A 112,950-nucleotide genomic window follows, 5' to 3' on the forward strand; every position below is an offset into this window, starting at 1 on the left:
TGCATCAATCGCCTCAAGCGGTTCCGTCGGTTCGCTACTCGCTACGAAAAGACCGCCCGCAACTACCTCGCCATGGCGCTGATCGCCTGTATCCTCATCTGGATCGGGGTTTGAAAACAGGCCCTAGTGCGGGAGCGGGGAGAGGAAGGGGCCCATGCCGCAGGCATGGGAAGGTGAGGGGTAGGAACATTCAAGCCATGCATCAAAACGGTGAGGCTGACCGATCGTACCCCTCACCCTCCCGCGCTGCGCGCGGGCCCCTCCCTCTCCCCGCTCCCGCGGGGAGAGGGTTTGGGTTTGAAGGGTCAGCGCCCCAGGAACTTCGGCTTGCGCTTCTCCTCGAAGGCGGCCAGGCCTTCCTTCATGTCGTGGCTCTGGGCGTGGACTTCGCTGGCCAGCAGCTCCAGCCGCAGCGCCGTGGCGCTGGGCTGCTGCAGGCCGTCGTCGACCAGCGCCTTCATCCGCCGCAGCACCAGCGGGCTCTTGGGCGCCAGCTTGGCGATCAGCCGCTCGACTGCCGCCGTCAGCTCGGCATCGTCGACCACCTCGTTGACCAGACCGGCGGCCACCAGGTCCGCGGCCGGCACGAACTCGCCGGTGTAGAGCAGGTACTTGGCGCGGGTCGGGCCGATCTTGCGCGGCAGGCGCACCGAGCTGCCGCCGCCCGGCAGCAGGCCGTAGTTGGCGTGCGCATCGCCGATCTTGGCCGACCGCGCCGCGATCACGAGGTCGCAGCACAGGACCAGCTCCAGCCCGCCGGCCAGCGCCATGCCGTTCAGCGCCGCCACCACCGGCCGCGGGCAGGTCTCCAGCCGCTCCATCATCGCCAGCACGCTGTCGAGGAAGCCCGACACCGCCGCCCCGCCACCGACCTGGCTGCGCACGTATTTCAGGTCGGCGCCGGCGCAGAACGCACGGCCCGTGCCGGTCAGCACCACGGCCTTGACGCCGTCATCGGACGCGGCCTGCGCGACGGCGGCGTTGATGCGGCTGACCACGTCGGGCGTGATCGCGTTCAACGCGTCGGGACGGTTGAGCGTGATCCACATCGCCCCACCACGGATCTCGGACAGAACGGCAGCCGCCATCGTGCGCTCCTTCGCTTTGCAGGAATTGACTTTCGGGTAACTAGATTGTTCTATGAGTCATATTCTAGGCGGCCCGTGAGGCCGCGCAAGGAGTATCCGGGATGAGCCTATCCCTCGACGGCATCAGGATCGTCAGCCTGGCCGAGCAGTATCCCGGCCCCTATGCCACGCTGCTGCTCGCCGACATGGGCGCCGACGTCATTCTGGTCGAGCGGCCGGGCGGCGGCGATCCCGCCCGCCAGTTCCCGGCATTCCACGCGGCGCTGAACCGCAACAAGCGCTCGGTGGCGCTGGACCTGAAGACGGAGGCTGGCCGGCAGGCGCTGCGCGACCTCGTCGGCGGCGCCGACGTTCTGATGGAGGGCTTCCGCCCCGGCACCATGGAACGTCTGGGCTTCGGCTATGACGCCATGGCGGCGCTGAACCCGCGGCTGGTCTATGTCTCGATCTCCGGCTTCGGCCAGACCGGTCCGTACCGCGACCGGCCGGCGCACGACATCTCCTACCAGGCGGTGGCCGGCTTCCTGTTCCGCCATGCCGAGACCGGCAGCACCGCGAACCCCGGCGAGGTCGCGGTCGGCGACCTGTCGTCGGGCATGTTCGCGGCGCTGGGGACGCTCGCCGCCCTGTTCGAGCGCACGCGCACCGGCCGCGGCAAGCATGTCGATGTCTCGATGACCGACGGCCTGGTCTCCTGGATGTCGGTGATGATCGGCCCGGCGCTGAACGGCGTGCCGATCGCCGATATCGGCGCCGAGCCCGCCTACGGGTTGTTCCGCTGCGCCGACGGCAAGCTGCTGTCGCTGTCGATCGCGCACGAGGACTGGTTCTGGCGGCCCTTCTGCAGCCTGATCGGCATGGATGACGCCGCGGCGCTGACGCGCGGCGAGCGGGTGGCGCAGACCCAGGCGCTCACCCGGCGCATCGCCGACATCATGGCGACGCGCGACCGTGATGCCTGGGGCGCGGCGCTCGACGCGGCCGGCATCCCCTGGGGACCGGTGAACGGACTGGCCGAGGCCGCCGACGATCCGCACTTCCGCGCCCGCGGCCTGTTCCGCCGCGTTGACGGCAGTGACGGCGGCACGCGCTGGCACGTCGCGCAGCCGCTGGTCTTCTCCGGCGAGCGGCCGGGACCGCAACGCGACGCGCCGCGGCTGGGCGAGCATACCGAGGAGATCCTGGCGCCGCTTGCCGGGACAAGCACGAACGGCTGAACGGAGGACATGATGGAGGACATCTACGTGGTGGGCGTCGGCATGACGCCCTTCGGACGCATGCTCGACACCGACATGAAGACGCTGTCGAAGAACGCGGTCGCGGCGGCGCTGGCAGATGCCGGCGTCGACAAAAGCGAGGTCGAGGCCGCCTACTTCGGCAATGCCTCGCAGGGCCACATGGAGCGCCAGCACATGATCCGCGGCGAGATCGCGCTGCGCTCGATGGGCATCGGCGGCATCCCGGTGGTCAACGTCGAGAACGCCTGCGCCAGCGGCTCCTCGGCCTTCAACCTGGCGGTCACCTTCCTGAAGGCCGGTGAAGGCGATGTCGCGCTGGCGCTGGGCGCGGAGAAGATGTTCTCCACCGACCGCAAGCTGATGTTCGCCTCCTTCGACAGCGCCTGGGACGTCAGCCGCGAGAGCGAGATCCGCGAGCGCCTGCTGAAGCTCGGCGAGGGCGTCGCGGTGCCCGACGGCACCACGTCGGACAAGCCCTACAGCGTCTTCATGGACGTCTATGCCGCGTTCTCGCGCCAGCACATGAAGCGCTTCGGCACCACCCAGCGCCAGCTGGCGGCGGTCGCCGCCAAGAACCACAGGCACTCGGTCGAGAACCCGCTGTCGCAGTTCCGCGACGCCTACAGCGTCGAGGAGGTGCTCAAGGCGCCTCCCATCACCTACCCGCTGACCCTGCCGATGTGCTCGCCGATCTCGGACGGCGCCGCCGCCGCGGTCGTCGCCACCAGGAGCGGGCTGAAGCGGCTGGGCATCGACGAAAGCCGCGCCATCCGGGTGCTGGCCTGCGTCGTGCAGACCGGCAGCGACCGCGATCCGTCGCAGGTCGAGAAGCACTGCACGGCGCTGGCCGCCAAGCGCGCCTACGACAAGGCCGGTGTCGGCCCCGCCGACATCTCGGTCGCCGAGGTGCACGACGCCACGGCCATGGGCGAGGTCATCCAGATCGAGAATCTCGGCTTCTGCGCCTTCGGCGACGGCGGCGCGATCTCCGAGCGCGGCGAGACCACGATCGGCGGCCGCATCCCCGTCAACCCGTCGGGCGGCCTCGAATCGAAGGGCCACCCCGTGGGCGCCACCGGCATCGGCCAGATCCATGAGCTGGTCACGCAATTGCGCGGCGAGGCCGGCGCCCGCCAGGTCGAAGGCGCGCGCCTGGCGCTGGCGGAGAACGGCGGCGGCCTGCACGGCATCGAGGAAGCCGTGGCCTGCGTCACCATCCTGGGCCGGTGAAATACTGTCATCCCGAGCGCAGCGAGGGATCTCCTGCGCATGAGGCACGGTGCGCCATCGCGGGAGATCCCTCGCTGCGCTCGGGATGACTTCTTTTTGATCGAGAGGATTTCAATGCAGCTGCAGGACAAGGTCGCTGTCGTCACCGGCGCGGCATCGGGGTTGGGCTTGGGGTCGTGCCGGGCGCTGGCCGCGGCCGGCGCACGCATCGTGGGCTTCGATCGCGACGCCGACCGGCTGGCGGCACTGCGCGATGCCCTGGGCGAGCAGGCGATGACGGCTGTCGTCGACGTCGCCGACGAGGCCAGCGTCAAGGCCGGCATCGACCAGGCAATGGCGGCGTTCGGCGCCGTGCATGTGGCGGTGAACTGCGCCGGCGTCGCCGATTCGGCGAAGACGGTGTCGAAGGGCGAGCCCTTTCCGCTCACGACCTGGAACAAGGTGATCGCGGTCAACCTGACCGGCACGTTCAACATCATCCGCTTCGCGGCGGTGGCGATGATGCGCAACGCGCCCGACGGCGATACCGGCGAGCGCGGCGTGATCATCAACACCTCGTCGGGCGCCGCCTGGCAGGGCCAGGTCGGCCAGGCCGCCTATGCTGCCAGCAAGGCAGGCGTGATGGGCCTCACCCTGCCGGTGGCGCGCGACCTCGCCGAGCATGGCATCCGCGTGGTGTCGATCGCGCCGGGCCTGTTCGACACGGCGATGGTGGCCGGCCTGCCGCCCAAGGTCTCTCAGTCCATCGTCGACCGCATGATCCTCTACCCCAACCGCATGGGCCGGCCCGACGAGTTCGCCGCCCTGGTGCGCCACATCGCCGAGAACACGTACCTGAACGCCACCACCATCAGCGTCGACGCCGGCGCGCGTATGCAGGCGCGGTAGCTTGTGACTTCCTCCCCAGCGAAGCTGGGGAGGTGCCCCGAAGGGGCGGAGGGGAGACAACGTGGTCCTCGTGACTGAGACCACGTCGGCTCCCCCTCCGGCCTTCGGCCACCTCCCCCAACGCAGTTGGGGGAGGATCAGTTCCCCAGCAGCCGATGCGCCAGGCGCAGGTGCGGCTTGTCGAGCATCTTGCCGTCGAGCTGTGTGACGCCGCCGGTGCCCGCGGCCGCGAACGCCGCCACCACCTTGTGGGCCCATTCCAGCTCGGCATCCGATGGGCTGAAGACGCGGTTGATCACCTCGACCTGGCTGGGGTGGATCGCGGTCTTGGCCAGGAAGCCCATGCGCTTGGCGGTGACGCAGTCGGCCTCGAAGCCGGCCGCGTCGCGGAAGTCGGGATAGACTGTATCCAGCGGCGTGACGCCGGCGGCACTGGCCGCCAGCAGGCAGACGGCGCGGGCGTAGCGGAAGGTGTCGTCCAGCGATCCGTCGGGGCCGTACTTGCCCAGCGCGCCGACATCGGCCGACAGATCCTCGCCGCCCCAGGTCAGGGCCGCCAGGCGCGGATGCGACAGGCGCACCGATGATGCGGTGAGCACCGCCGACGCGGTCTCGGTGACCAGCGCCAGGATCTTCGTGCGCCCGGCGTCTATGCCCTCGCGCGCCTCCGTCACCTCCAGCATGGCCGCCAGCCGGTCGATCTCCGCCTGGCCCTCGCACTTGGGCAGCAGGATCGCGTCGGGTGCCGCCTGCATCACCACCGCCAGGTCGCCGGCCGTGAGCCCGGTCGCGAAGCTGTTCACGCGCACGACCCTGTGGTGGCCGCCGGCGCCGCGCGCCTTGACGTGGTCGCGCACGATGGCGCGCGCCGCTTCCTTCCGGTCCGGCCCGACCGCGTCCTCCAGGTCGTAGATCAGGGCGTCGGCCGGCGACTGCGTCGAGCGGTCGAGCTTGCGGTGGTCGTCGCCGGGCACGAAGAGGTAGGAGCGGATCATCGATGCTTTCCATCAAGGTGAGGTTGGCGCGAGCCGATCATATCGACAGACGCGGCGCAATCCTTCTCCCGCTTGCGGGAGAAGGTGGACGCCGCGCAGCGGCGGCCGGATGAGGGGCTGCACACGCAGCGCCTCGTCCCTGGCCCCTCACCCTCCCATGGCGCTGCGCGCCACGGGCCCCTCCCTCTCCCGCTCGCGGGAGAGGGAAATCAGATGTGCTGGATCCCGCGCTGACGCGATGGATCGCGCGGGCCGTCGACCAGCTTCGACGTGGCCAGCCGCAGCACCTCGATATAGCCGCGCCGCAGCTCCATCTTCGGACCATGGCCTTTGGCCAGCAGCAGCCGGTGCGCGGCCGGCAGGCGCCAGCACGGCACGAACAGGAACAGGTGGTGCTCCAGGTGATAGTTCACCCAGTACGGCGCCACGAACAGCCGCTCCAGCAGGTTGGCATAGGTCGTGCGCGTGTTGCGCAGCGGATCGTCGTTGTCGGGCACGACGGCGTGCTCGGCGATGTTGCGGATGCGGCTCACCAGCTGATACCAGGTCGCCAGCGGCAGCAGCCACAGCAGCGGGTAGAGCCACCAGGAGCCGGCCAGCGCCAGGCCGGCGAGCAGCACCACATTGGTGATGAAGAAGTCGCGCTCGCCGCGCAGCAGGCTGGCGAGCCGCGCCGGCAGCGTCCGGCTGCGCGGCCCCATGGCGCGGCGCACCTGCTCGCCGCGGCGCTGGTAGGCGGTGCTGCCGACCAGGTCGCGCACGATCTTGCGCCGCAGGCTGACGCGCGTGATGGGAAACGGCGCCGACAGGCCGATATCGGGATCGTCCGGCTGCTGCGTGCGGCGGTGGTGGGTGAGATGATAGGGCCGGTACAACGCCATGCTGGCCCCGACCGGCGCGCCGCACAGCCACACGCCCGCCCAGTCGTTGAGGCGGCGGTTGTCGAACAGCAGGCCATGTGCCGCGTCATGCATCAGGATCGCGATGCCGAGCTGGCGCGTGCCGATCACCATCACCGCCAGCACGAAGGTCAGCGGATTGGGCCACCAGGCGAACAGCGCCATGGCGCCGAGGATCAGCCCCCAGGCATGCAGAACCAGCAGCGCGCCGACGATATCGGACTTGCGGCGCAGCGTGCGCATCTCGTCGGCAGTCAAATAGTCGGTCGGCTTGGCCAGCATGCATCCGCTCCACACCCCAGGGTGGTCATGGGTGCGTCGTGCTGTCAACCAAGCCTGCCTGTTTCGCCCCTTGGCATCCGGGCCCGCGCGATTGTATCACCCCCTCGCCTCCCCTGGCGCGGACTGGACCCACGATGAACGCGATCGCCGACCTTTCGACTGCCGACCTCGGCGCCCTGCGCACGCGCGTGAGGAACGCCTATGACGCGTTCCGCGCCCGCGGGCTCAAGCTCGACATGACGCGCGGCAAGCCGTCCGCGGCGCAGCTCGACCTGGCCAACCCGATGTTCTCCCTGCCCGGCAACGGCGACCACTTCACCGAGGCGGGAGACGATGCCCGCAACTATGGCGGCGTCCAGGGCATCGCGGAGGTGCGGGCCCTGTTCGCGCCGATCATGGGCGTGCCGGCCGACCAGGTCGTGGTCGGCGACAATTCGAGCCTGGCGCTGATGCATGACTGCCTGGCCTGGGCGCTGCTGAAGGGCGTGCCCGGCAGCGCCGAGCCGTGGTCGAAGGAAGCGGCGCCGGCCTTCATCTGCCCGGTGCCGGGCTACGACCGGCACTTCGCCTTGTGCGAGGAGTACGGCATCCGCATGCTGCCGGTGCCGATGACCGGACACGGCCCCGATATGGACGCCGTCGAGGCGCTCGCGGCCGATCCGGCCGTAAAGGGCATGTGGTGCGTGCCGAAATATTCCAACCCCTCGGGTGAGGTCTATGACGACGCGACGATCCGCCGCCTGGCGGCGATGCGCGCCGGTGCGCCCGACTTCCGGCTGTTCTGGGACAACGCCTACGCGGTCCATCATCTGACCGCGCGGCGGCACGACATCCTCAACGTGATGGAGGCCTGCGCCGCCGCCGGGCATGCCGACCGGCCGTTCATCTTCGCCTCGACCTCCAAGGTGACGCTGGCCGGCGCCGGTCTGGCGCTGTTCGCCTCCTCGGCCGCCAATGTGCGCTGGTACCTGGCGCGGGCCAGCAAGCGCACGATCGGACCGGACAAGCTGAACCAGCTGCGGCACCTGCGCTTCCTGCGCAACATCGAGGGCGTGCATCGCCACATGGACGGCCATCGCGCCCTGCTGGCGCCGAAGTTCGACGCCGTGGCGGAAGCCCTGGAGCGCCATCTCGCCGGCCTGGGCGCGGCGCGCTGGACCAGGCCCGAGGGCGGCTATTTCATCACCGTCGACGCCGCCGACGGCACCGCAAGGCGCGTCGTAGCGCTGGCAAAGGAGGCTGGCCTTGCGCTCACGCCGGCCGGCGCGACCTGGCCGCTGGGCCAGGACCCGCATGACCGCACGCTGCGCATCGCCCCGACTTTTCCCTCGCTGGAGGAGGTGCGTGCGGCCGCCGAAGGCATCGCGCTCTGCATCGCCCTGGCGGCGGTCGAGAAGGAGGACGCCGGGCGCTCGCGCCCGGCGTGACAGCGGCGATCGGGCGCCGCTATGCTCGCCGGCATGGCCCATCGCACCATCCGCACCGACGTGCTGGACATCGCCTACGAGGAGCACGGCCCGCCTGACGGCGCCACGGTGATCCTGCTGCACGGCTTTCCGTACGACCCGCGCGCCTATGACCACGTGGCGCCGCCGCTGGCTGCCGACGGACGGCGCGTGCTGGTGCCGTATCTGCGCGGCTACGGGCCGACGCGGTTCCTGTCGCCCGACACACCGCGATCGGGGCAACAGGCGGCGCTGGGCCATGACCTGCTGCGCTTCATGGACGCGCTGGGCATCAGGCGCGCGGCGCTGGCGGGCTACGACTGGGGCGGCCGCGCCGCCTGCATCGTGGCCGCCCTGTGGCCCGAGCGCGCCAGCGCCCTGGTCAGCGTCAGCGGCTACAACATCCAGGACATCGCCGCATCGGCGGCGCCGGCCGCGGCCGAGCAGGAGCACCGCTTCTGGTACCAGTACTACTTCCACACCGAACGCGGCCGCGCCGGACTGACCGCCAACCGGCGCGACATCTGCCGGCTGCTGTGGCGCCTGTGGTCGCCCGAATGGCGCTTCGATGACGCGACGTTCGACCGCAGCGCCGCCTCGTTCGACAACCCCGACTTCGTCGACGTGGTGATCCAGTCCTACCGCCACCGCTTCGGCTATGCGCCCGGCGACCTGGCGCTGGAGCCGATCGAAGCAAGACTGGCGGCACGGCCTCTGATCGCCGTGCCCAGCATCGTGCTGCATGGCGGGCATGACGGCGTCGGCCCGGCCGAGCAGTCGCAGCGGCACGACCGCTACTTCACCGGTCCGTACGTGCGCCGCGTCCTGCCGGGCATCGGCCACAACCTGCCGCAGGAAGCGCCGGACGCCGTCGTGGCGGCACTGCGGGCGCTGCCTGTGGCGGGGTGAAATGTCTTCACCTCTCCCGCAAGCGGGAGAGGTCGGCGAGCGAAGCGAGCCGGGTGAGGGCTTCACGCACGGCACCTCGTCCTTGGCCCCTCACCTTCCCATTGCGCGCAGCGCAATGGGCCCCTTCCTCTCCCGCACAACGGGAGAGGAGAGACTACTCCAGGGTCTCCAGCAGGCGGGCGCAGAGATAGGTGCGGGGCATCAGCGACGAGAAGTAGATCTGCTCGTAGGCGGCATGCGCGCCCTTGCCGTCGGCGCCCAGGCCGTCGAGGGTGGGAATGCCCAGCGCGGCGGTGAAGTTGCCGTCGCTGCCGCCGCCGGTGAGCGGCACATCCTTCAGCTCCTTGCCGATCTCACGGTAGATCGCCTGCGCCTTCTCGAACAGCGCGCCGATACCGGCGTCCTTGCGATAGGGCGGCCGGTTCATGCCGCCCTCGACGGCGACCTCGACATCCTCGCCGATCGCCTTGAGCCCCAGCAGGGTGGCGGTCATCTCCTCGGCCAGCGCTGTGTCGGGCACCCGCAGGTCGATCTCCGCCGTGGCCTGCGCCGGCACGACATTGACGCCGGTGCCGCCCTGCACCAGGCCGACATTGACGGTGATGCCGCGGCCGTAGTCGGTCATCGCCTCGATGCGCACGATCTGCCGCGCCATCTCCAGGATGGCGCTGCGGCCGTCCTCGTGCTTGGCGCCGGCATGCGCCGCCTTGCCCGTCACCGTGAGCACGAAGCGGCCGACGCCCTTGCGCGACGTCACCACCTTGTCGCCGTCGCGGCCGGGCTCCATCACCAGGCAGTATTTGTGGCCGCGGGCGACGCGCTCGATGCGCTCGCGCGAGGTCGGGCTGCCGACCTCCTCCTCGGGGATGAACAGGAAGGTCACGGGCAGCCGGCTCTTCCTGCCCTGCCGGATGAGATGGCGCAGCGCATAGTAGGCGATGTAGCCGCCCGCCTTCATGTCGTAGATGCCGGGCCCGAAGACGCTGTCGCCTTCGCGGCGGATCTTCAGCTCCCTGCCGATGGTGCCGATGGGATGCACCGTGTCGAGATGGGCCAGCACCAGGATGCCCGGCCCGTCGCCGCCCCAGGGCGTGCGGCATTCCAGGATGTCGCCGAAGCCGTCACGGCCGGGCGTGCGCTCGACCTGCAGGCCGAGATCGCGGAACTGGCCTTCGACCTTGTCCACGACGACATTGACGGCGGACGCGTCATGCGTCGGGCTCTCGATGCTCACCCATTCGAGGATGCCGTCAAGCACCTCGTCGGGATCAATCCTGGGCTCGTTCTTCAGGGCGGCAGTCGACATGTCCTGATGATCCTCGGCGGTTCCCTGCTGCCGAGCGCAGCATGACTCCTGGACGCGTGCAAGGCTGTTCGGGGATTCTTCCCTTCTCCCCGCGCAGGCCAGGACATTCGCATATGCCCCTACCGTCATCCCGAGCGTAGCGAGGGATCTCCCGCGAATTGCGCACCGTGCGCCCTGCCGCAGGAGATCCCTCGCTGGCGCTCGGGATGACAGCGAGGTCATATGCGAATGCCCTGCCGCGCAGGCGGGGAGAAGGAAATCAGTCCCGGGGCGGCACGAACATGTAGCCGACACCGCGCACCGTGCGGATCGCGTCGGGATGCGCCGGGTCGACCTCGATCTTGCGGCGCAGGCGCGTGATGCGCAGGTCGATGGCGCGGTCGAACACCTCCATCTCGCGATGCGCGGTGACCTCCAGCAGCCAGTCGCGCGCCAGCGGCCGGTTGGGATTCTCCGCGAACACCCTGAGCAGGTCGAACTCGCTGGCCGCCAGGCCCTGCTCGGCACCGTCGGCAGGATCGACCAGAACCCGTTTCTCGAGGTCGAGCACCCAGCGCCCCATGCGCACACGCGGCCCGAGCGTCGGCACGGCCGCGCCGGTGCGGCGCAGCACGCTCTTGACCCGCGCCAGCAGCTCGCGCGGGTCAAACGGCTTGGGGATGTAGTCGTCGGCACCGGTCTCCAGGCCGACGACCCGGTCGATCGTGTCGCCAGCCGCCGTGACCATGATGATGCCGATCCGGCCGTTGCGCTCGCGCAGCCAGCGCGCCAGCGTGAAGCCGTCCTCGCCGGGCAGGCCGACATCGAGCAGGACCAGGTCCGGAGCATCGCGCTCGACCAGCCGGCGCAAGGCTGTACCGCCATCGACACCCGACACACGAAAACCGTTGCGGCCAAGGTGGTCGAGCAGAAGCTGGCGCTGGGCCGGCTCATCCTCGACGACTGCGATATGCGGACGCGTGCTCTTTTCCTGGATCACTACTCGATCTTCCCGGTGCTGGCTGTAGTTGATCCACCAGCCCGGACGAACCTTGCCCAGCAGCGAAACGCAGGTCAATTCACCCTGACCGCTTTCACGCTGCGACATGGACGATACAAAGCCGACGGCTGCACGACACGGGCGCGATACGCACCGCCGCTAAAGTGCCGCGCAACGCAGTCCCAGCGAGGTGCACGCCAATGTCCTACGCCTTCATCAATCAATCGGTCGGCAAGAACGGCAGGAACGTCAGGGAGGACGTGATGTCGATCCAAATCCGGCTCAACCGCTGGATCATGGAGAGCAAGCTGCCCGAGGTGCCGATGCTGGCGGTCGACGGCCATTGCGGCGCCCAGACCCACAAGGCCATCGGCGCCTTCCAGAAGCTCTATATCGGCATGAACAACCCGGACTGCCGCGTGGATCCGGGCGGCAGGACGCTGGACACGCTGTTCCAGTCGCTGATCTCGCCGCAGGCCAGCCGGGCTGCATACGAGGCATGGCTGAGGGCGCAGGCCACGACTCCCTACAAGCCGCCGTTCCCGGGTGTCGATATGCCGGTCGAGGAGGACAAGCCCTACTGGGAAAAGCGCGGGATGCTCTGGTTCGGCGCGGGGGTAAAGGTCGGCGGCATGGTCGGACCGGCCGGCTACGACTGGGTGATCGCCACGATGTACAATCTCAAGGCGCCCTCCAACAAATTCATCCTCAGGGCATACACAAGACGCGTCAACGGCTGGGGCGCCGGCGGCGGCGCCGGCGCCATCGTCGCGTTCGTCACCGGCATCTATTCGCCCAAGGATCTCAACGAGGTCGCGTTCGACGAATGGGACTGGAGCCTCGCCGTCGCCGGCAAGCTGTCGGGCGCGCTGAAATTGGCAGCCAAGGCGCCGGTCCTGAAGGCCCTTGCGACCTCGGCGCGGGCCGAGAAATACGCCGACCTCGAAACCGTCAGCAAGGCGGCAAGCGTCTTCAAGTCGATGGCCGGCGTGAAGGGCATGGGCGACGAGTCGGAGGACTGGAACGGGCCGACAAAGCCCAGCTTCGCCGCGATGGACATCCCCATCGGCGGCGTCGGCATGGAAGCCGCCTACTATCGGGGCATCACCAGCTTCCGGATCTCGAATGTTCATCTGGACTGAGCGGCCCGCCGGCTGTTGGATGTGACGACCATGCTGCGATTCATATGGGCTCTTGCCGCGCTGGCGCTGGGCGGCTGCTGGTATTCGTCACCGATATCGTCGCGCGGCCACGGCTGGACGGCACCGACGGAGCCATTCGTGCCGCCCGACAAGCCGCTGCAGGCGTGGCGCCAGCGCCTGGTGGACCGGACGTGGCTGTACTACAGCAAGTATGTGTTCTACACGCCGGCCGACGGGCGCGCGTTTCTCTGGTACGCGGGCGAGAAGCGTCTGTTCATCGGCGAATGGAAGCTGGAGAAGGCATCGCGATCCACACAGCTATGCTTCCGATACCCCGGCGCCGCCACCCACCCGGGCTCGCCGCGACACGGCGATGAATGGCTGTGCGGAGAGGCTTTCTTTTATCTGGGGGGAGATCCCGTCAACCATCCGCACGAGAGCGTCGCCGGCGACGTCTTCGGCCTCGCCACCCGTAGGGACGCGCCTTTCGTCTTCACCTGGGACCAGAGCGTGACCCTGGCAGGCCTGCAGGCACGCCTGCGGCGCTAGGCAGGCGCGGGGGCTGCCGCGATACAGACGATACAAAATCGCGCTGTGGCGGAACGATCGCGAGGGGAAATCTGCAGAGATGTCAGAAACGAACCCGCAGGCCGACACCCTGGCGCCGACCACAGCCGCTGATCACGAGCTGCTCGCCGCCGTTTCCGAGCTGAAGCACCGCGAGCGCGAGCTGGCGGCCGCCAAGGCCGAGGTCGAGAGCGCGCGCGACCTGATGCGCAAGGTGTTCGCCAGCATGCTCGACGGTGTCGCTCTGTACAGCCCCGAAGGCCGCTTCCTGTTCGCCAACCGTGCGATGGCGGCAGTGCACGACATCCCGCCCGAGGTCGCCGAAGCCAGCCGGACCATCGACGACATCATGCGGTTCCTGATCACGCGCGGCGATCTGGGGCCGGTAACGGATATTGAAGCGGACGTACGGCGCTGGACGACCTGGATGCGGACGTCAGGCGAGCCCCACTATCATCGCACGCCGCATGGCCGCTATCTCGAGATCCGCGGCCTGCGGCTGCGCGACGGCAGGATCCTGTCGCTGCACCGCGACCTGACGGAGCTGAAACAGAGCGAGGAAGCGGCCGAGGCGGCGCGCGCCGAGGCCGAGCGGACGCGCGGCATGCTCGAGACGATCCTCACCAACATGACCGATGGCGTCGCCCTGTTCGACCACGACGGGCGGTGCGTCTATATCAACGACCGCATGGCATCGTTCCATGACTTTCCTCATTCGCTCATGGCAGGCCAGCCGCATCTGCGCGACATCCTGCGGTTCCAGGCCGAGCGCGGTGATTTCGGCGCCACGACGCCACAAGACCTGGATCGCCTCATCGAGGAGAGGGTCGCGAGATCCTTCTCCCCGGCAGGCGCGCAGGACACACGCCGCACGTCCAAAGGCCAGTATATCGAGATCATCTACCGGCCGACGCCCGGAGGCTGGGTGACCATGCACCGCGACATCACCGAGCTGAAGCGGCGCGAGGACGAGCTGGCACGCGAACGCGATGCCGCCGAATCGGCGCGCAGGGAGGCCGAGGCCGCCAACCAGGCGAAGTCGACGTTCCTGGCCACCATGAGTCATGAGATCAGGACGCCGATGAACGGCGTGATGGGCATGATGGAGGTGCTCGAACGGCAGGGCCTGAACGCGGCACAGCGCGCCACCGTCGCCACGATGCGCGATTCGGCGCAGTCGCTGCTGCGCATCATCGACGACGTGCTCGATTTCTCCAAGATCGAAGCCGGCCGACTCGAGCTGGAGGCGACGGCCTTCTCCTTATCGGGCATGATCGAGAGCGTAGGCAGCACGTTCCGGCCGCAGACCGCCGCCAAGAGCCTGTCGCTCGACCTCGACATCGACCCCGGCTCCGCCGATGCGCTGATCGGCGATCCCACACGCGTGCGGCAGATCCTGTTCAACCTGATGGGCAATGCCGTGAAGTTCACCGAGCGCGGCGGGATCAGGGTGCGCGCCGCAACGGTTCCGGCCGGTGGCGGCCGTGCCCGCGTGACGCTGGCGGTCATCGATACCGGCATCGGCCTGGACGACGTCCAGCGCGCCGGCCTGTTCCAGCCCTTCGCCCAGGCGGACAGCTCGACGACCCGGCGCTTCGGCGGCACCGGCCTGGGCCTGTCCATCGTGCGTCGGCTGGCGCAGCTCATGCACGGCGACGTGACCGTCCAGAGCGCGCCGGGCGCCGGCTCGACCTTCGCGGTCAGCCTGAATCTCGGGATCGCGCCGGCGGAATCACCTTTCAGAGCCCTGCGCCAGGCCGATACAGGCCCGGCCGCAGCGCGCCCTGGCGCCGCGGTGCGCCAGCGCTCCAAGGTCCTGGTGGTCGACGACCATCCGATCAACCGCGAGGTGCTGGCGCGGCAGCTCGACCTGCTGGGCATCGATGCCGACAGGGCCGCGGACGGGGCCGAGGCGCTGGCCGCCTGGCAGCCCGGCCGCTACGCTGCGGTGCTGGCCGACATCCACATGCCGCAGATGGACGGCTACGAGCTGGCAGGCCGCATCCGCGCTGCCGAGCGCGACGGCGGGATCGCACGCACGCCGCTGGTGGCGGTCACCGCCAACGCGTTGCGCGGCGAGGAGGAGCGCTGCATGGCGGCGGGCATGGACGCCTACCTGGCCAAGCCCGTGACCATCGACCGGCTGCGGGCGGCGCTGGAACGCTGGCTGCCGATGGATGCCCTCGACACGCAGAGCGATGCCCAAGGGCAGTCTGCGCGCATTGCCACGCCGGCGATCGATCGCGCCGTGCTGGAGGCTTGGCTGGGTGACGACCGCGCCGCCATCGCGGCGCTGCTGTCGAAGTTCCGGGACACCGCTCTCGGGGCCGAACGCGAGATCAGCGCCGCCTTGCGCACAGGCGACTTCGCGACCATGGCATTGGCGGCGCACCGGCTGAAGGGTGCGGCGCTGGCCGTCGGCGCCGGCGGCGTTGGCGAGGCCGCGGCGGGGCTGGAGCGCGCCGGCAAGGCCGGCGACCGCGCGCGCGGCCAGGACGGGCTGGGTCCGCTGGCCGCCGAGCTGCGCCGCGCCCTGTCGGAGATCGGCCGGTAGCAAGCCGATGGCCGGCCTCAGATCGGATCCCAGGTGAAGTATTCAGGCGAACGGTCGAGGCTGATGAAGTGCGGCCGCATCGCCGGGATCGCCGTCTCGGCGATGCTCTGCGGCGTCCAGCCGTCCGACATGTGCACCGAACGCACCGGACGATTGGCGCTGAACAGCAGGATCTCGTTCATGCGCACGCCGAAGATCTGCGACGTCACGCCGTCGGCCGCGTCGGACAGCAGGTACACCGCCATCGGCGCGATCTTGGCCGGTGTCATGCGCTTGGACCGCTCCAGCCGCGCCACCTGCTGCGGCGTGTCGGCCGGGATGGTGCCGATCATGCGCGTCCAGGCGAACGGCGAGACGCAGTTCGAGCGCACGTTGAACGCCTTCATGTCCAGCGCGATCGACCGCGACAGGCCGACGATGCCCATCTTCGCCGCCGCATAGTTCGCCTGCCCGAAATTGCCCACCAGGCCCGACGTCGACGTGAAGTGCACGAAGGCGCCCGACTTCTGCTCCTTGAAGTAGTTCGCCGCCGCCCGCGAGGTGTTGAACGCGCCGTGCAGATGCACGTCGATCACCTGCTTCCAGTCGAGATGGCTCATGCGGTGGAAGATGCGGTCGCGCAGGATGCCGGCGTTGTTGATCACGCCGTCGATGCGGCCGAAATTCTCCACCGCCTGCTTGATCATCGCCTCGGCCGCCGCCGGATCGGCGACGCTGCCGTAGTCGGGGATGGCGATGCCACCCGCGGCCTTGATCTCGTCACAGACCTTCTGCGCCGGCGCCTGGCTGCCGCCGCCCTCGCCGTCGACCGCGCCGCCGAGATCGTTGACCACGACCTTGGCGCCTTCCCGGGCACACAGCAGCGCCATCTCGCGGCCGATGCCACCGCCGGCGCCGGTCACCAGCACCACCTTGTCCTTCAGCATCCCTGCCATCGAACCCTCCCTGCGCTACGACCTCGAGAACTCCCCCACTGCGGTGATTTTCCACCCTTCTCCCCGCAGGCAGCGGGGAGAAGGAAGACACTGCCGTTGCCGTCGATACGCCCGCGATCAGACCGGATCCCAGGAGAAGTACTCGCCCGAGCGGTCGAGGCTGATGAAATGCGGCTTCATCGCCGGGATCGCCGTCTCGGCGATGCTCTGCGGCGTCCAGCCGTCCGACATGTGCACCGAACGCACCGGACGGTTGGCGCTGAACAGCATGATCTCGTTCATGCGCACGCCGAAGATCTGCGACGTCACGCCGTCGGCCGCATCCGACAGCAGATAGGCCGCCAGCGGCGCGATCTTGGCCGGCGTCATGCGCTTGATCTTGTCCAGGCGCGCCTGCTGCTCGGGCGTATCCGAGGGGATGGTGCCGATCATGCGCGTCCAGGCGAACGGCGAGATGCAGTTCGAGCGCACGTTGAACGCCTTCATGTCCAGCGCGATCGACCGCGACAGGCCGATGATGCCCATCTTCGCCGCCGCGTAGTTCGCCTGCCCGAAATTGCCCACCAGGCCCGATGTCGACGTGAAGTGCACGAAGGCGCCCGACTTCTGCTCCTTGAAGTAGTTCGCCGCCGCCCGCGAGGTGTTGAACGCGCCGTGCAGATGCACGTCGATCACCTGCTTCCAGTCGAGGTGGCTCATGCGGTGGAAGATGCGGTCGCGCAGGATGCCGGCGTTGTTGATCACGCCGTCGATGCGGCCGAAATTCTCCACCGCCTGCTTGATCATCGCCTCGGCCGCCGCCGGATCGGCGACGCTGCCGTAGTTGGGGATGGCGATGCCGCCCGCCGCCTTGATCTCGTCGCAGACCTTGGCCGCCGGCGTCTGGCTGCCCGTGCCCTCGCCGTCGACCGCGCCGCCGAGATCGTTGACCACGACCTTGGCGCCCTCCTGGGCGCACAGCAGCGCCATCTCGCGGCCGATGCCGCCGCCGGCGCCGGTCACCAGAACCACCTTGTCCTTCAGCATGTTCGCCATCGCGTCCTCCGTGTCGGGGTCGTGGGTATCCCCTGCGTTCTAGCCCATGGCCGGCCCGGCAGCATTGCCATTTCGGCATACGTTCCTCGAAGCGGGACGGTGGCGCGACGTCACGGCCCCGCGGCTTCGCGGCGCGAAACCCGGCGCAGCATCCAGGCGCTGAGCGCGCCGCTGATCGCGAACGGCGCCAGCCCGATCACCAGCGGCATGGGCACGCCGCAGGCGACGGTGCGGCAGCCGGCCCATTCGCCCACCATCGGGATGCCGGCGCTGTGCCCGGCCCAGCCCGTGAGCACCGCCACCACGACGGTGCCGAAGGCGCCGATGCCCATCTGCGCCAGGCCGAACAGCGACGAGGCCGTGCCCGCCAGCTTGGGATGCAGGCCGATGGCGCCGGCGCTGGCGGTGGGCACCACCATGCCCGAGCCGAACGACAGCAGCGCATGCGGCACGACGATCGACCACCAGGCCAGCGTGCTGAAATAGGCCGGCACCGCCATGACGGTCAGCGCCACGAGATGGCAGGTCGTGGCGCCCTGCAGGATGTGCGGCGGCGCCACGCGGCCGATCAGCATCTGGTTGCAGATGCCGCCGGCCGTGAAGCCACTGACGGATATCAGCACCAGCAGGCCGAACTCGCGCGGCGTGAAGCCCAGGCTGTCCTGCAGGATGAAGGGCGTGCCGGCGATCATCCCGAAATTGATCGCGAACGAGAAACCCATGGTCAGCACGTAGCCCAGGAACAGCCGGTCGCGCAGCATCGCGCCGCTGCCGCGCAGCAGCGACACCAGGTCGATGGCGGCGCTGCGGTGCTTGTTGGTCTCGGGCAGGCCCAGCGTCGTCACCACGAACAGCACCGACGAGAACACGGCCAGCACCCAGAACGTGGCGCTCCAGCCGAAGCGCTCGCCGAGATAGCCGCCGACCGAGGGCGCGATCGCGGGCGCGATATTGAGCGCCAGCGAGATCCAGCCCATGACCCGCGGCATGTCGCGGTACTCGTAGACGTCGCGCGCCAGCGCCCGGCCGATCACCACGCCGGCGCAGGCGCCGACGCCCTGGAAGAAGCGCTGCGCGATCAGGTTCGCGATGCTGTGGGCATAGATGCAGCCGATCGTGGTGGCAACGAAGAACAGCAGCCCGCCCAGCAGCACGGGCCGGCGGCCGAAGCGGTCGCTGAGCGGCCCATAGAACAGCTGGCCGATGGCAAAGCCCAGCATGTAGCTGGTCAGGGTCAGCTTGACAGCATCGGGGCTGGCGCCCAGCGCGCCGCCGATCAGCGGCATCACCGGCGTGTAGATGCTCATGGTGAGCGGGCCGAATGAGCTCAGCGCCACCAGCAGCACGACATAGCCGACCGAACGGGGAGCGATCTGCACGCGATCGCCTCAGGCGGGTTTCCTTCTCCCCGCCGAGGCGGGGAGAAGGTCAGCGGCGTCGCTCGCGCTCACCGGCTGGCAGCCTCGGCGGCACCTTCGGCTGCGAAATCGCCGCCCAGCGCGGCGCCGCCGTCGTGGCGGTACATCTTGGGATAGTATTGCCGGAACGCGGCGTTCAGGGTGTCGAACGGGATGTCGGCATAGACCCCGCGATACGCCAGATACTCCATATGCCGGCGGCCTTCGAGATCGAAGGGATGGTAGATCGAGTCCGCGCTGCCGTCCCAGTCGAGCGGCTTGAGGCGGAACTTGTCGGTGAGCTCCTTGTTGAAGGCCGGGGTCGCCTTCACCCAGCGCCCGTTCAGCCAGACGTCGGTGTAGCCGTGGAAGTAGAAGACGTCCGAGCCCATCCATTCCGACAGCCGCCTGGTCGTCATGTGGTTGCGTACGTCGGCGTAGCCCAGGCGGGCGGGGATGCCGCGGGCGCGGCAGGCGGCCGCCATCAGGCCGGCCTTGTTGACGCAGTAGCCGTGGCGCGCCTGCAGGCAGGTGCTGGCGACATAGGCATCGCGGCGCAGCGGCGTGCCGTACGGGTCGTAGCGCAGGCCGTCGCGCACGGCGAAATAGATCCGCACCGCGACATCGACGGGGTCGGTGGCCGCGCCGGCCGCGTCGCGCGCGAAGGCCACGACCGCGGGGTGGTCGCTGTCGACCAGCGCGCCGGGACGGCGGTAGTCCTCGAACGCGGCGCCGTCCATCACGGTGCCGTCGGTCTCGAAGGTGCGTAGATCGGGAGCAGTCATGGACAGCACATGGCAAGCAGCGGCGCGCCCGTCAAGCAAGCCGCCGCGCGCGGCCGCCTTGCGGTGCGGCGCGTCCCGGCATCACTTCACCGGCGTGACCAGGAAATGGATCTGGGCGGCGCCCACCGGCTTGGAGCGGTCCTCCTGCCAGGCCTCGACCGCGACGCTGGCCACCCGGCGGCCCAGCTTGGTGAAGGCGGCGCGCGCCAGGGTGTCGACGGGGCGGCCCGAGCGCAGGTAGTCGACGGTGATGTTGATGATGCGCGGCAGAGCGGCGTTGTCCATTTCCCACAGCAGGTGGAAGATGGCGGCCGTCTCGAGCAGGGCGCCGATGGTGCCGCCGTGCAGCGCCGGCAGGTGCGTGTTGCCGATCAGCTGCGGGTGATAGCGCATGCGCGTCAGCAGCTCGCCGGTGGTGTTCTCGGGCGCCATGTTCATCCAGCGAGCGTAGGGGATGGCCTCGCCCAGGCGCGACACGTCGCCGGCCTTGCGCGCCGCATGCAGGCGGTCGAGCAGGTTCACGCCCCCCTCCCCTTCTCGGCGGCGACGCGCACGGCATGCGGGCCCACGGCGGCCTTGCCCTTGGTGCCCAGCATGAAGGTGCCGGCCGACGCGGCGATGGGATCCTTGGGATCGCCGTGATGCGCCACGGCCCGGGTGAAGGCGACGTTGCTGGTCAGGCGGTAGCACTCGGCCTCGGCCAGCACCGGCTGGCCCGGCGTGGCGGGATGCACATAGTCGATGCGCAGGTCCAGGGTCGCGAAAGGCTGCGCCTTGGTCAGCACGGTGGCCACCGCCATGCCGCTGCAGGAATCCAGCATTGCCGTGATGGCGCCGCCATGCAGCACGCCGGTCTCGGGATTGCCGACCAGGTGCGGTTGCCAGTCGAGCCGCATGGTGGCGCCGCCCTTGCGGACCGCCGTCACCACCAGCCCCAGCGCCTTGTTGTGCGGAATGGTGTCGGAGAACCACTTCTGGAAGAGCTCGAGCTTGTCGCCCGGCACGACCTCGAAGATGGTCTTGTGTCTGCTTTCATCGCCCATGCGGTGACTGGCCCCACCCTTGCGCCGCAACGGCACTCTACGACAGGACCGGTGCGAAGTCGCGTGGGTCCCGTGGAAAACACAACGGGCCGGCATGGCCGGCCCGTCCGCGAGAGCGGGGCGTTTACAGCCCCGTCCGCCGGGTCGCAAGGTCTTTCACGGTCGGCCGCGCACGGCCGCCGATCGACATCACGCTGGTCTCGCGCTCGCTGCGCCCGACGATCGCGATGACAGTTCAGTCATACGCAGTATTACGTATTGACAGCACACGTGGCTTCTTGGTTTATGAACCCACGTTCATAAGAACGCAGCGGACGCAAGATCCGCAGGACATGGGATGGAAACGGGGGGCGTACGCTGGCTACCTTCCTGCAATTGACGCTGAACGGGCTCGCGGTCGGCTGCATCTACGGCTTGGTCGCGCTCGGGTTCGTGCTGATCTACAAGGCCACCGAGCTGGTCAACTTCGCCCAGGGCGACCTGCTGATGCTGGGCGCCTTCGTCGCCTACATGGCGGTCGTGTGGTGGGGGCTCGACTATTGGGTGGGCTTCGCGATCGCGGTGGTGGTGATCGCGGTCTTCGGCGCCCTGCTCGACGCCACCGTGCTGCGCCGGGTGATCGGCCAGCCGCAATTCGCCGTGGTGATGCTCACGATCGGCCTGGGCGCGATGTTCCGCACCTTCGCCAGCGTCACCTGGGGCTCGGAGATCTACACCCTACCGACGCCGTTCTCCGGCGTGTGGACCGTGGGCGGCGTCACGCTGAGCCACCAGTACCTGTCGATCGTCGCCGGCACACTGGTGCTGTGCGGCGCGCTGTACGGCTTCTTCACCCATACCCGCATCGGCGTCGCCATGCAGGCGACGTCGCAGAACCAGCTGGCTGCCTACTATATGGGCATCCCGGTCAAGCTGATCTTCTCGCTGATCTGGGCGATCTCGGCCGGTGTCGCGACCGTGGCGGGCATCCTGCTGGCGCCGGTGACGCTGATCGACATCAACATGGGGCTCGCGGTCGCGCTCAAGGCCTTCGCCGCGGCGGTGCTGGGCGGCTTCGGCTCGATCCCCGGCGCCCTGGTCGGCGGCATCATCATCGGCCTGATCGAGCTCTACGCCGGCGCCACCCTGCCGGAGGGCTTCAAGGACACGGCTCCCTATATCGTGCTGCTGCTGATGCTGGCGGTGCGGCCGCAGGGCCTGTTCGGCACGCTCGGCCGCAAGAAAGTGTAGGGGCGCCCACGATGCGGTTCGTGTTCAAGACGTCCTACGCGCAGGACATCCAGCTCTTCCGCGACCGCATGGACGCCTTCTGGTACGTCCTGCTGGCGGCCGCGGTGGCGCTGCTGCCGGTGGTGATGTCCGAGTACTATGTCGGCGAGACGACCTGGGTCTTCATCTACGCCATCTGCGGCGTCTCGCTGATGGTGCTGGTGGGCTACACCGGGCTGATCTCGCTGGGACATGCAGCCTTCCTGGGCATCGGCGCCTATGCCCATGCCTTCTTCATCAAGCACGGCGTGCCCTGGGTCGCGGCCGTGGCGCTGGCGGTGGTGATCACCACGGCCTGCGGCATCATCGTCGGCCTGCCGGCGCTGCGCATGTCGGGCATCTACCTCGCCATCGCGACGCTCGCCTTCGCGACCATCATCCAGGAAGTCTTCAGCCGCTGGGAGTCGGTGACGCACGGCTTCGCCGGCATGCCGGTCGAGAAGCCGGTGATCTTCGGCGTCTCGTTCGCCCACGACACCGCGTTCTACTATCTCTGCCTGTTCTTCCTGGTGGTGAGCCTGTGGCTGACGCGCAACCTGCTGCGCGCGCCCACCGGGCGGGCCTGGGTGGCGATCCGCGACAGCGAGATCGCGGCCCAGTCGATGGGCGTCAACATCGCCATCTACAAGTCCATGGCCTTCGCCTACTCGGCGGCGCTGATGGGCCTGGCCGGCGCTCTGTTCGCGCACAAGATCGCCTACCTGGCGCCGGACATCTTCACCATACTGCTGTCGATCCAGCTGCTGCTGCTGGTGATCGTGGGCGGCCTGGGCTCGCTGCATGGCGCCGTCTTCGGCGCCATCTTCGTGGCCCTGCTGCCGCCGGTGATCGCCATCCTGCGCGACTCGATCCCGGCCACCCTGTCGAGCGTCGCCGGCGCCACCGGCCTGTCGCTGTTCGGCGCCATCGGCGAGGGCGTCGGCGCCTTCCTGCGCAAGCCCGGTGTCGAGGCCGGCATCTTCGGGCTGATCCTGGTGCTGGTGATCCTGCTGGAGCCGCTGGGGATGTATGGCCGCTGGATGAAGATCCGGGTCTATTTCTCGACCTTCCCGATGTATAAGCGCGCCACCTTCAAGCGCCAGAAGACCTACATGCGATCGGAGCGGCTGCGGTGAGCTTCTTCAAGGTCGACCAGCTCTCCATCAACTTCGGCGGCATCAAGGCCGTCGACGGGGTCAGCTTCGACGTCGACAAAGGCTCGGTCTTCACCATCATCGGCCCCAACGGCGCCGGCAAGACGACGATCTTCAACCTCGTCAGCCGCATCTACGAGCCCAGCGGCGGCCGCCTCGTGTTCGAGGGCAACGACATCACCCACGTGCCGCCGCACCGCGTCGCCAAGCTCGGCATTGCGCGCACGTTCCAGAACATCGAGCTGTTCGAGCACGCCAGCCTGCTGCAGAACCTGCTGCTGGCACGCCATGCCCACAAGCAGTCGAGCTTCTTCTCCGAGCTCCTCTTCCTGCCCTCGGTGCGGCGCATGGAGGTCGAGCACCGCGAGGCCGTGGAGAAGGTGATCGATTTCCTCGATCTGCAGCAATACCGCGAGAGCCTGATCGTCAACCTGCCGTACGGCGTGCGCAAGGTGACCGAGCTGGCGCGCGCGCTCTGCACCAACCCCAAGCTGCTGCTGCTGGACGAGCCCTCCTCCGGCCTCAACGTCGAGGAGACCGAGGACATGGCGTTCTGGATCCAGGACATCAAGAACCTGCTGGGCATCACGGTGCTCATGGTCGAGCACGACATGAAGCTGGTCTCGGCGGTGTCCGACCGGGTGCTGGCGCTGAACTACGGCCGGCCGCTGGCCCAGGGCTCGCCACAGGAGGTGCAGTCCCACCCCGAGGTGGTGCGCGCCTATCTCGGAGGCTAGGAGCGTCATGGCCGAGCCGATCCTGAAGGTCAGCAACATCGAGACCTACTACGGGCCGATCATGGCCATCCGCGGGGTCTCCTTCGACGTGCCGCAAGGCGGCATCGTCACCATCCTGGGCGCCAACGGCGCCGGCAAGACGACAGTGCTGAAGACCATCTGCGGCGTGATGGACCCGCAGAAGGGCAGCGTCGCCTTCGAAGGCCGCGAGATCCAGCGCACGGACCCCGACAAGGTCATGCGGCTGGGCATCAGCCACGTGCCGGAGGGCCGCGAGGTTTTCCCGTTCCTGACCGTGCGCGAGAACCTGCGCATGGGCGCCTACACGCGCCGGGACCCCGACGGCGTCGCCCAGGACATGAGCACCGTCTTCGGCTACTTCCCGGTGCTGAAGGAGCGCGCCGACCAGCGGGCGGGCTCGCTGTCGGGCGGCGAGCAGCAGATGCTGGCCATCAGCCGGGCGCTGATGGCGCGGCCCAAGGTCATGCTGCTGGACGAGCCGTCGCTGGGCCTGTCGCCCAAGCTGGTGCTGGAGATCTTCGACATCGTCACGCGCATCAACCGCGAGCGCGGCGTGACCATCCTGCTGGTCGAGCAGAACGCCAACATGGCGCTGAAGGTGGCCGACTACGGCTACGTGCTGGAGGTCGGCCGCATCGTGATGGCCGACACCTGTGCCCGGCTGATGGAGAAGGACGACATCAAGGAGTTCTATCTCGGCATCAAGGACCAGGGCGCGCGCGGCCAGCGGCGTTGGAAGAAGCGCAAGACATGGCGCTAGCCGCCCCCAGCGGATCGAACCGCACCTTTCGGGCCCCTCTCCACGCCAAGACGGGAAGAAGGTGGCACGAACACGGTGTCTGCGCTGGCGTCGAAACACCGGCGATGAGGGGCTTCGCGAGGTGAAGGCGCTGCTCCGTGGCGCTCCGGCCACCTGCGGTTTGCGCGTGAGCATGGTCGGCAGGCCAGAAAGCCCCTCATATGGTTTTCGGGAACCTTCCCCCCGCCGTCACGGGAGGAAGGGTGGTATCGGAGCCTGCCCCGGTGTACCTAGGTGCGTCAGGCAAGAGAAGAAGCAACAGATATAGGGAGGCCGCAAGCCATGGATGGCGAAGTCAGTGCGGGTTCGCTCGAGCGCATCGAGGTCGAGGGCTGCGACACCATCCCCAAGCTGTTCTGGCACCAGGTGAAGGCGCGCGACAGCCGGGTCGCCTTCCGCGAGAAGGACCTCGGCATCTGGCGCGCGACGAGCTGGCGCGACTACGGGCAGCGTGCGCGCTGGACCGGCATCGGCCTGGCCAAGCTCGGGCTGGAGCCCGGCGAGGTCGTGTCGATCCTGGCCGAGACGATCCCCGAATGGCTCTATGCCGATATGGGCACCATGGGTGCCGGCGGTGTCGCCAACGGCATCTATCCCACCGATGCCGCCAAGCAGGTCGAGTACATCATCAACGACAGCCGCTCGCGCTTCCTGTTCGTCGAGAACGAGGAGCAGCTCGACAAGTGGCTGGAGGTGCGGGCGCGCTGCCCGCTGGTGCGCAAGGCCTTCATCTTCGACATGGAAGGCCTGTCGACGTTCAGCGATCCGGACGTGATGCCGTTCGACGAGCTGCTGGCGCTGGGCCGCGAGCACGATGCAGCCCGGCCCGGCCTGTGGGAGGAGCGCATCGCCGGCTCCCGGCCCGAGACGCTGGCGCTGCTGGTCTACACGTCCGGCACCACGGGCCCGCCCAAGGGCGCCATGCTGTCTCACCGCAACGTGATCTTCCAGCTGCGCAACGCCGATGCGTTCTTCCCGGTGCGCGACAACGAGGAGCAGCTGGCCTTCCTGCCGCTGTGCCACGTCGCGGAGCGCACCTTCACGGCGTTCCTGCCGCTGCGCACCGGCGCCATCGCGAACTTCGCCGAAAGCCCCGACACGGTGCCGGAGAACCTGCGCGAGGTGTCGCCGACCACGTTCTTCGCCGTGCCGCGCATCTGGGAGCGCTTCTACTCCGGCATCACCATCCGCATGCGGGAAGCGACCTGGATCGGGCGCAAGGCCTATGCCTGGGCTGTCGGCGTCGGCCTGAAGGTGGCGGAAGCGGAGCTCGACGGGCGCCAGCCCTCCTCCGGCCAGAAGCTGATGTTCCGGCTCGCCGACTTCCTGGTGCTGGACAACATCAAGCGCAGCATGGGCATGCACCGCGTGGCCTTCGCCGTCACCGGCGCGGCGCCGATCGCGCCCGACCTCATCAAATGGTACCGGGCGCTGGGCATCGACTTGCGCGAGGGCTACGGTCAGACCGAGAATTGCGGCCTGGCCACCGGCATGCCGGCGCAGATCAAGCCGGGCACGGTGGGCACCACGGCGCCCAACACCGAGGTCAGGATCTCACCCGAAGGCGAGATCCTGCTGCGCGGGCCGCATGTGTTCATGGGCTACCTCAACCAGCCGGAGAAGACGGCCGAGACCCTGCGCGACGGCTGGCTGCATACCGGCGACGTCGGCTTCCTCGACAACGAGGGCTACCTGAAGATCACCGACCGGATGAAGGACATCATCATCACGGCCGGTGGCAAGAACATCACGCCCTCGGAGATCGAGAACCAGCTCAAGTTCTCGCCCTATATCTCCGACGCCGTCGTCGTGGGCGACCGCCGCAAGTTCCTGACCTGCCTGGTCATGATCGACTACGACAACGTGGCCAAGTACGCCCAGGACAACAACGTGCCGTTCACGGATTTCACCTCGCTGTGCCGCACCCGGTCGGTGCAGGACCTGATCTGGGCCGAGATCGAGAGGGTCAACGCCAACTTCGCGCGCGTCGAGACGATCAAGAAGTTCCGCCTGATCGAGCAGCAGCTCACAGCCGAGGACGACGAGGTCACGCCGACCATGAAGCTCAAGCGCAAGTTCGTGAACGAGAAGTACAAGACGATGATCGACGGCATGTACGCCGAGGCGGCGTAGATCGTTCTCGATCCCCCTCCGTCATCCCGAGCGCAGCGAGGGATCTCCCGAAGACGAAGACTGGGCTCGCGGGAGATCCCTCGCTGCGCTCGGGATGACGCAAGGCCCGCGATGACAGCAAGGCTCGGAATTGACGTGAAAGGCCCGCGAGGGGCCGATGGTGGAAGGAAGGAAACGGGTGATGGGTCAGAAGGTAGTATGGGTGGTGGCTGCGGCGCTGGCGGCCGTGGCAACGGGTGCGTCGGCGCAGACGCGTGGCGTGAGCAAGACCGAGATCGTGCTGGGCACGCATAGCGACCTGTCGGGCGTCGCCGCCACGTACGGCGTGTCGTCGTCCAACGCAGCCAAGATGCGTTTCGACGAGATCAACGAGGCGGGCGGCATCAACGGCCGCAAGATCCGCTTCCTCATCGAGGACAACGGCTACCAGGTGCCCAAGGCCGTGCAGGCCTGCAACAAGCTGATCAACCGCGACAAGGTCTTCGCCTTCGTGGCGGCAGTCGGCACTCCGATGAACAACGCCTGCTTCAAGGACCAGTTCGCCGCCGAGGTGCCCAACCTCTTCCCGCTCACCGCGGCGCGCTCGATGTACGAGCCGTTCCATCGCCTGAAGTTCTACGGCGCGGCCTCCTACGTCGACCAGATCCGCTCCGGCATGAACTACTTCGTGAAGGAGAAGGGCAAGAAGGCGGTCTGCGTGATGTACCAGGATACCGACTACGGCAAGGAGATCCTGGAAGGCGCCGAGCTGCAGGCCAAGAAGCTCGGCATCAAGCTGGTCGAGACCACGGCCCACAAGCCCACCGACCAGGACTTCACCGCCCCCATCACCAAGCTGCGCCAGGCCGGCTGCGACCTGGTCCTGATGGGCACCATCGTGCGCGACTCGATCATCCCCTACGTGACGGCGCGCAAGATGGGCTGGACCGACGTCGTGTTCGTGGGCTCGGCGGCGGCCTATGATTCCGTGGTCGGCGCCGCGCAGGGCATGGACGGCTTCTACGCCATGGGCCTGACCGAGATGGCCTACGCCGACAGCGAGGTCCCGGCAGTGCGCGAGTTCGTGGAACGCTACAAGAAGAAGTTCAACATCGATCCCAACATCGGCGCCGTCTACGGCTACGTCGCCGCCGACCTCACCGTCACCGGGCTCAAGAATGCCGGCGCCGACCTGACGCTGGACAGCTTCATCAAGGGCATGGAAGCGATCAAGGGCTACAAGGACATCTTCAACGGCCCCGAGGTCAGCTTCACCCCGCAGAGCCGCCAGGGCGCCAACTCGTCGTTCCTGGCCGAGGTCAAGGGCGGCCGCTGGACTCGCGCCACCCAGCCGCTCGGCTTCTGACCGCCTCACGCACGGCATCCGGCACGGCCCGAGCGGGCAACCGCCCGGGCCGTCGCTTTTGTCCAGCGAGTGCATTATCGTCCCGGGTTCAACGTTGGGGAGGAAAGAGAAACATGCATTGCAGACTGTCCATGATCGCCGCGGCTACCGTGATGGTCGTCGCGACGAGCGCCGCGGCGCAGACGCGTGGCGTGACCAAGACCGAGGTGACGCTCGGCACGCACACCGACCTGTCGGGCGTGGCGGCGACCTACGGCGTGTCGTCGTCCAACGCGGTCAAGATGCGCTTCGACGAGATCAACGAGGCTGGTGGCATCCACGGCCGCAAGCTGCGCTTCCTCATCGAGGACCAGGGCTACCAGGTGCCCAAGGCCGTGCAGGCCTGCAACAAGCTCATCAACCGCGACAAGGTATTCGCCTTCGTGGGTGCCCTGGGCACGCCCATGAACAACGCCTGCTTCAAGGACCAGCTCGCCGCCGAGGTGCCCAACCTCTTCCCGCTCACCGCCGCGCGCTCGATGTTCGAGCCCTTTCATCGCCTGAAGTTCTATAACGCGGCGACCTACGTCGATCAGCTTCGTTCGGCCGTCAACTATTTCGTGAAGGAGAAGGGCAAGAAGGCGGTCTGCGTCATGTACCAGGACACCGACGCCGGCAAGGAGTTCCTGGAGGGCGCCGAGCTGCAAGCCAAGAAGCTGGGCATCAAGCTGGTCGAGACGACGTCCCACAAGCCCACCGACCAGGATTTCACCGCCCCCATCACCAAGCTGCGCCAGGCCGGCTGCGATCTCATCGTCATGGGCACCATCGTGCGCGACTCGATCGTGCCCTACATCACCGCCCGCAAGACGGGCTGGACCGATGTCGATTTCGTCGGCTCGGCGGCGGCCTATGATTCGGTCGTCGGCGCCGCCCAGGGCATGGATGGCTTCCACGCCATGGGCCTGACCGAGATGCCCTATCCCGACAGCACCGTCCCCGCAGTCCGCGACTTCGTCGAGCGCTACAAGAAGAAGTTCAATGTCGATCCCAACATCGGCGCGGTCTACGGCTACGTCGGTGCCGACCTCACCGTGGCCGGGCTGAAGAATGCCGGCGCCGACCTGACGCTCGACAGCTTCGTCAAGGGCATGGAGGCGATCAAGGGATACAAGGACATCTTCAACGGCCCCGAGGTGAGTTTCGGACCGCAGATCCGGCAGGGCGCGAACTCCTCCTTCCTCGCCGTCGTGAAGGGCGGCCGCTGGACCCGCGTGACCGAACCGCTCGGTTTCTGATCCCGCCGCACGCACGGCATCCGGCACGGCCCGGGCGGGCAACCGCCCGGGCCGTCGCCTTTTTGCGCCCGGCGGACTACCCTCCCCGCTTCAGCCTGGGAGGACGCGAGACATGCATCGCAGAATCGCAATGATCGCCGTCGCTGCAGCGATGGCCATGGCGGCCGACGCCTCGGCGCAGACGCGCGGCGTGACCAAGGCCGAGATCGTGCTGGGCATGCACACCGACCTGTCGGGCGTCGCCGCCACCTACGGCGTGACGTCGTCCAATGCCGCCCGGATGCGCTTCGACGAGATCAACGAGGCGGACGGCATCAACGGCCGCAAGGTCCGCCTCATCGTCGAGGACAACGGCTACCAGGTGCCCAAGGCCGTGCAGGCCTGCAACAAGCTGATCAATCGCGACAAGGTCTTCGCGTTCCTGGGCGCCCTGGGCACGCCGATGAACAACGCCTGCTTCAAGGACCAGTTCGCCGCCGAGGTGCCCAACCTCTTCCCACTTTCGGCCGCGCGTTCGATGTACGAGCCCTTCAACCGCCTGAAGTTCTACAGCGCCGCGACCTACACCGACCAGATCCGGTCGGCCGTGAACTACTTCGTGACGGAAAGAGGCAAGAAGGCCGTCTGCGTGATGTACCAGGACACCGACTTCGGCAAGGAGATCATCGACGGCGCCGAGCTGCAGGCGAAGAAGCTCAACATCAAGCTGGTCGAGGCCGCAGCCCACAAGCCCACCGACCAGGACTTCACCGCTCCGATCACCAGGCTGCGCCAGGCCGGCTGCGACCTGATCCTGATGGGCACCATCGTGCGCGACTCGATCGTGCCCTATGTCACGGCCCGCAAGCTGGGATGGACCGATGTCGACTTCGTGGGCTCCTCCGCGGCCTATGACGGCGTGGTCGGCGCCGCCCAGGGCATGGACGGCTTCTACGCCATGGGCATCACCGAGATGCCCTATCCCGACAGCCCGGTGCCGGCCATCCGCGCGTTCGCGGAGCGCTACAAGCAGCGGTTCAACGTCGATCCCAATATCGGCGCCGTCTATGGCTACATCATCGCCGACCTGGCGGCGACGGGACTGAAGAACGCTGGCCCCGACCTCACGCTCGACAGCTTCATCGGCGGCCTGGAAGCCATCAAGGGCTACAAGGATATCTTCAACAGTCCCGAGATCAGCTTCGGTCCACAGATCCGCAAGGGCGCCGACTCATCGTTCCTGGCCGAGGTCAAGGGTGGCCGCTGGACCCGTGTCACTCAGCCGCTCGGATTCTGATCCCGAACGACGCTGCGGTCATTTTCGCTGCGCGAACCGCCGAGCACCACCCTGGATGGGACACGAGACGTTTGGTCGCAGGCTGCGCTATCATGCCCGCATCAGCCCTCGATAGGGGTTGGCAAGACCCACGAAGGGCTGTGTCAAACGGGAGGATCAGAGGAATGAAACCGAGGCTAGTGATGGTCGCGGCGGCCGGACTGATGGCGGTCGTGGCAACGGGTGCGTCGGCGCAGACGCGTGGTGTGACCAAGACCGAAATCCTGCTGGGCTCGCACAGCGACCTGTCGGGCGTCGCCGCCACCTACGGCGTGTCGTCGACCAATGCCGCCAAGATGCGCTTCGACGAGATCAACGACACGGGCGGCATCTTCGACCGCAAGATCCGCTTCATCGTCGAGGACAACGGCTACCAGGTGCCCAAGGCCGTGCAGGCCTGCAACAAGCTGATCAACCGCGACAAGGTCTTCGCCTTCGTGGCGGCGCTGGGCACTCCGATGAACAACGCCTGCTTCAAGGACCAGTTCGCCGCCGAGGTGCCCAACCTCTTCCCGCTCACTGCCGCGCGCTCGATGTTCGAGCCCTTCAACCGGCTGAAGTTCTACAACGCGGCGACCTATGTCGACCAGATCCGCTCCGGCATAAACCACTTCGTGAAGGAGAAGGGCAAGAAGGCGGTCTGCGTGATGTACCAGGACACCGATTTCGGCAAGGAGATCCTGGAAGGCGCCGAGCTGCAGGCCAAGAAGCTCGGCATCAAGCTGGTCGAGACCACGGCCCACAAGCCCACCGACCAGGACTTCACCGCCCCCATCACCAAGCTGCGCCAGGCCGGCTGCGACCTGATCATGATGGGCACCATCGTGCGTGACACGATCGTGCCTTACGTGACGGCACGCAAGATGGGCTGGACCGACGTCGTGTTCGTGGGCTCGGCGGCGGCCTATGATTCCGTGGTCGGCGCCGCGCAGGGCATGGACGGCTTCTACGCCATGGGCCTGACCGAGATGCCCTATCCCGACAGCGATGTCGCTTCAGTGCGCGAGTTCGTGGAGCGCTACAAGAAGAAGTTCAACATCGATCCCAACATCGGCGCCGTCTACGGCTATGTCGGCGCCGACCTCACGGTGACAGGGCTCAAGAATGCCGGCGCCGATCTGACGCTGGACAGCTTCATCAAGGGCATGGAAGCGATCAAGGGCTACAAGGACATCTTCCACGGTCCCGAGATCAACTTCGGCCCGCAGACCCGCCAGGGCGCCAACTCATCGTTCCTGGCCGAGGTCAAGGGCGGCCGCTGGACCCGCGTCACCCAGCCGCTCGGCTTCTGATCATCTTCCATTGCGCTGCGCAATGGGTCCCTTCCTCTCCCGCGCCGCGGGAGAGGAGTTTCGATGGAGGAGACGATCGCAATGGGCTTGAAATGGGCGATGATGGCAGCTTCGGTCGTGGCGGCCGTGGCAACGGGCGCCGCCGCGCAGACACGTGGCGTGACCAAGACCGAGATCCTGCTGGGCATGCATACCGACCTGTCGGGAGTCGGGGCGACCTACGGCGTCTCGTCGTCCAATGCCGTGAAGATGCGCTTCGATGAGGCCAACGATGCAGGTGGCATCAACGGCCGCAAGATCCGCCTCATCGTCGAGGACCAGGGCTACCAGGTGCCCAAGGCCGTGCAGGCCTGCAACAAGCTCATCAACCGCGACAAGGTGTTCGCCTTCGTGCAGGCCGCCGGCACGCCGATGAACAACGCCTGCTTCAAGGATCAGCTCGCCGCCGAGGTGCCCAACCTCTTCCCGCTCACCGCCTCGCGCATGATGTTCGAGCCGTTCCATCGCCTGAAGTTCTATTTCGCGGCGTCCTACTTCGACCAGATCCGGTCGGCCGTGAACTACTTCGTGAAGGAGAAGGGCAAGAAGGCCGTCTGCGTGATGTACCAGGATACCGACTACGGCAAGGAGATCCTGGACGGCGCCGAGACCCAGGCCAAGAAGCTTGGCATCAAGCTGGTCGAGGCCACGGCCCATAAGCCCACCGACCAGGACTTCACCGCCCCCATCACCAAGCTGCGCCAGGCCGGCTGCGACCTAGTCCTGATGGGCACCATCGTGCGCGACTCGATCATCCCCTACGTGACGGCACGCAAGATGGGCTGGACCGATGTCGATTTCGTGGGCTCGGCGGCAACCTACGACTCGGTGGTCGGCGCCGCCCAGGGCATGGACGGCTTCTACGCCATGGGCCTGACCGAGATGCCCTACGCCGACAGCCCCGTCCCCGCCATCCGCGAGTTCGTGGAACGCTACAAGAAGAAGTTCAACATTGATCCCAACATCGGCGCGGTCTACGGCCATGTCGCCGCCGACCTCACGGTGCTCGGCCTGAAGAACGCCGGCCCCGACCTGACGCTGGACAGCTTCATCAAGGGCATGGAAGCGATCAAAGGCTACAAGGACATCTTCAACGGCGCCGAGCAGAATTTCGGCCCGCAGATCCGTCAGGGCGCCAACTCGTCGTTCCTGGCCGAGGTCAAGGGCGGCCGCTGGACCCGCGTCACGCAGCCGCTCGGATTCTGATCGCTGCCTTCTCGATCCTCGAAAGATTCCTCTCTTCGTCCCGAGCCTGTCGAAGGATGCTCGGGATGACGGCCCGGCAGAAGAAATCCAAACGGAGGAAACGATGTCCCACCGGCTGACGATGCTGGCGGCCTGCGCGCTTGTGGCCATGGCCACAGGGGCCTCGGCGCAGACCCGCGGCGTGACCAAGACCGAGATTGTCCTGGGCTCGCACACCGACCTGTCCGGGGTCGGCTCCGTGTCGGGCTCGGCGTCGGTCAACGGCATGAACCTGCGGTTCGGCGCCATCAACGACCAGGGCGGCATCAACGGCCGCAAGGTGCGCCTCATCGTCGAGGACCACGGCTACCAGGTGCCCAAGGCGGTGCAGGCCTGCAACAAGCTGATCAACCGCGACAAGGTGTTCGCCATCGTGGCGGCCGGCGGCACGCCGATGAACAACGCCTGCTTCAAGGACCAGCTCGCTGCCGGCGTACCGAACCTGTTCCCGTTCTCGGCCGCGCGCTCGATGTACGAGCCGCTCGACCGCCTGAAGTTCGCCAACAGCGCCTCGTACACCGACCAGATGCGGGCGGCCGTGAGCTACTTCGTGAAGGAAAAGGGCAAGAAGGCTGTCTGCGTGATGTACCAGGACACCGATTTCGGCAAGGAGATCCTGGATGGCGGCACGCTGCAGGCCGCGAAGCTCGGTATCAGCCTGAAGGAGATCACGACCCACAAGCCGACCGACCAGGACTTCTCGGCGCCTCTGCTGAAGCTGCGCCAGGCGGGCTGCGATCTCGTCCTGCTGGGCAGCATCACCCGTGACTCGATCGTGCCCTACACCACCGCACGCAAGATGGGCTGGACCGACGTCGACTTCGTGGCCTCCAGCGCCGCCTACGAGGTCGTGGCCGCCACCGCCCAGGGCATGGACGGGTTCTATGCCATGAGCGTCACCAACATCCCCTATGCCGACAGCGCCTCGCCCGAGATCCGCGCCTTCGCCGAGACCTACAAGAAGAAGTTCAATGTCGACCCCAACATGGGCGCCGTCTACGGCTATGTCGCCGCCGACCTCACCGCCACCGGGCTCAAGAATGCCGGCGCCGACCTGACCTCGGACAGCTTCATCAAGGGCATGGAGGCGATCAAGGGCTACAAGGACATCTTCAATGGACCGGCGATCAGCTTCGGCCCCGACATCCGCCAGGGTGCGAACGCCTCCTTCCTGGCGGTCGTGAAGGACGGCCGCTGGTCGCGCATCACCCCAGCGCTCACCTACTGAGACAGGGCCTCGCCGCAGGGCGGCGATGCAGCGCCTGTTGCCCGTGCGCGGGATGACAGCCCGGTCATGGCTTGGGTAAGCTCCGCTTGGCAGCAGCGGAGGAGCAGGATGGCTGGGCGAGTCGCGGGCAAGGTGGCGGTGATCACGGGTGGCGCATCGGGCCTGGGCCTGGCCGCGGCGAAGCTGATGGCGGCCGAGGGCGCCCGGGTGGTGATCACCGACATCCAGCAGGACAAGGGCCAGCAGGCGGCGCGCGAGATCGGCGGCGACGCCCTCTTTCTCGAGCACAATGTCGCCAGCGAATCGAGCTGGACCGTGGCCATCGACCGCACCCTGGAACACTTCGGCAAGATCAACGTGCTGGTGAACTCCGCCGGCATCGCCGGACCCGACGGTTCCATCGAGCAGGTGTCGCTGCGCCAGTTCCAGCGCATGATGGCGGTCAACGCCGAAGGCACCTTCCTGGGCTGCCAGAACGCCGTGCGCGTCATGAAAGGCAACGGCGAGCTGAACTCCATCGTCAACATATCGTCGGTCGCCGGCCTGGTGAGCGGCTGGCAGATGGCGTGCTACAGCCCGTCGAAGGCCGCCGTGCGCCTGTTGACCAAGAGCGTGGCCTTGCACTGCGCGCGCGCCGGCTATCCGATCCGCTGCAATTCCGTGCATCCCGCCTTCATCGACACGCCCATGGTGCAAGGCGGCATCGATGCCGATGCGGATCCGGACAAGGCACGCAAGCGGCTGACGCGCATGGTCCCGATGGGCCGCATCGGCGAACCCAACGACATCGGCTACATGATCCTCTACCTCGCCTCCGACGAATCGAAGTTCACCACCGGCGCCGAGATGGTGGTCGACGGCGGTTGCACGGCGATCTGAGGCCGCGATGACATCTTCCGACGAGTTGGCCGGCCGCGTGGCGATCGTCACCGGCGGCGCCTCCGGCATCGGCGCCGCCTGCGCCCGTCTTCTGGCCGCCTGCGGCGCCGACGTGGTGATCGGCGACGTGCAGGACGGGCCGGGCGCGGCCGTCGCCCGCGACATCGGCGCGCGCGCCTCCTTCCGCCACCTCGATGTCGCCAGCGAGGGCGCCTGGCTGGCCCTGATCGACGACACGCTGGCCCGTCTCGGCCGGCTGGACATCCTGGTCAACAATGCCGGCATCGCCGGGTCGGGCTCGATCGAGGACACCACGGTCGAGGCCTGGGAGCGCACCCACGCGGTCAATCTCGACGGCGTGTTCCTGGGCTGCAAGCACGGGATCGCCGCCATGAAGCGCACCGGGCGCGGCAAGCCGGCGGCCAAGGGCGCCATCGTCAATGTTTCCTCGATCGCAGGCATGGTCGGCGGCGCCGGTCCCTGCGCCTACACCGCCAGCAAGGGCGCGGTGCGGCTGCTGACCAAGAGCGTGGCCCAGCATTGCGCCGAGAAGCGCTACGACATCCGCTGCAATTCGGTGCATCCCGGCGGCATCGACACCCCCATCTTCAATCCGCTGTGGCAGGCGGTCGGCCGCGAAGCCGGCAAGGCGCTGGTCGGCGCGCTGCATCCGGTCGGCCATATGGGCGCGCCGGACGACATCGCCGAAGCAGTGCTCTATCTCGCCTCCGACCGCTCCCGCTTCATGACCGGCGCCGAATTGATCGTCGACGGCGGCATCACGTCCGGCTTCCAGAGGAGAACGCCCCTTGCCGCGCCTTGACGCCAAGACGCTGATCATCACCGGCGGCGCCTCCGGCATCGGCGCCGCCACCTGCCGGCTGGCCGCGGCGGCGGGCGCCACCGTGGTCGTGGCCGACCTGGCAACGCAGGCCGACCATGCCCGTCAGGTGGTTGCCGACAGCGGCCGGCATGCCGTCTTCATGCCCCTGGACGTCACCGTGGAAGCCGATTGGGAACAGCTGGTCGACGACACCGTGGCCCGGTTCGGCCGGCTCGACGGCCTGCTCAACGGCGCCGGCATCGGCATGGCCCAGGACATCGAGTCCTGCTCGCTGGACGACTTCCATCGTGTCTATCGCGTCAACGGCCTGGGCGTCTTCCTTGGCTGCAAGCATGCGGTGCGGGTCATGCGCGCCAGCGGCGGCGGGTCGATCGTGAACATCTCCTCCGTGCTCGGACTGCGGGGCACGGCCGGCACGCCCGCCTACGCCGCCAGCAAGGGCGCCGTGCGGCTGCTCACCAAGAACGTGGCCGTGCACTGCGCCCGGCATGGCTACAATATCCGGTGCAACTCGGTGCACCCCGGCTATATCGAGACCCCGATGATCGCGTCGCGGCTGACCCGCTCGGTCGACAACATGACGGGGCGCCAGCATCTGGAAAACCTGCATCCGATGGGGCGACTGGGCCAGCCGGAGGAGATCGCGCGGCTGGTCCTGTTCCTGCTGTCGGATGAATCGTCGTTCTCGACCGGCGCCGAGTTCGTGGCCGATGGCGGCCTCACGGCCTGATGCCGGACAAAGATGAGGCGGCGACCCGCCGGGGAACGGGTGCGCCGCCTCGATAGGAGCGCCGCCAGCGCGGTGGCGCCTCTACACTGCGGGACCTCCGGGGAGAGGCCATTGACGGTCGGCCCAGCCGGGGAACCGGACCAACCGCCATCACGCACCGCGTGCGTTCGGTGCGCCGCAGGACAATATTACTGGGGCCCTGAGGGCCACCGGCGCCTGAATCCGGCCGGGGAACCAGATCCAGACTACCTTCGCCGGCGCGCCGCGTGCGTTCAGCGCGCTGGTTCGATGAGAGGGGTACGCAGCTCAACCGAACGCTTCAGGACCACTACGCAACGCTGTTGAGGTGAGAAATCAGGTCAGGGACCGCAAGGGCCGCGACATCACGTCCAGATGCTGGACGCCACGACATCGGTGACGAGGCCCCTGCTGCCGGCACGTTCGACGCTATCGACGCGGGCCGCGCAGGTCCGCCACGGGCAATCCTTGTGCAACCATGACTTCTCACTATGGCGTTGAGGGAGACGACCTTACGGTCGAAGATTGATCAACAAATGCCCGAGTATGGGGGAAGGGAATATGGGTGGGCACCCGTCAATCCGTCTTCTGGCGCGCCCGCCAAACCGGTCCGACCGCTCCCTCGACATCACAAAGCTACTGGGCTCGTCCTGTTCCCTCAAACGGAATCGCGTTAAGGGTCCTCAAAAATACTCTTTTTACTAACAACTTGACAAAAACACCTCAAGCCAATCGTAAATTGACACTCCTTTGACGAAAGCTCCGCCACTTCTTGACGGCCACACGCTCACCCCCAATAACTTCACCTGAAATATCAGATGAGAAAACACTATTAAATCAATATAAAAACTCACGAAAACCCGGCCGAATTGGCCGGGTGCCAGATCTTCGACTGACTGGCGCCGTCAGGCTATGGTCACACCTGCGTCAGCGACAATCGTCTGGCCGGTGATGAAGGCGCCGGCCTTGGACGCCAGCATCACGGCGATGCCGCCAATATCGTCGGGCTCACCGATTCGCCGCAGCGGCGCCGTCTGCAACCGCTTGTTGAGGTACTCGGGATTCTCCCACAGCGCGCGAGCGAAATCCGTCTTCACCAGCCCCGGCGCGATGGTGTTGACCCGGATATTGTCGGGCCCCAGCTCGATGGCGAGGTTGCGGGTGAGCGCCATGTCGGCAGCCTTGGAGATGCCGTAGGCGCCCAGCACGGCGGTGCCGCGCAGGCCGCCGATCGACGATACGATGATCACGGCCCCGTCCTTCTTGGCGCGCATGTCCGGCAGGCACATCGTGATCAGCCAGACATTGGACAGGATGTTGTTCCGCATGATCTTGGTGAAGGCCTCGTCCGGCATCTTCTCGGTCGGCCCGTAATAGGGGTTGGACGCGGCGTTGCAGACCACGATGTCGATGGGCCCGAACGCCTTGCGGGTCTCGGCCACCAGCCTCTCGAGCTGGGCTTTCTCGGAAATGTTGCAGCCGACGGCAATCGCCTCGCCGCCCCGCTTGCGGATCCCCTCGGCCACCACCTCGCAGTTGGGCAGCTTGCGGCTGGAGATCACCACCTTGGCGCCCTGCAGCGCGAGCTGCTCGGCGATCGACTGGCCGATGCCCTTGCTCGAGCCGGTGACGATGGCGACCTTGCCGGTGAGGTCGAAAAGCGGCGATGCCATGGATGCTGCTCCGTCTTGGATGGCGTTTCGCGCACCCTGGCCTGCACGCATACCCGGCGCAAGCCTGCCGGCCAGGACCGTTCGTCTGGCGGCTCGCCGCTCTGGGATCGACGGCGTGTTCACGGTATCACGCGGTGGCACGAGCCTTGCGCGCGCTGCTTGCGCCGCAGCATTGACGGCTCGCCGACCACGGCTTAATTGCGGCCTACTGATATAATCAACGTCCGCCCTTCCGGAGGAGAACACCCGATGCTCGGCCTGATGCAGGACCGCCCGCTTCTGATCTCGCAGCTCATCGACTTCGCCGCCGATTTCCACGGCGACACCGAGATCGTCTCGCGGACCGTCGAAGGGCCGATCCACCGCTACACCTACAGCGACGCCCACCGGCGCGCCAAGCAGGTGTCCGAGGCCCTGGCCGGGCTGGGCATCCGCCAGGGCGACCGGATCGGAACCCTGGCCTGGAACGGCTACCGGCATTTCGAGCTCTATTACGGCATCTCTGGCATGGGCGCGGTATGCCACACCATCAACCCGCGCCTGTTTCCCGAGCAGATCGCCTATATCGTCAACCACGCCGAGGACCAGCTCCTCTTCGTGGACATCAACATCCTGCCGCTGGTCGAGAGCCTGGCGCCGCAGCTCAAGACGGTGCGCCACATCGTGGCCATGACCGACCGCGCCCACCTGCCGGCCGACATCGATATCCCCAACCTGCTGGTCTATGAGGAGCTGATCGGCGGCCAGCCCGGCACCTTCGAGTGGCCGGTCTTCGACGAGCGCACCGCCTCGTCGCTGTGCTACACCTCGGGCACCACGGGCAACCCCAAGGGCGTGCTCTACCACCACCGCTCGACCATCCTGCACGCCTACGCCAGCGCCCTGCCGGACGGCATCGGCATCTCGGCGCGCGACTCGGTGCTGCCGGTGGTGCCGATGTTCCATGTCAACGCCTGGGGCCTGCCTTATTCCGGCTGCCTGTCGGGCGCCAAGCTGGTGTTCCCCGGCGCTGCCCTGGACGGCGCCAGCCTCTACGAGCTGTTCGAGGCCGAGGGCGTGACCATCACCGCCGGCGTGCCCACGGTCTGGCTGCTGCTGCTGCAGCACCTGCAGGCCAAGAAGCTCAAGCTCTCGACCCTGCGCAAGTCGGTGATCGGCGGCTCGGCCTGCCCGCCGGCCATGATCGAGACATTCAAGCGCGACTACGGCGTGGACGTCCTGCATGCCTGGGGCATGACCGAGATGAGCCCGCTGGGGACGGTCAACACGCCCAAGGCCAAGCACCGGAAGATGTCCGAGGCCGAGCAGAACGCGGTCAAGGCCAAGCAGGGTCGCGTGCTGTTCGGCGTCGAGATGAAGATCGTGGACGACAGCGGGAAGGCGCTGCCGCGCGACGGCAAGGCCTTCGGCGACCTGCTGGTGCGCGGCCCCTGGATCACGTCGGGCTATTTCAAGGACGAGGGCGGCAACCCGCTGCGCGACGGCGGCTGGTTCCCCACCGGCGACGTGGCCACCCTCGATGCCGACGGCTACATGCAGATCACCGACCGGTCCAAGGACGTGATCAAGTCGGGCGGCGAATGGATCAGCTCGATCGACCTGGAGAACGCCGCCATGGCGCACCCCGCCGTGGCCGAGGCGGCCGTGATCGGCATCCACCATCCCAAGTGGGACGAGCGCCCGCTGCTGATCATCCAAAAGAAGGCCGGGGCCGACGTCGACAAGGATGCCTTGCTGGGCTTCCTCAAGGACAAGGTCGCCAAGTGGTGGCTGCCCGATGACGTCACCTTCGTCGACTCGATCCCGCACACGGCCACCGGCAAGATCCTCAAGACGCGCCTGCGCGAGGACTTCAAGGACTACAAATTGCCGACGGCGTGAAAGGGGATTGATCAATGCGATTTCCGTCGTCCCGAGCGAAGCCGTGCGCAGCGCGGCGTAGTCGAGGGACCTTCGAGAAGCCGAACGGCTGCTGAAACGTGGATCACATGCTGGCTTCGGGCGCCAAGTCTTCCCATTCGGGGTTGACGGAGTCAATCAATGCGACCTTCTTCTCGCGGCGCCAGCGTTTGATCTGCTTTTCCCTTGCAATCGCGTCCGGAGCCGTCTCGTGAGCTTCGACGTATACAAGGCAGCGGATGTTGTACTGAGCCGTGTGCTCGACCCGTCCCAGACGATGCTCGATGAGCCGCCTTTCCAGGTTGGTCGTCACGCCGACGTAGATGGCTCGCCGGTTAGGGCTAGCCAGAATGTAGACTGCCGGTTGGCGCTTCCCGTCGAACATCGAGGTCGTAGCTTCGAACACCTCGATCGTGGTGGCAAGGTCCCTCGACTGCGTCGCCGGGTGAGCGCCTACTTGGTGCTCATTACCCGGATGGGTCCACTGCGCTTTCGTCATCCCGACCAGGGCCCGAAGGGCCGCGTGGAGGGACCTTGCTTCAACAACAACGTCCTAGATTGTGCAAACAAGGTCCCTCGACTGCACCGCGCTCCGCGCGGCTCCGCTCGGGACGACGGCTACGTGCGCCTTCCAATCACAAACGCCAGGGAGAGACCATGCTTGGCCTGATGCAGGATCGTCCGCTGTTGATCTCGCAGATCATCGACTTCGCCGCCGACTACTACGGCGACGTCGAGATCGTGTCGCGCACGATCGAAGGTCCGATCCATCGCTACACCTATCGCGACGCCAACCGGCGCGCCAGGCAGCTGGCCGAGGCCCTGCAGGGGCTGGGCATCAAGCTCGGCGACCGGGTCGGCACCGTGGCCTGGAACGGCTACCGGCATTTCGAGCTGTACTTCGCCGTGTCGGGCATCGGCGCCGTGCTGCACACGCTCAATCCGCGACTTGCGCCGGACCATGTCGCCTATATCGCCAACCATGCCGAAGACCAGGTGATCTTCGTCGACCTGAACCTGCTGCCGGTGGTCGAGAACGTGATCGGCCAGCTCAAGACCGTGCGCCATGTCGTGGTGATGACCGACCGCGCGCACATGCCGGCGCAGAGCAAGATCGCGAACCTGCTGTGCTACGAGGAGCTGATCGCCGACAAGCCCGGGACTCTGGAGTGGCCGCTGTTCGACGAGCGCACCGCCTCCTCACTCTGCTACACCTCGGGCACCACCGGCAATCCCAAGGGCGTGCTCTACAGCCACCGCTCGACGCTGCTGCACTCGATCATGATGACCAGCGGCGCGGTGCTGGGGCTCAACCCCGACAACACGGTCCTGCCCGTGGTGCCGATGTTCCATGCCAACGCCTGGGGCCTCGTCTATGGCTGCCCGATGAGCGGCTGCAAGCTCGTCTTCCCCGGCCACCAGCTCGACGGCGCCAGCGTCTATGAGCTGCTGGACAAGGAGGACGTCGATCTCAGCGCCGGCGTGCCGACGGTATGGCTGGGGCTGCTGAACTACTGCGACCAGAACGGCAAGAAGCTCACCAGGATGAAGCGCACGCTGATCGGCGGCTCGGCCGTGCCGCGCGCCATGATCGCCCGCTTCTGGAACGATCACCAGGTCGAGGTGGCGCAGGGCTGGGGCATGACCGAGATGAGCCCCGTAGGCACGCTCACGCGCTTCAACCGAGGCGAGCGGTCGCTGCCCGACGATGCGCGCTTCGACATCATCGCCAAGCAGGGCCGGCCGGTGTTCGGCGTCGAGATGAAGATCGTCGACGACGAGGGCACCACCCTGCCCAACGACGGCAAGGCCAGCGGCAACCTGATGGTGCGCGGCCCGTGGATCGTCAGCGGCTACATGAAAAGCGAAGGCACCGGCGCCTTCACCAAGGACGGCTGGTTCCACACCGGCGACGTGTCGAAGCTGGAGCCGGACGGCTCCATGGTGATCACCGACCGCTCCAAGGACGTCATCAAGTCGGGCGGCGAATGGATCAGCACCATCGACCTGGAGAATGCCGCCATGGGCCATCCGGCCGTGGCCGAGGCCGCCGTGATCGGCGTGCATCATCCCAAGTGGGATGAGCGGCCGCTGCTGATCGTGCAGCTCAAATCGGGCGTCGATGCCGGCAAGCAGGAGATCCTCGACTTCGTCAAGGACAAGGTCGCCAAGTGGTGGCTGCCCGACGACGTCGCGTTCGTCGACGCCATCCCGCACGGCGCCACCGGCAAGGTGCTGAAGACCGAGCTGCGCCGTACGTTCAAGGACTACACCCTGCCGACGGCGTAGCGGCGATGGATGACCGCCCCCGCATCCCGGCCTGGGCGGATGTGGGGTTGTGGCGGATCGGCGCGGCGCCCCTGCTGTACCAGGCCTACACCCGGGCCGGCTGGGTGCTGGTGGCCCAGCTGGTGGCGCTGGGCGCCATCTGGATCAGCGTCACCAAGCTCCCTGATCCGTCCACGGCCGAGGTCGTCATCCTTGCAGCGGCGATCGCGGCCGCGATGGTGTTCAGCGCCGTCCAGGTCGGCCTGGTGTGGCTGGCCAGCGCCCGCAACGCGCAACGGGAGCCGGCGTCGACGCGCTGGCTCAGCACCGGGCTGGCAGCCGTCGTGCTAGCCGCCAGCGGGCTCGTCACCTACGAGAAGACCGTGCCGTCCGTCGTCGAGCTCTGGCACATCGCGCATGGCGACACGGCGTTGCGCGACGGCGTCATGGCCGTGTCGGACGACGGCACGCAGCTCTTCTTCTCCCGCACCTTTTCAGTGGGGACGGCCGATGAGTTCAAGCGTCTGCTGCGCTCGGCCGCCAAGGTCACGACGGTCCACCTGCAAAGCCCGGGCGGCCGCCTGGGCGAGGCCGTCGAGATCTATGCCGCCATCCGCGCCCGCCGGCTCGACACCGTCGTTGATACCTTCTGCCTGTCGGCGTGCACCATCGCCTATCTCGGCGGCAGCACGCGCCGCATGCGCCAGGGCGCCAGGCTCGGGTTCCACGGCGCCGCCTTTCCCGGCCTGCCGCAGTCGGAGCTCGACAAGACCAATCGCGGCATGCTGCGCTTCCTGGTCTCGGCCGGCGTCGATGTCGACTTCGCCGAACGCGCCACCAATACACCGGCCGAGTCCCTGTGGATTCCGTCGCCGGCCGAGCTCATCGACGCCGGCGCCGTCCACCAGGTCATCCCCTAGGCGTCAGCCAGCCCGACGCCCGACGCCGCCTGTCGGCGGGCCAGAGCCATCCACCTGCCCTATCGGTTTCCGATCGCCGACACGTCAAACGGTGTCGTCTGGTAGAGCTGGTTGATCCAGTTGCCGAACAACAGGTGAGCCTGGCTGCGCCAGCGGTTCTCCGGCTGGCAACTGGGATCGTCGTTGGGGAAGTAGTTCTTCGGCGGGGTGATCTGCTTGTTGACCGCAACGTCGCGGAAGTACTCCTCGCCGAGCGAGCTGGAGTCGTATTCGATGTGATTGAACATGTGCAGCGATCTGTGCGCGGGATCGTCAAGCAAGCACAGCCCCGCCTCGTCCGACTCCATCAGCACGCTCATTGCGGTGTCCGCCGGGATGTCCTCGCGGCGAATCTCGGTCCAGCGGGACACCGGGATCGAGAAATCGTCGGAGAAGCCGCGCAGATAGGGCGAGGTCGGGGCGAGATTGCGGTGGCGGAAGACTCCGAACGCCTTTTGGACCAGTTGGTGCTTGGGAATGCCGTGGAAGTGGTTGATCGCCGCCTGCGCGCCCCAGCAGATATTGAAGCAGCCATGCACGTGGGTCTGCGTCCAGTCGAAGACCCGCCGCAGCTCGTCCCAGTAGGTCACCTGCTCGAACGGCATGGTCTCCACGGGAGCGCCGGTGACGATGAAGCCGTCGAACTTCTCGGACCGGACGTCCTCCCAGTCGCGATAGAATGAAATGATATGCTCGCTGGGCGTATTGCGCGCGACATGGTTGGTCATCTTAACCAGGGTAAGCTCCACCTGCAGCGGCGTCGCGCCCAGCAGCCGCGCGATCTGCGTCTCCGTCCTGATCTTGTTGGGCATCAGGTTGAGCAGGCCGATGCGCATGGGACGAATGTCCTGGCGCACCGCATCCGTCTCACGCATCACCATGACCCCTTCCGCGTCCAGCGTGGCACGGGCGGGCAGATCATCAGGTATCTTGATCGGCATCGACTCAATCTCACTTCCCCGATTGCAGGGCTTTCGCCCGTGCTTGTACCGCACGCAGACGCACTGGTAGCCAGAATTCAAGTCAGGGCGACACCGAGAAACTCCTTCTGCAGCGCCGCCCGCTATCGCGCCGCCCGGCTGGCCGTGCTAAGCGGGCTTGCATATGCACATAAGCGCTTTTCGCGGCGCGAAACAATACGAGGGAATGCGAGCCATGAGCGATGCAGCCATTCTTCGTTCGACCGATGGCGAGGTCGGAATCCTGACCGTCAACAACCCGCCGGTGAACGCGCTCAGCGCTGCGGTGCGCACCGGGCTCGGCGACGGCATCAAGGCGTTCGCGGGCGATCCTGCGATCAAGGCCATCGTCGTGATCGGCGGCGGCCGCACCTTCATCGCCGGCGCCGACATCCGCGAGTTCGGCAAGCCGCCGTCCGGCACGTCGCTGCATGACGTGATCGCGGCGATGGAGGACTGCCCCAAGCCGGTCGTGGCGGCGCTGCACGGCACCGCTCTGGGTGGCGGCCTGGAGACGGCGTTCGGCGCCCATTACCGCATCGCCGTGCCGCAGGCGCGCGTCGGCCTGCCGGAGGTGCATCTCGGGCTGCTGCCGGGCGCCGGCGGCACGCAGCGCCTGCCGCGCTTGGCCGGCGCCGAGTTTGCGCTCGAAGCGATGGTGTCGGGCCGGCACATCCCGGCCAAGGAAGCGCTGAGCAGGAACATCGTCGACAAGGTCGCCGACGGCGACCTGCTGGCCGCCGCCGTCGCCTATGCCCGTGAGCTGGTGGCCCAGGGTGCGCCGCTGCGCCGCATCCGCGACCTGCCGGTGAAGCTCGGCAGCCCGACGGCGATTGAGGACTTCGCCAAGTCAATCGCGCGCAAGGCCCGCGGCTTCAAGGCGCCGTGGAACATCATCAAGACGGTGCAGGCCGCTGTCGACCTGCCGTTCGACGAGGGCATGAAGCGCGAGCGCGAGCTGTTCGCGGAGCTGCTCACGTCGAGCGAATCGGCGGCGCAGCGCCACTACTTCTTCGCCGAGCGCGAGGCCGCCAAGGTGCTCGACGTGCCGGCCGACACGCCGCAGCGCGAGATCAAGGCGGGTGGCATCATCGGCTGCGGCACGATGGGTGGCGGCATCGCCATGAACTTCGCCAATGCCGGCATCCCGGTCACCGTGCTGGAGACCAGCCAGGAGGCGCTGGACCGCGGCATGAAGGTGATCCGCACCAACTACGAGAACACCGCCAAGCGCGGCGGGCTGACGGCGGACCAGGTCGAGCAGCGCATGGCGCTGATCAAGCCGACGCTTTCCTATGACGACCTCAAGGACGCCGACGTCATCATCGAGGCGGTGTTCGAGACCATGGAGGTCAAGGAGGGCGTGTTCACGAAGCTGGACGCGATTGCCAAGCCGGGCGCCATCCTCGCCACCAACACCTCGGGCCTCGACGTCAACCAGATCGCCAACTACACCAAGCGGCCGAGTGACGTGATCGGCATGCACTTCTTCTCGCCGGCCAACGTGATGAAGCTGCTGGAGAACGTGCGCGGCAAGGCGACGTCCAAGGACGTCATCGCCACGGTCATGTCGCTCAGCAAGAAGATCGGCAAGATCCCGACCCTGGTCGGCGTCTGCGAGGGCTTCGTCGGCAACCGCATGCTGCGCCAGCGCGGCGTGCAGTCGGCCTACATGCTGGAGGAAGGCGCCCTGCCGCAGCAGGTCGACAAGGTGATCTTCGACTTCGGCTTTCCGATGGGCCCGTTCCAGATGAGCGACCTGGCGGGCAACGATGTCGGCTGGCGCATCCGCCAGGGCAAGAAGGAGAAGGAGCAGCGCAACGTCCGCTACACCGGCTATGTCGCCGACGCGATCTGCGAGCTCGGCCGCTTCGGCCAGAAGACCGGCGCCGGCTACTACAAATACAACCTGCCCGACCGCAGCCCGATCCCCGATCCCGAGGTCGAGAAGCTCATCGAGGAGACCTCGAAGAAGCTGGGCATCACCCGGCGCGCCTTCTCCGACCAGGAGATCCTCGAGCGCTGCCTCTATCCGATGGTGAACGAGGGCGCCAAGATCCTCGAGGAAGGCATGGCGCAGCGGGCGCTCGACATCGACGTGATCTGGGTCAACGGCTACGGCTGGCCGGTGTACCGCGGCGGGCCGATGTGGTGGGCCGACAACGTCGTGGGCCTGAAGGCGGTGCACGATGCGCTGCTGAAGTACCGCGACATGTCGGGCGACCCGTTCTGGGAGCCGGCGCCGCTGCTGAAGAAGCTGGTGCAGGAGAACCGGAAGTTCTCCAGCCTTTGAGCATTGTCCGTTCTCCCCGCCTTCGCGGGTCGAAGGAAGTAGGCTACAGTCGACCATCACAGTCAGGAGGGAATCTTATGGACGCCGTTATCGTATCGACCGCACGCACCCCGATTGGCAGGGCTTTCCGCGGCGCTTTCAATGACACGCACGGCGCTGACCTCGGCGCCCATGTCATCAAGCACGCCGCCGAGCGCGCCAAGGTCGAGCTGGGCGAGATCGAGGACGTGATCCTCGGCTGCGGCGCACCGGAAGGCACCACCGGCATGAACGTGGCCCGCGTGGCGGCAATGCGGGCCGGCGCGCCGGTCAGCGTCTCGGGCGTCACCGTCAACCGGTTCTGCTCGTCGGGCTTGCAGACCATCTCGATGGCCGCCCAGCGCGTGCTGATCGACAAGGTGCCGGTGATGGTCGCCGGTGGGCTGGAGTCGATCTCGCTGACGCAGGGCCAGAGCAACCGCCACCGCCTGGTCAACGATTGGGTGATGGAGAAGCGGCCGGGCATCTACCACTCGATGATCCAGACCGCCGACACCGTGGCGGGCCGCTACAAGATCAGCCGCGAAGCGCAGGACGAGTATGGGCTGCAGAGCCAGATGCGCACTGCCGCCGGCCAGCAGGCCGGCAAGTTCGATGACGAGATCGTTGCCATGGAATCGGTCATGGTCGTCACCGACAAGAACACCGGCGAGACCTCTAAGAAGACGGTGAAACTGGCCAAGGATGAAGGCAACCGGCCCGATACCAACCTGGAAGGTCTCAGCAAGCTGCAGCCGGTGATGGGTCCGGACAAGTGGATCACCGCCGGCAACGCCAGCCAGCTGTCCGATGGCGCCTCTGCCGCCGTGGTCATGAGCGATGCCGAGGCGGCCAAGCGCGGGCTCACGCCGCTGGGCATCTACAAGGGCCTGGTCGTCGCCGGCTGCGAGCCGGACGAGATGGGCATCGGGCCGGTCTACGCTGTGCCGCCGCTGCTGAAGCGCTTCGGCCTCACCATGGACGACATCGACCTGTGGGAGCTGAACGAAGCCTTCGCGGTGCAGGTGCTCTATTGCCGCGACAAGCTCGGCATCCCCAATGACAAGCTCAACGTCAACGGCGGCTCGATCTCGATCGGCCATCCCTTCGGCATGACCGGCGCCCGTTGTGTCGGCCATGCCCTGATCGAGGGCCGCCGCCGCAAGGCCAAGAACGTGGTCGTCACCATGTGCATCGGCGGCGGCATGGGCGCGGCCGGCCTGTTCGAGGTGGTAAACTGAGGCACGGCCTGCGGGCAACAGGTACGGAGGGCGGGACCGCAGGGTCCTGCCCTTTTTCTGTCGCCCCTTCGGGACTACGTTCAATGCTCGCGCAGCGCGCGATGCATCGAATCCCGTAGCGGCTTGGTCAGATAGGCCAGCAGGGTCTGGCTGCCGGTCCGGATCGTGGCCTCGACCGGCATGCCGGGATAGAGGCTCATGCCCTCGGGCAGCGGCGAGCCCGGATCGACCACGATGCGCAGCAGGTAGAAAGCCGCGTTGGTCTGCGGATCGTTCATGCGGTCGGCCGAGACGTTGACGACACTGCCCGCGAGCGCCGGCGTGGAGCGCTGATTGAACGCGGTGAAGCGCAGCTGCACCGACAGCCCCGCCTGCACCACGTCGATGTCGTTGATCGGCATGCGCGCCTCGACGACAAGGGCTTCCTCACCCGGCACGATCTCCATGATCGTCTCGCGCGGCGGCACGACGCCGCCGATGGTGAACACCTTCAGCCCCTGCACGCGGCCGGCGACGGCGGCGCGGATCTCGGTACGCTGCAGCACGTCCTCGGCGGCGCGCAGCTTCTCGCGCAGGTCGAAGATGCGCGTCTCCTCGTCGCGCAGCTTCTGGACGGCGTCTGACAGGAACTGCGCCCTCAGGTCCAGCACCCGCATCTCGTTCTCGCCGATCGATTGCTGGCCACGGGCGATATGCGCGACGTTCTGCGCCCGCTGGCCTTCGATGCTGGCGGCCTGCCGCTGCAGCGCCAGCAGCCGCGGCTTGCGCTCCAGGCCCTTGGCGACCAGCGCCTGGACATCGGCCATCTCCTCGCGGATCAGCCGCAGCTGCAGGTCCTCGGCCCGGATCTCGTCGGCGACGCCGCGCAGCTCCTCCTCGACCTGGCCGGTGCGCTGCCGCAGGATGCGGATCTGACCCTCGAGCTGCTCGCGGCGGGCCTCGAAGATCCGCCGCTCGGCCCGCACCATGTCGGCTGTCGTGGCATTGTCGTCCGCCAGCTCGGGCGGAAACGCGATGCTGGCCAGCAGGTCGCGCTCCGCCTTCAGCCGTGCCTGCAGCGCCAGCGAGGCCAGGAGCTGGCCGCGCAGCCGCTCGACGACGGATCGTGCCTGCGTCTGGTCGAGCTGCACCACAAGCTGGCCGGCCGCGACCGTGTCGCCGTCCCGCACCAGCAGCCGCGCCACGACCCCGCCTTCGAGATGCTGCACCGCCTTGCGGTTGGTGTCGACGACGACGATGCCGGGCGCGATCGCCGCGCTCTGCAGCGGCACCAGCGCCGACCAGCCGATGAGGCCGCCTGCGAACAGGATGCCCAGCGCCAGCGCGAAGCGCAGCGGCCCGCGCACGCCCATGGCGTGCGTCGTCACCTCGGGGTTCGTAGCCATGGGCGCCGGCTCACGCATGGTCCGGCTGGGCCACCATGTACCGCTGCGTGCCATCAATCGCTCCCCGCCGCCGTGGCGACGCTCTGCAGCCGTCCCCGCGCCGTCGCCGGCACCAGGGCCGGCAGCAGCTCGTCGCGCGGGCCGAACGCCTCCACCCGCCCCTCGCGCAGGTTCAGCACCTTGTCGATCCCGGCCGTGAGCGACAGCCGGTGCGTCACCAGCACCACGCTCACCCGACGCTGCCGCAAAGCGCGCAGCGCCGCGATCAGCGCCTGCTCGCCGTCGGGGTCGAGGTTGGCATTGGGCTCGTCGAGCACGACCAGGCGTGGATCGCCGAACAGCGCCCGCGCCAACCCGATGCGCTGGCGCTGTCCGCCGGACAGCGCGACGCCATCCGGGCCCAGCATCGTGGCGTAGCCCTGCGGCAGCCTCAGGATGGTCTCGTGCGCGCCAGCCAGGATCGCGGCCTCGACCACGGCCCCATCGGACGCATCGCCGAAGCGCGCGATGTTGTCACGCACCGTGGCATTGAACAGCTCGACATCCTGCGGCAGGTAGCCGACATGGTGTGCCTTGTCGGCCAGCGCCCAGCTGTCGATTGCCGCCCCGTCCAGGCGCACCGCGCCCAGCTGCGGCGCCAGGCTGCCCACCAGCAGGCGCAGCAAGGTCGTCTTGCCGGCGCCGGACGGGCCGACGATCGCCAGGCTTTCGCCGGCCGCCAATGTGAACGATGCCTGGCGGATGATCGGATCGCGCGCCGCGCCGCCGGCATAGCTCACCTTGTCCGCGACCAGGGTGCCGGCGGGCCGCGGCAGGTGGATGCGCTCGACCGCGCCGGCGCCGCTGCGCAGCAGGGCCTTCACCCGCTGCCACGCCATCTGCGCGGCGACGATCGAACGCCATGCGCCGATCGCCTGCTCCGGCGGCGCCACGGCACGCGCCACGATGATGGATGCCGCCACCATCGTGCCGCCGGTCAGCTCGCCGCGGATGGTGAGATAGGCGCCCAGCGCCAGCGACGCGACCTGCAAGCTCATGCGCACGAGCCGCGCCAGCGCCGCCAGCGCCGCCGTGCGGCCGCCGGCGCGCGCCTGCGGCACCAGGGCGGCCTCGTTGAGGCGCTGCCAGCGCGCCACGAATTGCGGCAGCATGCCCATCGCCAGCAGCGCATCGGCATTGCGCACGGCGGCGTCGGCTTCGCCCATGGCGCGCAGCGCGCTCTGGCCGGCCTCCCTGACCTGGGCACGGATCGCCAGCTCGTTGGCCACCGCTATCATCACCAGCAGCGCGCCGCCGGCGACGCCGCACCAGCCCAGCCAGGGATGGATGAGGAAGACGACGGCATAGAACAGGATGCTCCAAGGCGCATCAAGCAGCGGCCAGATGCCGCCACCTGCGAACAGGCCGCGCACGACGGCAAGGTCGCGCAGCGCCGGCACGCCGCGGCCGGCGTTGATGCCCGACGCCTGGGGCGCAGTCACCGTCGCCTGGATCAGCGCGCCGGCAAGCTCGCGTTCGAGCCACGCGCCCAGGCGCAGCCCCACAGTGGCGCGCACGTGGTCGAGCAGGCCCAGAACGACCAGCGCCCCCACGGCCATGACCGTGAGATAGATCAGGGTGTCGACATGCCGCGCGGCAATGACGCGATCGTAGACCTGCAGCATGTAGAGCGGGCTGGTCAGCATCAGCAGGTTGAGGCCGGCGCTGACGACGAAGGTCCAGAACAGGACCATATGCGTCGCGCGCCGCAACCGGCTCAGGGTCTGTTCAGAAGGATGCGACACGGTGGGGATCCTGCGCGATCGGCTGTCACGTCCTGGAAAAAAGGGCGGAAGGGGGAGAAACATCACCGTCGGCAGAGCGGGCGTCCGGTGAGCCTCCCCCTTCCGGGGCTTCGCGTGTCGGGGGGATCTGGGCCGCGAAGCACCTAAAGCGATCAGGCCAGCATGAAATCGCCGGCGTGCAGCGCGCTGACCGAAAGATGGTTCAGCGTGATGCGATCGCCGCCGTGGCCGAAATCGATCACGACATTGCCGTTGACGTCCTGGGCGTGCGCCAGCACGGCGCTGAAGTCGGTGGCGCCGGCGATGTGGCTCAGGTCGAGCCGATCGCCGCCACCGGCCTGGAAGTCCTGGATGACGACCTCGCCGCCGATGAAAACGTCCTGGCCGCCGCCGCCGATCAGCACGTCGTCACCGGCACCGCCGATCAGGGTATCGTTGCCGGCGCCGCCGATCAGGATGTCATTGCCGGCACCACCGTCGAGCGTCAGCCCGATCGTCGCCGGCATCGTCGACGCGTCGATGACATCGTCGCCATTGCCGGCATTGATCACCAGCCGGTCGACACCTGCATCGGCATGCGCGATCGAGACCTGCGCGGCAAGGCCGTTCACTTGCACGCTGTCGCCGCTCTGGGACACGACGGCCACATCGGCGCCGCTGGTGGCGTTGACCGTGACGGTGTCCTGCTGGCCGTCGCCTGTCGTGCCGCCGGGCACGCCGGCGAGATCGATCGCAACCTGCGTGACGTCGGTGCCGCTGAGGTCATTGACGGTGATGCTGTCGGCCCCGCCACGCGCCTCGAACTCGATGCGCTCGACGTCGTTGAGGTCCATGGTGATGTTGGCGACGTCACGGGTGAACAGGGCGCGCCCACCATTGGCCGAGATGTCGATGCGCTCGTTGATGTTCGCGCCATCGAAGTCGAGCGTGTCGAACCCGCCCTGGCCCTCGACAATGTCGCTGCCGTCGCCCGGCGCCCAGGTGAACCGGTCGTTGCCGGCTCCCATCAATGCCACATCGTTGCCGCGACCGCCGACGATCAGGTCGTCGCCGGCACCGCCGATGATGAGATCGTTGCCGTCGCCGCCCAGCAGCTGCAGGCCGATGCTGCCGGCGGTCACACCGCTGGCGTCAATGACGTCATCGCTGGCGAGCCCGTTGACGACGAGCTGGTCCGTTGCCTCGGCGTGATCGATCGTCACCTGCGCGGCAAGGCCGGCCACGCTCACGATGCCACCGCTCACGGCCACCGCGATCGTGTCGCTGCCGGCGGTGGCGTTGACCACCACCCGGTCGACCTGGCCGTCGCCTGCCGTGCCGCCTGGCGTGCCCGCGAGGTCGATCGACACGTGCGTCACGTTGGTGCCCGTCAGGTCATTGACCGTGACGGTGTCGGCACCGCCCAGGGCGTCGAACGCGATGCGCTCGACGTCGTTGAGATCCATGGTGATGTTGGCGACATCGCGGAAGAAGCGCGCACGCTCGCCGTTGGCCGAGATGTCGATGTTCTCGCTGACATTGGCGCCCACGAAATCCAGCGTGTCGGTGCCGGTTCCGCCTTCGACCACGTCGCTGCCGTCACCCGGCGCCCAGATGAAGCGGTCGTCACCGGCGCCCAGCAGAGCCGTGTCGTCGCCGCGGCCGCCGGTCACAACGTCGTTGCCGTCGCCGCCGATCAGCAGGTCGGCCCCGGCGCTGCCGACCAGCGTGTCGTTGCCGGCGCCGCCATCGAGCGTAAGGCCGAGCAGCCCGGCCTGCAGCACGCTGGCGTTGATGGTATCGTCGCCGCCCTGCCCGTTGATCACCAGCGCATCGGTCGCGTCGGCATGGTCGATGGTGACCTGCGCCGCCAGACCGCTCACCGTGACGACCGATCCGGCAGCGCTCACCGCGATCTGATCGCCGGCACCGCTGCCGTTGATGGTGATGCTGTCCACCTGCCCGTCGCCTGTCGTGCCGCCGGGCACGCCGGCGAGATCGATCGCGACCTGCGTGACGTCGGTGCCGCCGAGGTCGTTGACGGTGATGCTGTCCGCGCCGCCTCGCGCCTCGAACTCGATGCGCTCGACGTCGTTGAGGTCCATGGTGATGTTGGCGATGTCCCGGGTGAACCGGGCGCGCTCACCGTTGGCCGAGATGTCGATGCGCTCGTTGATGTTCGCGCCGTCGAAGCCGAGCGTGTCGAACCCGCCCTGGCCCTCGACAATGTCGCTGCCGTCTCCCGGCGCCCAGGTGAAGCGGTCGTTGCCGGCGCCCATGAGCGCCACGTCGTTACCGCGGCCGCCGACGACGAGGTCGTCGCCGGCGCTGCCGATGAGGCAATCATCGCCGTCGCCACCCAGCAGCTGCAGGCCGATCCGGCCCGCCGCCAGGCCGCTGGCGTCGATGGTGTCGGCACCCAGGCCGCCGTTGATCACAAGCTGGTCAGTGGCATCGGCGTGATCGATCGTCACCTGGGCGGTGAGGCCGCTCACGACGACCGTGCCGCCGCTGGTCGTGACACTGATCATGTCATCGCCAGCCGTGGCATTGACCCTGACGGTGTCGACCTGGCCGTCGCCGATGGTCCCGTTCGGCACGCCGGCGAGGTCGATCGCCACGGTCCGCACGTCGGTGCCGCTGAGATCGTTGACGGTGATGGTATCGGCGCCGCCCAGCGCATCGAAGGCAATGCGCTCGACGTCATTGAGGTCCATGGTCACATTGGCGATGTCGCGGAAGAAGCGCGCACGCTCGCCGTTGGCCGAGATGTCGATATTCTCGCTGACATTGGCGCCCAGGAAATCCAGCGTGTCGGTGCCGGTTCCGCCTTCGACCACGTCGCTGCCGTCACCCGGCGCCCAGATGAAGCGGTCGTCACCGGCGCCCAGCAAGGCCGTGTCGTCGCCGCGGCCGCCGGTCACGACGTCGTTGCCGTCGCCGCCGATCAGCAGGTCGGCCCCGGCGCTGCCGACCAGCGTGTCGTTGCCGGCGCCGCCGTCGAGCGTCAGCTGCATCGTCCCGGCGGGCAGCGCGCTGGCATTGATGGTATCGTTGCCGCCCAGGCCGTTGATCACGAGCTGGTCGGTCGAGTCGGCGTGATCAATGTTCACGACCGCCGCAAGGCCGCTCACCGTGATGACCGATCCGGATGCGGCCACCGTGATCTGATCGCTGCCACCGCTGCCGTTGACCGTGACGGTGTCGACCTGCCCGTCACCCGCCGCGCCGCCCGGCACGCCCGCCAGATCGATCACAACCTCGCGCACATCGGTGGCGGCGAGGTTGCCGACCGTGATGCGGTCCGCGCCGCCCAGCGCCGTGAACTCGATGCGCTCGACGTTGGTGAGGTCCATCGTGACGCTGGCGACATCGCGGGTGAAGCGGGCCTGCCCGCCATTGGCCGAGATGTCGATGGTCTCACTGACGTTCGCGCCGTTGAACGCCAGCGTGTCGTTGCCGCTGCCGCCATCGACGAAGTCGCTGCCATCGCCCGGCGACCAGATGAAACGGTCGTTGCCGCTGCCGAGGAACGCAACATCATTGCCGCGGCCACCGGTGACGACGTCATTGCCGCCACCGGCGAAGATGAGATCGGCCCCGTCGCCGGCATCGATCGTGTCGTTGCCGTTGCCTGCGAGAATCAGGTCCGATTCGGCCGACGGAAGCGGCGCGCCGATCGTGATCACGCTCGCCGAGACAAAGCCCGGCATGATGGTCTCGCCTGCGTTGGTGCCAATGAAGATACCCATGTCGATCCATCTCCTCGGGGGTCAGGGAGTCATCGAGCCACGGCCCGCAGGCCACTCATCGCTGTGTCATCGCTGACGCAGTGCGCGCGCCAACCGCGACAGATCTTCGAGAACGATCTCCGGAGTGCCGTCGCATCGAATGAACGGCCTATGTCCGGTGACGACGTCGTAAACGGCATTTCGATGCGCTGCATTCCGATCGATGCGCAAAAGATTTGCGTGATGTCATTCATCGGCCTCCTCATCGATCGGAGCAGTTGCGCCTATGCGTGCGATCTGAACACACGATTGCGCCGCGTATTCCGCGCCTGCGTCAGATGATTGAATCGATGCCGGGTGATCGATCGGATGCTGCGAAAGACATGAACCGTCGCGTAACGATCTCACTCCGGACGCTGCCTGCGCCCTTGAGAAGCACAGGCAATCCAGACGGGAAGACGAGCACTGCTGGAACGCCGGCGCCAGGATCCTTGCCGTCACTTGATGAAGAAGACCCCGGGCGTTTGCACCGTCGTCTTCATCCGTGAAGCGATCGACGCAAATCCGGAGCTGCCGGCCCGATCAAGTTCGCGACCGCTCTTCGAGCAGCTCATCAGAGCGCATGGATCTCGCCGCTTGCCTCGATCTCGACCGGGTACCCTTCGAGGGACGCGGGTATCCCAGCCCTCAGCTCCGGTGTGATCGCTGCCACCATCACGACCAGGACCGGTTGACCGGCTCGCTCGCCGACGCCCATGCCTGTGACACCGGGAACCGCAAGCAGCCGGTCCTGATGCTTGTCGAGCACTTCTTCGATCGTCATCGCTGCGCCTCCGCCTGACCGGCGGTCCTTCCGCACGAGCGCACCATCATATAGTCCGGCCGCTGGGCGATGAACAGGGCAAGGGCCGCGATCGACCGTTCACTGGCGCTCGCCCGATGGTCCGCGCACGCCAACCTGGCCGCCGCTCACGCAGTCGGCGCGCGCGAACGCCGCTGCGGCGGTCAGAACACGATGGTGACGCCGAAGGCGCCCAGAACCGGCTGGATCATGTTGCAGAACGTCGTGTTGCTGGCCGCGTTGCCGGCAAACAGCAGCCCCACCGGCTGGTTCTGCGGCAAGGTGGTCACCAGCGATCCGGAGTCGCCGCGATCGCTGAAGATGCCGCCAAGTCCGCGTACCCTGAACTGGCGCGCGAAGCGCGCGACGCCGCCCAGCGGAGCATAGCTCACGTTGACCGTGGTGTTGACGAGGTCGATGATGCCGCGTCGATACTGCGTGGTGCGACCGCTCTTCTGCACGAGCATGTTGAGCGCCGGCAGAGCGAGCGGCGGCGCAAAGGGCTGCAGCACCCCGCCGGGCCGCAGGACACGCCGGTTGACCAGGGCCGGGCTCGTGCGCGCAATGGCGGTGTCCACGACATTGATGGCGCCGGCGGCGAAATTGATCGGCACGAACTGAGTCAGCCGGGCAATGATGTCGTTGGGGCAGACGCCGCCGTCGAGGCGGCCCGGCTGTGGAATGCCGGCGTTGAGCGGCGACGTGTTGACCAATGCCATCACGTGGTTGTTGGACAAGATGAACAGCTGACCGGCGCGCGTGACCAGGCAGCCGAGCGTGCCTGCCATGATACGCGTGCAGTTGCCGATGGAAACGCCGCACGGGGCCGGGCGCCGCCGCGCCGTGAACAGCTGGGCACGGATCTCGCCGCTCTCGTCCACGTCCGTGGCGACGCCGCCCAGCGACTGCGGCACGAGAGCTTCCGAGGCTACTTCTCCCGGATTGAGCTTTTCCTTGACCAGGACTTTGACAACCAGTTGACCGGTCGAAAATCCACCCACCTCCTTCTCGCCGATTCCGACACCGACGATGTTGCCCACCCCTGACGCCTCATCCGCCGCGACGGCGGCGGTCTGCACGGCAAGATCGGGCATGAGCCGTTGTTCCAGCTCGTCGCGCGCCTGCAGGAGCGATTTCAGCTGGTCCTCGCTGGCGGAAAGCCCCCCAAGCGCTTCGATCCCCGCGGCAGCCTCGGCCGCCGGCTCCTGCATGACGTCGAATTCCTCGAACTTTCCATCTTCGCCCTTCGCGACGTCGTAGTCTTCAAATTCTGGCATGACGCACCTCCATATGACGTGGATCGGCCCGACTGAACGGTCGGGTCCTACAACTCAGGACGGTGCTGCTCATCCCCGGAGGACAAACAATCGCGATAGGCCGTTGTCTTGATCGCACGGCCAGCTCTATCAGCGATTGCGCATGGCAGTATAGTACAACTCACCCGGTCTTGAAATCAGTATTTCCGCAGGGCGGTGCTTTTCTGTGGCATCGCAAGTGTGCCCGGTAGTTTATTTCCTGCGTCGCCTGCCACGCCCCGACGCAGACGTTCGAGGGCGAGCGACTTATTCCGCTTTCATCGCCTTGCGCTTCCACAACTCCCATGGCCGCATGACCTGCCCGTCGATGGTCTCGGCGGCTTTCTCCGCCTCTTCAGGAGTCAGGAACGTCACCGTGCCGAGCCGCATCGCCTCGGCTTGCAGCCGGGCGTTCATCTCTGTGTAGACGGCGCGAAAGACCACTTGCGGGATCGAATTGCCCACGGTCACCGATCCATGGCCACGCATCAGCGCCACCGTGTGACTGCCCAGCACCTGGGCCAGCGCCCGACCCAGCGCGGCATTGCGCACCAGCAGGTCGGTGCCCGCGCCGGCCACGTCGCGGATCTCGAACACCGGCACGTCGGTGCCGAGGAACGCGCTCATGTGGTAGATCGGTTGCAGCCTGGCACGGGCCACCCCGAAGGGGATCACCGACGGCGAATGGCTGTGGATCACCGCTTTCACGTCCGGCCGCAGTTTGTAGATCTCGCCGTGGATGAAGCGCTCGAGATAGATGCGCCGGCCGCGCAGGTCGACGGCATTGCTGTCGAGGTCGAACTCCATGATGTCCTCGGCCTTGACCAGAGCCGGCGCGATGTTGCGCGCCATCAGGTAGCGGTTGGGATCCTTGTCGTGGCGCACGCTGATATGCCCGAACCCGTCGACCACACCCTGGTCGAACAGGATGCGGTTGGCGGCAACGAGATCCTCGACCAGTCCGGCATCGGGCACGGCTGTCTGCGCCGTGCCGCTGGCCGGCGAAAGCCAGGCCGCAACGAAGAGAACAAGGGCGTGCTGGATCAGCCGCATGGTCATCTCCCTCTGGCGTACTCTTCCGCCGGCTGCCAAGTCTGATCCCGACAGCCGGCCAGGACCAGCATGACAAGAGGCTTCGCCGCTTGCGGTCCGGCTGGAAGCGGCCCTACGATCCGCGCGACACCACTGCCCGGCCGCCACGGAGAGTCCCATGCATCGTCTATTGGCTGCGGTCGCCTGGGCTGCGGCGCTGGCGCTGGCGTCAACCAGCGCCAGCGCGCAATCCTATCCAACCAGGCCCATCACGCTGGTGGTGCCTTTCTCGGCCGGCGGACCGACGGACACGCTGGCGCGCATCCTGGCCGACCGCCTGGGCCGCACCCTGGGTCAAACGGTGGTCGTCGACAACACCACCGGCGCTGCCGGCAGCGTCGGCGTCGGCCGCGTCGCACGGGCGGCGCCGGATGGCTACACGCTCGGCATCGGCCACTGGAGCACGCATGTCGTCAACGGCGCCGTCTACAAGCTGCCCTACGACCTGCTCAACGACTTCGAGCCGGTGGCCTTGGTCGCCAGCAACCCGCAGCTGCTGGTCGGCAAGAAGGCCGTGGCCGCCAAGAACCTCAAGGAGCTGGTGGCCTGGGTCAAGGACAACCCGGACAAGGTGACGGTCGGCACCGCCGGCGTCGGCGCCGCCTCGCATGTCAGCGGCGTCTATTTCGAGCAGAAGATCGGCGGCAAGGTTCAGTTCGTCCCCTATCGCGGCGCCGCGCCGGCGATGCAGGACCTCATCGCCGGCCAGATCGACATCATGTTCGACCAGGCGGCGAACTCGATCCCGCAGGTGCGCGCCGACAAGATCAAGGCCTATGCCGTGACCGCCAGAAAGCGGCTGGCGGCGGCGCCCGAGATCCCGACTGTCGACGAGGCCGGCCTGCCCGGCCTCTATATCTCGGTGTGGCACGGGCTGTGGCTGCCCAAGGGCGTCTCCAGGGACATCGTCGCCAGGCTCAACGCCGCGGTCGTGGAAGCCGTGTCCGACCCGGTGGTGCGTGAGAAGTTCGCCGCCCTGGGCCAGGAGATCCCGCCGCCGGCCCAGCTCACGCCCGAGGCGCTGCATGCCTATCACAAGGCCGAGATCGATCTCTGGTGGCCGCTGATCAAGACGGCCGGTATCAAGGTGGAGTGAGCGTGCCCGACCTGATCCTGCATCACTACGACTTCTCGAACTACTCGGAGAAGGTGCGCTTGGCCCTGGGCTACAAGGGCCTGGCGTGGCGCTCGGTCACCATCCCGCCGGTGGCGCCCAAGCCCGACCTGACGCCGCTGACCGGCGGCTACCGCCGCACGCCGGTGCTGCAGGTCGGCGCCGACATCTACTGCGACACCAGCCTGATCGTGCGCGAGCTGGAGCGGCGCTTCCCGGCGCCAACCTTGTTCCCCGCCGCGCTGAGCGCTTCCGCCGACGCCATCGTCTACTGGGCCGAGAACCGGCTTTTCCGGCCGGTCTCGCTCTACGTCTCGGGCAGCAACATCGACCATCTGCCGCAGGGCCTGCAGACCGACCGCGCCCTGATGCGCGGTCTGCCGCCGCCCGATGCCGCCACCGTGCAGCGTGCGGCCAGGCGCAACGCGCCCCTGGTGCGGGCGCAGATACCGCAGATCGAGGCCATGCTGGCAGACGGCCGTGCCTGGATCGCGGGACCGGCGCCGACCGTGGCCGATCTCGCCGTGTATCATGCGCTGTGGTTCATCACCGCGCGCACGGCGCTGCTGGCGCACGAGCTGGCGCCCTACCCGCGCATCGCGGCGTGGATGGGCCGCGTCCGCGGCTTCGGCCATGGCACGTCGACGCCGCTTGAGGCGTCCGAGGCGCTGCGGATCGCGGCCGAGACGACGCCCAGTGCCGCGCGCGCATCGCAGCCATTCGCCGAGGACCCGCCGCTGGGCAGCGCCGTGCGCATCCGCGCCGACGACTACGGTCGCGATCCGGTCGAAGGCACGCTGGTACTCATCGATGCCGGCGAGATCGCCGTGCGCCGCGACGACAAGCAGACCGGCGCGACAGTCGTGCATTTCCCGCGGCTGGGCTACGACCTGCGGCCGCTGCGCTGAGCCCCCGCCTGAGCGGCAGGGACTCGGACCGCGCACGGCACCTGCGTCCGTGTCGCATGGCACGAGTCTTGCCGGCCGGTCGGCGCGGGTCTAAGCAGCGCAGAGGACAAGCCCAGCCATCGACAGGGGATCGCATGAGCCTGAAAGGCAAGACGCTGTTCATCACCGGCGCCAGCCGCGGCATCGGTCTGGCGATCGCCCTGCGCGCTGCGCGCGACGGCGCCAACATCGCCGTCGCCGCCAAGACGGCGGCGCCCGACCCCCGCCTGCCCGGCACCATCTTCACCGCCGCCGAGGACATCGAGAAAGCCGGCGGCAAGGCGCTGCCGCTGGCCGTCGACATCCGCGACGAGCAGGGTGTGGAGGCGGCCGTGGCCAAGACCGTCGAGACCTTCGGCGGGCTGGATATCCTGGTGAACAACGCCAGCGCCATCCACCTGGCGGGCACGCTCGACACGCCCATGAAGCGCTACGATCTGATGCATCAGATCAACGGCCGCGGCACGTTCCTGGTGTCGCAGAAGTGCATCCCACACTTGAAGAAGGCGGCCAACCCGCACGTGCTGACGCTGTCGCCGCCGCTCGACTTCGACGTGAAGTGGTTCAAGAGCCACCCCGCCTACACCCTCGCCAAGTTCAGCATGAGCATCTACGGCTGGGCGATGGCCGCCGAGTTCAAGGACGACGGCATCGCCTTCAACTGCCTGTGGCCGCGCACCACGATCGCGACCGCAGCGGTGAAGAACCTGCTGGGCGGCGACGCGCTGATGAAGCGCAGCCGCACGCCCGACATCATGGCCGATGCCGCGCACTGGATCCTCACCCAGCCCAGCCGCACCTGCACCGGCCGGTTCTTCATCGACGATGAGGTGCTGACCGCATCAGGCATCACCGACCTGGACAAATACGCCGTCACGCCCGGCGGCGAGCTCGCGCCCGACTTCTTCGTTCCCGCGCCGGGATCGAAGACGCTCGTCGGCGATATCTGACGAAGGGCTGGCCCATGGCGACGTTCCTGCTGATTCACGGCGCCAGCCATGGTGGCTGGTGCTGGGAAAAGGTCGTGCCGCTGCTCGAGAAGCGCGGCCATCGCGCGCTGGCGCCCGACCTGCCGGGCAGCGGCGAGGACCACGACACGCCGCTGTCGGCCGTCAGCCTGGCGGGCTATGTCGACTTCGTCTCCAAGATCCTCGACAAGGAAACCGAGCCGCCGATCCTGGTCGGCCACAGCCTTGGCGGACTCACCATCACTCATGCCGCCGAGGCACGGCGTCGCAAGGTGCGGGCCCTTGTCTACCTCACCGCCTTGCTGCCGCCGCCCGGCATGAGCGGCCGCGACATCACCAGCCGCGAGGTTGACGCCCTGCTCCGCCGCTCGCTGGAATACGGGTCGGATGGCCGGGCCTACAGCTTCAAGCGCACCAACGTGCCGGCGCTGTTCTACAACGACTGCGATCCGGACGACGTCTATCGCGCCATGGCACGGCTGCGGCCGCAGGCTGCCGCGATCGCCACCACGCCGATGGTCTACACCGAGGAACGCTTCGGCTCGGTGCCGCGCTGGTACATCGAGTGCCTGCGCGACAACGCCATCACGCTGTCGATGCAGCGCTGGGTGCTGCAGCAGACGCCCTGCAAGGTGCTGACGCTCGACGCCGGCCACTCGCCTTTCCTGTCGATGCCCGAGGTGCTGGTCGAGCGGCTGGAAACCGTGGCCAAAGAATCAGTCGAGCGCGAGACGATCGCCTAGTTCAGTCGACGACGCGAGGGATGACGGGTCGGACCGCGTCGCTCCAGCGACGCACCGGCGCGAAGCGCCGGGTCATGAGCGCCGCTGGAGCGGCGCGGTCCCAGCCGTCACCAGCAGCACTCGTTGTTGGGCCCCTCTACCTTCCCTTGAAGGCGGCGGGACGCTTCTCGAGAAAGGCGTTGAGCCCTTCCAGGTGATCCTCGGTGGCGGCGCAGGCGGGGAGGAGCTCGGCCTCGCGATGTGAGTGCTCGTCCCAGGAATTGTCGAACGACGTGCGGATCAGCTGCTTGGCCTTGGCCAGGGCGAAGGTGGGCCCATCGGCCAGCTTGCGCGCCAGCTTCAGCGTCTCGTCGGCAAGCTTGTCCTTCGGCACCAGCCAGTTGAGGATGCCGATCTCGTGCGCCTTCTGGGCCGTGAAGCGCTCGCCCAGCAGCGCGATCTCCAGCGCCCGGCGTTCGCCCACGATGCGCGGCAGGAAGTAGGTCGCGCCACCGTCGGCTGACAGGCCGATATGGCGATAGGCCAGGGTGAAGAACGAATCGTCCGTCGCCATCGCCAGGTCGCAGGCCAGGATCAGGCTCAGCCCGAAACCTGCCGCGGCGCCCTGCACCGAGGCCACGACCGGCTTGGGCATGCGGCGAAGCTGGTAGATGAGCTGGTGCGCCCGCACCACACGCATCTCGAAATTGGCGAGGTGCGCCTCGCGCTCCTGGGTCAGCGACTTGTGGAAGCCCTTGATGTCGCCGCCGGCCATGAAATGCGTGCCGGCACCGCGGATCACCACGCAGCGCACCGCCGCATCGCGCTCGAGCTCGCGTGTCGCGGTGATCAATCCGTCGGTCATCTGTGCCGACAGCGCATTGAGCACGGCCGGCCGGTTCAAGGTGATCCAGCCGATACCGTCCTTCACCTCGGTCAATACATGCGCCTCGGTCATCGCGGTCTCCTGTGGTTTGGTGTTCAGCGCCCAATCCAGCACGCGCCATGATCCGGGGCCAGAGGCTGCGCATTTCCTGTTCGCGCCTCGGAATGACAGCCCTCTCCCGCAAGCGCGAGAGGGAGGGGCCCATCGTGCGCAGCGGTGAGGGCTCAAGGACGAGATGCCTCGTGTGCAGCCCCTCACCCGCCGAGCCCTTCGGCAAGCTCAGGGCAGGCTGCTGCGCGCTCGGCGACCTCTCCCGCTCGCGGGAAGGTAAGGCAGATTGACACCCTCCCGGCGCCATTCTTAGATGTGCCTGCGCAGTCGAGGTCGAGGTCGAGGCGCTGCCCGGTTCGGGCGCCGGCGGGCCGCCAGGCTCGCAAGCACTCCGGGACAACCGGGCCGAAGCGACCTCCACTCCCCACGCGATGGTGCGCCTTTGCGCGCGATGGAGGAGACGAGCATGAAGCGCCGTTTGTTCATGGCCGCCGCCGCCTCACCGCTGGCATCGGCGATGCCCGCGTCACTGGGATGGGCCGCTCCGGACACTGCGACGACCGGCAGCTGGCGGAGCTACGAGCTCACCACGACGGTCACCCTCGGCGCCGATGCGGGCCGCACGCGGATCTGGCTGCCGCTACCGCATGACAGCGCCTATCAGCGTCTGGAGGCGGTCACCTGGACCGGCAATGCGCCGAAGCTGGGAATCTACACCGACGTTGCTTCCGGGACCCACGCTTTCCACGCCGCCTGGGATGACGGCGGCGTGCCGCGCACGGTCGCGCTGACGACGCGGGTAAGCACGCTCGACCGCCGCAGCGACCTGCGTGCGGCGTCCGCCGGCGCCATGCCCGACGACGTCGCGAAGTTCCTCAAGCCCAACGCGATGATCACGACGGACGGCATCGTCAAGGAAACCGCCGACAAGATCGTCGAGGGCAAGCGCGAGCCGCTCGCCAAGGCACAGGCGATCTACGACTGGATCGTCGAGAACACGTTCCGCGACCCCAAGGTCAAAGGCTGCGGCATCGGCGATATCCGCTCCATGCTGGTCAGCGGCAATCTCGGCGGCAAGTGCGCCGATCTCAACGCCCTGTTCGTCGGCCTGGCACGCGCCGCAGGCGTGCCGGCCCGCGGCGTCTACGGCGTGCGCGTGGCGCCGTCGGCGTTCTCCGGCGCCATGGGCACGCGCAACGCGGACATCAGCAAGGCCCAGCATTGCCGTGCCGAGTTCTGGATCGCCGGCATCGGCTGGATCCCGGCCGACCCGGCCGACATCCGCAAGGTGGTGCTCGACGACAAGCTGGCGCTGAACGACCCCAGGATGCCGGTGCTGCGGCGCTTCCTGTTCGGCGCCTGGGAAGGCAACTGGGTCGCCTTCAATCACACGCGCGATGTGCGCCTGGTGCCCAGCGACACGGTGGTGAACTACTTCATGTATCCGGAGGGCGAGACCGCCCAGGGCCAGCTTGACGGCATGGATCCCGAGGCCGCCGGCTACAGGATCACCGCGCAGGCCGTGTCGTAGCGCACCCGGCCCGCACGCGGGCAGGCAGAGCGACTGACCGCTCACGCCTGCTGCTGCACCTTGACGCGTCCTCGCGAGCACCCATGTCAAGAGTGTTGGCATGGAGGTGGCCATGAAGGCCAGGGATGTGATGTCCCGTGATGTGCCGACTGTCAGGCCGGAAACACCGGTCGTGGACGCGGCCAGACTTCTCTTGACTCATCGGATCGGCGCCGTGCCTGTCATCGACGCCGATGGCCGGCTCGCCGGGCTGGTGAGCGAGGCCGATCTTCTCCACCGCGCCGAGACCGGAACGCTGCATGAGCGCTCCTGGTGGCTGCGCGCCATCACGCCGGGTGAGGTGCTGGCCCGGGAGTACGTGAAGACGCACGCGCGCCAGATCCGGGACGTGATGTCGCTGGACGTCGTCTGCGTCACGGAAGACGCCGAGCTCGCTTCGGTCGTGGATCTGATGGAGACGCGCGGCGCCTGGACCATCCCGGTGGTGCGCGACAACCAGCCTGTCGGCCTGATCAACCGCGCCACGCTGCTGCAGCTGCTGGTCAGCCGCGCATCGAGCACTGCCCCGGTGCAGAACGATGATGCTGCGATCCGCCAGCGCGTGGTCGATGCGTTCCGCACCGAGCCCTGGGCCGGGCTGTGGTCAAGCAACGTGATCGTGCACGACGGCGTGGTGCATCTGTGGGGCTGGGCCGGCAGCGAGGCGGTGCGCGACGCCTGCCGGGTGGCGGCTGAAAGCGTGCCGGATGTGAAGGGTGTCGAGAATCACATCCATGTCCCCCGGCTGATTTCGCTGAGCATGTAGGCGGTCTCTCAGACAGGGAGAGCGGGAGATGACGACCTTCGACGAGCGCGAGCGGGCTTTCGAGAACAAGTTCATGAGCGACGAGGCGCTGCGGTTCAAGGTGACCGCGCGCCGCGACCGGCTCCTCGGCCTGTGGGCGGCGCAGCAGATGGGCAAGTCGGGCGCCGATGCCGACGCCTATGCCAGCGAGCTGGTCTCGATCGACGTCGACAAGCCGGGGGATGGCGAGGTCCTCGAGAAGGTCGGCAGCGACCTGCGCGCCGCCGGCCGGCCGATCGCCGACCACACCGTGCGCGCCCGCATGCTCGAGTTCCTCGACGCTGCCAAGAAGCAGGTCATGGCCGAGCTGCGTTAAGCCCCCTTTTTTTCGGACCGCGGGCATCCACGCCCGCGGTCCGAAAAAAAGCCGGCGCTGGCGCTCGCCGCCGACCACGTTCATAGTGTGGTCATGTCGCGCCTCTCTTCCAGGCCCAAGTCGCCGCGTCCTTCGGAACCCGAGCTCAGCATCCGGATCGATCTGGATGAGGACGACGCACTGGGCCCCGGCAAGGTCCGGCTGCTGGAGCTGGTGCGCGACCTGGGGTCGATCTCCTCGGCCGGCCGCGCCATGGACATGTCCTATCGCCGCGCCTGGCTGCTGATCGACGAGCTGAACCGCACGTTCCGCAAGCCCCTCGTCGAGACCCAGAAGGGCGGCGGCGGCGGCGGCGGCGCGCAGCTCACGCCCTTCGGCAACGAGGTCGTCCGCCTCTACCGCGCCATCGGCGCCGACGCCACCCAGGCGACCATGGGCCATCTGCAGTCGCTGCAGCGCATGCGCACCCCGGGGCGTTGACTGCCCCGTAGCAGCTCCTGTCATCCCGAGCGCAGCGAGGGATCTCCCGCGAATGGCGTACCATGCGTCTTTCGCAGGAGACAGTGAAGTAATCAGCGGCGCTCGCCCTGCTCGAGCGCCACGCTCTTGATGATGGCGAAGATCGGCGTGTCTGGCGCCAGCTTCAGGGCGATCGCGGATTTGCGCGTGATCCGTGCCAGCAGGCGCTGGCCGCCGCAATCCAGCGTCGCATCGACCACGGTGCGGCTCTCCTCGGCCAGGTCCACGATCCGCCCGGCAAGCACGTTCAGCGCGCTGATGCCGTCGGGGCGGGACTGCGACAGCATCACGTCGGACGCCCGGATGAAGACGCGCATCGTGCTGCCGATGCCGGCGGCCACGCGCGGCACGATAAGCTTCCCGGCCTGGGTCTGCAGCGTCGACAGCCCGAAGGTGGCATCCAGCGCCGCCACCCGTGCCTCCAGCAGGGTGCCGGCCTCGCCGGCACCGACGATCGGCACCATCTCGCTGCCGCTCAGCACGTCGGCCGGCGCCCCGACCGCCAGCACGCGGCCTTCCGACAGCAGCACCACCGTGGTGGCCAGCCGGGTCACCTCCGCGATGGCGTGGCTGACATAGAGGACGGGGATGCCCATCTCGTCACGCAGGCGCTCGATATAGGGCAGGATCTCGGCCTTGCGCAGCTCGTCCAGCGAGGCCAGCGGCTCGTCCATCAGCAGCAGCCGCGGGTCGCTGAGCAGCGCGCGCCCGATCGCCACGCGCTGCTTCTCGCCGCCGGACAGCGACGCCGGACCGCGGGCCAGCAGGTGACCCAGGCCGAGCAGCTCGACGACCTGGTCGACGGCGATGCGCTTCTCGCGCACCGACGAGAACCAGCGGCCATAGAGCAGGTTGCGCCGCACGGACAGATGCGGGAACAGGCGGCCTTCCTGGAAGACATAGCCCACGCGCCGGCGGTGCTTGGGCACGAAGATGCGGTTGCGGGTATCGACCAGCGTCGCGCCGTCCACGGCGATCACGCCCTCGTCCGGCCGCGTCAGCCCGGCCACGAGATTGACGATCGACGTCTTGCCCGAGCCGGAGCGGCCGAACAGCGCCGTCAGCCGGCCCTCGCTCTGGAACCGCACATCGAGCGTGAAGGCCCCCAGACGGTGCCGCAGGTCGACCGTCAGCATCACGTCGCCGCCAGCCGCCGCTCGGCCTGGCGTGCCATCAGCTCGGAGACCAGCAGCGCGCCCATCGACACCACCACGGAGATCAAGGTCAGCCGCAGCGCGCCGGCATCGCCGCCCGGCACCTGGGTAAAGGTGTATATTGCCGACGGCAGGGTCTGGGTCTCGCCCGGGATATTGGAGACGAATGTGATGGTGGCGCCGAACTCGCCCATCGCCTTGGCGAAGCTCAGGATCATGCCGGCGATGATGCCCGGCACCGCCAGCGGCAGGGTGATGGTGAGGAACACCCATGCCGGATGCGCGCCCAGGGTGCCGGCGGCCTGCTCCAGGCGCTGGTCGACAGCCTCGATCGACAGGCGCATGGCGCGCACCATCAGGGGAAAGCCCATCACCGCGCAGGCCAGCGCCGCCCCGGTCCAGCGAAAGGCGAAGACGATGTCGAACTGCTCGGCCAGAAAGGCGCCGATCGGCCCCTTGCGGCCGAACAGCAGCAGCAGCACGTAGCCGGTCACCACAGGCGGCAGGATCAGCGGCAGGTGCACGACGCCGTTGAGCAGCGTCTTGCCCCAGAAGCGGCCACGCGCCAACAGCAGCGCCACCAGCACGCCGAATGGCAGGCTGGCGGCGGTGGCCCACAGCGCGACCCTGAGGCTGAGACGAACGGCGGTGAGCTCTTCCTCGGTCAGTCCCAGCACGGATTCCCTACTTCGTCAGGACCGTGAAGCCCTGCTTCTCGAACAGCGGCCGCGCCGCCGCCGACCTCAGGTAGGTGACGAACGCCGCGGCATCCGGATTGGTCGAACTGGCGACCAGGGCGACAGGATACACGATAGCCGGATGCGTGTTCTCGGGAAAAGCCCCGACGATGCGGACGTTGGGATCGGCAGCGGCATCGGTCTGGTAGACGATGCCCAGTGGCGCCTCGCCGCGCGACACCAGCAGCAGGGCGGCGCGCACGTTTTCCGCCTGGGCGATGCGATCCTGCACCGACGACCAGACACCCAGCGCCTCCAGCGACGCCCTGCCGTACTTGCCGGCCGGCACCGAATCGACATTGGCCATCGCCAGGCGGCCGTCGCCCAGCAGCGTCTTGAGCACGAAGCCCGGCTCGATCTTGGCATGCACCTTGGAGTCCCTGCCCGCGACCAGCACGATGCGGTTGCCCAGCAGGTTGGCCCGGCTGTCCGGCTTGATCAGCTTGCGCTGCGCGACATAGTCCATCCAGTCGAGGTCGGCCGAGATGAAGACATCGGCCGGCGCCGCGGCCTCGATCTGCTTGGCCAGCGCCGAGCTGGCGGCATAGGAGATCTTGGTCTGCTTGCCGGTCTCCTTGCTCCACTGGCCGGCGATCTCGTCGAGCGCGTTCTTCAGGCTGGCGGCGGCGAAGACCACCACCGGCTGCTGCTGCGCTGCCGCCGGACGGACGGCCAGGGGCAGCACGGCCGCGACAGCGGCCAGGGTGGCGGCCAGGCCGCGCAACAGATCCCGCTTGCGCCACATCATTATTGCTTCTCCTCACCCCACGGATCGCTATGCCCGGCCGACTATATCGCTTCGCGCCGGTCGGCCAAGCGGTATATTCACCCGAATACGGCGAGGGCCTGCGCCCGGAAAGCCAGGACTGTCATCCCGAGCGTCAGCGAGGGATCTCCCGCGAATAGCGCACCGTGCGTCTTTCGCAGGGGATCCCTCGCTGACGCTCGGGATGACAGTAAAGAAGGGCCACTCTCACTTCATCGGCGAGTACGACGTCGGGATCAGCAGCACCGACTGCATCTCGACCAGCTGAGGGCTCGACTTGCCGATGAACTCCTGCCAGCCGGGATCCTTGCCGACGGCCGCGCGTGCCGCCATGCGCGCATTGAGGTCGGTGTAGGCCCACAGATGCACGGCCTCGTTGGGCTGCGGGAACTCGCCATACCACAGGCCGACCAGGGGCGAATATTTCTCGCGCACCGGCAGGTAGGACTTGATCAGCTCGGCCCAGGGCTGCGCCATGCCCACCTGGGTGCGATAGATGCGGACCTCGTAGAGATGCGCGCCGCCGCCCGGCAGCCTGGGATCGACCACCGCGTTGAGCAGCCGCAGGTCCTGGCGCTGCAGCAGCGGCCGGATGGCCGGCACGTAGGCCTTCGTCCATTGCTCGTTCTTCTGCAGCTCGGCACGCAGGCGGGCGCGCTCGTCGGCGCTGGGGTAGCTCCACAGATGCCATATCTGGTTGAGCTGGCCGAACTCGGATGTCCAGTAGCCATGGTTGAGGCCGTAGTTGTCGCCGCGCGCCGGCCGTCCCACCTTTTCGGCCAGCTCCAGGTATTTCGGCATCGTGCCCGGGTGCAGCGTGTAGGTCCGAAGCTCGTAGATCATTGTGAGTCCCTCGCCCGCGGCGTTGGATCATAACCGCCGGCCCAAGCCGCCGCGCAGCCGGCGTGCTACGTTAGGCCGGCCAACTGGGAGCGCGCCAGGGGCAGGCCAGCACGCATAGCCCCGTCGTCCTCGCTGCGCTCGGGATGGCAGCGATGGTCGGCGCATTTGCGCTCGCTATGTCGTATCCGATATAACGCCGAGAGGTGCATCCGCAGGATCGGCGATGTCGACAGATTTCGATCGGCGCCCATGGCGATGGTTTCGCCTCGCACCGCTGCTTGCGTCGCTCTGCCTGCTGGCAGCCGCGACGCTGGACGCCGCGGCCCAGAGACGTGCGGTCACCGACGGCGCCGGGCGCACGGTCGAGGTGCCGGCACGCATCACGCGGGTTCTTGCGGCCGGGCCGCCGGCCTCGGTGCTGCTCTACACGCTGGCACCCGATCTGATGGCGGGCTGGGTCCACGCGCCGTCGCCCGAGGAGAAGGCCTATCTTGCGGCGCCCTATCGCGACATGCCAGCGCATGGACGCCTGACGGGACGCGGCAACACGGCCAGCATCGAAGCCATCCTGGCGCAGAAGCCCGACCTCATCCTCGACGTCGGCGGCACCGATGCCACCTATGTCTCGCTCGCCGATCGGGTGCAGCAGCAGACCGGCATCCCCTACCTTCTGCTCGACGGGTTGTTCGCCAGGACGGCCACGACCTATCGCACGCTCGGCAGGATCCTCGGCCGCGAGGACCGTGCCGAGACCCTCGCCCGCTACGCCGAGACCACGATGCAGGACATGCGCCGCCGCATCGACGCGGTCCCAGCCGCACGGCATCCCGGCGTCTACTACGGCCGCGGCCCGCGCGGGCTCGAGACCGGCCTGGCCGGCTCGATCAACATGGAGGTGCTGGAGGCGATCGGCGCCCGCAACGTCGCCGCGGCCGCCGGTCGGGGCGGCCTGACGACGGTGTCCCCGGAGCAGATCCTGGCCTGGAACCCCGACGTCATCCTGGCGCTCGAGCCGCAGTTCTATCGCGACGTGGCACAGAACCCGCTGTGGTCCGGGATCAAGGCCGTGCGCGATCGCCGGATCTACCGCGTGCCGTCCCTGCCCTATGGCTGGTTCGACTCGCCGCCGGGCGTGAACCGGTTGATCGCCATCCAGTGGCTTGCCGCCGTGCTCTACCCCGAGATCGGCGCCCCGTCGCTGCGTCCGGCGACGCGCGCCTTCTATGATCAGTTCTACCACGTGCAGCTCACCGACGATCTGCTCGACGCGCTGCTGCGCGATGCCACGCCGCCGCCATGACGACGGATGACAGGATCGCACCGCAGATCGCAGCCCCGACGCTGAGGGCACGCGCCGGGCTATGGCTGGCGCTGCTGGCTCTCGTCGCCGTCGTCATCCTGTCCTTCGGCATCGGCAAGTATCCGGTCTCGCCCGGCGATTTCGTCGCCGCCGTCCTCGCGCGCATCACTGGCCAGCCGCAGGCCGTCGACCCGACATTGCAGACCGTGCTGTGGCAGGTGCGCCTGCCGCGCGTGCTGGCCGGCCTCGCGGTCGGCGCGGCGCTGGCGGCGGCCGGCGCCACCTACCAGGGTCTGTTCCGCAATCCCCTGGTCTCGCCCGATATCCTGGGCGTCTCGTCGGGCGCCAGCCTCGGGGCGGTGCTCGGCATCTTCCTGTCGCTGCCGGTGGTCGCCATCCAGCTCATGGCCTTCGCCGGCGGCCTGATGGCGGTCGCGCTGGTCTACGCCGTGGGCGCATCGATCCAGACACGCGATCCGGTCCTGGTGCTGGTCCTGGCCGGTGTCGCGGTCGGCGCCCTGCTGGCCGCCTGCGTCTCGCTCCTGAAGGTGCTGGCCGATCCCTACAACCAGCTCCCGGCCATCACCTACTGGCTGCTGGGAAGCCTGGCGGCGGTGACACGCGATGATCTGCTCTCGGTCATGCCGGCGCTGCTCATCGGCTTCGTGCCGCTGATCCTGCTGCGCTGGCGCATGAACCTGATGTCGCTGGGTGACGAGGAGGCGCGCGCGCTGGGCATCGACACGACACGGCTGCGCTGCGTCTTCATCGCCGCCGCCACCCTGATCACCGCCGCCGCCGTGGCGATCGCCGGCGTGATCGGCTGGATCGGCCTGCTGATCCCGCATATCGCCCGCATGCTCGTGGGCCCGGATTTCGGGCGCCTGCTGCTGGCCTCGATCATGCTGGGCGGCGGCTACCTCGTGGGCGTCGATGCGCTGGCCCGCAGCATCGCCATGACCGAAACGCCGCTGGGCATCCTGACCGCGGCCCTGGGCGCGCCCTTCTTCCTCTACCTGCTGGCCACGACGCGGCGGGGCTGGCAATGACGCTCGCCGTCGCCAATCTTGCCTTCGGCTATCGCGGCGCACCGATCGGACACGGCGTGAGCTGGTCGATCGGCGCCGGCGAGGTGCTGTGCCTGCTGGGCCCCAACGGCAGCGGCAAGACGACGCTGCTGAAGACGCTGCTGGGGCTGATCCCCGCCCAGGGCGGCAGCATCACCCTCGACGGCCGCGACCTGGCGCGCCACTCGCGAACCGAGCTCGCCCGCCGGATCGGCTACGTGCCGCAGGCGCACACGGCGTTCTTGCCGTTCACGGTGAGCGAGGTGGTGCTGATGGGCCGCGCCGCGCGGGTCGGGCTGTTCTCGGCCCCCTCGGCGCACGACCGCGAGGCGGCCCAGCGCGCGCTCGAGGCGCTGGGCATCGCGCACCTGGCGCACCGCACCTACACCACGATCAGCGGCGGCGAGCGGCAGATGACGCTCATCGCCCGGGCGCTGGCCCAGGAGCCGCAGATCCTGGTCATGGACGAGCCCACGGCCAGCCTCGATTTCGGCAACCAGACCCAGGTCATCGGCCGGGTCGCGGCCCTGGCCGCCGGCGGGCTGGCCATCGTGCTGTCGACGCACGACCCGGACCATGCCTTCGCCTGCGCCGACCAGGTCGCCCTGCTGCGCGGCGGACAATTGATCGCGCTGGGCCCGCCACAAGAGACGTTGACCGCCACGATGCTCAAACGCTTGTACGGCATCGACGTGACGGTGACGTATGTTGGCGAAATCGGCCGCTATGTCTGCACGCCATCTTTTTTTCTTCGTCGAGCACTTCGAGGTCAGTGATCCATAGCCTTCTTTGGCCGCGCGCTCCGTTCTATGCTGGCCAAGGTTGACCGACACTAGGAGGCGGCATGCGGACGTCCCGGAGAGAGAACCATCGCGAGGCGGTGGCCGGCCGCGCCAACGTCGCCGACACGCCGGCGCTTGACGCCTACTACGATGCCCTGGAGCGCAAGGAGATGGGCGCGCTCTGGACCGTGGCCAACAAGATCGAGCCCTGGCAGCCGCGGCCGCAGTCGGTGCCGACGATCTGGCGCTGGGCCGACGTGCGCCCCGCCATCCTGCAGGCGCCCGACCTTGTCAGTCCCGAGGACGCCGGACGCCGCGTGATCATGCTGGTCAATCCCGGGCGGCGCGAGGTCTCGGCCGCGGTGGGGCTGCTCTACAGCGGCATCCAGATCATGAAGGCGGGCGAAGCAGCCACTGCCCACCGGCACATGGCCAGCGCCCTGCGCTTCATCATGGAAGGCCAGGGTGCCTACACCATCGTCGACGGCGAGCGCATGACCCTGGGCGTCAACGACTTCGTGCTGACGCCCAACGGCACCTGGCACGAGCACGGGGTCGATGCGTCCGGCACCACCTGCATCTGGCAGGATGGCCTCGACATCCCGCTGATGAACGCGCTCGACGCCAATTTCTACACCGTGCATCCCGATCTGCGGCAGCGCACCAACCAGCCGACCGACTCCTCGGTCCGCCTGCACGGCGCCGGCTTCGTGCAGCCGGCCTGGCTGCGCCAGGCCTGGACGAAGCCCTACTCGCCGCTGCTGAAGTTCGACTGGGCGCCAACCTACGAGGCGCTGACTCGCGCGGCGCAGGTCTCCGACGGGTCGCCCTATGACGGCATCATCATGGAGTACGTCAACCCGCTCACCGGCGGACCGGTGATGCCGACAATCGGCGCCTCCATGCAGCTGCTGCGCCCCGGCGAGCACACCAAGGCGCATCGCCATACCGGCTCCTTCGTCTATCACGTCGCCAAGGGGCGCGGCTTCAGCGTCATCGACGGGCGGCGCTTCGACTGGCAGGAGCGCGACATCTTCGTGGTCCCGTCCTGGTCGGTGCACGAGCACGCCAATCTCGACGACCGAGTCGACGCCTGCCTGTTCACGTTCAACGATCTGCCGGTGATGCAGGCGCTGGCCACCTATGCCGAGCAGCCCTGCCCCGACAACGGTGGGCACCAGATGGTGGTCGCGTAGACCAGCGGCTATCGGTAAATGACTGTCATCCCGAGCGCAGCGAGGGATCTCCCGCGAATGGCGCACCGTGCGTCTTTCACGGGAGATCCCTCGCTGCGCTCGGGATGACAGGTGGTTAGCGACCCGTGATTGCTGGTACTACCCCGGAGCCGCCGCGCAGCATTCGGCGCACCAGATGTTCTCACCCTTGCGCCGCCACTCCGAGGCGCCGAAATGCAGGTGCTCGACCCCGGCGTCGGCCACCTGCGCCAGCGGCAGGACACGATGGATATGCGCCGGATCCGGCCATGACGGCGCCGCCGGCTGGCGTCCGACGCGCCGGATCGTATGCGCCAGCGGCGGGTTGATGAATACCGGCACCGACAGCCGCTCCCGCGACCGTGACGGGTTGACCACGCGATGCGGCGCCGCGAACAGGTCGCCCCAGGTCGCGAACTGCAGCAGCTCGCCGATATTGACCACCACGAGCTCGGGCGCCGCCGGCACGTCGATCCACCGCACGCCGCGGTCCAACACCTGCAGGCCGCCGATGTCATCCTGGAACAGCAGGGTCAGCCACGAGAAGTCGCAATGCGCCGCCACGCCCCGGCGCCTTTCGCCACCGTCCGGCTGCGCGTGATAGCGGATGAGCTTGAGCAGCGTGTAGGCATCGTCCGATGCCGCGCCGAACGCGTCCGGCGATGCGCCGATGGCCTGCGCCAGCGACGCCAGCAGCAAACGGCCGATGTCCTCGGCGCCGCGCAGGAGCGCCTGCACGTCGCAGCGCAGCGCCGGATCCGGCGGCCACAGGTTCGGGCCTTCCAGCCGGTGCCATGGCTGCCCGGCCGCGCGGGCCGGCCGCTCGCGCGCGAAGTGGATCTGCTCGCGCCAGTCGCGTTCGTTGTGCATGACGCTGAAGCCGCGGAAATGCGCCGAGCGCGCGATGTCGAGCTGCTGGCGGGCGGCCGCGTCGAGCGCGAAGAGCCGACGCGCCAGGGACACCGCGTCGCGACGGAAGGGCATGCCGGCCAGCCGGAACGTGCCGACATCGCGGCTCGCCGCATGAAGCGCACGCCGCGCCGACGGATCGCCCGCCACCAGCGCGGCGGCATCGATGACCGGCAGCGCTGCCATCGTCATGCAGCGCCCTCCTCGGCGAGCAGCCGCAGCAGCAAGGCGCGTCCGGCCACGAGATGATCGGCCAGCCCCGGGTCGACCGCCTCCCCCCAGAAGCGTCTGGCCAGCTTCGAGCGCACCTTGACGATGTGCGGCTCGCCGGCCAGCTCGCGGCGCAGGATCTCGGGCACCGGCGTGAGCGACTTCTCGTGACAGATCTCGAACAGCAGCACGCATGCCGCGGCCACGTCAGGCGTCTGGCCACCCCCGCAACGCGCCAGGCCGGACAGCAGGCCATCGACCGTCGCGGCAGCGCGCTGCATCAGGCGCGCATGCTCGCCGCGCCGCGCCACCAGCGGCGCCACCGCCGCCGCCAGGACACGGCGATGGCCACCGGTCGCCGCATCGAAGGTGGTGCGCCGCCCGTCGCGGTCGGGCGCGCCGTAGGCATCGGGGATCGCGACGCCCAGCACCGCCAGGTCCTCGCGCACCATGAAGCGCAGATGGTCGACGTCGTGCCAGAAGAACTCGGACGGCGTGCAGGCGTCGCCGTCGGCCATGGTTGTGCTGTCGCGCAGCCCGACCACGCGCGCTGATGTCGCCCGCAGCCGCAGCAGGTCGACCATATCAAGCGTCTCGAAGCTGGGCAGCATCACGATGGACGGCGCCAGCGCCAGCGCATCGTCGAGCTCGGCCGCGACGCGCATGCCATACTTGGTCCGCGCGCCGCCGGCATCGAGCAGCGACACATAGTCGAGCGCCAGGCGGATAAGGGCATCGTGGCGGCAGCCGTCGGTGCCCCATGCCTGCGCCCGCGCCGCGATCGGCGCGAAACGACCGTCGCCGGCATCGCTGCGCCATCTCGCCCGGGTCAGGAGCGGACGCACCAAAGCCTCGAGCTCGGGCATCGGACACGGACCAACCGCCGGCGCTCCCGCCAGGCGCCGGGTGAGGGCGCGGGCGACCTGCAACGTCAGGCTGGCCGCATCGGTCATCGGCGACACGCCCTCCTGCGCCGTTCGCAGGAGGGCGCCGGCGTCTCAGAACGCCTCAGCCTTCAGGGCCATCAGCGTCTCGCTGCCGGCCTTGATCTGGTGCGCCAGGGCCGTGGTCTGCGGCAGCACGCGCCTGGCGAAGAACCGGCCGGTGGCGAGCTTGGTCTCGTAGAAGTCGTTGTCGGTGCCGGCCTGCAGGCCGGCATGCGCCGCCTTGGCGATGCGGCCCCACATATAGGCCATGGCGGTCAGCGCCATCAGCCGCAGCAGGTCGGTGGCGGCGGCGCCGGCCTCGTCCGGGTTCTTCATCGCGTTCTGCATCAGATACATCACGCTTTCCTGGACGCGGCCGATCGCCTTCTCCAGCGGCTCGACGAACTCGGCCATCTTCGGGTCGGCCTTGTTGGCGGCGATGAAGCCGTTGATCTCGCCCAGCAGGCGCTGCGCCGGCTTGCCGCCCTTCATCATCAGCTTGCGGCCCACCAGGTCGAGCGCCTGGATGCCGTTGGCGCCCTCGTAGAGCTGGGTGATGCGCGCGTCGCGCACGAGCTGCTCCACGCCGTGCTCGCGGATGAAGCCGTGGCCGCCATAGGTCTGCACCGCAAGGTTCGCCGACTCGGACCCCATGTCGGTGAAATAGGCTTTCACGATCGGCGTCAGAAGCTGCAGCAGATCGTCGGCCGCCTCGCGCGCCTCGGCATTGTCGCTGTGATGCGCCTTGTCGATCAGCGAGCCCACCCAGTAGGCCAGCGCCCGCGCGCCCTCGGCGAACGACTTCTGGATCAGAAGCATGCGCCGCACGTCGGGATGCACGATGATCGGGTCGGCCGGACCGTTGGCGTTCTTGGGACCCGTCAGCGAGCGGCCCTGCAGGCGGTCCTTGGCGTAGGCCGCGGCGCTCTGGTAGGCGGTCTCGGCGATGCCCAGCCCCTGCATGCCCACGCCCAGGCGGGCGGCGTTCATCATCACGAACATGGCGTTCAGGCCCTTGTTGGGCTCGCCCACCATCCAGCCCTTGGCGCCGTCGAAGTTCATGACGCAGGTCGCCGAGGCCTTGATGCCCATCTTGTGCTCGATGGCGCCGCAGCGCACGCCGTTGGCGGCGCCGGGCTTGCCGTCGTCGGTGGGCAGGAACTTGGGCACGATGAACAGCGAGATGCCCTTGGTGCCGCCCGGCGCATCCGGCAGGCGCGCCAGGCACAGATGGATGATGTTCTCGGTCAGGTCATGCTCGCCGGCCGAGATGAAGATCTTGGTGCCGGTGATGGCGTAGCTGCCGTCGGCCTGCGGCTCGGCGCGCGTGCGCAGCATGCCCAGGTCGGTGCCGCAATGCGGCTCGGTGAGGCACATCGTGCCCGACCACGTGCCGTCGCCCAGCTTGGGCAGATAGCGCTGCTGCAGCTCGGGCTTGCCGTGCGCGCGCAGCGCCTCGTAGGCACCGTGCGACAGCCCGGGATACATGCCGAACGACAGGTTGGCCGAGGTGATCATCTCCTGCACGACGAAGCCAAGGGTGGCGGGCAGGCCCTGGCCGCCGAACTTCGGATCCGTGGTGATGTTGGTCCAGCCGCCGTCGATGAACTGCGTGTAGGCTTCCTTGAAGCCCTTGGGCGTGCGCACCACGCCGTTCTCGTAGTGGCAGCCCTCCTCGTCGCCGGAGCGGTTGAGCGGGAACAGCACGTTCTCGCACAGCTTGGCTGCCTCCTCGAGGATGGCGTCCACCAGGTCGGGCGTGACCTCGCCGAACGGCGGCAGCGCCGTGACCTCCTTGAAATCGATCACCTCGCGCAGCACGAACCGCATGTCCTTCAGCGGCGCCTTGTACGTGGCCATCACCTATCTCCCTGTCGGAAAATCAGAATCGGAAACCAGAACAACGCATTCCGATCCTTGGCTTCTGTCACCTGTCTTCTGAATCGGGGTCGACACCCTTGCCGCGCAGGAACGCCTCGGCCTGGGCCTCGACCTCGCGGAACTCGGCCAGCTGCGCACGCAGGTCGCGCAGCCGTTTCTCCAGCTCGGCGATGTGCTCGCGGCTCTTGTGCAGCACACCCCTGATCTGCTGCACGCCCGAATGATCGGAATGGTACAGATTGAGCAGATCGCGGATCTCGCCAAGGCTGAAGCCCAGGCGCTTGCCGCGCAGCACCCAGCCCAGCCGCGCCCGGTCGCCGGCGCTGTAGACACGGGTAGTGCCCTGACGCTCGGGCGCGATCAGCCCCTCGTCCTCGTAGAAGCGAATCGCGCGCGCCGTGACGCCGAACTCCTTGGCGAGTTCCGCGATAGTCCATGTTCGCCCCGGCGCCTTCGCTGCGCCGCGCTCGGCATCGAGTGTGGCCTGCGACATGAGCCTACCGTAGTTGACGTTTACGTAAACGTCAATCCACCGAAAAAAAGTGCCGGCCCGGCGCAACCTCGACCGGCCGGCCAGCGTTGGTGAAACGGCGGGTCTTCCCGCCGATTGTTCCCCATGACGACACACTCGCCCCGCCGCCAGGCGGGGCTTTTTTCTCCGGCCCTCGCCTGCCTTGGTTTTGCCGCGGGCCCTTCCCATCTGACGACGCATGACGGATGAGCCCGGCGGCAAGACCGCACTGATCGTTCCCGATTGGCTGCGGCCCGAGCCGCCGCCGCGCCGGCCGTGGCGCAAGGTGCTGATGGCCCTGGCCGTGGCCGGGTGCTTGGCCCTGTCGCTGCTGGGCGGCCTGCTGCCGGTCATGCCGGGCTGGATCTTTTTCGTGCTGGCGATCTACCTGCTGGCGACCGAGTTCCGCACCGGCCGGCGCTGGGTGACCAAGGCGCGCCGGCGCTGGCCGTGGATGTCGGAATGGATCACGCGCGCGCGCAACCACCGCTGGGCGCCGCGCCACCTCGAGGAGTTCGACGACCTCACCGATCCGCGGCGGCGCTGACATCGGGCGCCGGGACCGGGTTGGGGAAGCGCACCCGCACGCTGGTGCCGCCCTCGGCGCGACGTGACACGCTCGCCTCGCCGCCGAGCTGCGCCGAGAGGCCGCGCAGCAGGGTGAAGCCCAGGCCGCCATCGGCCAGGTCGTCATCTCCGTCCGCGATCCCCACTCCGTCGTCCTCGATCAGCAGCTCGAACTGGCCGTCACGGTCGATCACCTGGATCGTGACCCGCGGCTCCGCCACATCGGCGAAGGCATGGGCCAGGGCGTTGGAGACGGCCTCGGTGACAATCAGCCCGACGGGGATCGCCACGTCCGGACCAACGGCCATGACGGGGGCGCTGACAGTGAAGCGCACGCCTGGGCCGGCCGGCGCGCTGTCGCCCACCGACAGGTGGCGCACGAGGTCGTTGAGGAAGGCCTGAAAATCCACCTGCGTCCAGTTCGTGCGCTCGTACAGATGCCGGTGCAGCAGCGACATGGTCAGCACCCGGTTCTGCGCGCCGGCGAAGACGCGCCTAATGCGCGGGCTGCGGATGCGGCCGGCCTGCAGGCTGAGCAGGCTGGAGATCATCTGCAGGTTGTTCTTCACCCGGTGGTGCAGCTCGCGCAGCAGCGCGTCGCGCTGCGCCAGATCGGCCTGCAGCGCCTGCATCGCGACCGGCGCAGGCGGTGATGGTGCCGCCTCGGGTGGCGCGGATGGCGCCGGCGCTGCCGGCGCGGCGGCCGCGGGCGCCGTCCGGCACCACCGGTCGATCACGATGCAGAAGACCGCCAGCGCCGCAGCGTAGACAAGCACCGCCAGGATCGCTCCAGGCCAGGATGCCACGACTGTCAGCAGCGCCAGCACCAACCCCGGCGCCAAAGCCGCGGCCGTGAGCAGGAATAGCCTGGCCCGCAGCGTCATGCCGGGCGATCAGATCGCCACGATGTTGAGCGCCTGGGCCATCGCCGTCTTCAGCAGGTCCGGGTCGAACGGCTTGGTGATCACGAAGGCAGGCTCGATGCCCTCGCCGGTCAGCAGGCGCTCGGGGTAGCCGGTCACGAAGATGATCGGCACCGACATCGATTTCAGGATCTGGCGTACCGCCGCCATGCCGTTGTCGTCGCCGCGCAGCTGGATATCGGCGATCACCAGGTCGGGCGTGTGCTTGGCGGCCAGCGACACGGCTGCGTCCTCGGTGGCCGCGATGCCGACGACCTGATGGCCGGCGCCGCGCACGATCTTGGCGACATCGAGCGCGATCACGGCCTCGTCCTCGATCACCAGCACCCGCACCGACGCGACGCGGCGCAGCTCCTCGCGCGCCGTGCGCAGCGCCTCCTCGGCCTCCGCCGGGGTGATGGCGAGGATGCGCGCGGCGTCCTCGATGGCGAAGCCTTCGAGCACCGTCAGCAACAGCACCTTGCGCTGCATGTCGGGGATCTCCCCGATCTGCACCTTGAGGCGGCCGGGCGCGGTGCCTGGATCGCCGCCGCCATCGGAATCCAGGCCGCCGAACGGCCGCTGCAGCCGGTGGAACAGCGCGAAGACGTCGACCTTGGTCGACGTGCCGTCGCGCATCAGCTCCGGCTGCTGCAGAAGCACCTCCACGCACAGGCGCACCCACTGGTCGCCCTTGTCCTGGCTACCGGTCAGGGCGCGCGCATAGCGGCGCAGGAACGGCAGCGTGTCGAGCAGCTGACGGGAAGGTTCACTCGCTGTGTTGGACACCTCATGCCCCCCGAAACACCAGAAATCGGTCGACCCGGCCGGCGTCAAACCGGATGTCCCCTGACGGCGTTACATCCACGCAAGTTTCGTAGCGGCGCCAAAGTTACCCTGTCAACCAGGCAACTCAACGGTGCTTGCGGATTGTGGAATGCAGCGCCACCATCGGTCAACGACGGAGAGGCAACGGGAGCGATCATGGCGGGCAGCGGCTATGACTACATTATCGTGGGCGCCGGCTCGGCCGGCTGCACGCTGGCCTATCGCCTGGCTATCGATCCGTCCGTCCGCGTGCTGGTGCTGGAAGCCGGCAGGCCCGATACGCATTTTCTGATCCACATGCCGGCCGGCGTGGTGAGCATGGCCGGCTCCGGGCGCTACGATTGGGGCTACTGGACCGAACCGCAGGCGCACTGCAAAGACCGCCGCATGTACTGGCCGCGCGGCAAGACGCTGGGCGGCTCGTCGTCGATCAACGCCATGCTGTATGTCCGCGGCCATGCCTGGGACTACGACCATTGGCGGCAGCTGGGCAATCCAGGCTGGAGCTACGCCGACGTGCTGCCCTATTTCATCAAAGCGCAGCACAACGAACGCGGCGCCTCCGAGCACCATGGCGCCGGCGGGCCGTTGAACGTCGCCGACCAGGTCTCGCCGGCACCGATCAACAACGCCTTCGTCGAGGCCTGCGTGCAGGCCGGCCACCGGCGCAACGCGGACTTCAACGGCGCCGTGCAGGACGGCGTCGGCTTCTTCCAGGTGACTCAGAAGGGCGGCAAGCGCTGGAGCGCGGCGCAGGCCTATCTGCGGCCGGCGCTGGCGCGCGGCAACGTGACCGTGCTCACCCAGGCGCACGTGGCGCGCGTGATCATCGAGAACGGTCGCGCCACCGGCGTCGCCTATCGCAAGGACGGCAAGGACACGGTGGCGCATGCCGCGCGCGAGGTCGTGCTGTCGGGCGGCGCCGTCAACTCGCCGCAGCTGCTGATGCTGTCGGGCGTCGGACCAGCCGACCACCTCAAGGCACATGGCATCGCCGTCGTCGCCGACGTGCCTGGGGTCGGCGCCAACCTGCAGGACCACCTCGACGCCGCGACGCTCTACTACTGCACGACCCGCGACACCTACGACACCGCCAGCAAGCTGGCGACCTTCGCCAGGTACGTGTTCGCCAAGACAGGCCCGGGCACGTCCTGCATCGCCGAAAGCGGCGGCTTCCTGCGCACCGGCGAGGGGCTTGCCGCGCCCGACATCCAGCTGCACTTCATCCCTGCCTTCGTGATCGACCACGGCCGCACCCGCATGAAGCGCAACGGCATGACCCTGCATGTCTGCCTGCTGCGGCCCGAAAGCCGCGGCAGCATCCGGCTGAAGAGCGCCGACCCGATGGCCGACGCCGCAATCGACGCCAACTACCTGGCCGAGCCCAGGGACCTGCAGGGGCTGGTGCGCGGCACCCGCATCGCACGCGAGATCTTCGCCCAGGCCGCGCTTGCCCCCTTTCGCGGCAGCGAGCTGGAGCCCGGCGCCGGCAAGCAATCCGATGCCGACCTGGCCGACTGGGTGCGCGCGCGGTGCGAGACGATCTATCACCCGGTCGGCAGCTGCCGCATGGGCCCCGAAACCGATTCATCCGCCGTGGTCGACACGGCGCTGCGCGTGCGCGGCGTTGCCGGCCTGCGCGTGGTCGATGCCTCGATCATGCCGACGCTGGTCGGCGGCAACACCAACGCGCCCACCATCATGATCGCCGAGCGCGCCGCCGACCTGATGCTGGGCGAGGCCGTACCGGCCCGGCAGGCGGCTTGACCATGGGCCCCTCCGTCCAGCGCAGCCGCGCCACGGCCACGATCCTGCGGCTCGCCGGCATCGGCGACATCGCGCTGGGCGTGCTCGCCGCGCTGGGCGGCGAGTCGATCCTGCCGCTGGGCGAGGTCGCGCCCGGCCTGCGCCTGTGGTGGATCGTCGGTGCGGTGCTGGCGGCCGGCGGCATCGGCGTCCTGCTCTGCGCGCACCTGCTGGACCGCCGGCGCAGCGACAGTGGCGGCGGTTCCGGTCCGGTGCAACGCGGCTGACGCACGGCCATCTTCAGGGAGAGGCCAGCATGGGAAAGGGAGCACGGATCTGGGCTGGCCTGGTGCTGGCGTGCCTGACGCTGGCTGCCTGCTACGAGACGGCGCCCGGCGTGCTGGGCCGCGGCGCCGATGTCGCGCTGTCGTCCGGCATCTATCGCTGCGAGAACGACAAGGACAGCCAGGTGTCGATCGCGTCGATATCGGCCGCAGCCCAGCTCGCCCCCGACGACGTGGTCTACGTCGCCACGATGGAGAAAAGCCGCTACCTCGTGCGCATCGCCGCCATGGCCGACGGCCTGTTCCTGCTCGAAGGCCGCGACGACTACCGCCGGGCCTATCACCTCTTTGCGCGTCGGCAGGGCAATGACGGCTATGAGCTGCTGGTCGCCGATTCCGCCGGCGCCCGGGCGCGGCTGACGGCGCTGGCCGGCGCGCACGGCGTGGCGATCGAGTTTCCGAACATGGGCCCGCCGCGCATCGCGGGCACGCCGCAGAGCGAGCGCGCCTTCCTGATGGCCCACACCCCCACCGAGCTGCAGCGTGTCAGCACCTGCCGCCTCGTGCCGTGATCACCTCTCCCGCCAAGCGGGAGAGGTGAAGATCACCCCCGCTTCTCCACGACCGCGAACCAGGGCCGGCCGCGGACCTCGGCGAGCGTGCCGCTGCCGTTGCGGGGATAGATGCTCATCGTGATGGTGTCGCGGACATTGCCGCCGATCGCCCGCACCTGCGCGCCGTTGACGACCACCACCACGTCGCAATGCGCCGCTTCGCGATCGACCGCGGCACGCAGCGCGGCGGCGTCGCGCGGGCCGGCCCAGCGCGTGCCGGTGCAGACCAGATCGCCGGGCTTGGGGGCGTAGCGGCGCCAGTCATGGACCACGAAGCGGCGGCCGCCGCCGCCGCCGAGCTGGGCATCCAGCAGCGACATCAGGTAGCCGGCATGGCGGCCGCTGGGCGGAAAGTCGCGCGACGGCACGCCTGCCTCGTGCACCACCCAGGCCACGAAGATGCCCGACCACGGCTTGTCGCTGCGGCCGTTCCATTCCGGCCGGCCAACCAGCGCCCAGTAGTCGCCGATGCGCGAGGCCAGCGGCTCGCGCGTCTCGTTGACGCCGCCGTTGTGGCTGCCCGGCCCGCCATAGACCAGCACCTCGCCGCCGGCCCGGCGCCATTCGTGCCAGGCGACCGCGGCCACCGGGTCGCTCGGCGGTGATTCCCGCGTGCTGCCGCAGGCGGAGAGCGAGAGCGCCGTCGTGAGCCCCAGCAGGGCCCACCGCAGCGCCGCGGCCAGGCCCGGCCGTCGTCGTTGCTGTTCCATCGTCCTCGCGCGATCGGGAAGGGGAACCGATCGAGGGATCACTCTATCATGATTTTCGTCTTATTCACCATAGGTTTAAAGAGAGGTTTGGATATACTACACGAGACTGACCCTTTGACTTGAGCCGCGCGTGGACGCGCGCGATGCGAAACGACATAGTGGCGCCGCAAGGGTGACGGGAGGACACAATGCATGTCTGGGAGAAGAGCTACCCGCCGGGCGTGAGCTGGGCGCTCGAGGTGCCGCGCAAGGCCATTCACGAGGTGTTCGAGGAGAGCTGCGCCACCTACGGTGACAAGCCGTTCACCGACTTCCTCGACAAGGTCATGAGCTTCCGCGACTACAAGGAAGCCACCGACCGTGCCGCCACCGGATTCCAGAAGCTGGGCGTGAAGCCCGGCGTGCATGTCGGCCTGTATCTGCCCAACACGCCGCACTACCTGATCGCCTTCTTCGGCATCCTGAAGGCCGGCGGCCGGGTCGTGAACTACAGCCCGCTCGATGCCGAGCGCGAGCTGGAGCACAAGATCAGCGACAGCGAGACCGATTTCCTGGTCACCCTGGACGTCAAGGCGCTCTACCCCAAGATGGCCGGGATGCGCGGCAAGACGCGCCTGAAGAAGCTGATCGTGGGCAGCATCGCCGACTTCCTGCCCTGGCCCAAGAACTGGCTCTACCCGATCGCCAAGAAGGCCGACATCGCCAGGTGGCCGCGCGACGACTGGCACATGTCGTTCAAGGACCTGCTGAACAACGACGGCCGCTACCAGCAGCACAAGCTGGGCGACAACCTGTGGGACGAGGTCGCGCTGCTGCAATACACCGGCGGCACCACAGGCCTGCCCAAGGCGGCGATGCTGACGCATGGCTGCATCATGGCGGCGATGAGCCAGGGCCAGGCCTGGACCACGCCCTACACGACGCCGGGCACCGAGAAGGTGGTCTGCGTGCTGCCTCTGTTCCACATCTACGCGCTGTCGGGGATCATGCTGGGGGCGGTGCGCAACGGCAACCAGCTCATCCTCTATCCGCGGCCCGATATCGACATGATCGTGAAGGACCTGGGCACCAAGAAGCCCACCTTCCTGCCCGGCGTGCCGACGCTGTACACCGCCATCAACAAGCATCCGCTGGCCCGGCAGCTCGACCTGAAGTCGCTCAAGATCTGCATGTCGGGCGGCGCACCGCTGCCGGTCGAGGTGCAGAACGAGTTCGAGAAGCTGACCGGCGCCACCCTGATCGAGGGCTACGGCCTCACCGAGACCTCGCCCACCGGTTGCATCTGCCCGGTCGACAAGACGGCGCGCCGGGTCGGCTCGTGCGGCGTGCCGATGCCCGGCACCATCGTCGAGATCCGCGACCTGGAGGACATCGACAAGGTGCTGCCGCCGGGCAAGGAGAATGTCGGCGAGGTCTGCATCATCGGCCCGCAGGTGATGAAGGGCTACTGGAAGAAGCCCGACGAGACCGACAAGGTGCTGTTCACCCACCCCGACAGCAACTGGAAGGGCCTGCGCACCGGCGACATGGGCTACATGGACGCCGACGGCTGGGTCTACCTGGTCGACCGCTCAAAGGACCTGATCATCTCGTCGGGCTACAACGTCTATCCGCGCATGATCGAGGAGGCGACCTACGAGCATCCCGCCGTCGACGAGTGCATCGTGATCGGCATCCACGACGAGTACCGCGGCGAGGCGCCCAAGGTGTTCGTGAAGCTGAAGCCCGGGATGTCGCTCACCTTCGACGAGCTGAAGAAGCACCTGCAAGGCAAGATCGGCAAGCACGAATTCCCGGTCGCCTTCGAGATCCGCAGCGAGCTGCCCAAGACCCCGGTCGGCAAGCTGTCTAAGAAGGAGCTCAAGGCCGAGGAAGCCGCCAAGCGCGACGCCACCAAGCAGGTCGCGGCGCAGTAGGGTATTCCCTCCCCCAACGCAGTTGGGGGAGGTGGCCGAAGGCCGGAGGGGGACCCGACGCGGTCTTAATTGCCAAGACCACGTCGCCTCCCCTCCGCCCCTTCCGGGGCACCTCCCCAGCAAAGCTGGGGAGGCGGATTTTCAACCCCGCCTTATCTGGTCGATGTAGTGCCTTGCGAGCTCGATGCTGCAGCCGCTGGCGCGCTGGACCGTCTTCATGGCCTCGTCGGTATGGCCGCGCGCCAGCAGCGCCGTCACCGCCAGCCGCAGCCGCGGGTCCTCCAGCGGGCGGCGCGGGTCGGCGCCGCCGCTGCGCTGGCTCTCGGCCAGGGCGTCGACGTACTCCTTGGCCTCCTTCAGCGCCATGCCGGTGCGCTCGTGCACCAGCTTGATGGCGGCGATGGCCTCGCCGCGCGCCACCAGGGCGGCCGCCTCGGTGCGCACGCTGGCGCTGCTGCCGGCCTGGGCGCTGGATGCCATCACCATCTGGCGCGCCACCACCATCATCGACGGCGCGTTGGGCAGCGCCTCGACATAGTCCTTGGCCTCCTTCAGGCCCAGGCCCGTCATCTCGCGCACCATCTTGATGGCCTCGATTTTCTCGCCGCGCGCCGCCATAGCGCGCACCACCGAATCGGCCGCCGCCATGGTCATGCTGGCAGCCGGCGACGGCTCGGCCGCCGGCGCCGCCGGGCCGCCGGCGCTTGCGATCACCCGGGTGCGCGACCGGCCGCGCAACAGCAACAACAGCAGCAACCCGATCACGCCCAGCGTGGCGCCAGCGGTGATCGCGATCAAGACCGTGTTGTCCATCGATGACGCTCCCACTTCCGGTCGGGGTCATAGCACAGGCGGCCGCGCGGCGCCCACCGCCGCCGCAGCCCGCCTGCCTGCCTGCCGGTGTGCCGCCCGGTCACATCTGCTCATCCGAGGCCGCATCCGGCTGCGGCTTCCCCTGCCGCGGCCCGCCCGGTAATCTCAAGGCTACCGGACCGCAAGGACCTTGACGTGGATACACCTCCTTTCAGCTTCGATTTCCCCTACGATTCCCGCCGGCTGCCCATCTTCGCCCGCAATGTCGTGGCCACGTCGCAGCACTTGGCGGCGACGGCCGGCCTGCGCATGCTGGCCAAGGGCGGCACCGCCGCCGACGCGGCCATCGCCACCGCCATCGCGCTGACCGTGGTCGAGCCGACGATGAACGGCATCGGCGGCGATGCCTTCTGCATCCTGTGGGACGGCAGCCGCCTGGTCGGCCTGAACGCCTCGGGCCGCGCCCCGGCGCTGATGACCCGCGACCGCTACGCCGGCCTCGACAAGATGCCGGGCGAGGGTTGGGGCGCCGTCAGCGTGCCCGGCTGCGTGTCGCTGTGGGTCGAGCTGCACCGCAAATACGGCACCCTGCCCTTCGCCGACCTGTTCGAGCCGGCCATCCGCTACGCCCGTGACGGCTTCCGCGTCTCCTGGATGGTGGCGCAGCAGTGGCAGCGCGCCATCGCGCGCCTGAAGGACCAGCCGGGCTGGGCCGCGGCCTTCATCCCCAAGGGCCGCGCGCCGCTGCCGGGCGAGCTATGGCGTTTCCCGGCCCAGGCCGAGACCCTGCGCCAGATCGCCGAATCGGGCGGCGAGGCCTTCTATCGCGGCGCCCTGGCCCAGAAGATGGAACGCTGCGCCGTGGACGGCGGCGGCGCACTGCGGGCCGCCGACCTCGCCGCCCACCAGGCCGACTGGGTCGACCCGATCGGGCTGGCCTATCACGGCACCTCGCTGCACGAGATCCCGCCCAATGGCCAGGGCATCGCCGCCTGCATGGCGCTGGGCATCCTGGAGAACTTCGAGCTCAGCGGCTTCGCCCCCGACGGCCCCGAGGTGGCGCATCTGCGCATCGAGGCGATGAAGCTCGCCTTCGCCGACGTGCACCGCCATGTCGCCGACCCCCGGCACATGGAGGTGACATCGGCGCAGCTGCTCGACAAGGCCTACCTGAAGTCGCGCGCCCGGCTGATCAATCCGCGCAAGGCCGGACGCTTCGAGCCCGGCACCATTCCCAGGCTCTCGGGCACGGTCTATCTCGGCGCCGCCGACGAGGGCGGCATGATGGTGTCGCTGATCCAGTCGAACTACGCCGGCTTCGGCTCGGGCGTGGTGGTGCCGGAGACCGGCATTGCCCTGCAGAACCGCGCCGCCGGCTTCTCGCTGCAGCCCGGCCACCCCAACGAGGTGGCGCCGGGCAAGCGGCCCTTCCACACCATCATCCCCGGCTTCGTCACCAAGGATGGGCGGCCGCTGGCCACCTTCGGCCTGATGGGCGGCGGCATGCAGCCGCAGGGCCACATGCAGGTGCTCTCGCGCATCGTCGATTTCGGCCAGAACCCGCAGGCCGCCATCGACGCGCCGCGCTGGCGCGTGCATGAGTCGGGCGACCTGTGGCTGGAGCCGCATATGCCGGCCGCCACCGCCGGCGCGCTGCAGGCGATGGGCCACACCGTGGTGATGACGCAGGCGCCGAGCTTCGAGTTCGGCTCCAGCCAGATCATCTGGCGCTACCCCGACGGCGGCCCCTATCTCGGCGCCTCCGAAAGCCGCCGCGACGGCGCCGCCGTAGGCTTCTGAATCTTCCGTCTCCCCGCCGCCGCGGGGAGACAGAAGACGACCGCTTGACCTTCCCATGATTGGAAGGTCCATCTAGGGGGCATGAACCAGACTCTCACTGCACAAGAGCTGCATGATTTGCGGCTGCCGATCGTGGGCATGACCTGCGCCTCGTGTGTCAGCCGCGTCGAGCGCGCGCTGGAAGCCGTGCCGGGGGTTGAACGCGCGAGCGTCAACCTGGCGTCGGAGACCGCCACCGTCACGGCGCCGGCCGCGCTGGCCCCGGCGCGTCTCGCCGCGGCGGTCGAGGCCGCCGGCTACAAGGTCGGGACATCCACCATCGATCTCACGGTCGAGGGCATGACCTGCGCCTCATGCGTCGGCCGGGTCGAGCGCGCGCTGCAGCAGGTGCCGGGCGTCACTGGTGCGAGCGTGAACCTCGCGACCGAGCGGGCCCGCATCGAGGTCGCCGGCAGCGCCGACCACACCCTGCCCGCCCTGCTGGCCGCGGTCGAGGCCGCCGGCTACCGCGCCCGGACCCTGGCGCCGGCCGCCGGCGCCGAGGATGCCGCCAAGGCGCGCACCGACCGCCGCGAGCTGCTGCAGGTGAGCGCCGCGATCCTGCTGTCGCTGCCGCTGGTCGCGCCGATGGTGCTGCAGCCTTTCGGCATCCACGCCATGCTGCCGGGCTGGTGGCAGTTTGTGCTGGCGACGCCGGTGCAGTTCATCCTCGGCTGGCGCTTCTACGTCGGCGCCGCCAAGGCGCTGCGCGCCGGCACCGGCAACATGGATCTGCTGGTGGCGCTGGGCACGTCGGCCGGCTGGGGGCTGAGCACATGGCTGCTGCTGCGCACGCCCGCCGAGGCCATGCCGCACCTCTACTACGAGGCCTCGGCGGTGGTGATCGCGCTGATCCTGCTGGGCAAGTATTTCGAGGCCCGCGCCAAGCGCCAGACCACGGCCGCGATCCGTGCCCTGATGGCGCTGCGGCCCGAGACCGCGCGCGTGCGCCGCGACGGCGCCGAGCTGGAGGTGCCGTCAGCCGACGTGCGCGTGGGCGAGCTCGTGGTGGTGCGCCCGGGCGAGCGCATTGCGGTCGACGGCGTCGTCACCGAGGGCGCCACCCATGCCGACGAGTCGCTGATCACGGGCGAGAGCGTCCCGGTACCCAAGCATGTCGGCGACGCGGTCACCGGCGGCGCCATCAACGGCGACGGCCTGATCGTGGTGCGCACCACCGCGGTGGGCGCCGAGTCGACGCTCGCACGCATCGTGCGCCTGGTCGAGAACGCCCAGGCCGCCAAGGCGCCGATCCAGCGCCTGGTCGACCGCGTCAGCGCCGTGTTCGTGCCGGTGGTGATCGGCATTGCGCTGCTGACGCTGGCCGGCTGGTGGCTGCATACCGGCGACCTCGAGCATGCCGTGATCACCGCCGTGGCGGTGCTGGTGATCGCCTGCCCCTGCGCGCTGGGCCTGGCGACGCCGACCGCGATCATGGCCGGCACCGGCGTGGCGGCGCGGCACGGCATCCTCATCAAGGACGCCGAGGCGCTCGAGCGCGCCCATCACATCGACGTCGTGGCCTTCGACAAGACCGGCACGCTCACCGAAGGCAAGCCCTCGGTCGTGGCCTTCGAGCCGCACGGCCTGCCGCATGCCGAGGCGCTGCGGCTGGCCGGCGCCATCCAGGCCGGCAGCGAGCATCCGCTGGCCCGCGCCGTCATCGAGGCCGCGTCGGCCGAAGGCGTGGCGCTGCCGGCGGCGAGCGACGTCACCGCCCTGCCCGGCCGCGGCGTTGCCGCCACGGTCGAGGGCCGCGCCCTGCGCCTGGGCAGCGCCCGCCTGATGGCCGAGCTGGACGTCGACCTCGCGCCGCTCGCCGCCCCGGCCGAGCAGCTGCGCGACGAGGGCCGCACGGTGTCGTACCTGGCCGGCAGCGCCGGCTCCCAGTGGCGGCTCCTCGCCCTGATCGCCTTCGGCGATGCGCTGAAGGCGTCGGCACCGGCCGCCATCCAGCGCCTGCGCGACATGGGCGTGCGCACCGTGATGCTGACCGGCGACAACGCCGGCAGCGCCAGGGTCGCCGCCCGGCGCCTGGGCATCGACGAGGTCGTGGCCGAGATCCTGCCGCAGGACAAGGCGGCGGTGCTGGCGCGCCTGAAGGAAGGCGGCAAGGTGGTGGCGATGGTCGGCGATGGCGTCAACGACGCGCCGGCGCTGGCCGCAGCCGATGTCGGCATCGCGATGTCGACCGGCACCGATGTGGCCATGCACGCCGCCGGCATCACGCTGATGCGCGGCGATCCGGCCCTGGTGGCCGATGCCATCGCGATCTCGCGCCGCAGCCGGGCCAAGATCTGGCAGAACCTGTTCTGGGCCTTCATCTACAACGTGCTGGGCCTGCCGCTGGCGGCGCTGGGCCTGCTGAGCCCGGTGATCGCCGGCGCCGCCATGGCGCTGTCCAGCGTCAGCGTCGTCTCCAACGCCCTGCTCCTGCGCCGCTGGCGGCCGGGACGATGACCATGCTTCCGGTCGGGCCGCAACCTGCAACACGCACGGAGTCCGTCATGAACATCGGCGAAGCTGCCCGCGAATCGGGCGTGTCCGCCAAGATGATCCGCTACTACGAGAGCGTCGGCCTGCTGCCGCGCGCGCAGCGCACCGAGTCGGGCTATCGCGTCTATCGCGACGCCGACGTGCACACGCTGCGCTTCATCCGCCGCGCCCGCGATCTCGGCTTCTCGATGGAGCAGATCACCGCCCTGCTGACGCTGTGGCGCGATCACGGCCGCGCCAGCGCCGACGTCAAGCAGCTGGCCCGCGCGCATATCACCGAGCTCGAGGCGCGCGCCGCCCAGCTCATGGCCATGAGCCGCACCCTGCGGCACCTGGCCGACCACTGCCACGGCGACGCGCGGCCGGAATGCCCGATCCTCGATGACCTGGCCGACGGTAATCATGCCGCGCCGGCCCGGTCCAGAAAGGCCATGAACTGACAGCCGGGCGCAGCGCGGCCCGAAGATTCGCTTATCGACATATAAGAATCGGCAATGAATCGCGAAAGCCGTTTGGCCTTATAGTGCAATGGTGGCCGTTGTGTCGCCGCTCGGGACGACGATGCTCATCGAGGGATCATCACCATGGGCGATCTGAGATTCGGCTGGGGCAACAACAGCAAGCTGAACTCCAACGCATCGCAGTATGAGATGCGGATGAGCTGGGAGGTCACCACCGCCAGCGCAGCCTTTCACCGCCTTTTCAATCAGAGCCTGCTGGGCTTTGTCGGCCGGGTGGTGAAGGTGTTCTCGCCGCCCCAGTCGATCGGGCTGCTGTTCGAGTTCGGCCCCGGGGAGCGGGACCGCTTCGCCCGGCTTGTCGACAACCGCGCGTTCCCGCCCAAGACGCTGAGCGAGGCCCTGCGCGAGAAGCTCGTGCCGTCCATCATGATCCCGGACAACCCCGGCCCCGGGCATCGCGACGCCTGGTGGCGCAAGCTCGCCGCCGGTGCTGCCATCGGCGCCAGCTTCCGCGAGCAGGGAACCGATACCAGCGTGCATATCGCCTTTAACAGCACACTGTGCGACGTGCATGTCGATCGCAGCGGCTTCGCCGTCACCAAGGACGGCTACCCGCATTGGGACCTGAACAACGTGCTGCGCCACCTGACCCTCGACCTCGCCGGCGACAAGCTGCCCTGGGTGCTGGGGTCGGTCGCCTACCTGGGCCGCAACAACCGCCCCATCTTCCAGGCCACCCTGCATCCCTGGCTGGCCGTCGACCTGCCGTCGCGCGACAACGACCGCACCGCCGTGAAGATCGGCCTGATGGTGACCGGGAACTTCTAGTCCTGGCGGCCGCGGCAGCGCCGGCTGCGGTTTATCCGCCGTGCCAGCAACCTCTCAGCCTTGCTTCGCCGATCCCGTGGCGTAGGCACGCCGCTCACTTGTCTTTTCGTCCCGTCTCCACTTCAATTGGAAGCAGCTCAGGCGACTCCAACCAAGGATATGGGCGTGCATCAGCTCAAGCCGCTTCGTCACGTCGATGCCGTTTCAGGCTATGGCGCGAAAGACGTCCTGGTCGTTTTCGGCGAGGTGTTTGCGCGCGGCTACGTCAACGGCCTGATCGAAGAGGCCAGAAAAGCCGGGATGAAAGTCATCCACGGCACGGTGGGACGCCGCGATGAGAACGACCAGCTGCGTCCGTTGACGGCGGATGAGCTGGCTACGAAAGACCAGCCCTTGGTGAATGTCCCGCTGGAGTGCGGCTTCGACCTGGCACGATCGAGCCAGGGCGTCAGTCCGTGCGATCAGCTCAAAGGCTTGAAGCTGAGCGAGTGGAACAAGGCCACGCTTGATCTTGCGCAAGTGGAAGAGGCTCGCGCGGTCGGCCGTGACGGTTTTCGGGCGCGTGTGAAGCAGTATCTGGCCGAGCTCGAGAAGCAGATTCCCGCGGGCGCCAACGTTCTGATCGCCCACACCATGGCCGGCGGCGTTCCGCGCGCGAAAATCATCGCGCCCATCATGAGTCGGGTATTCAAGGGCAGCGATGTCTCCTCGAAGGAATTCTGGAGCGGTGACGTGGGCCGCTTCTGCGAAATGAGCTTCATGGACGTCACCGCGAACAGTCTTGGCGATCTGATCGAGCTGAGCGCCGGACTACGCGACCGGGTCGCCAAGCAGGGCGGTCAGGTTTCTTACGTGGCCTACGGCTATCATGGCGCCGAGATCTATGTTTCGGGTGGATATCAATGGCAGAGCTATTCACCTTACCTGCAGGGTTTCGCAAAGCTTGAGCTCGAAAATATCGCCCGCCGCGCGACCAGCGATGGCATCAGGGTCTGTGTCTTCAATGCGCCGGAGATTTTGACCAACTCGAGCTCGATATTCCAAGGTGTTGAAATCGCGCTCTACCCGCTGCTGGGCGCTTTCAGGAAAGAGGCTCCCGATCATGCCGTCACCCGGAAGCTGATGGCGCAGTGCACCCGTCTGTTGAGACCGGAGCACACTGTTGATGCGTTGATCGAGCTCACCGACGGCTATTTCGGTTCGGACATCATTCAGCGCTGGACGCAGTTTGATCAATGGCCACAACACAGCGGCCCCGAGCAGATGGAATTGATGCAGGCGACGTCCAGGAGGCTTGTCGACATGCACAAGGACCGCCGCGACCTTCTCACCGCGACGCTCAGCGAGGTCGTGATCAAAGCCTGCGGCCACGCCATGCTGCGTGAGGCGCTGAACCCGCGCGAACCCACATGGTGGATCGGTCATCAATTCGTGACGGCGGCAAGCCTTCATTAGCCCGGGAGCCGCGCCGGGCTCACCGCCAGAAGCGCTCCACGCGCAGAAAGCGGCGAGACGAGCAGGGTTCCAGATCCTGCAACCTCGCGAGCCGCTCATCGGAAAGAAGTGGCAAGACCCTCCTCTTTTGAGGCAGATTCGGCGGCTGGCGGGACCGGCATTGAAGCATCCCTGGCTGGCCAGTTCGGGTTTCCGTGCAACCTGATGGAGTTCGTTCACCGGCTGTCAGACACAATCAGACGGAAACATGCGCTACAGATTTCTGCTGGCTGCGGCGGCGATGGCCGGCCTGGTCCTCGGCGGACCGGCCCTGGTGCAGGACAAGAAGAAGCTGGCATTTGTCGTGAATGCGTCCTCCGACTTCTGGAAGCTCGCCGAAGCCGGCGTGAAGAAGGCGCAAGGCGAGCTGCCCAACTTCAATTGCAGTTCCGCTATCCTGCCCAGGGCACGGCCGCGGCGCAGAACTCGCTGATGGACGATCTCGTCACGTCGGGCGTCGCCGCCATCATGATCTCGTCATCCGACCCGAAGAACTCCATCGACGCCTTCAACCGCATCGCCGCCCAGGTGCCGCTGTTCACCACGGATTCGGACGCGCCCGACTCCAAGCGCATCGCCTATCTCGGCTCGTCCAACACCGATGCCGGCGTCCAGGCCGGCGAGGAGATGGTCAAGGCCATGGCCGGCAAGCCCGGCAAGTGCATGGGCTTCGTCGGCTTCCTCGGCGCCGACAACGCCAGGGAGCGCATCGCCGGCTTCAAGAAGGCGATCGCGGGCAAGGGCATCGAGCTGGTGGACGTGCGCGGCGACGACGTCGACTTCACCAAGGCGCGCACCAACGTCGACGACGTCCTGGTGGCCAAGCCCGAGATCAACTGCATGGTCGGATTCTATTCCTACAACCCGCCCAAGATCTACGAGGCGCTGCAGGTCGCGGGCAAGCTCGGCAAGATCACCGTGGTGGCGTTCGACGAGGATCCGGTCACGCTGGGCGCCGTGAAGCAGGGCGCGTTCGCCGCCACCGTCGTGCAGCAGCCCTTCGAGTGGGGCTATCAGGGCATGAAGCTGATGGCGAAGTATCTCGAGGGCGACAAATCGGGCGTGCCGAAGGACAAGCTGATCATCGTGCCCACCAAGGTGATCAGCAAGGCCAATGTCGAGGCGTTCGAGGCCGACCTGAAGGCAAAGCTCGCGAGCGCCCGCTAAGGCGCGTCCGGAAGCGCAGGGCGTCCCCTTGCGCTTCCGGGCCATCGCAAATGGCTCCTGTCATCCTGAGCGAAGCGAAGGATCCTGCGGTGAGTCGTTCCCCGCTCGAGGCAACGAGTGCGTTCCGTTGGAAGATTTCACCACAGAGGCACAGCGCAGCCTCTGGCCGCAACCAAATGCGGGGAAAGCGCTTCATGGTGAGCACAGGTGAATGCTTCGCATTCACCTGTGCTCACCATGAAGGCTACAAAAATCATCGCGGCTTGCGAAGATTCTTGAGGGCACAGTGGCACACAGAGAGCAGTCGTTGCGCACGCCCAGCGTGCGCCCCCGCGTTCCTCTGTGTTTTTCTCTGTGTCCTCTGTGCCTCTGTGGTGAAGCCGTTCGCTTCAGCAGCTCCGCCATGGCGATAGCCAATCCCCGACGTCAAATGCCATGACCGCCACCGCTCCCGCGCCGTCGCCGCGTGCCGTGCAGCCGTTCCTGCGGCTGCGCGGCGTGCGGAAATCCTATCCCGGCGTCGTCGCGCTGGCCGGCCTGGACCTCGAGGTCGGAAGCGGCGAGGTCATCGGCCTGGTCGGCGAGAACGGCGCCGGCAAGTCGACCTTGATGAACATCCTGGGCGGCGTCATCGCGCCGGACCGCGGCACGATCGAGGTCGACGGCGCGCCGCGCGCGGCCCTGACGGTCGGCCAGTCGATCGGCGCCGGCATCGCCTTCGTCCACCAGGAGCTCAATCTCTTCGACAATCTCGATGTCGCGGCCAACGTGTTCATCGGCCGTGAGCCGCGCAGGTACGGGCTGCTCAATCTTGTCGACACCCGGCGGCAGCGGCAGGCGGTGGCGCCGCTGCTCAAGCGGCTGGGCGCGAATTTCGGCCCCGACGTGCCGGTGCGCCGGCTGTCGCTGGCGCAGCAGCAGATTGTCGAGATCGCCAAGGCGCTGAGCTACGATGCGCGCCTGATCATCCTCGACGAGCCGACCTCCAGCCTGCCGCTGCGCGAGACCGAGAAGCTGCTCGAGGTCATCGGCAGCCTGAAGGCGGACGGCATCGCCACCATCTTCATCTCGCACCGGCTGCACGAGATCGAACGCGCCTGCGATCGCGTGGTCGTGCTGCGCGACGGCCAGCTCGCCGGCCGCCTCGAGCGCTCTGAGATCACCTACCAGAAGCTTGTCCGGTTGATGATCGGCCGCGATCTGAAGGTGGTCTACACCGCCCCCGGCGCGCCGCGCGGCGAGGTCGTGCTGTCGGCGCGCGCCATCCGCACTGCCGCCTATCCGCACCATCCGGTGGACCTCGACCTGCACCGCGGCGAGATCCTGGGCCTGGCGGGGCTCGTCGGCTCCGGCCGCAGCGAGCTGGCCCGGGCGCTCTTCGGCATCGATCCGATCTATGGCGGGTCCGTCGTCCTCGGCGGCGCTCCGCTCGCCATCACCAGCACCCGCAGCGCCACCGGGCGCGGCATCTTCCTCGTGCCGGAAAACCGCAAGGAGGCCGGCATCCTGCTCGACATGTCGATCGCCCAGAACATCACCCTGCCCAACCTCGAAGCCTACGCGCGCGGCGGCATCGTCTTGCCGGCCGCCGAGGCCCGGCGCGCCGAGAAGAGCAAGGCCGACCTCGACATCCGCGCGCCCGGCGTGGCGGCGCGCACCGGCGCCTTGTCGGGCGGCAACCAGCAGAAGGTCGCGCTGGCCAAATGGCTGGCGATGAACCCGCGGGTGATCATTCTCGACGAGCCGACCCGCGGCATCGATGTCGGGGCGAAGTTCGAGATCTACCGCCTGATGCGCGGCCTGGCGGACGCCGGCGTCGCGGTGCTGATGATCTCGTCCGACATGGAAGAGGTGATCGGCGTTTCCGACCGCATCGCGGTCATGCACGAGGGACGCATTTCCGGGATGCTGGATCGCGACCGGTTCAGCGAGGAGAATGTGCTCATGCTCGCGGTAGGCTACGGCATCGACAACGCGGGAGCAACGGCGTGACCAAGAAAGATCTGGGCCTGCTGATCCTCATCCTCGTCGTCGGCCTGGGCGTCTACCTGGTCAACCCGCTGTTCCTGTCGCCCAACAATCTCGCCAACACGGCCAACCTCATCGCCCTGTTCGGCCTGTTCTCGATCGCCCAGGGCTTCGTCATCATCACCGGCGGCATCGACCTCTCGGTCGGCTCCATGATCGCGCTGCTGGGCGTGCTCTTCGTCGACATGGTGGGCCGGCTGGGCGTGCCCTGGCCGCTCGCGGCGGCGATCGTCATGGGCATCGGCCTGCTGCTCGGCCTCGCCCACGGGCTGCTGATCGCCAGGCTGCACATCCAGCCCTTCGTGGTGACGCTCTGCGGCCTGCTGATCTACCGCGGCGCGTCGCGCGGCTACACGGCGGACGCCACGGCCGGCTTTCCGTTCGGCACCACCTATCCCGGCCTCGATTTCTTCGTGGCGCGGCCCTGGGGCATCCCGACATCGGTGTTCGTGCTGGCGGTGGTGGCCGTGATCGCCTGGATCGTGCTCCACCGCTCGGTGTTCGGCCGCTACCTCTTCGCCGTCGGCAAGAACGAGGAGGCCGCCAGGTTCTCGGGCATCCGCACCGGCGCGGTGATCATCGCGGCCTACACGATCTGCGCCGGGCTGACGGCCATCGCCGCCATATTCTTCGCCATGTACACGCGCTCGGTGTCGCCCTCCTCGCACGCGAATTTCTACGAGCTCTATGCCATCGCGGCCGCGGTCCTGGGCGGCTTCTCGCTGCGCGGCGGCGAGGGCTCGATCGTCGGCGTCATCCTCGGCACGATCCTGCTGCAGGTGCTGCAGAACCTCGTCAACCTGCTGGGCATCCCCTCGTCGCTCAATTTCGCCGTGATGGGCACGGTGATCCTGGTCGGCGTGCTGGTCGACCAGCAATGGGGCTCCTTCCGCGAGCGCCGGCGCATCCGCGAGGCGGCGCGCACGGCGAACGGCGTCGCGGATTAGACCAGCTGCATCCGCTGTCGTCCTGAGCGAAGCGAAGGACCTTGCGGTGGGTGGTCCAAAGAGCGTAGGTGCTGGCGATCACCAGCGCCTATCGTGTTTGATGCACCACCGCAGGGTCCTTCGCTTCGCTCAGGACGACAGGAGGGGCCGATCGCTGCGCTCAGGGCGACAGGCCGCTGCAGGAAGCTTGCGCTACCGCGGCCACTGCCGCAGCGCCACGAGCCCGCCGTCGATCGGCAGCAGGATGCCGGTCACCCAGCGCGACTCGTCCGAGGCGAGATAGACCGCGCCGTGGGCGACGTCCCAGGCCGTGCCCTCGGTCTTCATCGGCACCATGTTCTTGCGCCGCTCGCGCGCTTCCTCGCCCATATGCGCCACCATCGGCGTGTACACCGATCCCACGATGATGCAGTTGGCGCGGATGTTCTGGGTCGCGTGGTCGGCGGCCACCGATAGGGTGAAGCCGTGCAGCCCGGCCTTGGCCGTGGCGTAGGCCACCGTGCCGGCGCTGCCCATCAGGCCGAGCACACCGGCGATCGACGACACCATGATGATCGAGCCGCCGCCGCCCGCCTTCATCCGGGGCAGGCAGTAGCGCGTGCACAGCATGGTGGTGGTGAGGTTGGCCTCCAGCACCTTGTGCCAGTCCTCCAGCGTGACCGTCTCGGGCGTTCCCACGGCGCCGATGCCGACATTGTTGTGCAGCACGTCGAGGCGGCCGTAGGTGTCGACGGCGAACGCGGCCATCGCCTCGGCGACCTCCGGCCTGGCGACATCGCCCGCGAACACCGCGGCCTCACCGCCTTCGTCCCGGATCTGCCGCGCCAGCTTCTCGGCGCGCTCGGCGCTGCGGTTCACCAGCACCACCTTGGCGCCTTCGCGCGCGAACAGGATCGCTGTCGCCATGCCGTTGCCGACGCCCTCGCCCCGCGGCGCCGCCCCCGTCACCACCGCCACCTTGCCCTCGAGACGTCCTGCCATGTCCCTCTCCTCGATCGGTCGTCCATCGTGCTCGCGCACCTTCCCGGATGATTGTGCCCGAAAATCGGGACCGTCTCGCGAGCGCGGCGCGGGAACTTCCGCTCAGCGGCAGACCCAGTGCTCGGCCGGCCGCTCGAGGAACGCGCCGAGCGCAATGCCGTCACCACCAACGAGGAGGCTTCGTTGCGGCTTGAACGCGGCCGCGAAGGGAGCCATGCCGCGATGCATCTGGGGCGCGCGCCCACTCTTGACCTCGATCGCGGTCAGGCGGCGCCCCGCCGTCATGACGAAATCGACTTCCTGGTTCCGCTCGCGCCAATAGTGGACCGTGCCCAAGCCGCAAGCGGCCGCATTGGCCAGATGTGCGCCTACGGCCGACTCGACGAGGTGCCCCCAGAACTCGCGATCCGCACGTGCTTCCGTCGGCGTCAGGCCCGAGATCGCCGTGATCAGGGCCGTGTTGAGGACCTGGAGCTTGGGGCTCGACGCGCGCGTGCGCGCGGCGTCGCCTGCATACTTGTGCAGGCTGCGCACCATGCCGGCGCCGGCCAGCAGGTCGAGGTAGTGGGCCAGCGTGGTGGTGTTGCCGGCATCTTGCAGCTGTCCCAGCATCTTGGTGTAGGACAGCACCTGCCCAGAATAACGGCATGCGAGCTCGAAGAGGCGCCGCAGCAGCGCCGGCTTGTCCACGCGCGACAGCAGCAGCACATCACGCGAGATCGAGGTTTCGATCAGGCTTTCGGTGATGTAGCGGGACCAGCGCTGAGGATCGCCGATCAGCGGCGCGGCACCCGGATATCCCCGAAGAACAGGTACTCGTCCAGCGACCAGCCGAAGGCATCGCGCATCTCGGCAAACGACCAATGCGGCACATGCAGCACTTCGAAGCGTCCGGCCAGGCTCTCCGTCAGCCCGCGCGCGACGAGCAGCGGCGCCGAGCCCAGCACCACCACCTTGAGCCGCCGCCGCATGCGGCTATCCTCGTCCCATAGTCGCTTCACCGACTCGGACCAGCCCGGGATCTTTTGGATCTCGTCGAGCACCAGCACGGCCTCTGCTTCGCTGCCATTGCCCATTGCCAGGCGTGCGGTCTCCCATTGCTGGGCGATCCACATGCTGCCGCGCAAGGTCGGTTCGTCGGCGCTGGCGTAATGAGCCGGCTGCCGTAGATTTTCGATGACCTGCTGGACCAGGGTGGTCTTGCCCACTTGCCGCGCACCCGCCACGACCTGAATGAACCGTCGCGGCTCCACCAGCCGCCGGGCGAGCTCGGCGACCTGCGAACGCTGAAAGGTGTTTGACGATTTACTCATTACATTGAGTATTTTTACTCAATACCCTGCGTAGGCACAATCGGCGTCGCATCGGCTCTTGAAAGATATGCTCCCGCTCCGGCGCTGCAGGTTGTCCGCTCGATGCCCCGGCGGTTGTTCGGTCTGGCAATATCTCCCCCGGCGCAAAGTTATCCACAGGCCTTACTGCACAGCCCCTGAACCCGCTTGACGGTGAGTATCCACTCACATATAGAAGCGATCACTCACTTTTCAGAGTGAGACGTTGGCGCCGGCGATGCCGGACCGGGCACAGGCCCGACCCGCCGCTGGCGACACGGTTCTCAGACGGGGACCTGACCATGAGCACCGCCGAGATCCTTATCCCGCGTGACCTGCTGAAGATCTGGCTGGCGTTCGGCAATGAAATGGCTTTGACGCCGTCGCTGCGCCGCTTCATGGAGGCGCGCTTCGGCACCGACCTCAGCGACGTGCGCGTGCACACCGGCGCCGTCGCCTCCCACCTGTGCGACACGCTCAAGGCGCGCGCGCTGACGCTGGGCAACGACATCCTGTTCGCCGACGGCGAATACGAGCCCTACTCCGCCGAGGGGCGGTGGCTGGTGGCGCACGAGCTGGTGCACGTCCTGCAGCAGCGGGCGGCCGACAGCCCCGTGCTCAGCTGGCGCGCCTCCTGGTCGTCCGGGTCGTCCGAGACGGTGGCCCTGGGCGACGACGAGGATACCTGCGAGGCCGAGGCCGATCGCCTGGCGGCCGAAGTGATTGATGGCGGCCTGAGGTCGGCGGTCACGCCCGACCGCAGCGGCGCCATCCGGGGCGCACGGCGCGTGCAGCAGGCCGCTGCCGCCCAGCAGCCGGCCGCGCCGGCGCCCCGTCACTACCCGCGGCCGCGCCTGGTCTCGTCGGCCGGTTGATCGCAGCTACCGCCCACCGCCTTGTCGAGGCGGCGAGCGGGATCTCCGATCCGTCAACGGTGCCGGCGAATTGCAGATTCCCGGCTCGGGCCGCCGGTGCCCGAATGATGGAGGCCAGGCCGCCCGCTCGCTCAGCACCTTTTCTGCTGCTCGACGCGCTTGCCCATCCATCCCGCAAGCTCATTGCCCGGACCGCCGGCTTCTCGCCCCGGAGGGTCGGGCGATCGCATCTGTCACTCCCGAGCGAAGCGAAGGATCTCTTGAACCGTCGATACGCACGGGCCGAGAGCCCGGATTTTGCGTCATTGATGGTTCCGTGCGAACCAGTGGTTCAATGAATCGCTCGCGTCGCCCAAGACCGTTGCCAACGCCATATGCGATCGTCCTGCCCGGTCGCGACTCACCCTGTGGTGATGGTCGGTACCAGCATCAATTCCCTTCCTTTCGCGCGCTACGTCGTCGGGACGGCCGTTGATCGCCGCCGGGAGAAGACTTTTGCGCAGTGGCCTCAACGCCGTTCAGAATGAGCGAGATGCCGAAGGCAAAGCTCGCGTCGAAGTCCCAGGTCGGCGGCATCTCGATGCGCTCGACGGCGCCATAGCCCCGGCCGGCGATGCGTTCGGTCCGAATCTTTTCGGACGGCTCGAGCGCGGGAACAGGGCGAGCCTGATATGCCGCCTGGCTCAGCGTGTACCCGATGAGGAGGAAGAAGGTTCTGACGCTGTCGAGCTCGTTCATTCCTTGCGATTGCAGTGCTCGCAGCGTCACCTCCATCGGACCGAACGCCGTTCCGGGCGCCGCACCATCCTGCTCGAGCAGGCCAGGCAAGCCCGGATGTCGAAGGCACAAATTCCGAACGACGCCGAAGCAGTGGTGAATCTGCTCTCGCCAATCCGCATGCTGGCCGTCGAATTGCGCGCCGCTGATGATGTGCTCGGCAACGGCGGCGAGAAGATCGCGCTTGCTGCTGAAGTGATTGTAGAGCGCCATCGGGGTCACACCGACCGCGTCTGCGAGGGCCCGTATCGTCAGGGCGTCCGCGCCCTCATCGTCGACAAGCTCGATGGCGGCCGCAATGAGCTTGTCGCGCGAAAGAACTCCCCGCTTCATGCCGGAACGAGGTCTTCGCTTCCCGGTTGCCGTCTGCTTCGCCATGGCTCTCTAACGGGCCACCGCCATCGTCATCGATAGAAAGCCAAGTGTCGCGAAGCCGGCGCGCGCGACATGGGACCACTCCCAAACGTTGCGCATGTGACGCCAGTCCGCGTCGGGAGCGGAAAGGAGCCCGAAGAAGAACTGGCTCGCGCCGCCGAGCTGGGTATCCTTTAGCCATGCGCTGTTCACGGGATGCGTGACAAGCCAGTATGTCGCGTGACCGACAATCAACAGAGAAAGCGCCGCGGCGGTCCACCAGAACCGGTCGGTATTCGTCGATGTCAGAAAGAGCAGCACGGCGAGAACGAGCATGCCGCCGAACTCCCCGACGAGCCCGCCAACCGTGAAGCCGGGATAGTAGATCGCCTGGACGGACCGGTAGGTCGGCTCATCGAGCCGCAGCTTTCCCGGGAACTCCAGCGCATGGGCCAGCGACAGGCCCATTGTCACGGCCACCAGCAGCAGAGCCAACACGGAGAGCGCCAGGAACATGCCGGAGCTTTCGTTTTGTGTACGTCTCATATATACAGCGTACACCAAACGAGGTGATTTGCAAGGATGCCCAAGGGTGCAGGGCGATCGCATATGGCCGTCCTGTCATCCCGAGCGTAGCGAGGGATCTCCTGCGGCAAGACGCACGGTGCGCTATTCGCAGGAGATCCCTCGCTGCGCTCGGGATGACGGGGGCACCAGCGCGGCGTCGCGCCATATGCGATCGCCCAACCCAAGGGTGGGCCGCTGCACGAACGGTGCGACAAATGGCTGAAGCAATCGACCGGATCTGGAGCCCATCCTTCGGGGGACGGCCGCTATGCGGCCTGCTCGGGATGAGATTGCATATGGCGATATGCGGTCGCCCTGGGCGCCCTGGGGAGCCGTGTAGCGACGGCGGCGGGTGGTTTGTCGCGACCCAGCGTCGCGTCACGCCTATATCCTGTGTCAGTTCCGGATCCATGCCGCCGGGCGTCACGGGAGGGCCGCAGTGAGATCGGATGAAGAAGCCCTTGTCCTTTCAGGTGCGACGGGAGGTTACCGGGAGTTCCGTCCGGCCGCTGCCCTCGAGCGGCATTTCCAGTGCATCTGGTCCAATGCACTTGTCCACGGCCACGGCGCCAGCCTGGCGGTCGTGCCTGATGGCTGCATTGACCTCACGTGGATCGCCGGCGAGCTGATCGTGGCCGGACCTGATGTCGGCGTCGCCGTGTCGCCGATCGCCGCGGCTGGCACCGTCGTCGGGATCCGCTTCCGTCCCGGCGCTGCCGCGAAGTGGCTTGGCCTGCCAATGTCGGAGCTTGTGGACAGCCGGATCGCGCTCGCCGCGTTCTGGGGTGCGCGGGCACGCGAGATCGCAGCAAGAATTGGCGACCAGGAAACCATCGCCACGCGCATGCGCGTGCTACAGGAGGCGCTCGTCCGGATCGCGCCGGATGTGGATGCTCCGGCACCGGACATGGGCTTTGTCTTCAACGTGCTTGGAACCGGGTCCGGCGGCAAGGGAATGGCCATTGTTCTTGACCGCCTCGACATGAGCCCGCGAACGCTCCGCCGCCGTTGCGAAGAAGCCTTCGGCTATGGACCGAAGACGCTCGATCGCATCCTGCGTTTCCAGCGATTTCTAAGGCTCGCCCAGGCCTCCGGCCGCCCGCGACTCGCCGGCCTTGCCGCCGCGGCCGGATACGCCGACCAAGCCCACCTCACGCGCGAGGTCCGGCGCTTGTCCGGATTCTCGCCGGCAGCGGTTCTCTCGCAAATCCGCGCCTGACTGGCCGTTTTGTTCAATACGTCCGGCTTTCCGCCGCCTTATCGATCCTTTGCCGTTCAAGGAGGCGAACATGACCATCCATCCATCCCGCACGATCTCCGTCTCGATCGATCGCGACTATCGCGAAGTCTATGGCTTCGCTTCCATGCCGGAGAACTTTCCGCGGTGGGCAGCCGGCCTCGGCAGGCGCTTTGAAAAGTCAGGCGAGGAATGGACCGCGGAAGATCCGCAGGGCCGCCTCATTCGGATTCGCTTCTCTCGGCCAAACGAATTCAATGTGCTTGACCATACGGTTTGGGGCGTGGACGGGGAAACCCGCAATGCCATGCGCGTGGTGCCGAACGGCACTGGCGCCGAAGTCATGTTCACGCTCCTGAGGACCCCTCGAATGACAGAGGAAGCTTTCGCCGCGGATGCCGCCGCCGTGGAACGCGATCTCAAGGCGCTCAAGACGCTGCTCGAACCCTGACCCGATCAAGCAGGGTGATCGCATATGGCGCCGTTCACCCCTCGCCCCGCGGCATTCACAATAGGACCGTCATCCCGAGCGCCAGCGAGGGATGACAGTGAAGATGCGTGGACACCGTAGCGCTGCCACGGGGCGAGGAGACAGCACCGGTGCTCCCATATGCCCTGCGATCACAAAGGAGATGATCCATGGCCATGTCCGGCAACAATCATCGCATTGACTATGTCGAGTTTTCAGTTGGTGACATAAGCCGCTCAGGGCGCTTCTACGGCAAGGCATTCGGCTGGTCTTTCAAGGACTATGGTCCGGGCTATTGCGAATTCAGCGATGGTCGGCTGACCGGCGGTTTCGCGCTCCGCGCCGATGGCGATCCAGGGGGCGGCATCAAAGGAGGCGGACCCCTGGTCATTCTCTACGCAAGCGATCTCGCTGAAGCTCAGCGCCGAATTGAAGAGGCGGGCGGGAGCATCGTGAAGCCCGCCTACTCTTTCCCCGGCGGGCGACGCTTTCACTTCTCTGATCCGGACGGCTACGAGCTGGCCGTCTGGTCGAACAAGTGAAGGCCGGTCGAGCGACGCGGCGCACGGGTGCGTGCAGCCAGGTGCTGCATGCACGCATCCCAGCGTTCGGCCGCGCAGGAGCCCGGATGCGCCGGGAGCACCCGGGTCGGCGAACCGGCGCGAGGAGCTGCTGGAACGAAGACGCTCGGCCTGCCACACTGACGGCGCAGGCGGCGCACGCTTCCGGCGCTGCCGCCCTCCCCGACCCGGACGCCCCGATGACCCTGTTATGGAGCCAGACCGCGCGTGAGCTTTCGCCCTATGTGCCGGGCGAGCAGCCGCGTATCGCCGATCTGGTGAAGCTCAACACCAACGAAAGCCCGTTTGGTCCGTCGCCGCTCGCGCTGGAAGCGATGCGGTCCGCCGCCAGCGATGCCTTGCGGCTCTATCCGGATCCCGAGGCGACCGAGCTGCGCGCGGCGCTCGCCGACCGCCACGGCCTGAAGCCCGGGCAGGTGTTCGTCGGCAACGGCTCGGACGAGGTGCTGGCGCATGCCTTCGTCGCGCTTCTGAAGCAGTCAAGGAAGCTGCTGTTTCCGGACGTCACCTACAGCTTCTACGCCGTGTGGGCCCAGTTGTTCGGCATCGCCTGCGAAGCCGTGCCGCTGGACGACACCATGCATGTCAGGGTCGACGACTATCGCCGCACGGCAGGATCGATCGTGATCGCCAACCCCAACGCGCCGACCGGCATCGCATTGCCGCGCGCCGAGATCGCCCGGCTGCTCCAGGAGCATCCCGACATCCCGGTGCTGATCGACGAGGCCTATGTCGATTTCGGCGGCGAAAGCGCCGTTCCGCTGATCGCCGATCATCCGAACCTGCTGGTCGTGCAGACGATGTCGAAATCGCGGGCCCTGGCCGGCCTGCGCGTCGGCTATGCGCTGGGCGACGTGGGGCTGATCGAGGCGCTGCGCCGCGTGAAGGACAGCTTCAACTCCTACCCGCTCGGCCGCATCGCGCAGGCCGGCGCGACGGCCTCGGTCCGCGACGAAGCCTATTTCCGCGACACCTGCGCCAGGGTCGTCACGGCACGGCAAGCGATGACGCAGGCGCTGGCCGGGCTCGGCATGGTTGTCCTGCCGTCGAGCGCGAACTTCGTCTTCGCCAGGCATCCCGCCAGAGGCGGGCCGGACCTGGCGGCGGCGTTGCGTGAGCGTGCGGTGCTGGTGCGGCATTTCAACAAGCCGCGCACGGCGCCCTATCTGCGCATCACCGTCGGGACGGAGGACGACACCCGGCGGCTGATCGCAGCGCTGATGGACATCCTGGACATTTCCGTCACCAATGCCGATCGATGATGAAGACGCGCCGCTGCGCAGCCTCACGGTGACAGTGCTGACGGCGAGCTGATACTCAAAGGAACCGGAGCCGGCTTTCATGCCTGCTGCCGGAACCAGTTCAGCAAGCTCTCCAGCCTATCTCTGCGTGGGTGGCTGGACAGGAGCACAGCCCAGTATGTCGGGCCAGGCAGGGAAATATCTGAAAGCAGTATCAGCGAACCCGCATTCAACAGGTCTGTGATGAGGTGCTGGGAGGCCAGCACTGCGCCGTGACCCGCGACCGCCGCCTCGATCGCGTGGATTTCCTCAGAGAACGTTTGGATCGTGCGTGGCAGTGCAGCCTCGGCCCGGGTCAGTGCGTGCCAACGCTCCCAGCTCGGCGCGTTGGCCGACCCGGACTTCCAGCGATAGTGCAGCAATGGCAATGCCAGAATCTGGTCAGGCGAAAGCTGTCCTCGATTTTCGATCAGGCTCGGCGCGCATGCAGGTACTATGCGGTCCGGAAACAGCCGGTGCCACTCGGCATCCGAGTTCGGCCGTTCAGCGTAGCGGATCGCCATGTCGATGTCCGACGCATGCAGGTCCGCGACACGGTCCTCCGCCTCGACGACAACGGTAAGTCCCGTCTGTCGACGCAGGTCCGGCAGCCGGGGCATCAACCATCTGCTGGCGAAGGCCATCGTGACGGACAGCCGCAACGGATCGCCCCGACCATCGACGGAGAGCTGTTCGATCGCGCCCGCGATCCGGTCAAGAGAATCCCTCAGGACTGGAAACAACTTTTCCCCCGCGGATGAAAGCCGCAGCGGTCGCGGATAGCGACGAAACAGTTCTACGCCCAGGATTTCCTCCAGCTGCCGCACCTGATGGCTGATCGCCGTAGGCGTGAGATGCAGTTCCTCGGCTGCATGCGTGAAATGCAGATGGCGCGCGGCAGCTTCAAAGGCGCGCAAGGCGTGAAGCGGCGGGAGCTTTCGCAAGAATACGACCTCCGGGACCGAAACAACCCACGATGAATCTTGCTCATCGTGACCTTGAGATATGCGCTTTGGCCAAGCTTTTCCAAGCCTGCTACCTCCGGACAGACAGAAACTTTGCATCATGCGAGGAAAGACACATGGCCACGTTGCTGCGGATCGATGCCAGCGCACAGCTGGAGGATCGCTCCCTGACCCGTAAGCTGACCGGCATATTCACCGAGGAATTTTTGAAGGCCGCCCCCGACACCGAAATCATCGTTCGCGATGTGGGATATGAGCCCATCCCGGCGATCGACCATCGCTTTATTCATGCCGCTTTCACACCGCCGCATGCCCGGGAAAGGTGGATGAGGGAGCGGCTGGCGCTGTCCGACCGCCTCGTCGACGAAGTGGAAGAGGCGGACATCATCGTCATGGGCGCACCGATGTACAATTACGGCCTGCCCACGGCTCTCAAGGGCTGGATCGACCACGTCGCCCGGATTGGCCGGACTTTCTCCTTCGACCCGTCACGCGGGGATTTCCCGATCGAGCCGATCCTCTCCGGCAAGAAGCTCGTCGTCCTGTCTTCACGCGGCGAGTTTGGCTTCGAGGCCGGCGGTCAGAGGGGCCACATGAACGCGCTCGACCCCGCAATTGCCGCTTGCGCCCATTACTTCGGCGTCGACGCCCGAACGATCGAAACAGTCGCCATCGAGTATCAGGAATTCAAGGATGACAGGCACTATCGGTCAGTGGAGGCCGCCAAGCGAAAGACACGCGAAATCGCGCTGCGCCTGGGATCGAGCTGGCCCGTATCCGGATCGCTAGTCCCTGACACACCTGTCATCCCGAGCGCACACGAGGCGCTCGAACGCACGGCCTTCAGCTCATCACGTCACTTCCCGGTCAATCCCGATAGCGAAGCGCGTCGACGATGACCTTGAATGCAAGAAGGTTCTGACGTCGGCTCGGATAATAGAGGAAATAACCCTCGAAGAAGGGTGACCAATCGTCGAGAGCCTGCACCAGCGATCCGGATGCGATGTGCCGCTCGACGATGTCTTCCGGGACATAGGCGATGCCAAGACCGCTCACCGCCGCGTCGATCATGGCGTAGGAGTTGTTGAACGTCAGTTGGCCGTCCACGCGAACGCGTAGCGCCTGTCCATCCTTCTCGAACTCCCATGCGTAAAGGCCGCCGGCGGTCTCGTGGCGCATGTTGATGCAGACATGCCGGACCAGATCCTGCGGATGTTCAGGCCTGCCGCGCGCCGCAAGATAGTCAGGTGAAGCCACGGCGACCAGGCGCCAGTCCGGTCCGATCCGGACCGCGATCATGTCTTTCTCGACGCTTTTTCCAAGCCGGACGCCGGCGTCGAAGCCTTCCTCGACAATGTTGCGGAAGGTGCTGTCCAGGATCAGTTCTACGTGGATGTCGGGATAGGCGCCGAGGACCGGCTTCAGCCTGGGCCAGACCACGCTCTCCTGCGCATGGTCGGACAGGGTCAGCCGGATCGAGCCCGATGGCTTCTCGCGCAACGCCATCAGCGCCGCGATCTCGTCCTCTATCTCGGCGATGCGCGGCGTTATGGTCTGCAGCAACCTTTCGCCTGCGGCGGTCGCCGCGACGTTCCGCGTGGTGCGCGTCAGAAGGCGGATGCCCATCCGGGCTTCGAGCTGCTTGATCGTGTAGCTGAGCGTCGATTGCGCCACCCCGAGCCTTGCCGCCGCCTTGGTGAAGCTGCGTTCTTCGGCGACGGCCTGAAACCACGTCAGTTGGTTGAGGTCGGTCCTGCTCATGAAGCGTCTTCACCTGCCTCAGGGATAGATTATTCGATTCATTCGATAAGTCCTTGCCGATTCTGACGGATAATCGCTTTATGCCACAACCCCTAGGTTTGCGCTGCAACAATGCCGGAGCGAACCAAGTGGGCGCCGCCACATCAGAAGCAGCAAACAAACCCGCCGCAGCCTGGGGCGCGGTCCTCTCGATGGCGCTCTGCGTGGCCATGCTGATCGCTTCCGAGTTCATGCCGGTCAGCCTGCTCACGCCGATGGCCGCTGGGCTGCACGCGACCGAAGGGCAGACCGGACAGGCGATTTCGATCAGCGGCCTCTTCGCAGTGGCAGCCAGCGTGGTCGTCACCACCGTCGCCGGGACGTTGAATCGGAAATGGGTTCTGGTCGCCATGACGGCCTTCATGCTCTTGTCGCTGGTCCTGGTGGCGGCAGCGCCAAATTTCGCGGTGCTCATGACCGGCCGCGCGCTGCTCGGCATCTGCATCGGCGGCTTCTGGTCTTTGGCCACCGCGGTCATCATGCGCCTGGTTCCTGAAGGCGATGTGCCGCGCGCGCTCGCCCTGATGTATGGCGGGCAAGCCATCGCGGCGGCCTTTGCCGCACCGATCGGCAGTTCTCTGGGCGGCATGTTCGGCTGGCGCGCCGTGTTCTGGGCGCTGACGCCCATCGTCGCCATCAACCTCGTCTGGCATCTCATCGCCCTGCCGTCGTTGCCGGCCCGCCAGCGCCAGGACTTCCGCACGATGTTCGGTTTGCTCAGGCGCCCTTACTTCCGGCGTGGCCTGATCGCAGCGATGCTGTCGTGGGGCTCCGCCTTCGCGATGTTCACGTATCTGCGCCCGTTCCTGGAACAGGTGACGGGTGCGGATGTGACGACCCTGTCCATCCTGCTGCTCGTGCTGGGTTGCGCCGGCTTCGCCGGCACCTGGGCTTCGGGCCGCTTTCTGAGCGGCAACGTCGCGCCTCTGCTGCGACTGCCTGCGCTGTTGATGGGCGCTTGCACGCTCGGCCTTCTGCTCCTCGGCGGCTCCGTGATCGCCACGAGCCTGTTCCTCGCGCTCTGGGGCGCGATGAACACCGCGATGTTGGTGATCTGGATGACGTGGATGTCGCAGAACGTGGACGATGCGCCCGAAGCCGCCGGCAGCCTGATGGTGGCGGCGATCCAGACGTCGATCCTGCTGGGCGCTGTGGTCGGCGGTCTGCTGCTGGACGGCATGACAATCTCCGCGACCTTCATCGGCAGCGTGGTGCTGGCCTGCCTCGCGATAGCGCTCATCGGCAATGGCTCGCGTCTGCTCAAGCCTGAATGACCGCGGGACCGCACAAGAAGGGAACCTTGAAATGACGTACCGGCCAGTTCCGTCGTCACGCCGCGCCCTGCTGGCTGCGGTTGCCGGTCTCGCGCTCCCCTCTTTGGCGCGAGCCCAGCCCAACCGGAAAGGAGCCGTGATGCGCCTCAGATTCATTTTCGCGGATGAGGATTTCACGGCGACGCTGGAGGACAATCCCACCGCACGCGATCTGGTTTCCATGCTGCCGCTGGAACTGAAGATCGCCGACTATTCCACAAACGAAAAGATCACCTATCTGCCGCGCAAGCTCACCGAGCAAGGGAGCGGACGCTTCGACAACGAAGCGGTCGGCGACCTTTGCTACTACGCCCCCTGGGGCAACCTGGCGATGTTCCATGGGCCCTATCGCTGGTCGGGCGGCCTGATCCGGCTCGGCCGCCTGGACCAGGGGGCCAAGCCGTTGCTGGTGCGCGGCGAGCATCCATTGCGCGTCGAGATCTTTCCCTGAACCTCACGGAGGCGAACATGCGCGCGTTCCGGAAAGGGTGGCAGGGTATGCCTAGCGACGATATCTCAACGCCTCGACCAGCAAGGCGAAAGCCGGCGGCGGCTGGCGGCGGCTTGGATAGTAGAGGTGATAGCCGGAGAAAGGCTCGCACCAGTCGGCGAGCACACGGACGAGCCGTCCATCGGCAAGATAGGGCGCGACCTGACCTTCGGTCAGATAGACCAGCCCGTGTCCTTCCAGCGCCGCCCGGAGCATGAGGCTGGAGGTGTTGAACACCAGCTGGCCGTCCACACGGACATTGAGCGCGCGTCCCTTCTTCTCGAACTCCCAGGCATAGAGGCCGCCATGGGGCGGCAGGCGCAGATTGATGCAGTTGTGGCCGGTGAGGTCCTGCGGCCGCTTCGGTCGCGGGCGTGACACGAAATAGGATGGCGCGCCCGTGACGGCCATGCGCATCTCCGGTCCGATGGGGACCGCGATCATGTCCTTCGCTATGGTCTCGCCCGGTCGCACGCCCGCGTCAAAGCGCTCGCCCACGATGTCGGTCAGGCCATAGTCGATGACGATCTCGACCTTGATGTCGGGATATTGGTCTACGAGCTTGGCAATGGCCGGCCACAGGATCGTGTCGGCCGCATGCTCCGATGCCGTCAGGCGGATCGTGCCGGACGGCTTCTCGCGCAGATCGTTCAAGCCGTCCAGTTCCCTGCGGATTTCCTCGATGCGCGGGCCGATCGACTGAACGAGGCGCTCACCTGCCTCGGTCGGCGCGACCCGCCGCGTTGTGCGCGTAAGCAGGCGCAAGCCGAGGCGCGCTTCGAGCCCACGAACGGTCTGGCTCAAGGCCGATTGCGAGACGCCCAGACGCTTCGCTGCCCGCGTGAAATTCCGCTCCTGCGCCACAACGAGGAAGGCGGCCAAATCGTTCAGGCTGTCGCCGGCCATTCAGAAGAGTTCCTTATTGGTCTATGCGCAATCTAGCACCTAGTCGCACATTGCACAGCGCACTATCTCGAGCAGCGAAGGCTGTGAGCGCGAAGGAGATTGCGATGAAAAAGACCGTTGCGGCGGCTGCCATCGGCGCGGCCAGCGCCATTCCGGCGCAGGCCGAGACCATCGAAATCCGCGCCAACGGCAGCACGCCGGCCGTGATCGGAAGGGCGGACAACTTCACCGGGCAAGCTGTCATCAGCCCGCTCTATCCGCCGACCGACATCACGCGCGCGACGACCGGCCTCGTGAATTTCGCGCCCGGCGCGCGGACGGTCTGGCACACCCATCCGGCCGGCTAAATGCTCATCGTGACGTCCGGCCAGGGCTGGGTGCAGGAAGAAGGCAGGGAGCGGCGCGTCATCAACCCTGGCGATGTGGTTTGGATCGCCACCGGCGTGAAGCATTGGCACGGGGCGACCGCGGCCAGCCCGATGGCGCACATCGCCGTGACCTACATGCGGGACGGCAAGAACGTCGATTGGCTCGAGCCCGTCGCCGACGCGCAATACCGCTGACGGGACAGCGCAATGAAAGGCCTCATCATGAAGACCTCGACCTTCCTGGCCCTCGCTCTTTCGATGGGGGCGGTTGATGCTGCCGCGCAAACCGGATCGCAGACCGGCAGCCTGTCCCGCCAGGACGTGCGCGCCGTGTCGCCCGCGCTCGAGCGCTACGCCGACGAGAAGCTTGCAAATGGCCT

100 protein-coding genes and 4 pseudogenes (1 of these 104 only partly in view) are annotated in these 112,950 nt (G+C 67.6%); 63 read left to right on the forward strand and 41 right to left on the reverse strand.

The window, feature by feature from the left end; translation table 11 throughout:
• A pseudogene (locus FHP25_RS41925) lies at positions 1-114 on the forward strand (IS5/IS1182 family transposase); the annotation flags it as partial.
• Between the two features lie 191 nt (positions 115-305).
• Here the strand turns inward: FHP25_RS41925 and FHP25_RS21515 are convergent.
• A complete protein-coding gene (locus FHP25_RS21515) occupies positions 306-1,088 on the reverse strand; it encodes an enoyl-CoA hydratase/isomerase family protein (protein ID WP_147849027.1) in 783 nt (260 codons plus the stop codon).
• Between the two features lie 101 nt (positions 1,089-1,189).
• On the opposite strand from FHP25_RS21515, the gene FHP25_RS21520 reads away from it, so the two are divergent.
• From FHP25_RS21520 to FHP25_RS21530, 3 genes are all read left to right on the forward strand, one after another.
• Positions 1,190-2,305 carry a CaiB/BaiF CoA transferase family protein gene (locus FHP25_RS21520; RefSeq protein ID WP_147849028.1) on the forward strand — a complete coding sequence of 372 codons (1,116 nt, stop codon included), beginning with the start codon at positions 1,190-1,192 and terminating at the stop codon, positions 2,303-2,305.
• 9 nt (positions 2,306-2,314) lie between these two features.
• On the forward strand, positions 2,315-3,556 hold the full coding sequence (locus FHP25_RS21525) for a thiolase family protein (protein ID WP_231712421.1): 1,242 nt from the start codon (positions 2,315-2,317) through the stop codon (positions 3,554-3,556).
• A 114-nt stretch (positions 3,557-3,670) separates the two neighbouring features.
• Positions 3,671-4,444, forward strand: coding sequence for an SDR family NAD(P)-dependent oxidoreductase (locus FHP25_RS21530; protein ID WP_147849030.1), 774 nt, complete (start codon positions 3,671-3,673; stop codon positions 4,442-4,444).
• Between the two features lie 137 nt (positions 4,445-4,581).
• Here FHP25_RS21530 and FHP25_RS21535 read toward each other — a convergent pair whose 3' ends face one another.
• Positions 4,582-5,439 carry an HpcH/HpaI aldolase/citrate lyase family protein gene (locus FHP25_RS21535; RefSeq protein WP_218578493.1) on the reverse strand — a complete coding sequence of 286 codons (858 nt, stop codon included), beginning with the start codon at positions 5,437-5,439 and terminating at the stop codon, positions 4,582-4,584.
• A gap of 209 nt (positions 5,440-5,648) precedes the next feature.
• Positions 5,649-6,620 (reverse strand): fatty acid desaturase family protein, encoded by a 972-nt coding sequence (locus FHP25_RS21540; protein WP_147849031.1) that lies wholly within the window; start codon positions 6,618-6,620, stop codon positions 5,649-5,651.
• Positions 6,621-6,754: 134 nt separating this feature from the next.
• Here FHP25_RS21540 and FHP25_RS21545 point away from each other — a divergent pair, with 134 nt between their 5' ends.
• Positions 6,755-8,047, forward strand: a complete 1,293-nt coding sequence (locus tag FHP25_RS21545) for an aminotransferase class I/II-fold pyridoxal phosphate-dependent enzyme (protein ID WP_147849032.1) — start codon at positions 6,755-6,757, stop codon at positions 8,045-8,047.
• 33 nt (positions 8,048-8,080) lie between these two features.
• A complete protein-coding gene (locus FHP25_RS21550) occupies positions 8,081-8,974 on the forward strand; it encodes an alpha/beta fold hydrolase (RefSeq protein WP_218578494.1) in 894 nt (297 codons plus the stop codon).
• 154 nt (positions 8,975-9,128) lie between these two features.
• On the opposite strand, the gene FHP25_RS21555 is transcribed toward FHP25_RS21550, so the two are convergent.
• Positions 9,129-10,280, reverse strand: a complete 1,152-nt coding sequence (locus tag FHP25_RS21555) for a M20 family metallopeptidase (protein ID WP_147849034.1) — start codon at positions 10,278-10,280, stop codon at positions 9,129-9,131.
• Between the two features lie 259 nt (positions 10,281-10,539).
• Positions 10,540-11,367 carry a response regulator gene (locus tag FHP25_RS21560; RefSeq protein ID WP_147849035.1) on the reverse strand — a complete coding sequence of 276 codons (828 nt, stop codon included), beginning with the start codon at positions 11,365-11,367 and terminating at the stop codon, positions 10,540-10,542.
• 92 nt (positions 11,368-11,459) lie between these two features.
• On the opposite strand from FHP25_RS21560, the gene FHP25_RS21565 reads away from it, so the two are divergent.
• The 3 genes from FHP25_RS21565 to FHP25_RS21575 all read left to right on the forward strand — a co-directional run bounded on the left by FHP25_RS21565 (position 11,460) and on the right by FHP25_RS21575 (position 15,522).
• Entirely contained in the window at positions 11,460-12,401 is a 942-nt protein-coding gene (locus tag FHP25_RS21565) for a peptidoglycan-binding domain-containing protein (protein WP_147849036.1), read from the forward strand.
• Between the two features lie 30 nt (positions 12,402-12,431).
• Positions 12,432-12,950, forward strand: a complete 519-nt coding sequence (locus FHP25_RS21570; protein WP_147849037.1) for a hypothetical protein — start codon at positions 12,432-12,434, stop codon at positions 12,948-12,950.
• Between the two features lie 79 nt (positions 12,951-13,029).
• Positions 13,030-15,522 carry a PAS-domain containing protein gene (locus FHP25_RS21575; protein WP_147849038.1) on the forward strand — a complete coding sequence of 831 codons (2,493 nt, stop codon included), beginning with the start codon at positions 13,030-13,032 and terminating at the stop codon, positions 15,520-15,522.
• A gap of 17 nt (positions 15,523-15,539) precedes the next feature.
• Here the strand turns inward: FHP25_RS21575 and FHP25_RS21580 are convergent, their stop codons facing one another.
• The 6 genes from FHP25_RS21580 to FHP25_RS21605 form a co-directional block, all read right to left on the reverse strand.
• A complete protein-coding gene (locus tag FHP25_RS21580) occupies positions 15,540-16,457 on the reverse strand; it encodes an SDR family NAD(P)-dependent oxidoreductase (RefSeq protein WP_147849039.1) in 918 nt (305 codons plus the stop codon).
• A gap of 117 nt (positions 16,458-16,574) precedes the next feature.
• A complete protein-coding gene (locus FHP25_RS21585) occupies positions 16,575-17,492 on the reverse strand; it encodes an SDR family NAD(P)-dependent oxidoreductase (protein WP_147849040.1) in 918 nt (305 codons plus the stop codon).
• 110 nt (positions 17,493-17,602) lie between these two features.
• On the reverse strand, positions 17,603-18,871 hold the full coding sequence (locus FHP25_RS21590; protein WP_147849041.1) for a multidrug effflux MFS transporter: 1,269 nt from the start codon (positions 18,869-18,871) through the stop codon (positions 17,603-17,605).
• Positions 18,872-18,939: 68 nt separating this feature from the next.
• Positions 18,940-19,674, reverse strand: coding sequence for a transglutaminase-like domain-containing protein (locus tag FHP25_RS21595; protein ID WP_218578495.1), 735 nt, complete (start codon positions 19,672-19,674; stop codon positions 18,940-18,942).
• A gap of 81 nt (positions 19,675-19,755) precedes the next feature.
• Complete coding sequence (locus FHP25_RS21600; protein WP_218578496.1) at positions 19,756-20,196, reverse strand: PaaI family thioesterase; 441 nt, start codon at positions 20,194-20,196, stop codon at positions 19,756-19,758.
• Positions 20,193-20,717, reverse strand: coding sequence for a PaaI family thioesterase (locus FHP25_RS21605; RefSeq protein ID WP_147849042.1), 525 nt, complete (start codon positions 20,715-20,717; stop codon positions 20,193-20,195). Before FHP25_RS21605 ends, FHP25_RS21600 begins: the two co-directional genes overlap by 4 nt.
• Before the next feature lie 375 nt (positions 20,718-21,092).
• On the opposite strand from FHP25_RS21605, the gene FHP25_RS21610 reads away from it, so the two are divergent.
• The 14 genes from FHP25_RS21610 to FHP25_RS21675 all read left to right on the forward strand — a co-directional run bounded on the left by FHP25_RS21610 (position 21,093) and on the right by FHP25_RS21675 (position 37,003).
• Positions 21,093-21,947, forward strand: a complete 855-nt coding sequence (locus tag FHP25_RS21610; RefSeq protein WP_218578497.1) for a branched-chain amino acid ABC transporter permease — start codon at positions 21,093-21,095, stop codon at positions 21,945-21,947.
• A gap of 11 nt (positions 21,948-21,958) precedes the next feature.
• Complete coding sequence (locus tag FHP25_RS21615) at positions 21,959-23,101, forward strand: branched-chain amino acid ABC transporter permease (protein ID WP_147849044.1); 1,143 nt, start codon at positions 21,959-21,961, stop codon at positions 23,099-23,101.
• Positions 23,098-23,856, forward strand: coding sequence for an ABC transporter ATP-binding protein (locus FHP25_RS21620; RefSeq protein ID WP_147849045.1), 759 nt, complete (start codon positions 23,098-23,100; stop codon positions 23,854-23,856). The genes FHP25_RS21615 and FHP25_RS21620 overlap by 4 nt, the downstream gene beginning before the upstream one ends.
• Positions 23,857-23,863: 7 nt before the next feature.
• A complete protein-coding gene (locus FHP25_RS21625) occupies positions 23,864-24,637 on the forward strand; it encodes an ABC transporter ATP-binding protein (protein ID WP_147849046.1) in 774 nt (257 codons plus the stop codon).
• A gap of 321 nt (positions 24,638-24,958) precedes the next feature.
• Positions 24,959-26,809, forward strand: a complete 1,851-nt coding sequence (locus FHP25_RS21630; protein WP_147849047.1) for an AMP-dependent synthetase/ligase — start codon at positions 24,959-24,961, stop codon at positions 26,807-26,809.
• 181 nt (positions 26,810-26,990) lie between these two features.
• Positions 26,991-28,154, forward strand: a complete 1,164-nt coding sequence (locus FHP25_RS21635) for an ABC transporter substrate-binding protein (RefSeq protein ID WP_178133683.1) — start codon at positions 26,991-26,993, stop codon at positions 28,152-28,154.
• Positions 28,155-28,267: 113 nt separating this feature from the next.
• Entirely contained in the window at positions 28,268-29,431 is a 1,164-nt protein-coding gene (locus FHP25_RS21640; RefSeq protein WP_147849049.1) for an ABC transporter substrate-binding protein, read from the forward strand.
• Between the two features lie 112 nt (positions 29,432-29,543).
• Positions 29,544-30,707 carry an ABC transporter substrate-binding protein gene (locus tag FHP25_RS21645; RefSeq protein WP_147849050.1) on the forward strand — a complete coding sequence of 388 codons (1,164 nt, stop codon included), beginning with the start codon at positions 29,544-29,546 and terminating at the stop codon, positions 30,705-30,707.
• A 164-nt stretch (positions 30,708-30,871) separates the two neighbouring features.
• Positions 30,872-32,038, forward strand: coding sequence for an ABC transporter substrate-binding protein (locus FHP25_RS21650; protein ID WP_178133684.1), 1,167 nt, complete (start codon positions 30,872-30,874; stop codon positions 32,036-32,038).
• 63 nt (positions 32,039-32,101) lie between these two features.
• Positions 32,102-33,283: an ABC transporter substrate-binding protein gene (locus tag FHP25_RS21655; RefSeq protein WP_147849052.1), complete on the forward strand. Its 1,182-nt coding sequence runs from the start codon at positions 32,102-32,104 to the stop codon at positions 33,281-33,283.
• 103 nt (positions 33,284-33,386) lie between these two features.
• Positions 33,387-34,550, forward strand: coding sequence for an ABC transporter substrate-binding protein (locus FHP25_RS21660; RefSeq protein WP_147849053.1), 1,164 nt, complete (start codon positions 33,387-33,389; stop codon positions 34,548-34,550).
• A gap of 108 nt (positions 34,551-34,658) precedes the next feature.
• Positions 34,659-35,429 carry a glucose 1-dehydrogenase gene (locus tag FHP25_RS21665; RefSeq protein WP_147849054.1) on the forward strand — a complete coding sequence of 257 codons (771 nt, stop codon included), beginning with the start codon at positions 34,659-34,661 and terminating at the stop codon, positions 35,427-35,429.
• A 7-nt stretch (positions 35,430-35,436) separates the two neighbouring features.
• The gene (locus FHP25_RS21670) at positions 35,437-36,252 is read left to right on the forward strand and encodes a glucose 1-dehydrogenase (protein ID WP_147849055.1); all 816 of its coding nucleotides are present in this window, start codon (positions 35,437-35,439) and stop codon (positions 36,250-36,252) included.
• A complete protein-coding gene (locus FHP25_RS21675; RefSeq protein ID WP_147849056.1) occupies positions 36,239-37,003 on the forward strand; it encodes a glucose 1-dehydrogenase in 765 nt (254 codons plus the stop codon). Before FHP25_RS21670 ends, FHP25_RS21675 begins: the two co-directional genes overlap by 14 nt.
• 923 nt (positions 37,004-37,926) lie before the next feature.
• Here the strand turns inward: FHP25_RS21675 and FHP25_RS21680 are convergent.
• The gene (locus FHP25_RS21680; RefSeq protein WP_147849057.1) at positions 37,927-38,694 is read right to left on the reverse strand and encodes an SDR family NAD(P)-dependent oxidoreductase; all 768 of its coding nucleotides are present in this window, start codon (positions 38,692-38,694) and stop codon (positions 37,927-37,929) included.
• Between the two features lie 249 nt (positions 38,695-38,943).
• Between FHP25_RS21680 and FHP25_RS21685 the strand changes: the two genes are divergently transcribed.
• Complete coding sequence (locus FHP25_RS21685; RefSeq protein WP_147849058.1) at positions 38,944-40,575, forward strand: 3-(methylthio)propionyl-CoA ligase; 1,632 nt, start codon at positions 38,944-38,946, stop codon at positions 40,573-40,575.
• A 103-nt stretch (positions 40,576-40,678) separates the two neighbouring features.
• Here FHP25_RS21685 and FHP25_RS21690 read toward each other — a convergent pair whose 3' ends face one another.
• Complete coding sequence (locus FHP25_RS21690) at positions 40,679-41,092, reverse strand: GIY-YIG nuclease family protein (RefSeq protein ID WP_331461697.1); 414 nt, start codon at positions 41,090-41,092, stop codon at positions 40,679-40,681.
• A 158-nt stretch (positions 41,093-41,250) separates the two neighbouring features.
• Here FHP25_RS21690 and FHP25_RS21695 point away from each other — a divergent pair, with 158 nt between their 5' ends.
• Positions 41,251-42,882: a 3-(methylthio)propionyl-CoA ligase gene (locus tag FHP25_RS21695; protein ID WP_147849059.1), complete on the forward strand. Its 1,632-nt coding sequence runs from the start codon at positions 41,251-41,253 to the stop codon at positions 42,880-42,882.
• A gap of 5 nt (positions 42,883-42,887) precedes the next feature.
• Positions 42,888-43,781: a COG3904 family protein gene (locus tag FHP25_RS21700; RefSeq protein ID WP_147849060.1), complete on the forward strand. Its 894-nt coding sequence runs from the start codon at positions 42,888-42,890 to the stop codon at positions 43,779-43,781.
• Positions 43,782-43,840: 59 nt separating this feature from the next.
• Here the strand turns inward: FHP25_RS21700 and metA are convergent, their stop codons facing one another.
• The gene (metA, locus tag FHP25_RS21705) at positions 43,841-44,761 is read right to left on the reverse strand and encodes a homoserine O-acetyltransferase MetA (protein ID WP_147849061.1); all 921 of its coding nucleotides are present in this window, start codon (positions 44,759-44,761) and stop codon (positions 43,841-43,843) included.
• Between the two features lie 214 nt (positions 44,762-44,975).
• On the opposite strand from metA, the gene FHP25_RS21710 reads away from it, so the two are divergent.
• On the forward strand, positions 44,976-47,072 hold the full coding sequence (locus FHP25_RS21710; protein WP_147849062.1) for a 3-hydroxyacyl-CoA dehydrogenase NAD-binding domain-containing protein: 2,097 nt from the start codon (positions 44,976-44,978) through the stop codon (positions 47,070-47,072).
• 77 nt (positions 47,073-47,149) lie between these two features.
• Positions 47,150-48,331, forward strand: a complete 1,182-nt coding sequence (locus tag FHP25_RS21715; RefSeq protein ID WP_147849063.1) for an acetyl-CoA C-acyltransferase — start codon at positions 47,150-47,152, stop codon at positions 48,329-48,331.
• Between the two features lie 80 nt (positions 48,332-48,411).
• On the opposite strand, the gene FHP25_RS21720 is transcribed toward FHP25_RS21715, so the two are convergent.
• The 6 genes from FHP25_RS21720 to FHP25_RS21745 form a co-directional block, all read right to left on the reverse strand.
• The gene (locus FHP25_RS21720; RefSeq protein WP_178133685.1) at positions 48,412-49,716 is read right to left on the reverse strand and encodes an HlyD family type I secretion periplasmic adaptor subunit; all 1,305 of its coding nucleotides are present in this window, start codon (positions 49,714-49,716) and stop codon (positions 48,412-48,414) included.
• Positions 49,717-49,769: 53 nt separating this feature from the next.
• Entirely contained in the window at positions 49,770-51,500 is a 1,731-nt protein-coding gene (locus tag FHP25_RS21725) for a type I secretion system permease/ATPase (protein ID WP_178133686.1), read from the reverse strand.
• 152 nt (positions 51,501-51,652) lie between these two features.
• Positions 51,653-55,231: a beta strand repeat-containing protein gene (locus tag FHP25_RS21730; protein WP_147849066.1), complete on the reverse strand. Its 3,579-nt coding sequence runs from the start codon at positions 55,229-55,231 to the stop codon at positions 51,653-51,655.
• 592 nt (positions 55,232-55,823) lie between these two features.
• The gene (locus FHP25_RS21735; protein ID WP_147849067.1) at positions 55,824-56,033 is read right to left on the reverse strand and encodes a hypothetical protein; all 210 of its coding nucleotides are present in this window, start codon (positions 56,031-56,033) and stop codon (positions 55,824-55,826) included.
• A gap of 182 nt (positions 56,034-56,215) precedes the next feature.
• Positions 56,216-57,262: a chymotrypsin family serine protease gene (locus FHP25_RS21740; RefSeq protein WP_147849068.1), complete on the reverse strand. Its 1,047-nt coding sequence runs from the start codon at positions 57,260-57,262 to the stop codon at positions 56,216-56,218.
• Between the two features lie 351 nt (positions 57,263-57,613).
• Positions 57,614-58,399 (reverse strand): class II aldolase/adducin family protein, encoded by a 786-nt coding sequence (locus FHP25_RS21745; RefSeq protein ID WP_147849069.1) that lies wholly within the window; start codon positions 58,397-58,399, stop codon positions 57,614-57,616.
• A 157-nt stretch (positions 58,400-58,556) separates the two neighbouring features.
• On the opposite strand from FHP25_RS21745, the gene FHP25_RS21750 reads away from it, so the two are divergent.
• From FHP25_RS21750 to FHP25_RS21765, 4 genes are all read left to right on the forward strand, one after another.
• Positions 58,557-59,534, forward strand: coding sequence for a tripartite tricarboxylate transporter substrate-binding protein (locus tag FHP25_RS21750; protein ID WP_147849070.1), 978 nt, complete (start codon positions 58,557-58,559; stop codon positions 59,532-59,534).
• A gap of 2 nt (positions 59,535-59,536) precedes the next feature.
• Complete coding sequence (locus FHP25_RS21755; RefSeq protein WP_147849071.1) at positions 59,537-60,460, forward strand: glutathione S-transferase family protein; 924 nt, start codon at positions 59,537-59,539, stop codon at positions 60,458-60,460.
• Between the two features lie 134 nt (positions 60,461-60,594).
• Positions 60,595-61,449 carry an SDR family oxidoreductase gene (locus FHP25_RS21760; RefSeq protein WP_147849072.1) on the forward strand — a complete coding sequence of 285 codons (855 nt, stop codon included), beginning with the start codon at positions 60,595-60,597 and terminating at the stop codon, positions 61,447-61,449.
• Positions 61,450-61,463: 14 nt separating this feature from the next.
• Entirely contained in the window at positions 61,464-62,210 is a 747-nt protein-coding gene (locus tag FHP25_RS21765; protein ID WP_147849073.1) for an alpha/beta fold hydrolase, read from the forward strand.
• A gap of 136 nt (positions 62,211-62,346) precedes the next feature.
• Here the strand turns inward: FHP25_RS21765 and FHP25_RS21770 are convergent, their stop codons facing one another.
• Positions 62,347-63,147 (reverse strand): enoyl-CoA hydratase/isomerase family protein, encoded by an 801-nt coding sequence (locus FHP25_RS21770; protein WP_147849074.1) that lies wholly within the window; start codon positions 63,145-63,147, stop codon positions 62,347-62,349.
• Positions 63,148-63,592: 445 nt separating this feature from the next.
• Between FHP25_RS21770 and FHP25_RS21775 the strand changes: the two genes are divergently transcribed.
• From FHP25_RS21775 to FHP25_RS21790, 4 genes are all read left to right on the forward strand, one after another.
• On the forward strand, positions 63,593-64,657 hold the full coding sequence (locus FHP25_RS21775) for a transglutaminase-like domain-containing protein (RefSeq protein WP_147849075.1): 1,065 nt from the start codon (positions 63,593-63,595) through the stop codon (positions 64,655-64,657).
• A gap of 130 nt (positions 64,658-64,787) precedes the next feature.
• Entirely contained in the window at positions 64,788-65,462 is a 675-nt protein-coding gene (locus FHP25_RS21780) for a CBS domain-containing protein (protein ID WP_231712424.1), read from the forward strand.
• Between the two features lie 28 nt (positions 65,463-65,490).
• Entirely contained in the window at positions 65,491-65,817 is a 327-nt protein-coding gene (locus FHP25_RS21785) for a DUF1476 domain-containing protein (RefSeq protein WP_147849077.1), read from the forward strand.
• 93 nt (positions 65,818-65,910) lie between these two features.
• Entirely contained in the window at positions 65,911-66,297 is a 387-nt protein-coding gene (locus tag FHP25_RS21790) for a winged helix-turn-helix domain-containing protein (protein ID WP_147849078.1), read from the forward strand.
• Positions 66,298-66,389: 92 nt separating this feature from the next.
• Here FHP25_RS21790 and modC read toward each other — a convergent pair whose 3' ends face one another.
• The 4 genes from modC to FHP25_RS21810 form a co-directional block, all read right to left on the reverse strand.
• A complete protein-coding gene (modC, locus tag FHP25_RS21795; RefSeq protein ID WP_147849079.1) occupies positions 66,390-67,475 on the reverse strand; it encodes a molybdenum ABC transporter ATP-binding protein in 1,086 nt (361 codons plus the stop codon).
• Positions 67,472-68,167 carry a molybdate ABC transporter permease subunit gene (gene modB / locus FHP25_RS21800; RefSeq protein ID WP_147849080.1) on the reverse strand — a complete coding sequence of 232 codons (696 nt, stop codon included), beginning with the start codon at positions 68,165-68,167 and terminating at the stop codon, positions 67,472-67,474. Before modB ends, modC begins: the two co-directional genes overlap by 4 nt.
• A gap of 7 nt (positions 68,168-68,174) precedes the next feature.
• The gene (modA, locus tag FHP25_RS21805; RefSeq protein ID WP_147849126.1) at positions 68,175-68,972 is read right to left on the reverse strand and encodes a molybdate ABC transporter substrate-binding protein; all 798 of its coding nucleotides are present in this window, start codon (positions 68,970-68,972) and stop codon (positions 68,175-68,177) included.
• Between the two features lie 228 nt (positions 68,973-69,200).
• Positions 69,201-69,836 (reverse strand): NIPSNAP family protein, encoded by a 636-nt coding sequence (locus FHP25_RS21810; protein WP_147849081.1) that lies wholly within the window; start codon positions 69,834-69,836, stop codon positions 69,201-69,203.
• A 223-nt stretch (positions 69,837-70,059) separates the two neighbouring features.
• On the opposite strand from FHP25_RS21810, the gene FHP25_RS21815 reads away from it, so the two are divergent.
• The 4 genes from FHP25_RS21815 to FHP25_RS21830 all read left to right on the forward strand — a co-directional run bounded on the left by FHP25_RS21815 (position 70,060) and on the right by FHP25_RS21830 (position 74,181).
• Positions 70,060-71,136, forward strand: a complete 1,077-nt coding sequence (locus FHP25_RS21815) for an iron ABC transporter substrate-binding protein (RefSeq protein WP_147849082.1) — start codon at positions 70,060-70,062, stop codon at positions 71,134-71,136.
• Positions 71,133-72,185: a FecCD family ABC transporter permease gene (locus tag FHP25_RS21820; RefSeq protein WP_147849083.1), complete on the forward strand. Its 1,053-nt coding sequence runs from the start codon at positions 71,133-71,135 to the stop codon at positions 72,183-72,185. The genes FHP25_RS21815 and FHP25_RS21820 overlap by 4 nt, the downstream gene beginning before the upstream one ends.
• Positions 72,182-72,979 (forward strand): ABC transporter ATP-binding protein, encoded by a 798-nt coding sequence (locus tag FHP25_RS21825; protein WP_147849084.1) that lies wholly within the window; start codon positions 72,182-72,184, stop codon positions 72,977-72,979. The genes FHP25_RS21820 and FHP25_RS21825 overlap by 4 nt, the downstream gene beginning before the upstream one ends.
• 68 nt (positions 72,980-73,047) lie before the next feature.
• On the forward strand, positions 73,048-74,181 hold the full coding sequence (locus tag FHP25_RS21830) for a cupin domain-containing protein (protein WP_147849085.1): 1,134 nt from the start codon (positions 73,048-73,050) through the stop codon (positions 74,179-74,181).
• A 138-nt stretch (positions 74,182-74,319) separates the two neighbouring features.
• On the opposite strand, the gene FHP25_RS21835 is transcribed toward FHP25_RS21830, so the two are convergent.
• From FHP25_RS21835 to FHP25_RS21845, 4 genes are all read right to left on the reverse strand, one after another.
• A complete protein-coding gene (locus tag FHP25_RS21835; RefSeq protein WP_178133688.1) occupies positions 74,320-75,300 on the reverse strand; it encodes an isopenicillin N synthase family dioxygenase in 981 nt (326 codons plus the stop codon).
• Positions 75,297-76,271 (reverse strand): hypothetical protein, encoded by a 975-nt coding sequence (locus tag FHP25_RS40885; protein ID WP_178133689.1) that lies wholly within the window; start codon positions 76,269-76,271, stop codon positions 75,297-75,299. Before FHP25_RS40885 ends, FHP25_RS21835 begins: the two co-directional genes overlap by 4 nt.
• Before the next feature lie 45 nt (positions 76,272-76,316).
• Entirely contained in the window at positions 76,317-78,104 is a 1,788-nt protein-coding gene (locus FHP25_RS21840) for an acyl-CoA dehydrogenase C-terminal domain-containing protein (protein ID WP_147849087.1), read from the reverse strand.
• A gap of 67 nt (positions 78,105-78,171) precedes the next feature.
• Positions 78,172-78,618 carry a MerR family transcriptional regulator gene (locus tag FHP25_RS21845; protein ID WP_147849088.1) on the reverse strand — a complete coding sequence of 149 codons (447 nt, stop codon included), beginning with the start codon at positions 78,616-78,618 and terminating at the stop codon, positions 78,172-78,174.
• A 217-nt stretch (positions 78,619-78,835) separates the two neighbouring features.
• On the opposite strand from FHP25_RS21845, the gene FHP25_RS21850 reads away from it, so the two are divergent.
• Positions 78,836-79,183 (forward strand): hypothetical protein, encoded by a 348-nt coding sequence (locus tag FHP25_RS21850; RefSeq protein WP_147849089.1) that lies wholly within the window; start codon positions 78,836-78,838, stop codon positions 79,181-79,183.
• Here the strand turns inward: FHP25_RS21850 and FHP25_RS21855 are convergent.
• Positions 79,161-80,087, reverse strand: coding sequence for a sensor histidine kinase (locus FHP25_RS21855; RefSeq protein ID WP_147849090.1), 927 nt, complete (start codon positions 80,085-80,087; stop codon positions 79,161-79,163). The two genes, FHP25_RS21850 and FHP25_RS21855, sit on opposite strands and share 23 nt — an antisense overlap.
• 9 nt (positions 80,088-80,096) lie before the next feature.
• Positions 80,097-80,894 carry a response regulator gene (locus FHP25_RS21860; protein WP_178133690.1) on the reverse strand — a complete coding sequence of 266 codons (798 nt, stop codon included), beginning with the start codon at positions 80,892-80,894 and terminating at the stop codon, positions 80,097-80,099.
• Between the two features lie 195 nt (positions 80,895-81,089).
• On the opposite strand from FHP25_RS21860, the gene FHP25_RS21865 reads away from it, so the two are divergent.
• Genes FHP25_RS21865 through FHP25_RS21875 form a run of 3 tightly spaced genes read left to right on the forward strand, consistent with a single transcriptional unit; the run spans position 81,090 to position 83,535 of the window.
• Positions 81,090-82,700, forward strand: a complete 1,611-nt coding sequence (locus tag FHP25_RS21865; protein WP_147849092.1) for a GMC family oxidoreductase — start codon at positions 81,090-81,092, stop codon at positions 82,698-82,700.
• Positions 82,701-82,702: 2 nt separating this feature from the next.
• Complete coding sequence (locus tag FHP25_RS21870; RefSeq protein WP_147849093.1) at positions 82,703-82,966, forward strand: hypothetical protein; 264 nt, start codon at positions 82,703-82,705, stop codon at positions 82,964-82,966.
• A 29-nt stretch (positions 82,967-82,995) separates the two neighbouring features.
• Positions 82,996-83,535 carry a hypothetical protein gene (locus FHP25_RS21875; protein WP_147849094.1) on the forward strand — a complete coding sequence of 180 codons (540 nt, stop codon included), beginning with the start codon at positions 82,996-82,998 and terminating at the stop codon, positions 83,533-83,535.
• Positions 83,536-83,567: 32 nt separating this feature from the next.
• Here FHP25_RS21875 and FHP25_RS21880 read toward each other — a convergent pair whose 3' ends face one another.
• The gene (locus tag FHP25_RS21880) at positions 83,568-84,287 is read right to left on the reverse strand and encodes a DUF2272 domain-containing protein (protein ID WP_147849095.1); all 720 of its coding nucleotides are present in this window, start codon (positions 84,285-84,287) and stop codon (positions 83,568-83,570) included.
• A gap of 188 nt (positions 84,288-84,475) precedes the next feature.
• Between FHP25_RS21880 and FHP25_RS21885 the strand changes: the two genes are divergently transcribed.
• Complete coding sequence (locus FHP25_RS21885; RefSeq protein ID WP_147849096.1) at positions 84,476-86,203, forward strand: long-chain-fatty-acid--CoA ligase; 1,728 nt, start codon at positions 84,476-84,478, stop codon at positions 86,201-86,203.
• Positions 86,204-86,716: 513 nt separating this feature from the next.
• On the opposite strand, the pseudogene FHP25_RS41930 reads toward FHP25_RS21885, so the two are convergent.
• Positions 86,717-86,803: pseudogene (locus tag FHP25_RS41930) on the reverse strand (ribosomal protein L7/L12); the annotation flags it as partial.
• A gap of 408 nt (positions 86,804-87,211) precedes the next feature.
• On the opposite strand from FHP25_RS41930, the gene FHP25_RS21895 reads away from it, so the two are divergent.
• The 8 genes and pseudogenes from FHP25_RS21895 (at position 87,212) to FHP25_RS21930 (ending at position 98,276) form a co-directional block, all read left to right on the forward strand.
• Entirely contained in the window at positions 87,212-88,816 is a 1,605-nt protein-coding gene (locus tag FHP25_RS21895; protein WP_218578500.1) for a gamma-glutamyltransferase family protein, read from the forward strand.
• Positions 88,817-88,897: 81 nt separating this feature from the next.
• On the forward strand, positions 88,898-91,315 hold the full coding sequence (locus tag FHP25_RS21900; protein WP_147849097.1) for a heavy metal translocating P-type ATPase: 2,418 nt from the start codon (positions 88,898-88,900) through the stop codon (positions 91,313-91,315).
• A gap of 47 nt (positions 91,316-91,362) precedes the next feature.
• The gene (gene cueR, locus FHP25_RS21905; protein ID WP_147849098.1) at positions 91,363-91,791 is read left to right on the forward strand and encodes a Cu(I)-responsive transcriptional regulator; all 429 of its coding nucleotides are present in this window, start codon (positions 91,363-91,365) and stop codon (positions 91,789-91,791) included.
• A gap of 144 nt (positions 91,792-91,935) precedes the next feature.
• Entirely contained in the window at positions 91,936-92,640 is a 705-nt protein-coding gene (locus tag FHP25_RS21910) for a hypothetical protein (protein ID WP_147849099.1), read from the forward strand.
• A gap of 165 nt (positions 92,641-92,805) precedes the next feature.
• Positions 92,806-94,095 (forward strand): enoyl ACP reductase FabMG family protein, encoded by a 1,290-nt coding sequence (locus tag FHP25_RS21915; RefSeq protein WP_147849100.1) that lies wholly within the window; start codon positions 92,806-92,808, stop codon positions 94,093-94,095.
• A 247-nt stretch (positions 94,096-94,342) separates the two neighbouring features.
• Positions 94,343-95,301 (forward strand): annotated as a pseudogene (locus FHP25_RS21920) (sugar-binding protein).
• 435 nt (positions 95,302-95,736) lie between these two features.
• Positions 95,737-97,293 (forward strand): sugar ABC transporter ATP-binding protein, encoded by a 1,557-nt coding sequence (locus tag FHP25_RS21925; RefSeq protein WP_147849101.1) that lies wholly within the window; start codon positions 95,737-95,739, stop codon positions 97,291-97,293.
• Positions 97,290-98,276, forward strand: a complete 987-nt coding sequence (locus FHP25_RS21930) for an ABC transporter permease (protein WP_147849102.1) — start codon at positions 97,290-97,292, stop codon at positions 98,274-98,276. The genes FHP25_RS21925 and FHP25_RS21930 overlap by 4 nt, the downstream gene beginning before the upstream one ends.
• 192 nt (positions 98,277-98,468) lie before the next feature.
• Here FHP25_RS21930 and FHP25_RS21935 read toward each other — a convergent pair whose 3' ends face one another.
• The 3 genes from FHP25_RS21935 to FHP25_RS41460 all read right to left on the reverse strand — a co-directional run bounded on the left by FHP25_RS21935 (position 98,469) and on the right by FHP25_RS41460 (position 100,570).
• Positions 98,469-99,257 (reverse strand): SDR family NAD(P)-dependent oxidoreductase, encoded by a 789-nt coding sequence (locus FHP25_RS21935; protein WP_147849103.1) that lies wholly within the window; start codon positions 99,255-99,257, stop codon positions 98,469-98,471.
• 102 nt (positions 99,258-99,359) lie between these two features.
• On the reverse strand, positions 99,360-99,965 hold the full coding sequence (locus FHP25_RS41455) for an ATP-binding protein (RefSeq protein ID WP_218578503.1): 606 nt from the start codon (positions 99,963-99,965) through the stop codon (positions 99,360-99,362).
• A 68-nt stretch (positions 99,966-100,033) separates the two neighbouring features.
• Positions 100,034-100,570 carry an ATP-binding protein gene (locus FHP25_RS41460; protein WP_218578504.1) on the reverse strand — a complete coding sequence of 179 codons (537 nt, stop codon included), beginning with the start codon at positions 100,568-100,570 and terminating at the stop codon, positions 100,034-100,036.
• Between the two features lie 320 nt (positions 100,571-100,890).
• Here FHP25_RS41460 and FHP25_RS21945 point away from each other — a divergent pair, with 320 nt between their 5' ends.
• Entirely contained in the window at positions 100,891-101,463 is a 573-nt protein-coding gene (locus FHP25_RS21945) for an eCIS core domain-containing protein (protein ID WP_147849104.1), read from the forward strand.
• A gap of 429 nt (positions 101,464-101,892) precedes the next feature.
• On the opposite strand, the gene FHP25_RS21950 is transcribed toward FHP25_RS21945, so the two are convergent.
• Positions 101,893-102,618 (reverse strand): TetR/AcrR family transcriptional regulator, encoded by a 726-nt coding sequence (locus FHP25_RS21950; RefSeq protein ID WP_147849105.1) that lies wholly within the window; start codon positions 102,616-102,618, stop codon positions 101,893-101,895.
• Between the two features lie 6 nt (positions 102,619-102,624).
• A complete protein-coding gene (locus FHP25_RS21955; protein WP_147849106.1) occupies positions 102,625-103,110 on the reverse strand; it encodes a DUF1772 domain-containing protein in 486 nt (161 codons plus the stop codon).
• Positions 103,111-103,600: 490 nt separating this feature from the next.
• On the opposite strand from FHP25_RS21955, the gene FHP25_RS21960 reads away from it, so the two are divergent.
• The 4 genes from FHP25_RS21960 (at position 103,601) to hisC (ending at position 106,710) form a co-directional block, all read left to right on the forward strand.
• A complete protein-coding gene (locus tag FHP25_RS21960; protein WP_147849107.1) occupies positions 103,601-104,380 on the forward strand; it encodes a DUF6597 domain-containing transcriptional factor in 780 nt (259 codons plus the stop codon).
• Positions 104,381-104,450: 70 nt separating this feature from the next.
• Positions 104,451-104,849, forward strand: a complete 399-nt coding sequence (locus FHP25_RS21965) for an SRPBCC family protein (RefSeq protein WP_147849108.1) — start codon at positions 104,451-104,453, stop codon at positions 104,847-104,849.
• Between the two features lie 188 nt (positions 104,850-105,037).
• Complete coding sequence (locus FHP25_RS21970; RefSeq protein ID WP_147849109.1) at positions 105,038-105,409, forward strand: VOC family protein; 372 nt, start codon at positions 105,038-105,040, stop codon at positions 105,407-105,409.
• A gap of 218 nt (positions 105,410-105,627) precedes the next feature.
• The gene (gene hisC, locus FHP25_RS21975; protein WP_147849110.1) at positions 105,628-106,710 is read left to right on the forward strand and encodes a histidinol-phosphate transaminase; all 1,083 of its coding nucleotides are present in this window, start codon (positions 105,628-105,630) and stop codon (positions 106,708-106,710) included.
• Between the two features lie 77 nt (positions 106,711-106,787).
• Here hisC and FHP25_RS42275 read toward each other — a convergent pair whose 3' ends face one another.
• Complete coding sequence (locus FHP25_RS42275; protein WP_147849111.1) at positions 106,788-107,672, reverse strand: LysR substrate-binding domain-containing protein; 885 nt, start codon at positions 107,670-107,672, stop codon at positions 106,788-106,790.
• 137 nt (positions 107,673-107,809) lie between these two features.
• On the opposite strand from FHP25_RS42275, the gene FHP25_RS21985 reads away from it, so the two are divergent.
• Positions 107,810-108,592, forward strand: a complete 783-nt coding sequence (locus tag FHP25_RS21985; protein ID WP_147849112.1) for an FMN-dependent NADH-azoreductase — start codon at positions 107,810-107,812, stop codon at positions 108,590-108,592.
• On the opposite strand, the gene FHP25_RS21990 is transcribed toward FHP25_RS21985, so the two are convergent.
• On the reverse strand, positions 108,561-109,454 hold the full coding sequence (locus FHP25_RS21990) for a LysR family transcriptional regulator (RefSeq protein ID WP_147849113.1): 894 nt from the start codon (positions 109,452-109,454) through the stop codon (positions 108,561-108,563). The two genes, FHP25_RS21985 and FHP25_RS21990, sit on opposite strands and share 32 nt — an antisense overlap.
• 53 nt (positions 109,455-109,507) lie before the next feature.
• Here FHP25_RS21990 and FHP25_RS21995 point away from each other — a divergent pair, with 53 nt between their 5' ends.
• Positions 109,508-110,767 (forward strand): MFS transporter, encoded by a 1,260-nt coding sequence (locus tag FHP25_RS21995; RefSeq protein ID WP_231712422.1) that lies wholly within the window; start codon positions 109,508-109,510, stop codon positions 110,765-110,767.
• 31 nt (positions 110,768-110,798) lie between these two features.
• Positions 110,799-111,257 carry a cyclophilin-like fold protein gene (locus FHP25_RS22000; protein ID WP_178133691.1) on the forward strand — a complete coding sequence of 153 codons (459 nt, stop codon included), beginning with the start codon at positions 110,799-110,801 and terminating at the stop codon, positions 111,255-111,257.
• Between the two features lie 51 nt (positions 111,258-111,308).
• Here FHP25_RS22000 and FHP25_RS22005 read toward each other — a convergent pair whose 3' ends face one another.
• Positions 111,309-112,202: a LysR family transcriptional regulator gene (locus FHP25_RS22005; RefSeq protein ID WP_147849114.1), complete on the reverse strand. Its 894-nt coding sequence runs from the start codon at positions 112,200-112,202 to the stop codon at positions 111,309-111,311.
• A gap of 104 nt (positions 112,203-112,306) precedes the next feature.
• On the opposite strand from FHP25_RS22005, the pseudogene FHP25_RS22010 reads away from it, so the two are divergent.
• Both FHP25_RS22010 and FHP25_RS22015 read left to right on the forward strand, forming a co-directional pair.
• Positions 112,307-112,765 (forward strand): annotated as a pseudogene (locus FHP25_RS22010) ((R)-mandelonitrile lyase).
• Between the two features lie 12 nt (positions 112,766-112,777).
• Positions 112,778-112,950 carry the start of a carboxymuconolactone decarboxylase family protein gene (locus tag FHP25_RS22015; RefSeq protein WP_231712423.1) on the forward strand. It continues 619 nt past the right edge of the window, so only the first 173 of its 792 coding nucleotides appear in the window; its start codon is at positions 112,778-112,780; its stop codon lies beyond the right edge, outside the window.

The sequence above is a fragment of the Vineibacter terrae genome (assembly GCF_008039615.1).
GTDB lineage: Bacteria > Pseudomonadota > Alphaproteobacteria > Reyranellales > Reyranellaceae > Vineibacter > Vineibacter terrae.

What these genes read in the sequence shown, in the direction of transcription:
- FHP25_RS21515 (WP_147849027.1), bottom strand. Translation starts at nt 1,088, where the DNA reads ATGGCGGCTGCCGTTCTGTCCGAGATCCGTGGTGGGGCGATGTGGATC.
- FHP25_RS21520 (WP_147849028.1), top strand. Translation starts at nt 1,190, where the DNA reads ATGAGCCTATCCCTCGACGGCATCAGGATCGTCAGCCTGGCCGAGCAG.
- FHP25_RS21525 (WP_231712421.1), top strand. Translation starts at nt 2,315, where the DNA reads ATGATGGAGGACATCTACGTGGTGGGCGTCGGCATGACGCCCTTCGGA.
- FHP25_RS21530 (WP_147849030.1), top strand. Translation starts at nt 3,671, where the DNA reads ATGCAGCTGCAGGACAAGGTCGCTGTCGTCACCGGCGCGGCATCGGGG.
- FHP25_RS21535 (WP_218578493.1), bottom strand. Translation starts at nt 5,439, where the DNA reads ATGATCCGCTCCTACCTCTTCGTGCCCGGCGACGACCACCGCAAGCTC.
- FHP25_RS21540 (WP_147849031.1), bottom strand. Translation starts at nt 6,620, where the DNA reads ATGCTGGCCAAGCCGACCGACTATTTGACTGCCGACGAGATGCGCACG.
- FHP25_RS21545 (WP_147849032.1), top strand. Translation starts at nt 6,755, where the DNA reads ATGAACGCGATCGCCGACCTTTCGACTGCCGACCTCGGCGCCCTGCGC.
- FHP25_RS21550 (WP_218578494.1), top strand. Translation starts at nt 8,081, where the DNA reads ATGGCCCATCGCACCATCCGCACCGACGTGCTGGACATCGCCTACGAG.
- FHP25_RS21555 (WP_147849034.1), bottom strand. Translation starts at nt 10,280, where the DNA reads ATGTCGACTGCCGCCCTGAAGAACGAGCCCAGGATTGATCCCGACGAG.
- FHP25_RS21560 (WP_147849035.1), bottom strand. Translation starts at nt 11,367, where the DNA reads ATGTCGCAGCGTGAAAGCGGTCAGGGTGAATTGACCTGCGTTTCGCTG.
- FHP25_RS21565 (WP_147849036.1), top strand. Translation starts at nt 11,460, where the DNA reads ATGTCCTACGCCTTCATCAATCAATCGGTCGGCAAGAACGGCAGGAAC.
- FHP25_RS21570 (WP_147849037.1), top strand. Translation starts at nt 12,432, where the DNA reads ATGCTGCGATTCATATGGGCTCTTGCCGCGCTGGCGCTGGGCGGCTGC.
- FHP25_RS21575 (WP_147849038.1), top strand. Translation starts at nt 13,030, where the DNA reads ATGTCAGAAACGAACCCGCAGGCCGACACCCTGGCGCCGACCACAGCC.
- FHP25_RS21580 (WP_147849039.1), bottom strand. Translation starts at nt 16,457, where the DNA reads ATGGCAGGGATGCTGAAGGACAAGGTGGTGCTGGTGACCGGCGCCGGC.
- FHP25_RS21585 (WP_147849040.1), bottom strand. Translation starts at nt 17,492, where the DNA reads ATGGCGAACATGCTGAAGGACAAGGTGGTTCTGGTGACCGGCGCCGGC.
- FHP25_RS21595 (WP_218578495.1), bottom strand. Translation starts at nt 19,674, where the DNA reads ATGACTGCTCCCGATCTACGCACCTTCGAGACCGACGGCACCGTGATG.
- FHP25_RS21605 (WP_147849042.1), bottom strand. Translation starts at nt 20,717, where the DNA reads ATGGGCGATGAAAGCAGACACAAGACCATCTTCGAGGTCGTGCCGGGC.
- FHP25_RS21615 (WP_147849044.1), top strand. Translation starts at nt 21,959, where the DNA reads ATGCGGTTCGTGTTCAAGACGTCCTACGCGCAGGACATCCAGCTCTTC.
- FHP25_RS21625 (WP_147849046.1), top strand. Translation starts at nt 23,864, where the DNA reads ATGGCCGAGCCGATCCTGAAGGTCAGCAACATCGAGACCTACTACGGG.
- FHP25_RS21630 (WP_147849047.1), top strand. Translation starts at nt 24,959, where the DNA reads ATGGATGGCGAAGTCAGTGCGGGTTCGCTCGAGCGCATCGAGGTCGAG.
- FHP25_RS21635 (WP_178133683.1), top strand. Translation starts at nt 26,991, where the DNA reads ATGGGTCAGAAGGTAGTATGGGTGGTGGCTGCGGCGCTGGCGGCCGTG.
- FHP25_RS21640 (WP_147849049.1), top strand. Translation starts at nt 28,268, where the DNA reads ATGCATTGCAGACTGTCCATGATCGCCGCGGCTACCGTGATGGTCGTC.
- FHP25_RS21645 (WP_147849050.1), top strand. Translation starts at nt 29,544, where the DNA reads ATGCATCGCAGAATCGCAATGATCGCCGTCGCTGCAGCGATGGCCATG.
- FHP25_RS21650 (WP_178133684.1), top strand. Translation starts at nt 30,872, where the DNA reads ATGAAACCGAGGCTAGTGATGGTCGCGGCGGCCGGACTGATGGCGGTC.
- FHP25_RS21655 (WP_147849052.1), top strand. Translation starts at nt 32,102, where the DNA reads ATGGAGGAGACGATCGCAATGGGCTTGAAATGGGCGATGATGGCAGCT.
- FHP25_RS21660 (WP_147849053.1), top strand. Translation starts at nt 33,387, where the DNA reads ATGTCCCACCGGCTGACGATGCTGGCGGCCTGCGCGCTTGTGGCCATG.
- FHP25_RS21665 (WP_147849054.1), top strand. Translation starts at nt 34,659, where the DNA reads ATGGCTGGGCGAGTCGCGGGCAAGGTGGCGGTGATCACGGGTGGCGCA.
- FHP25_RS21670 (WP_147849055.1), top strand. Translation starts at nt 35,437, where the DNA reads ATGACATCTTCCGACGAGTTGGCCGGCCGCGTGGCGATCGTCACCGGC.
- FHP25_RS21680 (WP_147849057.1), bottom strand. Translation starts at nt 38,694, where the DNA reads ATGGCATCGCCGCTTTTCGACCTCACCGGCAAGGTCGCCATCGTCACC.
- FHP25_RS21685 (WP_147849058.1), top strand. Translation starts at nt 38,944, where the DNA reads ATGCTCGGCCTGATGCAGGACCGCCCGCTTCTGATCTCGCAGCTCATC.
- FHP25_RS21690 (WP_331461697.1), bottom strand. Translation starts at nt 41,092, where the DNA reads ATGACGAAAGCGCAGTGGACCCATCCGGGTAATGAGCACCAAGTAGGC.
- FHP25_RS21695 (WP_147849059.1), top strand. Translation starts at nt 41,251, where the DNA reads ATGCTTGGCCTGATGCAGGATCGTCCGCTGTTGATCTCGCAGATCATC.
- FHP25_RS21700 (WP_147849060.1), top strand. Translation starts at nt 42,888, where the DNA reads ATGGATGACCGCCCCCGCATCCCGGCCTGGGCGGATGTGGGGTTGTGG.
- metA (WP_147849061.1), bottom strand. Translation starts at nt 44,761, where the DNA reads ATGCCGATCAAGATACCTGATGATCTGCCCGCCCGTGCCACGCTGGAC.
- FHP25_RS21710 (WP_147849062.1), top strand. Translation starts at nt 44,976, where the DNA reads ATGAGCGATGCAGCCATTCTTCGTTCGACCGATGGCGAGGTCGGAATC.
- FHP25_RS21715 (WP_147849063.1), top strand. Translation starts at nt 47,150, where the DNA reads ATGGACGCCGTTATCGTATCGACCGCACGCACCCCGATTGGCAGGGCT.
- FHP25_RS21720 (WP_178133685.1), bottom strand. Translation starts at nt 49,716, where the DNA reads ATGGCTACGAACCCCGAGGTGACGACGCACGCCATGGGCGTGCGCGGG.
- FHP25_RS21730 (WP_147849066.1), bottom strand. Translation starts at nt 55,231, where the DNA reads ATGGGTATCTTCATTGGCACCAACGCAGGCGAGACCATCATGCCGGGC.
- FHP25_RS21735 (WP_147849067.1), bottom strand. Translation starts at nt 56,033, where the DNA reads ATGACGATCGAAGAAGTGCTCGACAAGCATCAGGACCGGCTGCTTGCG.
- FHP25_RS21740 (WP_147849068.1), bottom strand. Translation starts at nt 57,262, where the DNA reads ATGCAGGAGCCGGCGGCCGAGGCTGCCGCGGGGATCGAAGCGCTTGGG.
- FHP25_RS21745 (WP_147849069.1), bottom strand. Translation starts at nt 58,399, where the DNA reads ATGCGGCTGATCCAGCACGCCCTTGTTCTCTTCGTTGCGGCCTGGCTT.
- FHP25_RS21750 (WP_147849070.1), top strand. Translation starts at nt 58,557, where the DNA reads ATGCATCGTCTATTGGCTGCGGTCGCCTGGGCTGCGGCGCTGGCGCTG.
- FHP25_RS21760 (WP_147849072.1), top strand. Translation starts at nt 60,595, where the DNA reads ATGAGCCTGAAAGGCAAGACGCTGTTCATCACCGGCGCCAGCCGCGGC.
- FHP25_RS21765 (WP_147849073.1), top strand. Translation starts at nt 61,464, where the DNA reads ATGGCGACGTTCCTGCTGATTCACGGCGCCAGCCATGGTGGCTGGTGC.
- FHP25_RS21770 (WP_147849074.1), bottom strand. Translation starts at nt 63,147, where the DNA reads ATGACCGAGGCGCATGTATTGACCGAGGTGAAGGACGGTATCGGCTGG.
- FHP25_RS21775 (WP_147849075.1), top strand. Translation starts at nt 63,593, where the DNA reads ATGAAGCGCCGTTTGTTCATGGCCGCCGCCGCCTCACCGCTGGCATCG.
- FHP25_RS21780 (WP_231712424.1), top strand. Translation starts at nt 64,788, where the DNA reads ATGTCCCGTGATGTGCCGACTGTCAGGCCGGAAACACCGGTCGTGGAC.
- FHP25_RS21785 (WP_147849077.1), top strand. Translation starts at nt 65,491, where the DNA reads ATGACGACCTTCGACGAGCGCGAGCGGGCTTTCGAGAACAAGTTCATG.
- FHP25_RS21790 (WP_147849078.1), top strand. Translation starts at nt 65,911, where the DNA reads ATGTCGCGCCTCTCTTCCAGGCCCAAGTCGCCGCGTCCTTCGGAACCC.
- modA (WP_147849126.1), bottom strand. Translation starts at nt 68,972, where the DNA reads ATGTGGCGCAAGCGGGATCTGTTGCGCGGCCTGGCCGCCACCCTGGCC.
- FHP25_RS21810 (WP_147849081.1), bottom strand. Translation starts at nt 69,836, where the DNA reads ATGATCTACGAGCTTCGGACCTACACGCTGCACCCGGGCACGATGCCG.
- FHP25_RS21815 (WP_147849082.1), top strand. Translation starts at nt 70,060, where the DNA reads ATGTCGACAGATTTCGATCGGCGCCCATGGCGATGGTTTCGCCTCGCA.
- FHP25_RS21820 (WP_147849083.1), top strand. Translation starts at nt 71,133, where the DNA reads ATGACGACGGATGACAGGATCGCACCGCAGATCGCAGCCCCGACGCTG.
- FHP25_RS21825 (WP_147849084.1), top strand. Translation starts at nt 72,182, where the DNA reads ATGACGCTCGCCGTCGCCAATCTTGCCTTCGGCTATCGCGGCGCACCG.
- FHP25_RS21830 (WP_147849085.1), top strand. Translation starts at nt 73,048, where the DNA reads ATGCGGACGTCCCGGAGAGAGAACCATCGCGAGGCGGTGGCCGGCCGC.
- FHP25_RS21835 (WP_178133688.1), bottom strand. Translation starts at nt 75,300, where the DNA reads ATGACGATGGCAGCGCTGCCGGTCATCGATGCCGCCGCGCTGGTGGCG.
- FHP25_RS40885 (WP_178133689.1), bottom strand. Translation starts at nt 76,271, where the DNA reads ATGACCGATGCGGCCAGCCTGACGTTGCAGGTCGCCCGCGCCCTCACC.
- FHP25_RS21840 (WP_147849087.1), bottom strand. Translation starts at nt 78,104, where the DNA reads ATGGCCACGTACAAGGCGCCGCTGAAGGACATGCGGTTCGTGCTGCGC.
- FHP25_RS21845 (WP_147849088.1), bottom strand. Translation starts at nt 78,618, where the DNA reads ATGTCGCAGGCCACACTCGATGCCGAGCGCGGCGCAGCGAAGGCGCCG.
- FHP25_RS21850 (WP_147849089.1), top strand. Translation starts at nt 78,836, where the DNA reads ATGACGGATGAGCCCGGCGGCAAGACCGCACTGATCGTTCCCGATTGG.
- FHP25_RS21855 (WP_147849090.1), bottom strand. Translation starts at nt 80,087, where the DNA reads ATGACGCTGCGGGCCAGGCTATTCCTGCTCACGGCCGCGGCTTTGGCG.
- FHP25_RS21865 (WP_147849092.1), top strand. Translation starts at nt 81,090, where the DNA reads ATGGCGGGCAGCGGCTATGACTACATTATCGTGGGCGCCGGCTCGGCC.
- FHP25_RS21870 (WP_147849093.1), top strand. Translation starts at nt 82,703, where the DNA reads ATGGGCCCCTCCGTCCAGCGCAGCCGCGCCACGGCCACGATCCTGCGG.
- FHP25_RS21875 (WP_147849094.1), top strand. Translation starts at nt 82,996, where the DNA reads ATGGGAAAGGGAGCACGGATCTGGGCTGGCCTGGTGCTGGCGTGCCTG.
- FHP25_RS21880 (WP_147849095.1), bottom strand. Translation starts at nt 84,287, where the DNA reads ATGGAACAGCAACGACGACGGCCGGGCCTGGCCGCGGCGCTGCGGTGG.
- FHP25_RS21885 (WP_147849096.1), top strand. Translation starts at nt 84,476, where the DNA reads ATGCATGTCTGGGAGAAGAGCTACCCGCCGGGCGTGAGCTGGGCGCTC.
- FHP25_RS21900 (WP_147849097.1), top strand. Translation starts at nt 88,898, where the DNA reads ATGAACCAGACTCTCACTGCACAAGAGCTGCATGATTTGCGGCTGCCG.
- cueR (WP_147849098.1), top strand. Translation starts at nt 91,363, where the DNA reads ATGAACATCGGCGAAGCTGCCCGCGAATCGGGCGTGTCCGCCAAGATG.
- FHP25_RS21910 (WP_147849099.1), top strand. Translation starts at nt 91,936, where the DNA reads ATGGGCGATCTGAGATTCGGCTGGGGCAACAACAGCAAGCTGAACTCC.
- FHP25_RS21925 (WP_147849101.1), top strand. Translation starts at nt 95,737, where the DNA reads ATGACCGCCACCGCTCCCGCGCCGTCGCCGCGTGCCGTGCAGCCGTTC.
- FHP25_RS21935 (WP_147849103.1), bottom strand. Translation starts at nt 99,257, where the DNA reads ATGGCAGGACGTCTCGAGGGCAAGGTGGCGGTGGTGACGGGGGCGGCG.
- FHP25_RS41460 (WP_218578504.1), bottom strand. Translation starts at nt 100,570, where the DNA reads ATGAGTAAATCGTCAAACACCTTTCAGCGTTCGCAGGTCGCCGAGCTC.
- FHP25_RS21945 (WP_147849104.1), top strand. Translation starts at nt 100,891, where the DNA reads ATGAGCACCGCCGAGATCCTTATCCCGCGTGACCTGCTGAAGATCTGG.
- FHP25_RS21950 (WP_147849105.1), bottom strand. Translation starts at nt 102,618, where the DNA reads ATGGCGAAGCAGACGGCAACCGGGAAGCGAAGACCTCGTTCCGGCATG.
- FHP25_RS21955 (WP_147849106.1), bottom strand. Translation starts at nt 103,110, where the DNA reads ATGTTCCTGGCGCTCTCCGTGTTGGCTCTGCTGCTGGTGGCCGTGACA.
- FHP25_RS21965 (WP_147849108.1), top strand. Translation starts at nt 104,451, where the DNA reads ATGACCATCCATCCATCCCGCACGATCTCCGTCTCGATCGATCGCGAC.
- FHP25_RS21970 (WP_147849109.1), top strand. Translation starts at nt 105,038, where the DNA reads ATGGCCATGTCCGGCAACAATCATCGCATTGACTATGTCGAGTTTTCA.
- hisC (WP_147849110.1), top strand. Translation starts at nt 105,628, where the DNA reads ATGACCCTGTTATGGAGCCAGACCGCGCGTGAGCTTTCGCCCTATGTG.
- FHP25_RS21985 (WP_147849112.1), top strand. Translation starts at nt 107,810, where the DNA reads ATGGCCACGTTGCTGCGGATCGATGCCAGCGCACAGCTGGAGGATCGC.
- FHP25_RS21990 (WP_147849113.1), bottom strand. Translation starts at nt 109,454, where the DNA reads ATGAGCAGGACCGACCTCAACCAACTGACGTGGTTTCAGGCCGTCGCC.
- FHP25_RS22000 (WP_178133691.1), top strand. Translation starts at nt 110,799, where the DNA reads ATGACGTACCGGCCAGTTCCGTCGTCACGCCGCGCCCTGCTGGCTGCG.
- FHP25_RS22005 (WP_147849114.1), bottom strand. Translation starts at nt 112,202, where the DNA reads ATGGCCGGCGACAGCCTGAACGATTTGGCCGCCTTCCTCGTTGTGGCG.